Genomic DNA, 84,326 nt, shown 5'->3' with positions numbered 1-84,326 from the left:
CGCCCGCGGGCCGGAACGTCCCCGTTCCGGCCCGCGGCAGGCCCGTCCCCGTCCGGCCCGTCCCCCGTCCGGGCCGCGGCGGGCTCACCCCCGAGCCCGTCCCCGGCGGGCTCGCGCCGGTCCGCGGCGACCCGCCGCTGCCCGCCGTGGCTCAGAGCAGGCGCCTGATGTCGCCGTACGCGCGGTAGAAACCGCCCCGCTCGGAGAAGCGGACGCCCTCGACGAGGTAGCGGGCCCCGGCCTCGCGCACCCCCTTGGGGAACTGCACGTTGCGCCGCGCGTCGTAACCCTCGCTGACCACCCGCACCCGCAGCCGCTCGCCCTCGCGGAAGCACTCGACCACCACGCCGTCACCGCCGTCGGGAACGGCGTCGAAGGTCACGGTCTCCAGCGTCGTGGCAGGCTCCACCACGGCCAGTCCCGCGGCGGCCTTGACGTCGACCGGCGTGGGGACGGTGCCGGCCTGTGCCGCCCTGATCGCCTCCTCGCTCGCGTCGACGCAGGCCAGCGTGCCGTCGGTGGTCACGATGTAGAGGCGCTCGTCGAGGTACTGCATGGAGAAGGCCGACCCGCAGCCGGTGGCCAGCTTCCACAGCCGCTCGCCGCCCTCGTCGAAGCAGTAGATCGAGGAGTGGTCGTCGGCGGCGAAGACGTACCGGCCGCCGGGGGCGGTGGCGCAGGAGAAGACGGTGGCGTCGCAGCGGTAGACCGCCTGGGAGACGCCGTCTGACTTGCGCAGGCGGTGCACGGCACCGCGCGCGGTGCCCGCGTACACCGCGTCGGCCTCCTGCCAGCCGAACAGCACCGCGCCGTTGACGGGCGTCTCCCAGACGGGCGTGCCGTCGGCGGCGTCGTAGCGGGCCACCCCGGTGGAGTGGCCGTGGTAGACGGCCTCGTCGTCGCAGCGCACCATCCAGCCCGCGTCACCCCTGCCCTTGCGGGCCCACTGGAACTCGTCCTCGTGGTCGATGGTGGTGATCCGGCCCGCCCGGTCGGAGACGCCCAGCACGCCCTCGTGGATGTCGAGCCAGTAGATGTCGACGTCCTCGGCGATCTCGTACGCGACCCGCGGGACCTTGCCGCCGAGGTCGTAGACCTTGCCGTCGTCGGCGCCCGCGTAGATCCAGAAGTCGTCGGCGACGATGCACTTGACCCCGTCCGGCAGCCGGAAGCGGCCGGTGACGGTGCCGTCGTGGGTGACGGTGTAGACGTCGCCGCGCTGGTTGCCGACCCAGCAGCGCTCGGCGTCGACGAAGATGCCGAACGCGGCCGCGCCGCTGGCGAAGCGCCACAGCACCGGCGCCTGGGTGGCGGTGGAACGGCTGCTCTGCACGCTGCGCCGGGTGACCGCGCGGCGCTGGCGCACCCCCTGCACGGCCGGGGCGTACCCCCGGCGGACCTTCTCCCCGATCTTCTTCGCGGCGGCGGCCGCGGCCTTCTCCGCGCTGGCGAAGGCCGACGCCTTGGTCTGGCCGGGCTCGCCGATGCGGCCGTACCTGATCGTCACCTCGGTCCCGTCGAGCACGACCTCGTAGAACTTGTGCGAGCTCCCGTCCTCCTCCGAGAGCTCCAGGTACGTGCTGCGTGCGGTCATGCTCCACCCCTCGCGTCGATCGGTTCCCCGGAGCGTACGGGAGGCGTATGACAAACGACGAAATGTCAGGAGAAGTAGCGTCGGGGGTTGTCGACGAGCATCCGGTCGATCTGCCCGTCGGTCACCCCGGCCTCGCGCAGGGCCGGGAGCACGTCGTCGTGGACGTGGTCGAACCGCCAGTTCGGCGCGACCAGCGGGATGCCCTCGTCCCAGGCCCCGCCGAAGTAGTCCATGAAGCACGCGGTGTCGTGGCTGAGCACCATCCGGTCGGCGTACCCGCGCTCGCACAGTGCCGCGATCGTGGCGACCCGGGACGGCGTGGGGTTGTACGCGTCCAGCCCGAAGCGGTCCATGCCGAGCGTCGCCCCGGTGTCGGCCAGCCGCATCAGGTGGTCCAGGTCGTTGGTGTCGCCCGAGTGCCCGAGCACGACCTTCGCCGGGTCGACCCCCTCCCGGCGGAACAGCTCCAGGGCGAGCAGGCCGGTCCCGGCCGAGGGGTTGGTGTGCACGGTGATCGGCACGCCGGTCTCCAGGTGGGTCCTGGCGACCGCCCTGCAGATCCGCTCGACGCCGGGGGTGAGGCCCTTGCCCTCGACCACGCACTTGAGGAACGCGGCCCGGACGCCGGTGTCGGCGATGCCGTCGGCGATGTCGCGGGTGAAGTCCTCGACCATCGGCTCGGGCACGTCCATCATCAGGCCGGGCCCGCGGTGCAGGTAGTGGAACGGGACCTCGTCGTAGGAGTAGATGCCGGTGGCGACGACGATGTTCAGCTCCGGCACCTGCTCGGCGACCCGCTGGACGCGCGGGATGTAGCGGCCCAGCCCCCACACGGTCGGGTCGACGATGGTCCGCACCCCCTTGGCCGCCACCGCCCTGAGCTTGGCGACCGCGTCGGCCACCCGGAACTCCTCGTCCCACCAGGCTCCCCTGCCGTGGTTGTCGACGTGCTCGGGGGAGATCACGAAGACGTGCTCGTGCATCAGGGTCTGCCCCAGGTCGGCGACGTCGACGGGACCTCGGACGGTGTTCACGACCGGCATGCGCGTCCTTCCGGATCGGCCCGACCGGCGGTCACCCACCGAGCGGTCGCTTCCTGCGAAGGTAGGGCGGGCGCACCGGGCCGTCAACCGGGCACGCGACACCGGGAGCGGCCGGTCCGCATCGGGATCCTCAATACTTTGCCCTTGCGCTAAGTGTTTCGATGAACGACACTTAGCCGAATGGCACAGTATCCGGCAGAGCGCACGGGGCCCGCGGAGTCCGCGGAGCTCGACGGCGTGCTCGTCGCTCTCGCCGACCCGACCCGACGCGGTGTCATCCGGCGCCTCGGACGCGGTCCGGCGAGCGTGGGCGATCTCGCCCGCGAATTCCCGATGACCCTTCCCTCCTTCATGAAGCACGTGCGGACGCTGGAGGCGAACGGCCTCATCCGCACGGTCAAGTCGGGCCGGGTGCGCACCTGCGTGCTCGACCGCGACCGCCTGGCACTCGTCGACGGCTGGCTCGCCGAGCAGCGCCGGATCTGGGAAGAGCGCACCGACCGGCTCGAACGCCTCGTCACCGATCCGAAAGAGGAACGTCTTTGAACCCCGATCTCGACCTGTCCCTGCGACGGGTCATCCGCGCCCCCCGCGCAGCGGTGTGGAGCGCGTGGACCGACCCCTCCCGCTTCGAGAAGTGGTGGGTCCCGGCGCCGGCCGTGTGCCGCGTCGACCGCCTGGACGCCCGGCCCGGCGGCGCGCTGGTGACACGGATGAGCGAAGACGGGGTGGACTTCGTCCCGCACGTCGACGCGAGCTTCCTGGTCGTCGACGAGCTCGAACGGATCGTGTTCACGAACGCGATCGACAGCGCCTGGCGCCCCGCGAGCCCCGCGCCGGTGCTCATGACGGCTGAGATCACGATGGGCGACCATCCGGACGGCACCGACTACCGGACCGTCGTCCGGCACGGCGATCCGGCCGCCCGCGCCCACCACGAGACACTGGGCTTCTTCGAGGGCTGGGGCTCGGTCATCGGGCAGCTCGCCGCGTTCGCGGAGAGCCGGGCCGTCCGATGAGGATCGCTCTCATGCAGTTCGTCACCCTCGACGGGGTCAGCCAGGGCCCCGGCTCGCCGACCGAGGACACGAGCGACGGCTTCACCCGGGGCGGCTGGCTCGTGCCCCACCTGGACGAGCTCTTCGTCCGGCGCACCTCCGAGTGGCTGGACCTCGCCGACGGCCTGCTGCTCGGGCGGCGGACCTACGAGGCGTTCGCCCGGGACTGGCCGCGGGTCACCGACCCGGGCGACCCGTTCGCCGCGCGGATGAACTCGCTACCGAAGTACGTGGTGACCGGCACCCTCACCGAGGGGAACTGGAACCCCACGACCGTGCTCCGCGGCGACCCGTTCCGGACCGTCGGGGAGCTCAGGGCACGTCCGGGGAGGGAACTCCAGATCCACGGGAGTGCGCGGCTCGGCAACGCCCTGCTGGCGGCGGGCCTCGTCGACACACTCCGGCTCGTCGTCGCACCGGTCGTGACCGGTTCCGGGCGGCGGCTGTTCGACCACCCGGGCAGGCCCACCGGCCTTCGGCTCGTCCACCACGAGGTGACGGCGAGCGGCCTGGTGCTGCTCCGGTACGAGACCACCGGCGTCGCCTCGTCGGGGGAGTACGAGGGCGTCACGGCCTTCGTCCAGGGTGGCGATCAGGACCCGGCGACCCGCTAGGAGACCCCGGCCATCCGCCGGGAGGTCGCGACGACCCGCTGGGAGGTCACGGCCACCCGCCGAGGGGTCGCGGCCACCCGCCGGGTGGTTCCGGCGACCAGGCCCAGCAGGGTCAGCACGGCGACCTCCAGGCCCACCACCAGCCGCTGGGTCACCCCCGCGGGGATGTCGTCGTTGGTCACCTCCATGCCGAACGTCCGCAGCACGTACGGGAGGATCACCAGGACCAGCACCCCCAGCGAGGCCAGGCTGAGCAGGCGGACCGCGCGGGCGTACCGGCCGGACGCGAGCCGCCGCGCCATGATCAGCCCGGCGACCGGCATGGTGAGGAAGGCCACGAACGCGGCGTAGCGGTGGATGCCACCGGACATCGACAGCGGCAGGCCGGGCTCGTCGGTGGGGAAGGCGCCGATCAGCAGCATGCACAGGCCCCAGGTACCGACCAGCAGCGCGGCCCCGCGGTTCCCGGAGTCCCTGCCGAGCATGGCCGCGATGACCGTCGCGGCGGCCGCGAAGAGGGTGAGGGAGAGCGGCAGCAGCCACCCGTCCGCCTCGAACGCGTACTCGCTGATCACGGTGTGCACCGGGTCGAGACCGGTGACCACGTGCAGCCCGAGCATCGTGGTGGCCCCGGCGCCGATCGCCGCGTGACCGCCGAGGATGACCATGGATCCCGTGAACGCCTGACTTCCCATGGCCTCAACGATGGCGGCGGGCGGGGTCGCCGGACATCGGAGACAGCCCCCGGCCGCCCCTGAGCGACCCCGGAGACACCCCGGGAGCACCGAGGACCGGCCACCCCGGGACGCCGGTCAGGTCATGTCCCTGACCTGGGCGGAAGCGGACGGGGGTAGGGCCTGCCCCCTCAGGGTCGCCCCGGTCGGGGGCCGGTCCGGGGGGTGCCCTGGGGCGGGGTCCGGCCTCAGGGGGCCCCGTTTGACTTCGAGCGCGCTCGAAGGAGCACAGTTGTCCCATGGGGATCACCATCCAGGAGGCCTCGCGCACCTCGGGGCTGAGCGCGCACACGCTGCGTTACTACGAGCGCATCGGGCTCATCCACCAGGTGGACCGGAGCGTGAGCGGGCACCGCGTCTACACCGAGCCCGACCTCGACTGGCTCGTCTTCCTCACCAGGTTGCGCTCGACGGGCATGCCGATCGCCGACATGTGCCACTACGCCGAGCTGCGCAGGCGGGGGCCGGAGACCTCCGCCGAGCGGCGGAGGATCCTGGCGGCCCATCGCGAGCGGGTGAGGGAGCGGATCGCGCGCCTGACCGAGGACCTGGGGGTCCTCGACATGAAGATCGAGATGTACGACACCAAGGAGCATCCATGAACAAGCGTCATCTCGGCCGGGGCGGCCCGGAGGTCTCGGCCATCGGGCTCGGCTGCATGGGCATGTCGGAGTTCTACGGCACGACCGACGAGAGCGAGTCGATCGCGGTCCTGCACCGCGCCCTCGACCTGGGGGTGAACTTCCTCGACACGGCCGACATGTACGGCAACGGGCACAACGAGGAGCTGGTGGGACGGGCGATCTCCGGCCGCAGGGACGAGGTGTTCCTGGCCACCAAGTTCGGCATCGTCCGGGGCGAGAACCCGGCCGACCGGCGTATCGACGGCAGCCCCGAGTACGTGCGCAGGGCCGCCGACGCCTCGCTCAGGCGGCTGGGCACCGACCACATCGACCTGTACTACCTGCACCGCCGCGACACCGGGGTGCCCATCGAGGAGACCGTCGGCGCGATGGCCGAGCTGGTCGAGGCGGGCAAGGTCGGCCGACTGGGGCTGTCGGAGGTGAACGCCGAGACGCTGCGCAGGGCGCACGCCACGCACCCGATCTCCGCCCTGCAGAACGAGTACTCGCTGTTCACCCGCGACCCGGAGGAGATCCTGCCGGTGACCCGGGAGCTGGGCGTCACCCTGGTGGCCTACTCACCGATCAGCCGGGGACTGCTGGGCGGCACGCTGGAGCCGGCCGAGAAGCTGTCGGACGACGACTTCCGCAAGCACCACCCCCGCTTCACCGGGGAGGCCGGGGCGGCCAACGAGGCGCTCGTCGCGAGGATCCGCGACATCGCCGCCGAGGTGGGCTGCACCCCGGCCCAGCTCTCCCTGGCCTGGCTGCTGTCCCGGGGCGAGGACGTCATCCCCATCCCGGGCACCAAGCGGCTGCGCTACCTGGAGGAGAACACCGCCGCGGCCGGCATCACGCTGACCCCGGCCCAGCTCGACGCGCTGGAGGCGGCCGTGCCCGCGGGCGCGGTCAGGGGCGAGCGGTACGCGGACATGTCGTCGATCGGGAAGTGACCGTCCGGCGGCTCCGGAAGTACCCGGAAGGGTTCAGAAGGCGAAGAACACGGTCTCGTCCTCACCCTGGAGCCGGACGTCGAACCGGTAGGAGCGCTCCCCCTCCTTCCGGGCGACGAGCGTGCCGCGCCGCGCCGGGTCCACCTCGGCGAGGAACGGCGCGTCCCCGCTGAGGTAGACCCGGGTCCAGACCGGCTTGAGCAGGCCGCGCCCGAAGACCAGCAGGGGGATGTAGCCGTCCGTCCGGGCCGTGCGGAAGCGGTAGGAGCCGTCGGCACCGGTCTCGCACCGGCCGAACAGGCCGGGCTGGCAGATCTCCAGCAGCGCGTCGGGCACCGGCTCCCCGGCGCCGTCGGTCACCCGGCCGTGCAGCTCGATCGCGTCCGGGTGGTCCTCGGGCACCACGAGGGGCCCCTCGGCGTACGGCAGGGCGTGGGCGAAGAACGGGCCCACGGTCTGCGACGGGGTCGGGACCATCACGGTCTGCGAGGGGGTCGGGACCATCACTCCTCCTCGAAAGGGGTCGTGCCCAGGACGACGTCCCAGCGGTAGCCGAGCGCCCACTCCGGCTCGGTGACGTCCAGGTCGAAGGCGCTGACCAGCCGCTCGCGGTCCCTGGGGTCCGGAACGGACTGCAGGATCGGGTCGTGGGGGAACAGCGGGTCCCCGGGGAAGTACATCTGGGTGATCAGCCGCTGGGTGAAGGCGGTGCCGAACACCGAGAAGTGGATGTGCGCGGGCCGCCAGGCGTTGGGGTGGTTGCGCCAGGGGTAGGCGCCCGGCTTGATCGTGACGAACCGGTAGCGGCCCTCGGCGTCGGTCAGGCAGCGGCCGAACCCGGTGAAGTTGGGGTCCAGCGGGGCCGGGTGCCGGTCCAGCGGGTGGGCGTACCTGCCGGTGGCGGCCGCCTGCCACACCTCCACCAGCGTGTTCGGTACGGGCCTGCCCCGGCCGTCGAGGATCCGGCCGGTGACGATGATGCGCTCGCCGATCGGCTCGCCCGCGTGCTGCCGGGTCAGGTCGTGGTCCAGCTCCCCGACCGGCCGGTGGCCGTAGACCGGGTCGAGCAGCTCCGCGGCCTCGGGGTCGAGGGCGGGCCGCAGCGGCGGGTGCGAGGGGGCCCGCAGCACGGTGCTGCGGTACCCGGGGCTGAGGTGGGGCGGGTGCGGGTCGGCGGGACGCGCGGAGGACGCGGACGGGGACGGGGACGCGGACGGGCCGGCGGGGCCCGTCGGGGAAGGGCGGTCGGTGGCGGTCACGGGCTGGCTCCGAAGTCGAAGGGCAGGCCGACGTAGTTCTCCGCGAGCGTGGTCGCGGCGGCCTCGGACGAGGTGACGTAGTCGAGGTGGGACAGCTGCAGGCGCCGCCCGTAGGGGTCGTCGTCGAAGGTGTGCAGCAGGGTGGTCATCCACCAGGAGAAGTGCTGCGCGCGCCAGACCCGCTTCAGGCAGCTGCCGGAGTAGGCGTCCAGCAGGGCGGTCGAGCCCGTCGCGTAGAACTCGGCCAGCGCGGCGGTCAGCAGCCGGACGTCCGCGACGGCCAGGTTGAGCCCCTTGGCGCCGGTGGGCGGCACGATGTGGGCGGCGTCACCGGCCAGGTAGAGGGTGCCGTACCGCATGGGCTCGGCGACGAACGAGCGCATCGCCGACACGTCCCTGGAGATGATCGGCCCCTCGGCCAGGGTGAATCCCGGGACCGTCTCCAGGCGGGCCCGCAGCTCGGCCCAGATCCGCTCGTCCGGCCAGTCCTCCAGGGAGGTATCCGGGGGGACCTGGAGGTAGAAGCGGCTGATCTCCGGCGAGCGCATGCTGTGCAGCGCGAACCCCCGGTCGCTGTGGGCGTAGATCAGCTCCTCGGCCGAGGGCGGGACCTCGGCGAGGACGCCGAGCCAGGCGAACGGGTACTCCCGCCGGAAGACCGTCAGGACCCCCTCGGGGATCGACGGCCGCGAGACGCCGTGGAAGCCGTCGCACCCGGCGATGACGTCGCAGTCCAGGCGCTCGCCCGAGAAGGTGATGTACGGGTCCTTCTCCAGCGAGTGCAGGGCGACGTCCGGCACGTCGAAGAGGATCGTCCCGCCGTCGGCCAGCCGCCTGGCGATGAGGTCCTTGACGACCTCCTGCTGGCCGTAGACGGTGATGGCCCGGCCGGGGACGAGCCGCTCGAACGGGACGCGGTGCCCGCCGCCGCCGTAGCGCAGCTCGATGCCGTGGTGCGGCAGCCCCTCGGCGCGCATCCGCTCCCCCACACCCGCCTCGTCGAGCACGTCCACGGTGCCCTGCTCCAGCACGCCCGCCCGCACCCGCTGCTCGACGTACCGCCTGCTCCGCGACTCCAGGACCACCGAGTCGATGCCCCGCAGGTGGAGCAGGTGGGACAGCAGCAGCCCGGCGGGTCCGGCGCCGACGATCCCTACCTGAGTTCGCATTCCCCGAGCATCGCGCACGGTCCGGCCGCGCACGCCCGGCACTTCCGCTCAGCGGAAACACCGTCGTCCACCGGCACGGCCCGCGGGGGCCGCAGGGGGCGCCGGGACCGTGGGGGCGCGGGGGCGTGGGGGCCGCAGGGCGCGGCCCCGGGCGTCTCACCGGCCCGAGGCTGCCAGGTCGCGGGAGAGGTCGCGGGCCGCGGCCTGCACGGCGGGCACCAGCCTGCGCAGGTCGGCGTTGTGCCGCCAGGCCACCAGCGACAGCGCCGCCACCACCGTGCCGTCCGCTCCCCGTACCGGGACCGCGACCGAGCAGGTGCCCACCGACATCTCCTCCTGCGTGCAGGCGACCCCGGTGCGGCGGACCTCCTCCAGCTCGGCCCGCAGCCGTACCGGGTCGACCACGGTGTTCGGCGTGTGCGAGGTGAGCTCCCCGGCCAGCACCCGCTCCACCGTCTCGGGGGCGGCGAAGGCCAGCAGGACCTTGCCGACACCGGTCGCGTGCAGCGGCAGGTCCCCGGCCACCCGCGAGACGATCGGCACCGAGGTGCGCCCGCGCAGCCGTTCGACGTACAGCGCCCGGTCGTCGTGCAGCACCGCGAGCTGCACGTTCTCGCGGGTGGTGGCGTAGAGGTCCTCCATGTACGGCAGGGCCAGCTCGCGCAGCTCCCTCGGCCCGCCGGCCTGGGCGCCGATCTGCCACAGCAGCATCCCGACCCGGTAGGAGCCGTCCGGGAGCCGCTCGACGAACCCGCCCTCCACCAGCTCCTTGACCAGGCGGTGGCCGGTGGCGGGGGGCAGCTCGGCCCGGCGGCAGATCTCGGTGAGCGTCAGCCGCACGTCTCCGGGCAGGAACGCGGCCAGGATCGCCATGACCTTCCCGGTGACCGTGGGAGCCCTCACACGTCCACCCTAGGCCAGCGGGCGGCCCGCGGCCCGGAGGGCACCCGCCGCCCGCCCGGGAGCGTCCCCGTTCAGGACCGCGCGGGGAGTCCCTATGGAGAGGCCGTGACGGGCTCGGCCATGTACCAGCGGGCGTTGTGCTCGCCCCGGGTGAGGGAGTCGAGCCTGCGGGGCAGCTCACGCCGGGAGAAGGGGTCGGCGGAGGCGTTGCGGATGTGGATGCCCACCGCGTAGACGTCCCGGACCTCCATCAGCGTGGAGTAGCCCGGCCAGGAACGCAGGTCGCTGCCGTAGGCGTCGGCGAAGGCGTCCACGTCGGCGGCGGTCAGGCCGAAGCGGCGCTGGCCGTGGTAGGTGTGCACCAGGTCCCACTCGCGGGGGCCGACCGCGACGCCGTCCCAGTCGCAGAGCACCACGTGGCCGTCCGCGCAGCGCAGCAGGTTGTCGATCCAGGCGTCGCCGTGCAGCAGCACCGGCGCGTCGTCCATCTCCAGGTCCGACCAGCGCTCGGTCAGCTCGGCGATGCGGTCGCTCAGCCAGGCGCGCTGGCAGCCGGTGAGCTCCTCGGAGCGGTCCACGGCGCGGCGTACCTCGCAGAGCGGGTCGGCGAACCGCCGCAGCGCCACCGGCGGCACCGGCAGCAGGTGCAGGCTGCGCAGGATCCCGCCCAGCTCGGTGGTGGTGGGCCGCCCGCTGGCCGGTACGTAGTGCCAGAACGTGACGACCCTGCCGTCGTGCACCACGGGCTGCCGGGAGATCTCGTCGGCCGGGCGCACCGCGGGGAAGCCCTGCTCGGCGAGCCAGCGGGCCACCGCGAGCACCAGCGGCAGCCGGGTCAGCGCGTTGGGCGCGGTGGCGATCCTGACCACGATCTCGCCGCGCAGCTTGAAGACGGCGTTGCTGCGCACCCGCAGCAGCTCCGCGTCCCGGTGGTCGATGCCGAGGTCCTCGCAGACCTCGCGCAGGACGGTGAACGCCTCCTCGGCGAGCGAGCCCATCAGCTGACCGGCGCCGTGGCGGCGACGAGATCGGCCAGGCGGCGTACGGCCGCCGCCCGGTGCCGGGTCTGCGGCACCTCCGACAACAGCGCCCGGGCGCGGTTGACCACGATCGAGGTGCGGTGCTCGGGCGGGACCTGCAGCAGGGCCTTCTCGGCCAGCTCGCAGGCGTCGTCGGCCCTTCCCTGGCGCAGGACGTGCGCGGCCTGGTCGAGCAGGATGAGCACCGGGTCGATGGCGTACGGCCCCGGAGGCCCGGAGAGCCCGGTGGGTCCCGGTTTCCAGTCCACGTCCTCGCCCAGCTCGATCAGGGTGCCGATGCGGTAGAACTGCAGCCGCCGTTCGGAGAAGCGGAAGGCCAGGTGGTCGTGGCCCTCGGGGGGCATCCTGGCGAAGATCCGCTCCGCCTCGGCGAGGGCGACCCTGGCGGCCTTGTGCTCGCCCATCCTGGCCAGTGCCCGCGCCTCGGCCGCCGCGCCGAGCGCGGCCGGGGAGCTGGGCGCGTTGCCCGCGAGCATCCGGGCCTCCCGCGCCAGCCGCACGGTCTCGGCCAGGTCGCCGTAGTAGTACGGCAGCATCGCCTGCTGTGCCCTGACCAGGGCGCGCAGCCGCACGTCGCCCATGTCGTCGGCGGCGTTGCGCGCGGTGCCGTACCAGGCGTGGGCCTGGCGGGTGTCGCCGAGCTTCATCAGCGCGTCGGCCGAGAGCAGCGCCAGCATGACGGTCGCGTTGAGCAGGCGGCGCTGGGTCATCGCTGGCTGGCGGGCCAGCGAGAGCGTCCGCACGTCCGACAGCTCCAGCATCAGCCGGTAGAGCATCGGCAGCGGGGCGCTGCTGATGTACTCGCGCCGGTAGCTCAGCACCTGCTCGTCCAGCCGGTCGAGCTGCTCCTCGGAGACGGTGGTGACCGCGAGCGTGCGGTCCAGGTCCTGGCGGGTGCGCTCGACCTCGGCCAGCAGGCGGCCGGTCATCACCGACCCGGGCCCGAGCAGCGCGTGGTGGAACAGCGCGCGCCGCTCCATGTCCTCCTCGGACCGTTCCCGCTCCTCGGCCCGGTACGGCGAGCGGGCCTCCCCGCCGGAGACGACCACCACCTTGGCGCCGCCCTCGCCGTCGTCGCAGTAGTCGCCGGCCAGGCCGAGCCTGACGGCGTTGGCCCGGTAGAGTCGGGCCAGCAGGTCGATGGTCTGCGGGCGCGGCCTGGCCCGGTTGTTCTCCCAGGCGTTGAGCAGGTCGATGCTGGCCCGTGCCTCACCCAGGCTCTGGCGCTCGCACAGCTCCTCCAGCTCCTGGACGGACTGCCTGGCCGACCACCCCCTGGCCAGGCGGTGGGCCTTGAGGAGGCTGACCCCGCAGCATCCGTGGATGGCCTGCGCGGTCTGCCAGTGGGTCCACTGCCGCGACGCGGCCTGTTCGCGCCAGCGGCGCGCGCACGCGGGCGAATGCTCACCTCGGGCCACGGCGCTCCTCCCGGGACTGTTCACGCAACATTAACAAGAGCGCACCATGCTCTTAGCGCACCTGTGCATTGCATTCCCTTTATTCGTGGTTTCCCCACGGAACAGCGGCCGGTTTCTGCTCTATTCCACTGATCCGGGGAGATGCCGCGAAAGGACCGATTGCCTCAGATGCCACAAAACCGCACGCTGCAGAGAAGCAACCATCGGCGTCCGCGGGAGTGATCCGGATGAGGGCAGAGAGCGGCGAGGCCGTCGACCACCTGCGGCGGCTGGCCGCACAGCTGGAGGCGCACGCCTTCCAGGTACGCCTGAGGTCGCCCACCGGGCTCTATCCCAGGCTGCACGTGATCAACCCGATGATGCCCGCCAGGACCGAGGACGTGCTCGCGGCCCACGAGGAGGACGGCGAGTGGTGGTTCTGGCTGTCCTGGGCGGGCCGCATCGGGCACGCCGAGGACGTGGCGACGGCAGCGGAGCGTGTGGCCAGTGTTCTTCATGTGATACGGAGATAGGTGATTCCTTGCCGCCGCATGGGTACCACTTGGTGATCAAGACGAGCACGGAGGCGGAGCAGTGAAAAAGATCCAGGTCGTGCAACGTCCGCGCCCTCCCCGGGAGGTCACCCCCCTCGACCTGCGCACTCCGTCGGGACGTATACTCCCTTTTTGACGGTCCATAAAGCGACCTTCTCACTGTCCAAAAGGAGAGGTCATGCTTCAGGACCGTTCGTCTGCGTCAGGCTTGCAAGAGGTTGGCAAGTGGCCTGCAGGCGCCCCGGTGCATCGTTCGACCATGAACAGTGCCCCTTTCGCCTTCAGTGTCAGTGTGGTCGTCCCCGCCATGAACGAGGCGGAGAACCTGCCTCACGTCTTCGCGACCCTGCCGTCCTGGATCGATGAGGTGATCCTCGTCGACGGGAACTCGGTCGACGACACGGTGGCCGTCGCCAGATCCCTCCGTCCCGGCCTCCGCGTCGTCCGGCAGACCGGCAAGGGCAAGGGCAACGCCCTCACCGAGGGGTTCGCCGCCGCGACCGGCGACATCATCGTCATGATCGACGCCGACGGGTCCACCGACGGCCGGGAGATCCACTCCTTCGTGACCGCGCTGGTCGAGGGAGCCGACTTCGCCAAGGGGTCCCGCTGCGCCCCCGGAGGCGGGTCCGACGACATCAGCCCGATCCGCTCGATGGGCAACACCGCCCTCACCAAGATCACCAATTGGCTGTACGGCACCTCGTACACCGACCTGTGCTACGGCTACAACGCCTTCTGGGCCCGCCACCTCGACGCGCTCGACCTCGACTGCGACGGCTTCGAGATCGAGACCCTGATGAACATCCGCGCCGCCCAGGCCGGCCTCGTCATCCGCGAGGTGCCCAGCCACGAGCGCAGCCGCATCCACGGCGCCAGCAACCTGCACGCCGTCCGCGACGGCCTGCGGGTGCTCCGCACCATCCTGCGCGAGCGTGACGGCCGCGTCGCCGCCCCGGCCCGGCTCCGCCAGGAGCACGCCACCGCCGCCTGACCCTCGTCCGAAAACCACCGAACACAAGCCGGAACCCGTCCGGAACCCCAGTCATCAACCCGGCCGTGCCCTCCCCGGCCGGGGACGCCTCAGGCGGCCTCCAGCGCGTCGGCCACCGAGGGGAACACCTCGAACACCGGCAGCAGCCCGGCCAGGGTGAGCCGCCGGGCCAGATTCCCCTGGATGCCGGTGAGGATCACCCGCACGCCCTCGGTCAGGCCGTGGTGACGCACCTGGAGCAGCTCGCCGATCCCCGAGGAGTCGCAGAAGGTCAGGGCGGACAGGTCCAGGATGAGGATCGGCGAACGCAGGGTGTTCCAGGCCCTGGACATCTCCTCCCGCAGCACCGGGGTCCGGTAGTGGTCCAGCTCCCCGCTCGCCCTGATCACGAGCGTCGTACCGTGCAGCCCGGACGTGGCGGTGAACACCGGCTCCGGCTCATTTCCCGCGAACATGACCAACCCTCTGAACGATCCTGCGCAAGAACACAACTGTCTCATACGGCGCGGATCGGACCGGTACGACGGAGCCTTCACTCCCGTCACCGGCACGGGCTCACGTCGCCTCGGGAAACGTCTCCACGGCCTCCTCGACGGTACGGCGGGTCTCGAACAGCTCGGCCACCCCGAGGCGGTTCAGTCGGTTCCGCATCACGGCGGACGTGCCGACCAGCACGAGCGAGCCGGCGAGCCGACGGACCCGGGTGAGGGCGTACATCAGCACGCCGTACCCGGTGGAGTCGCAGAAGGTGACCTCGCTGAGGTCGATCACCAGCCGGGGACGGTCCATGGCGCCCAGGGCGGCGTCGGCCTCCCGCTTCAGCAGCGGGGAGGAGGCGTAGTCCAGCGCGCCCACCGCGTGCAGGGCGGTGAAACGGCCGTGCCTGTCGGCCCGGACGCGAAACCTCACAGCCTCTTCTTCGGCCCTTGACATCGGTATCCTCTCCGCCTACGTCCCAGGTGCCCCGGCCAGGAGGTTCTAATCCTGGCGGGCACGGCCCGGGGACGGGCGCATGGGCGAGAATGAGGACATGCCGAATCCGCGCCCGGTGGCGGCCCTGGTCGCCGGAACGCTCCTGCTGGCCGCCTGCGGCGCGGGCCGCACGACGCCCGCCCCCACCGCCGCCCCGGCACCGGGCACCGCCACGCCCCGGCCCGCGACCCCCCGGGACGGCACCCCGCCCGTGCCCTCGCCGGGCGGGACCGGGTCGTCCGCTCCCGTCACGGACCCCTCGGCCACCGCGGCCCCCTCCGCCACCGGGCAGGTCGCCGCCTCCTCCGCCTGGACGGGCGTCGAGGGAGCGGACCTGCCGGGGAGCACGGCGCTGCTCGACGTGGCCGCGACCGGGCCCCGCGACGCCTGGGCCGTGGGGTACCAGGACGGCGCCGAGGACCGGGAGGGCACCCCCGCCGTGCTGCGCTGGAACGGGAGCCGCTGGCGCGAGGTGGCCGTGGGGGACGACACCGGCGCCCATCACCTGGAGGGGGTCAGCGCGGGCGGGCCGCGTGACGTGTGGGTGGTGGGCAACGGCCCGAGCGCGTTCGCCGCGCACTGGGACGGGCGGGACTGGACCCCGTACCGGCCCTTCGGGGTGGCCGAGGACTACCGGCTGGCCGACGTCGCCACGAGCGACGGCGGCGCCTGGTTCGCCGCGAACGGCCCCTCGGGCGCGGTCGTGCTGGAGGGCGGGGACGGCGGGTTCCGCAACGCGCTGAGCACCGAGGGCACCCTGCGCGGGATCACCTCCCGTCAGGGTCACGTCTGGGCGGTGGGGACGAGCGCCGCCCGCACCCCGCTGGTCTGGCACGGCACGGCCGGGTCGTGGGAGAGCCCCGGGACGCCCCCGGTTCCCGGCGGCGTCCTCAACCGGGTCTGGCAGGTCTCACCGACGGAGGTCTGGGCGGTCGGGCAGGTCTCCGCCTCCGCACGGGCCCGGCCCCCGGCCGAGGACGCCCGCCCCCTGGTCATGCGCTGGGACGGGAGCCGCTGGGCCCGGGTCGAGGTGCCGGTCGCCCGCGGGGCGCTGCACGGCGTCACCGCCACCGGCCCCGGCGACGTGTGGATCAGCGGCGTCGACGCCGACCACGCCGGGCAGGTGCTCGTCCTGCACTTCGACGGGACCTCCTGGTCCCGCGAGTACGGCCCGCTGCTGCGCGCCCACGCCTCCGGCCAGCAGTACGAGGGGACCGACGACATCGCCGCCACCGGCCTCACCCGGGTGCCGGGCACCGGCACGCTCTGGGCGGTGGGCTCGGTCGGGGTGGGCGACGACGAGAAGGCGTTCGTCCTCCGCCGCTGAGACCCCCCGCTGAGACCTCCGCCGCTGAGACCTCCCCCGCGAGACCTTCGCCACCGAGAGCTCCGTCGCCGAGGCCACCGGCTCCGGGATCGCCGAAACCGCCGGGATCTCCGGCCCCTGAGACCCCGGGCTCCGAGACCACCGTCGAGACCGCCGGCCGCGCCGCGGGCGGCCCCCGCCGGGCCTCACACCGTCTCCGACCTCGGGCTCCTCCCGGCCCGTCCCGGCGGGGCCCGGAACGTACCCGGCAAAAAATCACAGAAAAAGTCGGTCAACTGACGTAGTCTCTCTCAAACTCCAACAAAGAGGGAGTCGACATGAAAAAGGTCCTGATTCTCACCAAGCCTCGCCCGCCCCGGAAACCCGTGCCCCTCGACCTGCGCACCCCCTCAGGACGCGCCCTTCCGTTCTGACACGAACAACCGGTTGACGAACCACAGGAGTGCCCCGATCGCGAGCAGGACCCCCGCTCGCAGATAGACGTCCGCCGCCCTGCCGACGATGGGCAGGACCAGCACGAGACAGACCAGCGCCCCCAGGACGGGCATCCAGCTCGGTGCCCGGAAGTGATCGTGGTCCACCCGGTCCCTGCGCAGGACCAGCACGGCCACGTTGACCATCGCGAACACGCACAACAGCAGGAGCACGGTGGTGTCCGCGAGGTTCTTCACGTCCCCGGTGGCGACCAGCACCGCGGCCACGCACACCGTGAAGACGATGGAGACCCACGGGGTCGCCCTCGACGCGTGCACGGTCGCGAAGACCCGCGGCACGATCCCCTCCCGCGCCATGCCGTAGACCAGGCGCGAGGCCATCAGCATGTTGATCAGCGCGGTGTTGCCCACCGCGAGCAGCGCGATCAGGGCGAACAGCTTGGGCGGGAACGCCAGCCCGGCCACCTTGACGACCTCCAGCAGCGGGCCGGAGGAGTCCACCAGCGTCTTGGTGTCGACCAGCATGGTGGCGGTGAACGCCACCGCCAGGTAGACGACCCCCGCGACGGCCAGGCCACCGAAGAGCGCGCGCGGGAAGTCGCGCTGCGGCTCCTTGGCCTCCTCCGCGAGGTTGACCGAGTCCTCGAAGCCCAGCAGCGCGTAGAAGGCCAGGGCCGTTCCGCCCAGGACGCCGAGGAAGGCACCGTTGGCCGGGTGGAACTCCAGGGCCCGGGACGGCTCGCCGTCACCGGCGATCAGGGCGTAGATCCCGATCGCGATGATCACCAGCAGCCCGAAGATCTCGATGATCGTCAGCACCACGTTCACCTTGACGGACTCGGAGATGCCCGCGAGGTTCACCAGCGTGATCAGGCCGAGGAAGAGGAACGCGCCCACGATGACCGGGATCGAGACGAACTCCGCCAGGTAGTCGCCGCCGAACGCGCGGGCCGCGGCGCTCGCCGAGGTGATCCCGCTCATCAGCACCGCGAACGCCACGATGAACGTGACGAACGGGATGTTGAACGCCTTGTTCGTGTAGAGCGCCGCCCCCGCGGCCTGCGGGTACTTCCCGACGAGCTCGGCGTAGGCGGTCGCCGTCAGGGCGGCCAGCACGAAGGCGATCAGGAAGGGCACCCAGAGCGCCCCGCCGACGTTCCCGGCGACCTTGCCGACCAGGGCGTAGATGCCCGCGCCCAGGATGTCGCCCACCACGAACAGCAGCAGCACCTTGCGGCCGATGACCCGCTTGAGCGAGTGCTGACCGGAGCCCGGATGGACGTTCGCCTCAGCCATTCCCGTCTCTTACCCAGAGCCCGGATGGAATCACGTCAGGTCACAGGAGTCACTTCTGTAAGCAAGGTGAAAGTGGCCCGCAAGGCCACCCTTCTAGGGTCTCCATCGTCACGAACTGCAATGAAGGGTACAAATTGTTCCGCGCACTCTCCTCCCGCCGTATCGCCGTCGCCGTCGCGGGAGCCGCCCTCTTCACGATGACCGCCGCCTGTGGCAGCGCCGCCAACGACGAGGTCTGCACCGGTACCGCCTTGACGAAGTCCTTCAACGACTTCACCACCGCCGCCACCGGTAGCGCGGGTGACCCGGCGAAGTTCAACGCCGCGACCGCCAAGCTCGGCACCGACCTCAAGGCCCAGGCGGCGAACGCCGACGGTGACGTGGCCGCCGCCCTGAACGACATGGCGACCTCGTTCGAGGCGGTCAAGATCGACGCCAACGACCCGGCCGCCGCGGCCGCCGCCATGGGGCCGCTGACGTCGAAGATGCAGGAGGCCAGCTCCAAGCTCGCCGCCGCCTGCTCCTGACGGCCCTCCCGCCGGTGCCCGTGCCTCCTGACGACGGGGGGACACCCGGGCCCGGCCGGGACGGCAACGGTACGGCCGCCGCTCCGCCTGCGGGGGGCAGTGCGGCGCGGCGGCCGTACCGGACACCCGAAGACCCCCGCCATCGCACGGCGGGGGTCTTCGGGTTTTCCCGGCCCTTCACGACCGGCCGCCCTTCCCGGCCGGCCACCCCTCGCGACCGGCCACCCCTCGCGATCGGCCGCCTTTCAGGGTCGGTCGCCCTTCGCGGCGCTCCCGTCAGGTCCGGATGGAACGGGCCTGCTCGTAGCAGCGTTCGAAACCCTCCAGCACGGCCGGCCAGGAACTGCGGACCGGCTCGGTCTCCCGGTTGTGCGCCGCGATCGACTCGCGCAGCTCGCGGTCCCGCACCAGCCTGGCCACCGACGTGACCAGGTCGTCGAAACTCCGCCCGAGCAACCCCTCCTTGCCCGGCCGGACGAAGTCGGCCACCCCGCTCTGCGCGCGGGCCACCACCGGCACCCCGGCCGCCCTGGCCTCCAGTGCGGCCAGCCCGAAGGACTCGCGCGGCGCGGGCGCGACGAACACGTCCGTCGAGGCGAGCAGCTCGCGGATCCGCTCCCGGCTGTAGCGGCCCGGGAGGGAGACCCAGCCGGTCATCCCGTTGACCCTCAGGTAGCGCTCCATCCGGGACCGGGCCGGGCCGTCCCCGACGACGGTGGCCCGCATCGGTATCTCCGCCGGCACCTGGGCGCGGGCCTGGCGCAGCAGCCGCAGCAACCGCAGCGGCTGCTTGCGGGGCGCCAGCCGTCCCACCGCCACCACGTGCACGGGCGCGGGCCCCCCGCCCGGTCCCGTCCGTACGGGATCGTCCCCCGGACCAGAGGACGGCCCGGTGCCGGGATCGAGGCCCGGACCGGCCCCTCCTCCGGGCAGCGCCGTAGCGGGGTCGTCGGCCGGTGCGCCGAAGGGGGCGGAGCGCCAGCCGGAGACGTCCAGGCCGTTGGAGACCACGTGCACCGGCACGCGGGGTCCGGCCACCGCGCGGATCGGCAGGGCCGCGGCCTCGCTCACCGCGGTGCCGACCAGGCCCCAGCGGTGCCAGCCCGACAGCAGCCGCAGCCCCCGGTACACGGCCCGGGTGACCGGGTCCCACATGCTGTGCACGGTGACGACCACGGGCAGCCCGGCCCGCGCCGCCGCCCGCACGCCCATCCAGGCGAACGGCGAGACCGCCCCGGCGTGCACGTGCACCACGTCGGGGCGCCGCGCCCTCATCAGGCGGAGCAGGTACCCCGTCCCCAGCGGGTGGACCGGCAGGTCGAAGGGGAGACGCGCGACGATCCTGTGCACTCCGGCCAGGGGTTCACCCGGGGTGGCCGTGGCCACCTCGACCTGGTGACCCGCCTGCCGCTGCATCCGGATCAGATCGGCGACCTGCACCTCGATCCCGCCCAGGCGCGGCAGGTAACAGTCACTGATGTGGAGGATCCTCACCGTGCCAGCGTAGACCCGCGTGAGATCATGCCTGCGTGCCCATCAGGGCGCATCCGAGCCGCGAACGGAGTGAACCCGATCAGCACCGCCAGGACAGCAGTGTTCTTCCATGCCCACCCCGACGACGAGGCCCTGCTGACCGCGGGCACCATGGCGATGCTCGCCGCCGAGGGGCACCGGGTGGTGCTCGTCGTGGCGACCTCGGGTGAACGCGGCCAGGCCGACGTCGAACCCGGCGAGGCGCTGGGCGCCACCAGGATGGCCGAGCTGTACGCCTCGGCGGCGGCGCTCGGCTGCGCCCGGGTGGTGAACCTCGGCTACGCCGACTCCGGGCTCGCCCCCGGCGGCGGAGTCGCCGACGACCGCCCGGACGGCGCCTTCATCGACGCCGACGTCGAGGAGGCCGCGGGCCGGCTGGCCGCCGTCCTCACCGAGGAGAAGGCCGACCTGCTCACCACCTACGACCCCGCGGGCGGCTACGGTCACCCCGACCACGTCCAGGTGCACCGGGTCGGCGGCCGGGCCGCCGAGATCGCCGGGACCCCGATCGTGCTGGAGGCCACGGTCAATCGCGACCCCCTGCTGCGCGGGCTGAGGCTGGCCCGGCGGTTCTACCCGCAGCTCGACATCCGGGCCTTCGAGCGGGCCTACTCCCCCGGCGACGTGATCACCCACCGGGTCGCCGTGCGGCGCTTCGCCCGGCAGAAGCGGGCGAGCATGGCCGCCCACGCCTCCCAGGCCACCGGCGCCGACACCCGCACGCTCGGGGTGATGCTCAAGATCCCTCAGCCGCTCTACCGCCTGATCTTCGGCACCGAGTGGTACGTCCGCCGGGACGCCCCCCTGGGCTCCCGGCTGAGGCACCCCTTCGAAGTTCCTCCCAAAGGATGAGGACGGGACCGGCAGACTTGGTCGGGGTCGTCCCATGACGAGGGGGTGTGGCAGATGAGGAACAGGTGGGTGCAGGTCGGGCTGTCGGTCGCGTCGCTGGCGCTGGCCGTCACGCTCGTGGTCTTCATGCCCCAAGTGGTGGGCGCCCTGACCGGCAAGCAGGTCTCCTGGCCGCAGATCGGCGCCCAGTTCGCCGCGCTGGGGCCCGGGGAGATCGCGCTGATGGCCGCGGTCTGGCTGCTCAGCCTACTGTCCTACACGTTCGTGCTGACCGCCTCCCTGCCCGGCCTGAACCACCTGCAGGCCCTGACGCTGAACGCGGGCGGCAGCGCGGTGAGCAACCTGCTGCCCTTCGGCGGCGCGGCCGGGGTCGCGGTGACGTTCGCGATGACCAAGGGGTGGGGTTTCCCGGCCAGGGCGGTGGTGGTCTCCACCCTGACCACCGGCATCTGGAACACGCTGTTCCGCTTCCTGCTGCCCGCGGCGGGCATCGTGGCCCTGCTCCTCAGCGGGCAGGCCCTCAGCCCGGCGGTGACCCGCGCGGGCTGGGCGGGCGCGCTCTCCATCCTCGTCCTGGTCGCGGTGGTGGCCGCCGCGCTCTACTGGGACCGCGCCGCCGCCCTGCTGGGCCGGGGCCTGGACGTGCTGGCCCGGCTGCTGCCGCGCCGCGTCCGGCCCGGTGAGCACGCCGCCTCCGAGGCGCTGGGCAGGCTGCGGGCCGACACCTCCGAGGTCGTACGGCACCGCTGGGCCGGGCTGACCCTGGGCATGGCCTTCTTCCTGGGGTTCCAGTGGCTGATCCTGGTCGTCTGCCTGCAGGCCACCGGCGCGTACCCGGGGCTGGCCCAGTCGATCGCCGCGTTCGCCCTCTCCCGGGTCCTCACCACGGCCCTGGTCACCCCGAGCGGTACGGGGATAATGGAGGCCGGGACCATCGGCGCCCTGGTCTTCTTCGGCGCCCCGCTGGACTCGGCCACCGCCGCCGCACTGCTTTTCGGCTTCTGGACCTACACTGTCGAAATCCCCTTCGGCGGGCTGGCGCTCGGCGCGTGGACGTTCCTGCGCCGGCGTGAGAACGCCGCACCGGCCCCTGAAAAGGAGTCGATCAGCCGCTAGATTGGGAAATACCTTGTGCGCGATCCGAAGGCCCGCATAGCGTGACGGCTGACATGGTGGCGTTCCGAGTTCTCGGCCCGGTCGAGGCGTACTCCGGCGAGGACGAGCTCGACCTGGGCGGGCTGCGTCAGCGTGCGGTCCTGGCCCGCCTGCTCGTGGCACGCGGTCAGGTGGTGCCCGTCGACTCGCTGCTGTACGACCTCTGGGACGACGACGCGGCCAAGGGCGCGCAGTCCGGCCTGCAGGTGTACATCTCCCGGCTGCGGAGGGTGCTGGAGCCCGGCCGCCCGCGGGGCGGGCCCAACCGGCTCCTGGTGACCGTCGCCTCGGGGTACGCGCTGCGCGCCGCCCCCGACCAGGTCGACGCGTTGCGCTTCGAGACGCTGGTCCGCAGCGCCGGTGAGCGGCTGGAGGCCGACGAGCCGGCCCCGGCGAGGGCCCGCCTGGAGAAGGCCCTGGGCCTGTGGCGCGGCACGCCGTACTCCGACTTCGCCGACCAGCCGTGGGCCGAGGCCGAGGTCAACCGGCTCACCGAGCTGCGCCTGGTGGCCCGCGAGCGGCACGCCGACAGCGGCCTGAGGATGGGCCTGCCCGCCGAGTCCGTGCCCGACCTGGAGGCGCTGACCACCGAGCACCCGCTCCGCGAGGAGGGCTGGCGGCTGCTCGCCCTGGGCCTTTACCGGTGCGGGCGCCAGGGCGACGCGCTGGCCGCGCTGCGCAGGGCGCGCACGATCCTCTCCGACGAGCTGGGCATCGACCCCGGCCCCGCGCTGCGCAAGCTGGAGTCCGACATCCTGTCGCAGGACCCGGGCCTGCAGCTCGCCGTGTCACCGCAGGCCAGGCAGCGCCCGCAGGCGGTGTCCGCCGACACCTGGCCGCCCAGGCCGACGATCGCCCAGGTGGAGCTCCCGCCGCTGGAGCCCGAGCCGTTCGTCGGCCGCGACGCCGAGCTGGGCAGGCTCACCACCGCGGCCGCCAGGACCGGCCGCTTCACCGTCGCGATCATCAGCGGGGACGCCGGGGCGGGCAAGACCACCCTGGTCCGCCAGCTCATCAGGCGGCTGTCGCAGGACGGCTGGGGCATCTCCTCGGGCGCCTGCCCCGACAGCAGCGCCACGCCCCCGGGCTGGGCCTGGGTGGAGATCCTGCGCACCCTGGTGAACGCGGCCGGTCCTGGCGAGTACGCCTCGCTGCTGGCCCCGCTCCTGGACGACGCGGCCCCCGAGCCCGACGACGACCAGGCCTCGGGAGGCTTCCGGCTGCACCGGGCGGTGGGCGGCTACCTCGCCGCGGTCGCCAAGGAGACGCCGATCCTGCTGACCCTGGAGGACCTGCACTGGGCCGACGACCAGACGCTGGCGCTGCTGCGCGCGCTGCCCAGCCTGCTGGCCACCAGCCGGGTGCTGCTCGTGGTGACCTGCCGCGACAGCGAGCTGACCGACCAGCAGGCCGACGTGCTGGCCGCGCTGGCCAGGCTCGGCCCGGTCCGGGTCGGCCTGACCGGCCTGGACACCAAGGCGGTGGCCGAGCTGGTGCGGGCCACCTGCGTGCGCGAGGTCGACGAGGACGCGGTGAACAGCATCGTCGAGCGCACCGGCGGCAACCCGTTCTTCGTCCGCGAGACGGTCCGCCTGCTCGACGCCGAGGCGGTCAGCGACCGCGCCACGGCCGCCGAGGTGATCTCCGGTGTGCCCTCGGGCGTCCGCGACGTGCTGCGGCGGCGGATCTCCCGCCTGCCGCAGTCCGCCCAGCAGATCCTGCTGCAGGCCGCGGTGATCGGCCGCGACGTGGACGTGGACGTGCTGGTCGACGTGGCCGGTGACGAGGAGGCCGTGGTCGACGCGGTGGAGGCGGCGCTGCTGGCCGGGCTGGTCACCGAGCCGGGGCCGGGCATGCTCCGCTTCGACCACGACCTGGTGCGCGACACCCTGTACTCCGACGCCTCCCGGCTGCGCCGCTCCCGGCTGCACGCGGCGGTGGCCGCGGTGATCGAGCGCAGGAACCCCGGGGACGTGGCCGCGCTGGCCCACCACTACGCCTCCGCGGGGACCAGCGAGACCGCCATCAAGACGGTGCACTACGCCGGGCTCGCCGCCGAGCAGGCCGAGCGCCGCTTCGCCCACCGCGAGGCCGCGACCCTGTGGGAGCAGGCCATCGACGCCTTCGACCGGTCGGGCATCACCCACACCCCCGAGAGCACCCGCGACCGCCTGCTGCTCACCCTGCGGCTGATCAAGGCCCTGGCGCTCTGCGGTGACATGGCCGCGGCCCGCAGACGGCGGCGCGAGGCGATGGACGCGGCGCTGCCGCTGGGCAACCTCGAACTCACCGCCCGGGTGGCCGCCTCGCTGGCCGTGCCGCACAAGGGCATGGCCCGCGACTTCACCCGTACCGCCTGGGAGATCGTCGACGTCGCCGAGCAGGCGCTGGTCGAGCTGCCCGCGGGCGAGCAGTCGCTGCGGGCGAGCCTGCTGGCCACGCTCGCCCTGGAGCTGGAGGGCTCGGCCACCCCGCGCGGCGAGCAGGCCTCGCTGGAGGCCGAGGAGCTGGCCCGGCGCTCGGGCGACCCGGCCCTGCTGGCGACCGCGCTGAGCGGGCGGCTGCGCCAGTCGTACGCCATCACCCCGGTGGGCGAGCGCGAGGTCATCGGCAGGGAGCTGCTGGAGGTCGGCAGGGCGAGCGGGCAGGTCTCGGTGCAGGCCCTGGCGCACCTGGTGCTGATGGAGTGCGCGGCCGCCTCGGGCGCGTTCGCCGAGGCCGACGCGCACGTGGCCACCGCCGAGCGGCTGGCCAGGCAGTACGGCCTGTCCGCGCCCGCCGCCGTGGTCGCCTGGTACGCCGGGCAGCGCCTGATGATCGCCGGTGACTTCGCCGGGGCGACGCGCGCCTACCGCGACGCCGCCCGGCTGACCGCCAAGGCCGGGATGCTGGAGGGCCGCCAGGACCTGCCGCTGATCACCACCTTCTGCCTGCACCTGGTCAACGGGCGGGCCGCCGAGATGGTCGAGCCGCTGGCCGAGGCGCACCAGCGCGGGGCCAAGTGGACGCTGGACGCCTACGCGGTGGCGCTCGCCTCGGCCGGTCACCACCGCGACGCCAGGGCCGTCATCGCGGTGAAGACGCCCGTCCGGCCGGACTTCCTCTACGAGCTGGCGATGGTCTGGCGGGCCCTGGCCGGGATGCTGCTGGAGGACCGCGAGCGGATGGTCGAGGCGTACGACACGCTGAAGCCGTTCGCCGACCGGATCGCGGGCGCGGGCACCGGCGTGGTGGCGCTCTGGCCGGTCGCCCTGACCCTGGGCGACCTGGCGCTGCGGCTGGGCTTCACCGACGCGGTCAGGCCGCACTACGAGAACGCCCTCGCGGTGGCCCAGCGGGTCGGCGTGAGCCGCTGGGTGGAGGCGGCACAGCGTTCCCTGGGCGGCTGAGCCGTCCGGCGCCCGGCGCGTTCGCGGCCGGTCAGCAGGTGACGAGGAACCGCTCGCTGCGCAGCGGGCGCTCGTCCTCGACCGAGAGCACGACGCGGTACCAGCCGGGGTTGTCGACGATCCGGGGGCGCCACTCGACGACCTGGTCCTCGCCGGTGAAGCCGGCCCCGGCGTTGAGGTAGGTGTGCCAGCGGTGGGTGGCCGCGCTCCACCGCTCCAGGCGCCAGGCGTAGGAGACGACGGCCCGCGGGTCCTCGTTGCCGACGACCGTCCGGGCCAGGTACGGGCTGTCGCAGGGGCCGAGCGCGCCGCCCTCGCCGACGGAGATCCTGCCCGCCACCGTGACCCGCCCGACGGCGGCCGGGTCCTTCGCGGCCGGGGTGTTCGGGGTCTTCGGGGCCGCGTCCGTGCCGGCGTTCGTCCTGGCGGCCCGTGTCCTGGCGGCCGGGTCGTTCACGGCCGGGGTCTTCGCGGACGGGGTCGCGTCGGCCGGGGTCGCGTCGGCCGGGGTCGATCGTGAGGCGAGCAGCACCGTGCGTACCGCCCCCCGGTCCGTCACCTCGGCCGAGGCCGACACCGGAGCCTGGGCCGGGACGCCGGGCGTGCCCCACACGCCCAGGTAGACACCGGCGAAGGCGAGGGTGGCGACGAGCAGTCTGACGACGCTCGCGACCCCACCGGTCAGTACCGGGACCACACTGCCACGCGGACTCATGACGGACACCTTTCTTCGCTACCTCCAGGTGTACGCCCCCGTCCTTGCCCGGGAGTTGACGTCCGCTTGCAGCGGGTGAACATCCGAGGGCCGCCCACCCTCGCTCAGGGCCGCCCGGGGGGCACCGATCCACCGACGCGCCGGTGAATCCCGAGGGCCGCCGGATCGCCGGATCGCAGGGCCGCCGCCCGCGTCCGCGCACATGACTTTCCAAATGCGCAAGTCATAGATAGAGTTGCCGACATGGAAAACGACTTCCACCCCGACGGCGGCGAGGGCCCCCTCACCTCGTCCCAGGCACGCGACACCCTGGACCGTCTCGGCCTGGACGGTGCCAGGCTCGCCGAGCGGGTGGTCACGCCATGGTGGTACCACCCCGTCCTCGGTCTGATCGTGGGGGTGCTCACCGGCGCCCAGGCACTGCCGGGGGTGGCGTCCTTCATCGTCATGGCCCTCGGCATCGTCGCGATCCCCCTGCTCATCACCACCTACAACCGGCGCTACGGGATCTCCATCACCCAGTCGGCGGGTCCCCGCGGCAGGCGCCTGTCGCACACGATGCTCGGAGTGCTCGTCCTCGCCATGCTCGCCGCTCTGGTCGTCAAGTTCACCGGTACCGCGCCATGGTGGGGGCTGTTGCCGGCGGCCTTCGCCTTCGGTGTGATCGTCGTGTTCGGCCGACGCTATGACGACGTCCTCCGCGATGAGCTCGCCCATGGCGCCGGCGGGCGCGCATGAGCGCCCCGCCCACCCCCGCGTTCAACGAGGTCATCCACTCACCGGTGCGCCTGCGTATCTGCGGGCTGCTGCGGCGCATGTCGGAACTCGAGTTCGCCCTCATCAGGGACACCCTCGGACTGAACGACGCGAACCTGTCCAAGAACCTCAGGGTGCTCGTCGAGGCCGGCTTCGTCACGGTACGCAAGGAGAGCTCACCTGTCCGAGCGGATGCCCGCCGGCTCACCTGGGTGGCACTCACCGCCGAGGGGAGAAGCGCCCTGGAGGACCACCTGGCCGCGCTCGCCCGGATCGCCGAGGGCAGCCCCGACGTCGCGGGCTGAACCGGAGGAGGACCTCCCCGGCGGGGCCACGAGGCCGATCCTCGCCCACGTGGCCGTGGCGCGTGGCGTGGCGGATGATGCGGCGTGATGGAGCCGGGCGTTCGGGGGGCTCCGCCCGGCCGTTCCAGGTAAGCCTGGCCTAATATCGGTACAGGCAGGTGAGACGACCCTGGTGGTGATGTTCGGAGTGCGACCTGTTGTGGCGGGCATCCCCGACCCGACGTCCGCGTCCTTCCTGGGCATGCCCCTGTGGCTCTGGGTGGTCGTCGGCGGCGTGGCCCTGTTCGGCGCGTTCCAGGCGTACTACTGGATCGGCCACGTGCTGGGCTCCCGGCTCTACGCCTCGCGGCTGGGTCTCAGGATCGGCCAGGAGAACATCACCCGGGTCGAGAACGTGGTGCGGAAGTGGGGCGCGCTCGCCGTCTACGCCTGCTTCTGGGTGCCCGGCCTGCGCCACACCCTGCCCTGGGTGGCCGGGGTGCTGCGGATCTCCTACCCCTGGTACGTCGTGGCCAGCGCGCTCGGCTGCCTGACCTGGGTGCCGGTGACGTCCTTCGGCCTGTACTCGGTGATCTGGGGCTGGCTGGGGCTGGCCGCGCGGTCGCCGCTGCTCGCCGCGCTGGCCGCGCTGGCGGTGGTCGCGGTGATCGTCGTCCTCGTCCGGCGGCGCCGGCGCCTGCGGGCCGCCCGTCGCGAGGCCGACGCCGAGGCGGAGCGGATCACCGCCGCCTGATGTGACACCGATACCGATTTTCGATGGTAAATGGCTGACTTTCGAACATGACAGGTCGTCTCTGTCACCATGTCCTCATGCATAACGGGGGAATCCGGCTCATCGCCCATGCCGCGCTGGCCACCGCGACCGTCCTGGCCACGGCCTCTCCGGCCGGCGCCCTGACCCCGGCGACCGGGACGTCCGCCCCGGCCCACCTGGCCCCGGCGCATCCCGCGGCAGGGGGCCGGGGCGCACCCGCGCCGATCACCGCTCCGGCGGCGCTCGCGGCGTTCTCGGCGCCCGCCGCCTCCGCCCCGGCCGCCGCCGGGGAGCGGCGCGGCGAGGCGCCGGCCGTTCCCGGACGGGCCGCGTACCTGTTCGACCCCGTCGCGGGAACGGTCCATCTGAGCAGGCAGGCCGCGAAACGGATGCCGGTGGCCAGCCTGACGAAGATCATGACGACGTACGTCATGCTGAGGACGGCGCGGCTGGACGACGTCGTCACGATCCGGGCCGAGGACGTGCGGTACGCGGCGGTGAACGGCGCGACGCACGCCTCGCTGCGCGCCGGGGAGCGGCTGACCGTCAGGGACCTGCTGTACGCGGTGATGCTCCCCTCTGGAGCGGACGCCTCCCACGCGCTGGCCCGCGTCTACGGGCCGGGGACCAGGAGGTTCGTGGCGAGGATGAACGCCACGGCCCGCTCCATGGGACTGGCCGACACCGTCTACACCAACCCCGACGGCCTTCCGAAGCCGGCTCCCGGCCACTCCACCGCGCTGGACCAGGCGAAGCTCGCCGACATCGCGCTGCGCGACCCGGTGATGCGGACGATCGCCTCCACCGGCAGGCACGTGGTGTCCAGGACGAAGGTGCACCGGGCGCACACCTGGATCAACTCCAACAAGCTGCTCGGCAGGACGCCCGGGGTCATCGGGCTCAAGACCGGTTACACGCGGGCCGCCGGGTACTGCCTGTCGTTCGCCGCCGACGCCGACGGACGCCGGCTCGTCGGCGTCATCCTCGGCGAGACCAACGGCGACCGGCGCTTCAGGAGCGCGGAGCGGCTGCTGGAGTGGGCGGGCGAACCGGCACCGCCGCAGCCGTGGGAGTCCGACGCGAAGTGACCGGCCGACCGTCCCGGCCGGCCCTTCGCTCCGGGACGGTCAGCCGTGGTCCGGGGACGTCCGCGCGGCCCGCATCAGTCCGTGGCAGGCGATGGCGGCGGCGGCCACCACGTTGAGGGAGTCGACGCCCAGCCCCATCGCGTCCGGGCTCATCGGGATGCAGACCGCCTCGTCGGCCTCGCGCAGCCAGCGGGAGGAGAGCCCGTCCCCCTCGGAGCCGAGCAGCAGCGCCACCCGGTCGGCCATGGCGACCCGGTCCAGGGGCACGGCGGACTGGTCGGGGGTGAGCGCCAGTGTCCGGAAGCCCGCCTCGCGCAGCTCGGCCAGGCCCGCGTACCAGTCGGTCATCCGGGCGTACGGGATCGCGAAGACCGCGCCCATGGAGACCTTCACCGAGCGCCGGTAGAGGGGGTCGGCGCAGCGGGGGGACAGGACCACCGCCTGCACGCCCAGCGCGGCGGCGCAGCGGAAGATGGCGCCGACGTTGCCGTGGTCGACGAGGTCCTCCAGGACCAGGATGCGGCGGGGCGGCACCGGGACGCCTCCCGGGGCGGCCCGGCCGGACAGCACGTCCCGCACCTCGGGCATGGGGAGCCGTTCCATCGCGGCCAGTGCCCCCCGGTGGACCTGGAAACCGGCGACGCCCTCCATGGTGGCGTCGTCGACGACGTGCACCCGGTCGCCGAGGGGGGCCAGCAGGTCCGCCAGGGGCTCGGCCCAGCGCGGGGTGAGCAGCACGGATCGCACCGGGTGACCCGCCGCGACCGCGCGGCGGATGACCTTCTCCCCCTCGGCGATGAAGAGGCCGTGCTCGGCCTCCAGGCTCTTGCGCAGCTCGACGTCGCGCAGGCCGGCGTAGTCGGCCAGGTGACCGGCCGGATCGGCGGGCCGTCCGGACGGATCGGCGGATCGGCCGGCCGGACGGGCGACCCGGTCGGAGGGCCGGTCGGCGGTGCGGTCGGAGGGCCGGTCGGCCGGATCGGCGGCGGGCCGGGGGCGGGTGGGCTCAGGCACCCTCGAATACTGCCATGGCGCGCCTGAGCTGCCATATCAGCGCGTACACGAGCAGCATGGCCGAGCAGCCGACGACCACTCCCGCACCCACCCGCGTCATGAGCTCGGCCTTGGTCCCGGAGGGGAAGGCGGTCGTCCAGGCGACCGCGCCCAGCACGATCGACACGGCGGTGGCCACCAGGACGGCCGCGCGCTCCCCCGCGGGCAGGACCAGCCGTTCGGGCACCGGCCTCGGCTCCATGGCGGTCAGCCCGCGCCAGGCCCACCAGACCACCACCGCCAGGCCGACCACGGTGGAGGTGTACTGCAGCAGGCGGAAGACGGAGATCACGTCCCCGACCCGGCCGTCCAGCCAGCTCCAGCCCCACAGCGCCGCGCTGTAGGAGTGGGTGAAGGAGTCCCAGACCTTGTGGGTGAGGGCTCCCACGACGCCTCCGGCGACCACGGCGGGCAGCCTGCGCCACCCGTACATGCCGGGTGTCAGCGCGGCGGCGCGGCCGGCCAGTGCGGGGGGCAGCAGCGCGGTCAGCGGGTCGCGGAGCAGCAGGTGGAAGACGGCGAGCAGCACGACCACGGCGAACGGGTCGATGGTCACGACACCCCTGAGGGAGTGCCAGATCATGTAGTCCGGCAGGAACGGGAAGAAGATCGGCAGGTCGGGCACCATGGCCCCCAGCGCGAGGGCCCAGGGGTCGAGCAGGCGGCGGGCCCGTTCCGAGGAGATCAGCGGCAGCACCGCGGCGACGTGACTGGGCGTGAACGGCACGGACTTCCCCCCGACGGTTCTGCTGGCGGCCTCCGATCCCGTGGCGCGGCGGCCTGACGAGGATACGGCGCCGCCGCGGCGGGAACCCCGCCTCCCGGCGTCACCCCGTCGCGCGACGTATACATTACCCATCGTCACCGAACGTCACCCAGCGCCACCGATCGGATTCCCGGTCGGGCACCCGGAGGCCGCCTTGACCGAGCAGACCGCGCCGGCGCCGCCCGGCGCCGAGTGGCTGCGCGACGCCCGCAGGGCCCGCGCCCTGTCCCTGGCCACCCTGGTGTGGCTGGGCGCCGAGAGCGTGCTCGGCATCGCCGCGGGGCTGGGCGCGCACTCGGTCGCCCTGATCGGCTGGGGCGCGACGGCCCTGGTGGAGGCGGCGGCCAGCCTGATCGTGGTCTGGCGCTTCACCGGTACGAGGACCTCCTCCGCGCACGCCGAGGAGCGGGCCCGCAAGGCCGTCGCGGTCAGCTTCTGGCTGCTGGCGCCGTACCTGGTGCTGCACGTGGCGCACGACCTGGACGCGGGCCACCGCGCCGTGCCGAGCACGCTGGGGATCGTGGTGACGGCGGCCAGCGTGGTCGGCATGCCGCTGCTGGGCACGGCCAAGCGGCGGCTGGGCGCCCGGCTGGGGTCGGCGGCGACGGCGGGCGAGGGCACCCAGAACCTGATGTGCGCCGCGCTCGCGGCGGGGGTGCTCGCCGGGCTCGCGCTGAACGCCGCCGGATGGTGGTGGATCGATCCCGCCATGGCGGTGCTGCTGGCGGCGGTGGCGGCGCGGGAGGGGGCCCGGGCGTGGCGCGGGGACCCATGTTGCCACTGAGCTGGGGCTGGACGATCGGGACGCACGGTGCCCGGATCGGCACACGTGGTGATAGCACCAGCAAAATGCGTGTTTTGCCACAGTAACCGTTCCAAGTACAGTTCCGTGAATATTGCGGAGAACCTCCCGGTAGGGTGGCGCGCTCCGGCTCCATGACATCGACAGCTAAGAGGGCATCGTGGGCGGACGTCACCGGACGGATGAGCTCGAGGACGGCTACACCCCCTACAACGAGCCCCAGCAACGACGCCGTCGCACCGGGCGCGGCGGGGTCCTGGTCCCGCTGGCCGGTTCCGTCGCCCTGGCGGTACTGCTCGGCGTGGCCGCGTTCGTGATCATCAACCGCGACCGCGGGTGCGCGGGCGACGCCCTGCCGCTGCGGGTCACCGCGGCCCCGGACATCCAGCCCGCCGTCTCCCGGATCGCCGAGCGGTTCACCCGGGCGGCCCACGAGATCGACGGCCGGTGCGCCACGGTCACGGTGACCAAGGGCCTCCCCTCGGCCGTGGCCTCGGCGCTGGGCGGGGCCGGCGGCAAGGCCCCCGCGATGGACCTGTGGATCCCGGACTCGGGGCTGTGGGTGACGAACCTGCGGGCCAGGAACCCCGACGTGCCCGAGGCGAGTGCGTCCGTGGCCCGCTCCCCCATCGTCATGGTGGCCTCGGGGTCGGTGGTGCCCGTCCTGCGCAAGAGCTTCGGCAAGGCGAGCTGGGGCGGCATGATCGACGCCGCCAACGTGGCCAACGTGGACGGCCCCGGCCGCAAGGTCCGGGTGCTGGTGCCGGACCCCTCGCTCAACGCGGCCGGGCTCGGCGCGCTGCTGGCCGCCGCCGGGGTCGCCACGGCCTCGGGAGTGGGCGAGGAGCAGCTCGTCGGCGCGCTCAAGAACCTGTCGGGCTCGACCTCGACGGTCCGCGACCAGGGCGCGCTGCTGTCCAGCCTGGGAGTCAAGGGCAGCAAGGCCCCCCTGGGCATCGCCTCGGAACAGAGCGTGTGGACGTTCAACAGGACCAGGAAGCCCGAGGTCCCGGCGGTGCCGCTGTACCCGGCCGAGGGGACCGTCGACCTGGACTACCCGGTGGTGATCACCACCGGGGACGCCACGGTCCGCAAGGCGGCCGAGGCGTTCCGGAAGGAGCTGGGCGGCGAGCAGGCCCGTAGGACCTTCCAGGAGCTGGGTTTCCGTACCCCCGACGGCAAGGGGGCCAAGGCCGTCACCGGCTCCGGGGGCTTCCAGGCCGCGGCCCCGAAGGCGATCGCGGTGCCCGACGCCAGGACCGTCGCGAGGATGTCCCAGACCTGGTCGCGGATCAAGCTCGGCACCAGGCTCCTGACCCTGCTGGACGTCTCGGGGACCATGGCCCTGCCGGTGCCCGGCACCGGCCTGACCCGGATGCAGGCGATCACGAGGATCGCCGTCGAGGGCATGAGGCTCTTCCCGGTCAAGAGCGAGCTGGGCCTGTGGGAGTTCTCCACCCACCTGGACGGCAGGGGGGTGGACTACCGCAAGACGGTCCCGGTCGGCCCGCTCACCGAGGAGCTGGACGGGGGCCTGCGCAGGGACGTGATCAACCAGAGGCTGGTGTCCACCCGGGCCCGCTCGACCGGCGACACCGGGCTCAACGACACCCTGGCCGCCGCCTACGAGCAGATGACGAAGGAGTACCAGAGCGACAAGATCAACACGGTGCTGATCCTCACCGACGGGGCCGGCAACGACGACCCGGACGGCGGGATCAGCAACCAGCAGATCCTGAAGCGGCTGAAGGAGCAGTTCGACCCGGAGAAGCCGGTCAGCGTGCTGATCATCGCCTTCGGGCCGGACGCCCCCAAGGGCAAGCGCCAGATGGACGCCCTGGCCAAGGCGACCGCCGGTGACGCGTACATCGCCAAGGACATCCTGGAGGTCAGGAAGTTCTTCCTGGAGGGCATGAAGCGGCGGCTCTGCTCGCCCAACTGCTGACCCTCGCGCACCACGATCATCCGGTACGACAACCGTCACATCTGTCCCTTTCGTAGGCAGTTTTACCAGGTCATACCGGGTGGGCATACATTCCACCCATCCGGTCAACCGGTTGCGGGGAGGTGGCGTCCTACGCGTGTGGGGCCTGGACCGGGCAGGGGTGATGCCCGGGAACGAGCCCGTCCCGCGGGGAGGAATGTCCGTGCCCGGATGGCCGACCGTCGGCCGAACCGACGATCAGAATCTCGTTGAGGCGCTGCGGCGTGCCGACACAACGGCGCCCGCGAGCCTCTACGACTCCTACTCCGAACGTCTCGGTGACTACGCCCACTCGCTGCTGGGCGACCGCGAGGCCGCCGCGGAGGCCGTGCACGACGCGCTGGTGACGGCCCAGGGCAGGGTGGACCGCCTGCGCGAGCCCGGCCGCCTGCGCGCCTGGCTGTACGCGCTCGTCCGGGTCCGGTGCGCGGCCGGCGCGCGGGGACCGCGGACGACGACGGTCCCGCCCGACGTGCACGACGACCCGAACGAGAGGGAGCTGGCCGCGCTGGTGCACGAGGCGATGGCCGAGCTGAGCGTGCAGGAGCGCGAGGTGCTGGAGCTCTCGCTCCGGCACGACCTCGGCACCGGCGAGGTCGGCGCGGTGCTCGGGCTGAGCTCGCGGCAGGTCGCGGCGCGGCTCGGCCGGGCCAGGGACCACCTGGAGAACGCCGCCGCCGCCGTGGTGCTCGCCAAGGTCGGCCGGGCGCACTGCCCGGACCTGTCGGCGATGGTGGACTGCTGGGAGGGGCCGCTCACCACGATGCTGCGCAGGCGGCTCTCGGCCCACATCGGCCGCTGCGAGGTCTGCGTGGAGCGCAGGGACCGGCACGTCTCGGCGGGGCGGCTGCTGGACCTGGTGCCGCTCGCCTACCCGCCGCTCTCGCTGCGCCGCCGGGTGATCGAGACCTGCGTGGACCCGCGGCTGCGCGAGGCGCGCGCCGCCGTCCTCGCCGAGAACGACCACTTCGACCGGGCCGGTTTCCCGGTGGCCGCTCCCCGGCGGTCCGGGGGCCGCCGCTGGACGGGGCGCAGGGAAAGCACGGACGTCCCCGGCTCCACGGGTTCCCGGGGTTCTCGCGGCTCCCGTGGCTCCCACGGCTCCCGTGGCCCGGACGACGGGCGGGCCCGCGACGAGGGAGCCCACCGGCCGGGCGCGGCCACGCCCGCCTCGGGTATCCCGGGCTCGGGCACCCCGGCCACGGGCACACCCGCCACCGGCACCCCGGCCGTGGGCGCCCTGGTCACGGAAGGGCGCTTCCGGCACGCAGCCCCGGCCGAGCAGGACGCGCGACCGTGGCCCGTGGAGCCGAGCGGGCGGGCCTGGCCCGCCGAGCAGGCCGAGAGCGTCCGGCCCGCGGAGCCGGCCGGGCGGGCCCGGCCCGCCGGTCAGGGCCAGGACCAGGACCCGGGCCCGGACCTCGAGGCATGGCCCTCGGAGCAGAGCATCGGGGCCTGGCTCGCGGAAGGGGACGGTGTCACACCGGCCACGGAGATCTGGCACGCCTCCGCCGGTACCGGACAGGGGCGGGCCGGCGGGACGTACGAGCCGGGCGACGCCTGGGAGGACACCCCTGCCGGAGGCACCGCGGCCCGTCGTACGCCGGGTTCGGGAAGTCCGGCGGGTTCGGCGGGCGCGGCGGTCTCGTCGGGCGAGGGCCGGCACGCAGGGACGCAGGCCCAGCGGCGCAGGCGCAGGCCACGGCGCGGTCCCCTGCTGCTGGCCGCGGTCTGCCTGCTGGCGGCCACCGGAGCGGTGGTCGTGGTGGGCGGGCAGGAGCTGACCGGCGGGGCTCCGGAGAACCCACAGGCCGCGCCGTCGACGCGACCCGCCCTGATCACGACGGAGCCCGGGCCGGAGCCGACGCCCGAGCCGTCACCGGAGACCACCGGGGAGGATCCGCAGGAGTCGCAGGAGCCGGACGAGGCCGGGCCGACCCCCACCGAGGGCCCGGACACCGCCGCGCCCGCCCCCTCGGCCACGCGGACGGCACCGGCGCGCAGGAGCACGGCCGCGCGCCCCCGTCCCACCCGCGCCGCCCCCCGGCGTCCCGTGACCGGACGGCTGGTCGTCTCCTGCCCGTCCGACATCGGCCAGGGTGCCGGGCAGATCCGGCTCGCGGCCCGCGGCGCCGCGCTCTCCTGGTCGGCCACCACCTCCGGCGGCCTGAGCGTGCAGCCGTCACGGGGAAGGCTGGGGGCGGGGTCCTCGGGCGTGATTTGGGTCACCGCCTCCGACCCCTCGGAGAGCGGGTCCGGCCGGGTGGCGTTCAGGTCCGCCGGGGGCAACACGGCCTGCTCCATCTCGTGGGAAAGCCCTGCTCCAGAGGCCTCGGACCCTCCCGAGGACCCCGGCCCCGAGCCGACGCCGACCGCCTCGGCGGGTACGGAGTCCGAGGTGGAGACGGACTGATCCCTTCCCCTCGTTTTACCCAACGCCGAGACTTCTTCCAGGGATCCGGTAAACCATGGGCTGGTGCCGAGCGTCGGCATTGACGTCCATGCGAAGTGATTGGTCACATGAGGACGCGATCAGTCACTTCATCACCAACCTGGAGTTCGGAAGATGTCGATCAACCGCAGGGTGCTCACCTGGGCACTCGTCCTGGCATGCGTCACGGGAGCCGTGATCGCCTTAGCGGGCATCGACACGCCTTTACGCCTGGTTCTCACCCCCCTGTTCCTGTTGGTGGTTCCGGGCGCCGCGGTGGTGGGACTGTTGCGTGATCGTGACCCTCTTGAGGCACTATCAGTGGGGGCAGCCGCGAGCCTGGTGGTCAACGTTCTCCTGGCCGCTGCCATGCTTACCTTTGACGCATGGTCGCCCCGTGCCGGAGTGGCGACGATCGCGGTGCTCGGCGGCTTCATCTACGTACTACGCGTGTTGTATCGGGGGAGCGGGAGCTTGCAGACCGAACAGGGGGTCAGGTGACGGTGAACATCGTCGTCGTTCGCCCGGGAGACCTCGGAGCGTCGGAGATCTCCCGGTGGCGCGAGCTGCAGGTCGCCGACCCCTCCCTGGACAACCCCTTCCTCTCCGTCGAGTTCGCCCTGGCCATGGGGCGCCTGCGCGACTACGTCCGCGTCGCGGTCGTCCAGGACGGTGGCAAGATCGTGGGGTTCTTCCCCTACGAGCGCCACAGTTTCGGGATCGGCAAGCCGCTGGGCGGTTTCCTCACCACCTGCCACGGGCTGATCTCCGTGCCGGGGCTGCAGCTGGACGTCCGGACCCTGCTGCGCGCCTGCAAGCTCTCCGTCTTCGACTTCGACCACCTGGTGCCCGGCCAGCCGACGTTCGCCCCGTACGAGTCCGACGTGCGGCCCGCGCCGGTGATGGACCTCAGCGTGGGGTTCGAGACCTACATCGAGCGGGTCAGGGCCAACTCGCCGAAGAACCTCAAGACCGTCCGCTACAAGGAGCGCAAGCTCGGCCGCGAGCAGGGCGAGATCCGGTTCGAGTGGTACTCGACCGACGCGGGCACGCTCCGCACGCTCACCAACTGGAAGTCCGACCAGTACCGCAGGACCGGACGGGTCGACCGGTTCGCCCAGCCGTGGATCGTCCAGCTTCTCGACGAGATGCACGCCGAGAGGTCGGAGAGCTTCGCGGGCGTCCTGACCATGGTCTACGCGGGGGACAGGCCCGTGGCCGGGCACTTCGGGCTGCGGACGGCCACCACCCTGGTGGGCTGGTTCCCCGCCTACGACACCGAGTTCGCCAAGTACTCGCCCGGTATCGTCCACCACCTGCACATGGCCGAGCACGCCGCCGCCTCCGGGCTCCGGCAGGTCGACATGGGCAAGGGCGGACGGGAGTACAAGAGCTGGCTGAAGAGCGGCGACCTGTTCGTCGCGGAGGGCCGCGTCTCGCGCCCCTCCCCCGCCGCCGCGGTCCACTGGCTGGGCCGTACCCCGGTCAACAAGGCACGAACGATCGTCACCGATCGCCCGCAGTTGTACAGACTTGCCGACCGCGTGCTGAAGGGTTTCGGCCGCATGCGCACCCCCTCGCAGAACCAATCCGGTACGCCGGTCGTCAAGGAACCATGGGGAGTGGGTTAAGCCGCTCCCGTCACGTCCCACCACCCGCCAGGACCCTCGCATGCATCCCTCACCGCATTCGCCATTCCCCCCGGTCGTCCCGATCGGTCATGGCCACGGGTCCGTCCGCCAGTCATCTCTGACGACCGACCGCGAAGGACACTCGTCATCATGAGTCCCGAGATCACCAAGCACTACAACGGCAAGCCACCGCTCAGGGCGGTGCCTCCCATCGAACGGTTCACCCCCATCACCCCGCACATGGCGATCTCCCCCACCGTCAGCGTCGTCGTACCGGCCATGAACGAGGCGGAGAACCTTCCGCACGTGTTCGCGACGCTGCCGCAGTGGATCGACGAGATCGTCCTGGTGGACGGCAACTCCAAGGACGACACCGTCGCCGTGGCCAGGAAGCTGCGTCCCAACGTCCGCGTGGTCCACCAGACCGGCAAGGGCAAGGGGGACGCGCTCTCGGCCGGTTTCGCCGCCTGCACCGGCGACATCATCGTGATGATCGACGCCGACGGCTCCACCGACGGCCGGGAGATCATCCAGTTCGTGGGCGCGCTGGTCACCGGCGCCGACTTCGTCAAGGGCTCGCGGTACGCGGCCGGGGGCGGCAGCGACGACCTGACCTTCACCCGCACGTTCGGCAACAAGGCGCTGACCGCGCTGGTCAACAAGATGTACGGCACCAGCTACAGTGACCTGTGCTATGGCTACAACGCGTTCTGGGCCCGTCACCTGGACGTCCTCAACCTCGACTGTGACGGCTTCGAGATCGAGACCCTGATGAACATCCGGGCCTTCAAGGCCGGCCTCAAGGTGCACGAGGTCCCCAGCCACGAGCGCTGCCGCATCCACGGCGAGAGCAACCTGCACGCCGTCCGCGACGGCATCCGGGTGCTCAAGACCATCATCCGTGAGTGGCGGAGCACCCCGGCCCCGGTCGTGCACGAGCCGGCCGCCGCCGCCCGGGCCGCCGACCAGGGCGCTGCGTAGCCATGAGAAGCAGTGTCGTCATCTGCGTCTACACCGAGGATCGCTGGGAGGACATCCGGCAGGCCGTCGAGTCGGTCGAGAACCAGACCCGAAGGCCGCACGAGATCATCCTGGTCGTCGACTACAACCCGGAGCTCCATCTTCGGCTGAAGAAGGAGTACCCCGGCGCGATCGTGGTGGAGAACGCTCAGGAGAAGGGCCTGTCCGGTGGCAAGAACACCGGCGCGCAGATCGCCTCCGGCGACATCGTGGCCTACCTGGACGACGACGCCATAGCGGAACCCGGCTGGCTGGAAGCGCTGGAGGAGGGCTTCCAGGACCCGACCATCGTGGGGGTGGGCGGGCTGACCAGGCCGCTGTGGGGCACCGGGCACCGGCCCGGCTGGTATCCGTACGAGTTCGACTGGACCGTGGGCTGCAGCTACCGGGGCATGCCCACGGAGCGGGCGCGGATCCGCAACGTGATGGGCGGGAACGCGGCCTTCCGCAGGGAGCCGATCGGCGCGGTCGGCGGCTTCCACACCGGTATCGGGCGCAGCGTGCAGGGGCGCAAGCCCCGCCCGCTGGGCTGTGAGGAGACCGAGTTCTGCATCCGGCTCTCGCAGCGGATGCCGGGCTCGGGCATGCTGTTCGAGCCCGCCGCGGTGATCGGCCACAAGGTGCCCGCCGCTCGGGCCACGTTCCGCTACTTCCGCTCGCGCTGCTACGCCGAGGGCCTGTCCAAGGCGCTGGTCACGCAGAGCGTGGGGGCGGGAGACGGGCTGGCGAGCGAGCGGGCGCACGCGCTGAAGGCGCTGCCTCTGGGCGCGCTGCGCGGTGTCGGCGAGGCCCTCCGGGGCGACGTGTCCGGCCTGGGCAGGGCCGGCGCGATCGTCGTCGGTCTCGCCTGGACCACCTGGGGTTACGTTGTCGGGTCCCTTCGGCTGAAGAAGAAGCGAGGGCGTGCATGATCCGTGTACCGATCCTGATGTACCACTCGATCTCCGACCGGCCCAACGCCGAGACGAAGCCGCTGTCGGTACGGCCCTCGGTCTTCGCCGACCAGCTGGCCTACCTCAAGGAGAAGCGGTTCACCCCGCTGACCGTGGCCGACCTGGTCGCCTCGCTGCACAAGAACAACGGCCGCGCCCTGCCGGAGCGGCCGGTCGTGGTGACCTTCGACGACGGGTACGCCGACTTCCACAGCGAGGCGCTGCCCCTGCTCGAACGGTACGACTTCCCCGCCACGGTCTTCCTGACCAGCGGGTGGGTCCGTGACGCGGGCAAGGACGCGGCGGGCAGGCCGCTGGACACCATGCTGTCCTGGAGCCAGGCCCGCGAGGCCGCCTCCTGCGGGGTGGAGATCGGCGGGCACAGCCACAGCCACCCCCAGCTCGACCAGCTGCCCGAGGACGAGCTCCGCCAGGAGCTGCGGCGCAACAAGGCCCTGCTGGAGGACAAGATCGGTTCTCTGGTCTCGACGATGGCCTACCCGTACGGCTACTCCAACGTGCGGGTGCGGCGTGAGGTCAGGCGGGCCGGGTACTGGGCCGCCTGCGCGGTGAGCAACGCCATCGCCGCCGACCGGCACGACGTGCTCGCGCTGCCACGCCTGACCGTGGCCGAGGGCACGTCGATGCGGATGTTCAGCCGTGCGGTCGAGGGCAACCAGGTCCCCCTGATCTACATGCGGGAACGGGTCCTGACGAAGGGGTACGCCGTCGTCAGGCGTACCCGGTACGGCCTGCGCCGGGTACGCGGCCAGGTGTGAGACCGGTCGTCCCGGGGACGCGTGATCTCCGGGACGGTCGGCGGAACCGGTGTCCGCCCGGGGGTGTCCCGGGACGGTCGCCGCCGATGTCGGCACCCTCTCCGCGGGGTGCGGACGGCGGGACGGGTGCCGTCGGGTGGGAATCCTGGTCGTGGTTTTGCCGTTCAAGGATCTACGCAAAACACCCAAACATGACGAAACTTCTCGCTTGTTCGTCGCACCTCGGTCCGCGTAGCCGCCATGATGTTAGACGTGAGGCAACGGGCAGGTAATGACGTGACGACGCCGAAGGCGGCGGAGGCCGCCGAGACCGGGAGGACCGGTCTCACCCCTCCCGCGCCTTCCGACGGAACGCCTGCCGTGGCCGGCGGCGAGCCCGGCGGCGCGCCCCCCCCCGAGGACCGCGACGGCGTTCCCGGGGCTCCCGAGGCTCCCGATGTCGTCGCCGACGGCACTCCCGGCAGCGATTCCGACGGTGATCCCGACGGTGGTCCCGGTGGCGGCACCGATCGTGGTCACGAGGACGGGCCCGAGGACGACGCGGAGACCGGCACGGAGACCCGTGACGGGCGTGACGAGGAGAGGCCCGGGACGCGGGACGACGAGATCACCGGTGAGCCCTCCGGCCGGATCTTCGCCGCCCCCGTCGCGGACGCCCCCGAGGACGACCACCGGGACACCGCCCACGACGACGCTCACGACGCCCGGGACGGGACCCGGAACGAATCGCAGGACGAGAACCGGGACGAACCCCAGGTTGGGAACCGGGGCGAGATCCAGGACGACCTCGGGGACGAGGCCCACGACGAGAACCGGGGCGACAGGGCTCGGGACGGTCTTCAGGACGAGCCCGAGGACGAACCCGACTACGACCCCGACGTCACCGCCGTCATCCGGCTCCCCCTGCGCCCCCTCCCCCCGCCCCGGACCGACGACGCCCCCGGAGCGGGCGCCCCCGAAGACGACACCCCCGGCCATGTCGCAGACGGTGCCACGGACGACGCCGCGGACGACGCCCTGGAGAAGGACGCCCCCGCGGGCGCCGCACCCGCGGACGAGGACGCCTCCTGGAACGACGAGGACGACGAGGACGCCAGGGGCGCCAGGGACGGCGAGAACGCCGACGCCGAGGACACGAGCGACACCACCGCGGAGATCCGCCTCCCCTCGGCCCCGCCCCGTCCGGGCCCGGCCGGACGCCTCGCACCCCGGGCCCCGGACGCGAAGCCCGGCTCCACGGACGAGGACACCGGCTTCCCGGACGAGGACGACGCCCTCCCGGGTGAGGGCACCGATCCCCCGGACGAGGACGACGACCCCTCGGACAAGGACCCTAGGTCCCCGGCCCCCTCGGCGTCGCCCTGGAAGGCGTCGCCCTGGGAGAGCGAGGAGGAGCCGGAGACCTCCGGCCTCCCGGAGACCGTCCCCGCCGTACGCCCCCCGGCGGTCGCGTACGCACCGGCCGGTCACCCGGCGGCCGGTCACGCGCAGGACCGGAGCGGGGCGACGCCCGCCGGCGCCGGAGACCCGGCCCCCGCGGCCGCCCCCTCCCGGATGGCGTCCCTGGTGCGCACGGCCATGGTGTGGCTGCCGCCCCTCCTGACCGTCGAGGGCCTGATCATGTACGTGCTGGCCCTGCGCGTGCCGCCGGGTCCGCTCTGGGGCGTCGACCTGAACAAGATCGACGGTGTGGGCCTGATCTCGGCCATGCCGCCGACCGCGTTCGCGGCGATCCTGCTGATGCTCGTGGCGTTCTTCGTCACGATCGCGCAGAACACCGACCGGAAGTTCCTGCTGCTCTTCCAGATCGCGGCGATCACCTTCGCCCTGCACGGGGGCGCGGCCCTGATCGAGGACGAGGCCAGGTTCCACACGGCCTACGTGCACGCCGGGTTCGTCGAGTACATCAACCGCACGGGCGAGGCGTCGGCCATCCTCGACGCCCGCCTGGCCTGGCCTGGGTTCTTCGCGCTGGTGGGGTTCGTCACCAAGGCCGCCGGGGTCACCGACCTGACGACGATCATGCGGTGGACCCCGCTGCTGTCGAACCTGCTCTACCTGCTGCCGTTCGTGCTGATCCTGCGCCAGGTGGTCGCCACCACCAGGGCCCGCTGGTTCGCCGCGCTGCTGTTCGTCATCGTCCAGTGGATCGGCCAGGACTACTTCTCCTCCCAGGGCTTCACGTACGCGATCTACCTGGCCTTCGTGGCGATCGTGCTGCGCTGGTTCGGCAAGGTCGAGCCGCGGACCAGGCCGATGCCGGTCAAGGGGCCCGTCCGGCGGCTGCTGGCCCGGCTGGACGGCCTGACGCCCGGGGAGCTGCCCCACTCGACCGGCGTCTACGACCGGACGATCATGCTGATCGTGCTGATCGGCCTGTTCGCCACGGCGACCGCCTCGCACCAGATCACGCCGTTCATGATGCTCGGCGCGCTGACCGGCCTGATCCTGCTCCGGCGCTCCTCGCTGAGCTGGGGGTTCCCGTTCTTCCTGGGCCTGATGGTGCTGGCCTGGATCAGCTACCAGACGGTCACCTTCTGGAGCGGCCACATCGACCAGCTCTTCGGCGGTCTGGGCCGGATCCTGGAGAACCTGCAGCGCAACACCGGCGACCGGATCGACGGCAGCGACCCCAAGCACGCGCTCGTCCTGATGGCCCGCCTCGGCATCTGCGGCGTGATCCTGACCCTGGCCGCGGCCGGCCTGTTCCGGCGGCTGCGGCGCGGCGTGGGCGACCGCGCGGCGTTGCTGCTGCTGTGCATCCCGGTGCTGGCCCTGGGCCTGCAGAACTACGGCGGCGAGATCGGCCTGCGGATCTACCTGTTCGCGCTTCCCGGCGCCTGCATCCTGGCCGCGTACGCCTTCTTCCCGAACCTCCCGGCGGGCACCGAGGACGCGCCGGAGGAGACGGTGCCGATCCGCAAGCGCAACATCCGGTTCAACCCGGAGCTGACGCGCCGGATCTCGCTGCTGCTGGCCGCGGGGTGCGCGATGGCGCTGGCCATGGTCTTCCTGGTGGCGCGCTACGGCAACGAGCAGTTCGAGCGGGTCTCGGCCAGCGAGGTCGCGGCGATGCACTACGTCTACGAGCACGACGAGCCCAGCGCCCGCGTCCTGTACCTGGTCCCGCTGCTCGGCGAGGAGGTCACGCCGAGCATCCCGTGGGGCGAGCGCGACTTCGACAGGATCGCCTACGAGCAGGTGCTGGTGGACAAGAATCCGGCCGAGCTCACCTCGGTGATCGCCAAACTTCGCGCGTCGCCGCCGAACACCTACCTGGTGGCCACCCGCGGCCAGGCCGGTTACCTGCAGCTCAACCACGGCTTCCCGACGGACTGGGCACCGCGCTTCCGTGCCGCGCTGGACGCCAGCAAGGAGCTCAAGCGGGTCTTCAACGGCGAGGACGCGGCCGTGTACACGCTGCGGTCCTTCCCCAAGGGCACCACGATCCCCGAGCGCGCGGCGCCGGTCGGCGGCAACGACCCGACCTCGCCGTTGACGCCGGTCGGTCTGGCCGCGCTGGGGGTGACGTGGATCGCGCTCTTCGTCTACGAGGTGTTCCTGCTGCGCGGCCGCGGACGGTCGAACAGGACCCGCAGGCGCATCCTGTTCGTCGCGATACCCGCGTTCGTGCTGGCGGTGGGCGTGATCGCCGAACGCTTCGTGGTCATCGGCTACCAACTCCAATAAAGGACAAGGTCCTCCGGCGTACGGCCGTCCCGGGCCATACTGGGCACCGTTTCGCAGGGAGGACTCGCGTCCCGGAACGCACGAAGGACGAATCGGATGCTCGCAGGGGAACCCCGTGGCGGCGGGGCGGGGGCCCCGGCGAGGGTCTCGGGACGCCGGATCGAGGCGGTCGACGCGCTCCGCGGCTTCGCGCTGTTCGGCATCGTGGTGGTCAACATGACCTACCTGGCCTCGGGGTACCGGATGGCGGGGCTGGCCGCGCCGATGTTCTCCACCCCGCTGGACTGGGGGACGCGCTGGTTCGTCTCGGTGCTCTTCGAGAACAAGTTCTATCTGCTCTTCGCGTTCCTGTTCGGCTACAGCTTCACCCTCCAGGTCGACTCGGCGGCCCGGGCCGGGACGCCGTTCGTACCCCGGTTCCTGCGCCGCCTGGGCGGGCTCCTGCTGCTCGGCGTCGCCCACGGCGTCCTGCTGTTCCCCGGTGACATCCTGGCCACGTACGCGCTGGTGGGGCTGGTCCTGCTGGTGGTGCGGCGGATCACCCCGCGCGCCGCGGTGATCGCGGCGGTGGCGCTGACGGTCGCGCTCGCCGCGGGCGTGCTGCTGCTGGCCGGGCTGGCGATGCTGGGCGCGGACGCCTCCGGGACGGTCTCCGGGAACGCCACCGAGGCGGCCCTGTCCGACCGCGCACTGCACGGCTCCGCATCCATGATCATCGATGAGCACCTGCACCGGCTCGCCAAGATCCTGCTGCTGCGGGTCTTCCTCCAGGGGCCCACGGTGCTCGCCGCCTGCCTGGTCGGGATGGCCCTGGGCAAGCTGAGGCTGCTCTCCGACCTGTCGGGGTACACGACCGCGCTGCGACGGCTGCAGTGGGCGGGGTTCACCGCAGGGCTCGCCGGGGCCCTGGTGTACGCGCACTCCACCTGGTCGGGCGGGGGGCAGGCGTACCACATGGTCGGGCAGTCGGTGAACCTGGTCACCGCGCCGCTGCTGGCCGCCGCCTACGCCGCCACCCTGCTGCGGCTGCTCCCGCACAGGCCGCGCCTGAACGGTCTGCTCGCGCCCCCGGGCAGGCTGGCGCTGACGAACTACCTGGGGCAGTCGCTGGTCGGCTCACTGATCTTCACCGGGTACGGGCTGAGCCTGGTGGACCGGCTCGGCCCGTTACCGGCGGTGTCGATCGGCGTCGCGGTCTTCGCCGTCCAGGCCGCATGGAGCCGGTGGTGGCTGCGACGGCACCGGTACGGGCCGATGGAGTGGTTGCTGCGCTGGTTCACCAACTGGCGCCGGCCCGGCCGCCCACCGGTCTCCCCCGCCCTCGGATCGTCCTCCGCACCGGACGACGGCCGGGGAACCGGGTGAGGGCTCAGGCGGGGCCGAGCAGGTCCCAGCGGTTCCCGGCGATGTCGGTGAAGACCGCGATCCGGCCGTAGGGCTCGGTGCGCGGCACGGTCACGAACTCGACCCCGGCCGCCGTCATCCGCGCGTGGGCCGCGTCGAAGTCGTCCACCCGCAGGAAGAAGCCCACCCGGCCGGCGATCTGGTTCCCGACGACGGCGGCCTGGTGCGCACCGTCCGCACGGGCCAGCAGGATGCCGGTCTCCCCGCCGGGCGGGCGCACGACGACCCAGCGCTTCGGGCGGCCGTCGTTCGTCAGCGAGGGCGAGTCGTCGACGAGGTCGAACCCCAGGGCCTCGACGAAGAACGCGATGGCCGGGTCGTAGTCGTCCACGACGATCGTGACCAGGTCGACTCTCATCCTGGTGATCGTAGTGTCCCCCGGCGGCCGGACGGCCGTACCCGCGGGGCCGGGCGGCGTCCCGGGAGAACCGGACGGCCGTACCGGGGAGGCCGGGCGGGGCCCCGGAAAGAGCCCCTAGGCCACGGCGCGCTCGCTCCACCTGACCTCGTACGGCCTCAGCTGCACCTGTCTGCCGTCCACGACGGTGCTCACGGCCACGTTCGCGGTGTTGACCATCACGAGCTGGCGCTCCTGGGCCAGGACGCGCACCCTGGGGTCGGAGGAGGCGACCGTCTGCAGCGTGACCCCGAGCGGGAACCACTTGGCGAAGCCGCTCAGGACGCCCGCCATGGGCAGCTCGGCGCCGGTGTCGGGATCCCAGAGGCAGCCCCGGCAGGGCTCGTCGTCACCGGCGGACTTGAGCTGGGGGTTCCAGTAGAGCGAGGTGGTGACGCCGCTGGTGGCGAACTCCATCATCGCGGCCGTCTGGACGGCGATCCGGCGTTCCTCGGTCCAGTCCCTGCTGGCGGGCTCGACGTACCACTCGGCCCACCAGACCGGCAGGCCGCCGCTCTTCTGCCGCAGCCAGGTGCTGAGGGCGCCGAACTTGCCGAGAGCGGTGAACTCGTCGGGGTAGGCCCCGGCCTCCTTGGTGACCGAGGCGCCGTCCACCACGATGAAGTCGGCGCCCTTCTTGTTCTGGATCCAGTACTGGATCGCCTCCAGGTCGCGCTGGTCGATGCTGCCCCAGGGGCCCTGCAGCTCCGCTCCTGCGGGGCGGGTGCTGCTGCTGCCCACCGACACGTACGGGCCGCCGACCTGGATGTCCTCGTCGACGGCCTTGAGCGCCGTGTAGACCTTGTTGTAGAAGTCGGTGTAGCCCTCGATGTCCCATCGGTTCTGGGCCGGGTTCCAGAAACCCTTCAGCTCGTTCCACACCATGAAGTGCTTGACCGTGGGGTAGCGCCTGGCCACGGTCGCGGCGAGCTCGGCGTAGTCGTCGAAGTGCTCGCGCAGCGGCGCGGTCTCCAGCTGCGACCAGTCGGTCCGGCCGGTGGTGCCGCCCTTCATCCAGTCGGGCGAGCAGCAGAGCGTGATGATCGGAAGGGCCTTGGAGTCGGCCATGAACATGATGCGGCGGTCCAGGTCGCGGAAGTCGTTCTTGCCCGGCGCGGGTTCGGGGTTCCCTGCGCCCCAGCCCATGATGTGCTGGTTCTGCAGGAACGGCACCCGGCTGAGGACGTGCGAGGCCGCCTCGGCGACCTTGCGGCTCGCGTTGTCGGCGCTGAACTGCGTATGGGTGATGCCCCAGCGCGGCCACCGCTCGACGGTGGGGGGCTGCTCCAGCGTCGGGGCCGCCTGCGACGGGGGGATGGTCATCTTCTGCCCGCGGGGGACGTCGGGCCTGGCCGCCAGGGTGATGATGCTCACCACGAGCACCACCGTCACGACCAACGCCCCCAGTGCGACCGGCCAGGCCGGGCGCCGTCGCTGGTGCCGTCCGCTAGTCGGTATCACCGGTTCCTCGATCCTCGCAGGTCAACGAATGTAGCGTTCCACGGTGGCGGCGGTCGTGACGGCCCCCGGGACCGGTTCACAGGTAAGCGTTACCGACCGCCTCACCAGCGTATCCAGAGCCGCTTGCGCGACGCTTGAAACTTCTACCGTAGGTGCCCGCCGACCCTGGATTCGCCGGTCGGCGCCGTACCGGTGATCGAACGGGCGCCGGGCGCGCGGGTCAGCCCTCCAGGACCCGCAGGGCCCGGTCGAGGAGGGTGGGGACGGCGGCGCCGATGTTCTCGAAGCCCTCGCCGACGGTCTTGCCCTGCCTGAACCTGGCGTGGATGCCCTCCACGATGACGGCGAGCTTGTAGTTGCCGAAGGCGACGTAGAAGTCCAGGTCGGTCAGGTCGGCCCCGGAGACCCGGGCGTAGTGGGCGGCGAACTCGCGGGCGGTGAGGAAGCCCGGGGCCACGGTGACGTCCCCGGCGACCGGGATCGAGGCCCGTTCCTCGTCACCGGGGTCGTGCCAGTAGGTCAGGGTGAGGCCGAGATCGGCCAGCGGGTCGCCGAGGGTGGACATCTCCCAGTCGACGACGGCGAGGATCTCCGGATCCGGCGAGAGCCGTACGAGCGTGTTGTCGAGCCGGTAGTCGCCGTGCACCAGCGTCGAGGCCGAGCGCGCGGGCAGCCGCTCGCGCAGCCGGGCCACCAGGCGGTCGTACGCGGGCGACTCGGCGGTCCTCGACCGCTCCCACTGCTGCCCCCAGCGCTCCAGCTGGCGGGCCATGTACCCCTCTGGCCGGCCGAAGTCGGCCAGGCCGGCCCGCTCGTGGTCGACCGCGTGGATCGCGGCGAGCACCTCGGCCAGCCGCTCCGACAGCCTCCGGGTCTGCCCGGGACCGAGGTGCCGGACGTCCTGGCGGCTCCGTACGGCCGCGCCGTCCACGTACGCCATCAGGTAGAACGGCGCGCCGATCACGTCGGGGTCGGCGCAGAAGGCGACCGGCTCGGGCACCGGGACACCGGTCGGCGCGAGCGCCGAGATCACCCGCCACTCCCGCCTCATGTCGTGGGCGGTCGGCAGCACGTGTCCCAGCGGGGGGCGGCGGAGCACCAGGCGTCGGGCGGGGGTCTCGACGACGTACGTCAGGTTCGACCTGCCCCCGGCGATCAGGGAGATCCCGGCCGGCTCCCCGACGTCGGGGAGGTTGGCCGCCATCCACCCGACGAGACGGGACCGGTCGATGCCAGGGGTGCTCATGGCCACCAATTAGAACGCCACTCGGGCGAGCCGCGCCAGCCGGGCCCGCACAATGAGATCCCGAACCGTTGCCTTCCCCCGGGTCTTCACCATGCGGCGCGTCCTTTATCGTTACATTACGCGCCTACCCGCATGCTTGGGCTTGCGGCATCCTTCTCAGGATGACGTAGGGGAACCCGCACACCCCAGTAGGAGCTCATGCGCGTTTCAATCGTTCAGCCCCGTGATCTCGGACCGGCCGACATCGACCGGTGGCGGACTCTGCAGGGGGCCGACCCGGCCTTCGACAGCCCGTTCCTGTCGCCCGAGTTCACCGTCACCGTCGGCGCCCTGCAGGAGCGCGTCCGGGTGGCGATCCTGCACGACGGGCCGGACACGGTGGGGTTCTTCCCCTTCGAACGTCATCCGCTGGGCATCGGCATGCCGGTGGCCGCGGGCCTGACCGACGCACAAGGGCTGATCCACTCCAAGGACGTGGAGATCGACCCGCAGATGCTGATCAAGGCGTGCGGCCTGGCCGTCTTCGAGTTCGACCATCTGATCGCCGGTCAGCCGCTGCTGCTGCCCGGACACGAGCGGCACCCCTCGCCCATCATCGACCTGCGCGACGGCTTCGAGGCGTACGTCGAGACGATCAAGGTGCGCTCCGGCAAGACGTACCGCTCGACGGCCTACAAGAGCCGCAAGCTCCAGCGCGACGTCGGCCCGCTCCGGCACGACTACGCCGTCACCGACCTGGCGCCGCTGCGCACCCTGCTCGGCTGGAAGACCGAGCAGTACCGCCGCACCGGCCGCAGCGACCGGTTCGCCAAGCCCTGGATCGTGGAGCTGGTCGAGCGGCTGCTCGCCACCGACACCGAGCACTTCGGCGGGGTCCTGGACATGCTGTACGTGGACGGGAAGCCGGTCGCCGGGCACTTCGGGCTGCGCACCGCCACCACGCTCGCCGGCTGGTTCCCCGCCTACGACACCGCGTTCGCGAAGTACTCCCCCGGCCTGATCCACCACCTGGCCATGGCCGAGAAGGCGGCCGGGGCCGGTATCCGGGTCATCGACATGGGCCGCGGCGAGAAGGAGTACAAAGAAAAGCTCAAGAACGGCGAGTACGAGGTCGCCGAGGGCCGTGTCGCCCGGATGAGCGCCGGTGCCGGGGTGCACTGGATGCTCCGGGTGCCGGTGCGCAAGGCGCGCGGCACGGTCCTGGCGAACCCGCTGCTGCGCACGACCGCCGACCGCGCCCTGAAGACCTACGGCAGGCTCCGGACGTCGCTGCAGTCCTGACGACCCTCATCGCGGGGTGGGAACGTTCCCACGCGGTCCCGCGAGCTCCGCGAGCTCCGTGGGCCTCGCGGGATCGGCAAGGCCCGGCAGGCCCGGGGGCTCCGCGAGTCTCACGGGCTCCGCGTGCCCGGTGCCTCTCGCGAGCTCCGCGAGCTCCGCGACCAGCGACAGGCCCCGCCGGATCTCCGCCGGGGACTCCGCGCCGTAGCCGATGACCAGGCCGTGCCGCAGCGGCGGCCCGTGGTAGTGGCGTTCCAGCGAGTCCAGCAGCACGCCGTGGGCGGCGGCGGCCTCGACCAGGGGGGCGACCACGTGCTCCGGCAGCTCCACCAGGACGTGCAGGCCCGCGGTCTCTCCGGTCACCCCCGGTCCGAGGACGTCGACGACCGTGGCGCGGCGGCGCGCGTACTCCAGCCGCATCCGGCGCAGGTGACGGTTCAGGTCCCCCCGCTCCAGCAGGATCGTCACCGCCTGCTGGGCCGGTCCGCTGGTCCGGTCGGCCAGGTCGTCCCGGGTGACGGCGACGGCCTCGACCAGCTCCGGTGAGGCGACCAGCCAGCCGACGCCGATGTCGGGGGTCAGCGCCTTGCTCAGGCTGCCCAGCAGCACCACCCGCCCGGGGTCGAGGCCGTACAGGGCGGGCAGCGGGGCGACGTCGTAGCGGAACTCGGCGTCGTAGTCGTCCTCCACCACGATCGCGCCGGTACGGCGGGCCCAGGCCAGCAACCGCTCCCGGCGCGCGACGGGCAGGCGTCCGCCGAGCGGGTACTGGTGGGCCGGGGTGGTGTAGAGCAGGCGCAGGTCGTCCGGGAGGGCCTCCACGATGACGCCGTCGTCGTCGACCGGGCAGGGCACCACCCGCGCGCCGCGTCCGGCGAAGGCGTTCCTGGCGACGCGATAGCCGGGTTCCTCGACACCGGCGCGGTCACCGGGCCGCAGCAGGGTGGCCGCGATCAGGTCGAGCCCGTTCCCGGTGCCCCGGGTGACCATGACGCCCGACGGCCCGACCGGGATGGCCCTGGTCCTGCGGAGGTGCTCGGCCAGGGCCTCGCGTAGCCGGGGCAGGCCGCGCTGGTCGGGGTCGATCGCCGGGGGCAGGTCGGCCGCGCCGCGCCAGGCCCGGCGCCAGGCGGCCCTGTCGTAGTCGTGGACCCACGGCATGCCGGGACGCAGGTCGATCACGCGTCCCTCGCCCGTCCGGGGCGCGGCCTGCCGCCGCACGGGCCTGGCGGCGCGCCCGCTCCCGGAGGGCGGCGCCGCCTCTCCGGCACCCCGGGGGCCGCCGGGACGATCCCCCGCCGGGGCCGGGGACGGGAGCACTCCCGGGGACACCGGGGACACCGGGGACACCGGGGACACCGGCGCCGCGGGCACGATCACGTCGGCCACATAGGTGCCGGAGCCGTGCCGGCCGTCGAGCCAGCCCTCGGCGTAGAGCTGCTGGTAGGCCTCGGTGACGACGGTGCGGCTGACCCCGAGCTGACGGGCGAGGGCGCGGCTGGAGGGCAGGCGCTCCCCCGAGACGAGGGCGCCCCCGCGCATGGCGTCCCTGAGGCTGTCGCCCAGCTGGACGGCGAGCGGCCTGCCGGCCTCGCGGTCCAGGGTGACGGGCAGGTCGACGGCGGGGCGCGGCAAAGTGGTCTCCTGTAAGCGTGTGAGAGTGGACGTGTCGTCCATGTCCACTTCTTCCTAGGGTAGTGCCATGCTCTCTACGACTCCCCGCACCACCCTCGGCCGCGCCAAGGACAGGGGCCGCACCTGTCGCGAGGACCTGTACGCGGTGCTCGACGCCGGGCTGGTCTGCCACCTGGGCGTCGTGGCCGGAGGCGTCCCGATGGTCGTCCCCACCGGCTACGGCCGGATCGGCGACACCCTCTACCTGCACGGTTCGACCGGCGCCACCTCGCTGCGGGCGGAGGGGGAGGTCTGCGTGACCGTGACCCACCTGGACGGCATCGTGCTGGCCCGCTCGTCCTTCCACCACTCGATGAACTACCGCTGCGCCATGGTCTACGGCCGTCCCCGCCGGGTGAAGGACGCCGAGGAGCGGCTGGCCGCGCTGCGGGCGATCACCGAGCAGCTCGCCCCGGGCCGCTGGGACGCCACCCGCAAGCCGACCCCCAAGGAGCTCGCCGCGACCGCGGTGCTGGCCCTGTCGCTCTCCGAGGCGTCGGTCAAGGTGCGCCAGGGCCCGCCGCTGGACGACGAGGAGGACTACGCGCTGCCGGTCTGGGCCGGGGTCCTCCCGCTCCACCAGTCCTGGGGGACACCGGAACCCGACCCGGCGATGACGGCCGACCTGCCCGTCCCCGACCACGTGGCGTCCCGAACCATACCCGTTCGGTAAGGGACGACGGCCAACCGGCCCCGTGCGTCACGCGTCTCCCATCTGCGAGGGCCGCATCCGGCCCCGCGGACCATGGAGGCGTCATGACGGCCAGCGGCTGGACACCGCCCGGCTACACCGAGCTGAGCGAGCTCGGCGCCGGCGGCGGCGGGCGGGTGGTCCTCGCCCGCCACGACGAGTCGGGCACCCGGGTGGCCGTGAAGTACCTTTCCGAGCGCCTCCGGGAGGAGCCGGGCTTCCTGGCGGGCTTCCGCGAGGAGGCCAGGCTGCTGGTGGAGCTGGGCGACGAGAACGTGGCCCGGCTGTACGAGTACGTGGAGACGCCCCTCGGGGCCGCCATCGTCATGGAGGCCGTGGACGGCGCCTGCCTGCGCGCGATCCTGCGCGAGCACGGCTCGACCGGGCCCGAGGCGGCGCTGGCCGTGCTCAAGGGCTCGCTCCTGGGGCTGGCCGCGGCGCACGGGGCCGGGCTGGTGCACCGCGACTACAAGCCGGAGAACGTGCTCGTCCGGCGCGACGGGGTCAGCAAGCTCGTCGACTTCGGCATCGCGGTGCGGGCGGGGCGGGACGCCCCGGCGGCGGGCACCCCGCCGTACATGGCGCCCGAGCAGTGGACGGGCGGGCCGGCCTCCCCCGCCTCGGACGTCTACGCCGCCACGGCCGTCTTCTTCGAGTGCCTGACCGGTCACCCCCCCTACCGGGCCGGTGAGCGGGTGGTGCTGATGCACCGGCACCTGACCGCGCCGATCCCGGTGGACGAGGTGCCCGAGCAGGTCAGGGAGCTGGTCGCCAGGGGCATGGCCAAGGATCCCCGGGACCGGCCGGCCGGTGCCCGGGAGTTCGTCGCCGAGCTGGAGCGCGTCGCGACCGCCGGCTACGGCGAGGAGTGGGAGGAGCGCGGCCGGTCCCGGCTGGCCGCGCTGGCGCTGCTGTTCCCGGCGCTGCTCGGGGCGGACCCTCCGGCGCCGTCGGCCGGGACCACGCTGTTCCGTACCGTGCTGGACTCGCTCCGGCGCAGGCCCGCCGGTGCGGCGGCGGGCGCCGCCGTCCTGGCGCTGGTGGTGGGCGGCGCCGGGGTGTACGCGCTGGCCTCCGACCGTCCGGCCCGGCCCCGCCAGGCGGCCGCGCCGGCCGCGGCCCCTCCCGCGTCGTCCTCCCCGCTCGCGCGCGGCCGCCTGCTCCCGACGCCGTCCACCGCGGGGCCCTCCGGCGGGCCGGGATCACCCTCGGCCCCCGCGTCCCCGGCCACGCCCTCGGCGGGTCCCCTCGGTCCCACCGGGGCCACCACCTCGGCGGGGCCGCTCCCCTCCTCCGCGCCGCCCTCGCCCGGCGCCCCCACCGGGAAGACCGGCACCCCGGCCCCGACGGGCGGGGCGACCACCTCGCCGCCCGCCTCGGCGACCCCCTCCCCGGCTCCCTCGCGGACGCCCGCGCCGACCTCCCCCGCGCCCTCCCCGTCTGCACCGCCGACGGCCACGCCGACCCCGACGACCCCGGGGTCGTCCCGGGCTCGGGTACGCCGGGTGCAGATCCTGCGGGCGGGCGTCGACGCGCGGGGCGCGGCGTCGATCTCCGTCTCGGTACGGGCCGCGAACACCCGCGCGGTGCGGCTGCGCGTGGTCTTCCGCGCGGGCCGGGCCGTGCGGAGGACCGTCGTGCCGCTGTCCGCGGCGACGGACTACACCCCCGCCGTCGCGTTCGCCTTCCCGAGGTCGGTGTGCGGGACCGCCTGGAGCGCGGTGGCGACCGGCCTGCCCTCGGGCGTCACGAGCACCGCGAGCGGCACCGTGCCCGCCTGCGCCGGGCCGGCGCGCAGGCCGAGACCGGCCCCGGTCACCTCCCCCGCCCCCGGGCCCGTCCCGGAACCGGCGGCCGGCCGCACGACCCGTGCCGTCCCCGGGGCCGTGCTCACCCCCGCCGCGCGCCCGGCCGTGGAGTCGCGGTCCACCTCGCGGCCGCGCGCCACCGGCGACGCGAGGCCCGGCCCCGTGATCTCGGTCGTCTCCCCAGCGAGGACGGGGTCCGCGGGCTCCACCGGCTGATCGCCGGGCACCGCGGCCATGAGAGTGATTCGTGAATAAGGCGTGGAAGATGTTTATATGTGGCTAAGCTGCGGTCCGTCTGTTGTGGGTGGGGGGCCCGACGACTGAGGAGACCAGTTATGTACGGCACGCCATCGGCATGGCGAGTCCCGGGGTATACCGAGATCCGCGAGCTGGGGGCCGGTGCCACCGGGCGCGTGGTGATGGCGCGTCACGACGCCGACGGCGTCATGGTGGCCATCAAGTACCTTTCCGAGGAGCTCAGGAGCGACGTCGGTTTCGTGGCGCGCTTCCGGCACGAGGCCCGGGTGCTCAACACGCTGACCAGCCCGCACTCGGTCCGGCTCTACGACTACGTCGAGACCGGCGAGGGCGCCGCCATCGTCATGGAGCTGGTCGACGGGGTCGCCCTGCGGGCGCTGCTGCGCTCGGAGGGGCCGACCGGCCCGGAGGCGGCGCTGGTCGTCCTCAAGGGCTCGCTCCTGGGGCTGGCCGCCGCGCACTCCGCGCGGGTGGTGCACCGCGACTTCAAGCCCGAGAACGTGATGGTGGAGGCCGACGGGGCGAGCAAGCTCGTCGACTTCGGCATCGCGGTCCGCTCGGGCGACGACGACCTCCCGGCCGGGACGCCGCCGTACATGGCGCCCGAGCAGTGGATGGGCGGGCCCGCGGGGCCCGCCACCGACGTCTACGCGGCCACCGTGGTGTTCTTCGAGTGCCTCACCGGCACCCGGCCCTACCGGGCCACGAACATCGCCGCGCTGGCCCGCCAGCACCAGACCGCGCCCCCTCCGATCGAGGAGGTGCCCGCGGGCCTGCGCGGCCTGGTCGAGCGCGGCCTGGCCAAGCACCCCGCCGACCGGCCGCCGACCGCCGCCGCCTTCCTGACCGAGCTGGAGGCCGTGGCCGCCGAGTCGTACGGGCCGGACTGGCAGGAGCGCGGACGGCACCGCCTGGCCGCGATGGCCGGGCTGCTGGCGGCGCTGTTCCCGCTGGACGCGCCGCCGCCCTCGGGCGCCGACTCCTCGCTGGCCATGACCGAGCTCGGCGACCACGACCGCGACTACGACGACGCCGACCGTTCGGAGGGGTCCTCCTCGTTCCGCAGGCTGGGCGTGAAGATCCTCGTCGGGGTCGGCTGCGTGGCGGTGATCGGCGGGCTGGCCACGTTCCTGGTGCGCTCGGGCGACCCCACCGAGGTCAAGTCGCAGAGTTCCGTCACGACGCAGAGCCCGTCCCCGGCCGAGACGGTCGTTCCCGCGGAGGAGACCGAGGAGCCGGTCGAGGAGCCTCCGGCCGAGGACACGGCCGATCCGACGCCGTCCCCGAGCACCACCTCCACCGCGGCCCTGCCGCCGGTCGCCGAACCGGCCACCACCACCGGCCCGTCGGCGACGCGCACCGCCCGCCCGACCCCCCGGCCCACCACCCGCCCGACCAGGCGGGCGACCACCCGCCCGACCGCCGCGCCCGCCCCGGAGGAGGAGCCCACGCCGGAGGAGGACGCCACCCTGGGCGACCCCGGTCCGGGCACGCCGACGACCAGGCAGCCGTCCGCCACGCCGGACTCTCCGCGCCCGACGAACTCCCCGACCCGGACACAGCCCACGAGCACCCCCACCGAGACCGGCGGCTCCAGTCCCGACCCCACGACGACGACCACCCCCACCGGAGGCGTCGGGCTCACCTCCTCGCCCTCGCCGCTCGAGGCGGCGCCTGCGGCGTTCCTCGCGCTGGGCCTGGTGACGAGCGGCGCCGTACCGTTCACACTGGTGGTCGGGCGTGGCATGGCGGGACGGTACCGGAGACGCCGGTAGGCGGGAGATCGAGCAGGACCATGAGCCGAGCATGAGCACCGGACCGGGAGACCTCGGCGGCTTCCGGCTGACCGGTCGTAGCCGGGCCGACGACCTCGGGGTCTGGTCGTCGGTCGTCTCGGCCGACGGGAGGCCGGGGAGCGCGCTCAGGTTCGACCCGCGGTCGGTCGCCGACCCCGCGGCGCGTGAGCGGCTGGTCGCGGCCGTGGTCGCCGACCGCAGGCTCGCGCAGGGCGGCCCGAACGGCCTGGTCCCGGTCGCCGACCTCCTCATGGCCCGGGGCGAGGTGTGGCTGATCACGTCCCTGCCGGTCGTGCCGACACTGGGCGACCTGCTGTCCGGCGTGCCGGGGGCACCGGCCCCCGACGCGGGCAGCGCGGCCACCGTGCTGGTGGAGACGGCGCAGGCGCTGCTGGCCCTGCACGCCGCCGGTCTGGCCCACGGCGAGTTCCACCCGGGCACCGTGGTGATCGCCTCGGACGGGTCGGCGCTGCTCGCGAAGCGGGGTCTGGCCGACGCGCTGTCCGGCAGGCCGTCCCTGCCGGAACGGGACGTGGCGGCCTGGGCGTCGCTCGCCCGCGGGCTGGCCGCCGGCTGGGCCTCGGACGACCCGGAGGGGGCCCGGCTGCTGGAGCGGGTGGCGGCCAGGGCCTCCGCCCGCGGGCTCGCCCCCGCCCGCGACGCCCTGGTCGCCGGACGTGAGGTGCTGCCGCCCGGGTTCGCCACCCGCGACCGGCTCGTACAGGCCCTGCACCGCTGGTCGGCGCTGGAGGCCGGGCGCCCGGCCTCCGGGCGGGCGGATCCCGGGCATCGGTCACCGGGGCATCCGGCGACCGGCCAGCCGGTACCGGGATATCCGGCGCCCGAGTATCCGGTGTCCGTACCGGACGAGGGGGAGATCGTCACCCTGCTGCGCGTCCCGGGCGAGGCGGAGCGGCACGGCCCGCCGTCCCCGGAACGGCCGCCCGGCGCGGAGCGGAGCGAGGACGTGGTCATGCGGTTCGGCCCGGGGGTGCCCTCGGAGACCACGGCCGCCCAGCTCTGGCGGGCCGGCCGGGACCTCCAGCAGACCCAGCCCCCCGCCGAGAGGCTCAGGGCCGTCGCGGCCCCTCGCGAACGGCGGCGTCGCGGCCGTACGGTCCTCGCCTCGGTGATCCTCGCGCTGATGGTCGTGGCGGCGCTGGCGCTCTGGCTGTTCCGTGGCCCGGCGACGCCGCTGGAGGTGACGGGGGTCAGCGTCAGCGCCCCGGAGGGGACGCAGGGATGCGACGCCAAGATCCGTATCGTCGGCGTCCTGACCACCAACGGCTCGGCGGGAGAGGTCCGCTACCAGTGGAAACGCAGCGACCGCAAGAAGCCGATCGTGCAGAGCGACCGGCTCGCGGCCGGGACGACCTCGCACGAGGTGGTCCTGGACTGGACGGTCAAGGGCGAGGGGGACTTCCGGGGAACCGCCACCCTGCTGCTGCTCTCCCCCACCCCCGCGACCGGGAAGATCCAGGACAGGGCCAGTTTCACCTATGAATGTTGACGGGGGACCGCAAGGTCCACAATGCGGCACAAAGCCGTTCTTACTACTCTGGCGGCCATGACCACGCAGATCCCATCCGGCTGGTATCCCGATCCCTACGGCTCGCCGCTGCTGCGGTGGTGGGACGGTAGCCAGTGGACCGACGCCACCCATCAGGCGGACGCCTCCGCCGGGCAGGACGGTCCCCAGGGGCCGCAGACGGGCCCCTCCCCCCAGCAGCATCACACCGGCCCCGGGCGGACCGGGCCGTTCTCCGGGCAGGGAGGGCCGGGAGGCCCCGCCGGACCGGGAGCCACCGGCCCGGGATCCGCGATGCCGGGACCGGGCGGTCAGGGTCCCGGCGGTCAGGGACCCGGTGGGCCGGGCGGTCAGGGACCCGCGCTGCCGGGACAGGGCGGCACCGGACCGGGACCCGTCTGGGCGGGACCGGGCGGACCCGGTGGGCCGAACGGACCGGGTGGGCCGAGCGGGCCCGGCGGGCCGGGGGGAACCGGTCCCGGGCCGGTCTGGGCGGGACCGGGCGGACCCGGAGCGCCGGGAGCTCCGGGAGCGCCGTACGGGACGGGTCCCGCCGGGCAGGCCGGGCCCGGGGGACCGTGGGACCGGCAGCCCGTCCAGCACCAGGCGCAGGGCGGCCCCCCGGGACCGGCGTGGGGCGGCCCGCCCAACGGCACCGCGCAGATGCCCCTGCCGCCCTTCGGGACCTACCCGGCGGGGCCGCCTCCGCGCAAGCGCGGCCCGCTCCCGTGGATCCTGGGCGGTGGCGGCGTGCTGGTCCTCGTCGTCGTGCTGGTGGTCGCCGCGATGTACCTGCTCGACCCGTCCAACAGGAACGTGGCGAGCCCGTCCGTCCCCCCGTACACGCCGCCCCCCTCGGCGACGCGGGAGCCCTCCCCCGAACCCAGCCTGGAGCCGAGCCCGGACCCGTCGGCCTCGCGGGGTGCCGCGCTGCCCGAGCCCGTGGACGGGCGCGTCACGGATCCGGTGACCGGCCTGTCGTACGAGGTGCCGGAGGGTCCCTGGAAGGTGCCGCCGAACGTCGGCGGCGGGCTCGGGTTCACCTGGACCAGCGCGGTCGTGGCCGTCGCCCAGGAGAACTACAACGGCCAGGGCGGTGACTGGCTCGGCAACGTCATGACCGCCGAGCTCCCCTCGCCGTACGGCTACCAGGGGCCCGCCAGCATGCGCTCGACCGCCGCGACGCTGCTGCAGATCATCGAACCGGCCTTCTACACGCCCCCGCACACCCGGAAGATCATCGAGGACAAGGCGATCAAGGTGGACGGCAGGGACGCCTGGTTGCTGGAGTTCGACCTCGACTTCTCCGACGAGGCCGAGGCCAACGACTGGAAGTGGAAGAGCGAGCGGGCCGCGTTCGTCATCGTCGACCGGGGCCAGAACGAGCGCCCGGCGCTGGTCTACATCTCCGTACCGGACAATCTCGACACCTCGGTGGTCGACAAGGTGATCAAGTCGTTCAGGATGTCGTGAGAGTGGGGACTACCCTGAGGGCTATGAGTGACCTGCTGGTCTGGATCGACTGTGAGATGACCGGGCTCGACCTCGGCCGGGACGCGCTCGTCGAGGTGGCCTGCGTGGTCACCGACGGTGAGCTCAACCGGCTCGACGAGGGGGTGGACGTGGTCATCAAGCCGCCGCCCGAGTCCCTGGAGCAGATGTCGGACGTGGTGCGCGAGATGCACACCGCGTCCGGCCTGCTGGAGGCGCTGGGGAGCGGGGTCACGCTGGCCGAGGCCGAGTCCCTGGTGCTCGACTACATCAAGGGCCACGTCCGGGAGCCGAAGAAGGCCCCGCTGTGCGGGAACTCCATCTCCACGGACCGCTCCTTCCTGTCCCGGGACATGCCGGCGGTGGACGCGTTCCTGCACTACCGGATGATCGACGTCTCGTCGGTGAAGGAGCTGGCCCGGCGCTGGTACCCGCGGGTCTACTTCGCCTCGCCCGAGAAGCAGGGCGGCCATCGGGCGCTCGCGGACATCGTCGAGAGCATCCGGGAGTTGCGCTACTACCGCGCGGCGGTCTTCGTACCCCAGCCGGGCCCGGATTCCGCCGCCGCGCGGCGGCTGGCCGAGGACGTGTCCACCGGCGACTCCTGAGCGGTTCACGCGAAACCCGGTACGAAACGACTCCCAAAGACCGCTACACTTTTCATGTGCTGCCACGGCGGCGATGGTGGGCGTAGCTCAGTTGGCAGAGCGCTAGGTTGTGGTCCTAGATGCCGGGGGTTCAAGTCCCCTCGCTCACCCCACGAGAACGGCCGGTCCCCAGGGACCGGCCGTTCCGCATTTCCCGGCCCTCACTTACCCCCTAAAAATGGATATTACGGGTTATGCTCGCTGCTATCGCTACGCCGTAAGAACCGGGGGTTTCGGCGACCTGACCGTGTTTGCAGCCACGGAGGCCGGATGAGAGTCGACGACGCCCCGTTCGACGCAGGACCCAGCGTCGCGGCGGGTTTGAGCAGGCGTGAGGCCGAGGTCATGGAACTGATCGCGACGGGCCGCTCCAACGGGCAGATCGCGCAGCACCTGTTCCTCAGTGAGAAGACCGTGAAGAACCATGTGAACCGCATCTACGCCAAACTCGGCGCCGACTCGCGGGGGGCCGCGATCGACATGTGGCGGGAGAGGACCCCCTGCCCGGCCGACGCCCTCCGGGAGGGGGAGGCCTAGGCCGGCAGCCGGCAGCGGGAGCTCTCCAGGGTGTGGACGATGGCGGACGTGCCCTCCCCCAGCTCCTCGGAGGTGATCGAGAGCGCGGGCCGCAGCCGTACCGAACGTTCACCGCAGGGCAGCACCAGCACGCCCTCCTCGTTCCTGAGCCTGGCCACCAGCAGGTCGCGCTCGGCGGCGTCCGGCAGGTCGAAGGCGCACATCAGGCCGCGCCCGCGGGCGTTCTCCACCAGGCCGGGAAAGCGCGCCTGGATCTCCCGCAGCGTGCCGAGCAGCTCGGCGCCGAGCCTGCCCGCCCGCGGGATCAGGCCGTCGCGTTCGATGATCTCCAGGATCCTGCGGGAGCGGACCATGTCGACCAGCCCGCCGCCCCAGGTGGAGTTGATCCTGCCGCTGGTCTCGAACACGTTGCCGGGCACCGTGTCCACCCTGCGGCCCGCCATGATCCCGCCCACCTGGATCTTCTTGGCGAAGGCCACCACGTCGGGCCGCAGTCCCAGCTGCTGGTACGCCCACGGGGTGCCGGTGGTCCCGCCACCGGTCTGCACCTCGTCCAGGACGAACAGGGCGTCGTACTCGTGGCAGAGCCGTTCCATGGCCAGCAGGAACTCCGGCCGCATGTGGTTGTCGCCCCCCTCGCCCTGGACGGGTTCGGCGATGAAGCAGGCGATGTCGTGGGGATGGCGCTCGAAGGCCGCCCGCGCCGCGGCCAGCGACCTCTCCTCGGCCGCCTCGACGTCGCCGAGGTGGACGGCGGGCACCGCGATCCTGGGCCAGTCGAACGCCGGGAAGCGGTCGGTCTTGACCGGGTCGGTGTTGGTCAGCGAGAGCGTGTAGCCGCTGCGCCCGTGGAAGGCCCGGGTGAGATGGAGCACCCGGGTGCCGAGCTCCCGGCCGAGTCCCCGCGACTCGTTCAGGCGGCTCTTCCAGTCGAAGGCGCACTTCAGCGCGTTCTCCACGGCCAGGGCGCCGCCCTCCACGAAGAACAGGTGCGGCAGGTCGGGGTCGCCGAGGACGCGGGCGAAGGTGTCGGCGAAGTCCGCGAGGTGGGCGGTGTACAGGTCGGAGTTGGCGGGCTTGTTGGCCGCGACCCTGCCGAGGAGCGCCAGGAACTCCGGATCGTCGTCGAACGGGTTCACCCCGAGCGGGGCGGAGGCGAAGAAGCTGTAGAAGTCCAGATAGCTCCGGCCGGTACGGGCGTCCACGAGCCGGGCTCCCCGGCTCCGGTCCAGATCCAGCACCAGCCGGTAGCCGTCCACGAGCAGATGACGGGCCAGACGGTCGTGCACGTCCATGTCCCCTCCAGGGTCACCGGAAAGACGATCCCCCGCTTCAGTGACATGTACCCGGAAACATTACGTACTCGAACCGCATCCGGCGAAGATTCTCCCGGACCTGTCGGCGGGGCGCGCGGTGTCCGGATGGCGCCCCGGCGGCAGGCGTCCCGGCGGTGGGCATCCCGGCAGTAGGTGCCCCTACGGCAGGTGTCCCTACGGCAGGTGGCCCGACGGCAGGCGTCCCGGCGGCACGAGCTCCGGCGGTACGCCCTTCGGCGCCCGGTCGCGGGTCCGCCGGTGACCGTCCCCTTCCCGGCCCTCTTCCCCGGCGAGACCATCACTCGGCCAAATTCCGATATTTCGTATCAAGACGGACGGCCGTCGCTCGTAGGACACGCCCCCCGGGGGTCACACCGCCGCGTAGACGACCAGCGAGACGCCCGCGTACTGGACCAGGTAGGCGGCGACGGTGAAGGCGTGGAAGACCTCGTGGAAGCCGAACCAGCGCGGGGAGGGATCGGGGCGGCGCATGCCGTACACGATGCCGCCCGCCGTGTAGAGCACCCCGCCGACGAAGATCAGGGCGACCGCGACGACCCCGGCCCCCTCCAGGAGCTGGGGGAGCACGAACACGGCCGTCCAGCCGAGGCCGATGTAGAGCGCGGTCGAGAGCCAGCGGGGGGCGCCGGTCCACAGCACGCGGAAGAGCACCCCCGCGATCGCGCCCGTCCAGACCACGCCGAGCACCACCGCGGCGGCGGGACCGTCCAGGGCGAGCAGCGCGAACGGCGTGTAGGTGCCCGCGATGATCAGGTAGATGTTGGCGTGGTCGAGACGGCGCAGCACCTCCTCCAGCCGCGGGGAGAGCGTGCCCCGGTGGTAGGTCGCCGAGATGCCGAAGAGCAGCGCGGAGGTGATCGCGTAGATCGCGGCGGCGAGCCGGGCCTGCAGGGTGGGTCCCAGCGCGACGAGGACGAAGCCCGCGACGAGCGCCACGGGCAGCGCCCCGGCGTGCAGCCAGCCGCGCAGACGAGGCTTGACGGACTCGGCGGGAGCGAGCCTTTCCGTGATGGTGGCCATGAACCTACGCTAGCGTAAGTTACGTGATCGTAGGTTGTGATCCTTCCTACACCGGCTCCCGTGCCGGCAGGCCCGGCCTCACCGTCACCGTTCACTCCCGGGCGGGCATACGGTTTCCTGCGTGGCCTCCCCCGGGTTCCCCGGGAAGGGCCGGCGCACACCAGGACGAGAGGAACGGGCCGATGGCCGGACGGGAAGCGCGCGAGCCGATGCCGGGACGGTACCCGGTGACGTTCGGCGAGGTCGACCTGCTGCAGGACCTCGACCGGTCCTCCGGCTGGGTGATCTCCAAGGACGGCGTGCCGCAGTCCTACGTCGACCTGGACGACCCCGTCTACCTCGACTTCGAGTACGTCCGGCTGATGGCCCACGTGATCGACCTGCTGGACGAGGGCCCGCTGGACGTCGTGCACGTCGGCGGCTGCGCCTGCACGCTGCCCCGCTACGTCGCGGCGACCCGGCCGGGGTCCCGGCAGATCGTCGCCGAGCCCGACGCCGGGCTCGTCCAGCTCGTCCGGGACCACCTCAGGCTCAAGTCGGTGCCCCGGCTGAAGGTCAGGATCCTCGACGGCCGTACCGCCACCGCCGGTCTTGAGGACGACTTCGCCGACCTGCTCGTGCTGGACGCCTTCAGCGGTGCCACGATGCCGATCGAGCTGGCCACCTCCGAGTACATGCGGGACGTCGCCCGCGTCCTGCGCCCGGCCGGCACCGTGCTGATCAACGTCGCCGACGGCAAGGGGCTGGCCTTCACCCGCCGGGTGCTGGCCACCGTCCGCGACGCGTTCCCGCAGGTGGTGCTGCTCGCCGAGCCCGGCGTGCTGCGCGGGCGCCGCTTCGGCAACCTCATCGTCGCCGCCTCCCGCGTGCCGCTGCCCGTGTCCGGCCTGACCCGCAGGGCCGCGGGCGGCCTCACCCAGGCCCGCTGCGTGGACGGCGAGGACGTCGTCCGGTTCATCGCCGGAGCCAGGCCGCTGAACGACGGTGACGCCGTCCTCATCCCCGTCCCCCCGCCCGCGGTCTTCGGCTGACGGAACGGCCCGCCGCGGGGAACGACTCGGCCGGAGGGACACGGCCACACCCGATTTCCGGGGTACGTACGGTGAACCGGACCACGGCGACCAGCGGGCCGTTCGCCCAGGTGGTCCCCCTTCCGGCCGGGGAGGGGAACGGGCCGGGTCCAGGTGCGGCGTACGGTTTCGCGGGTTTCGCGGGGAGATCACCGGGGAGGTTGCCGCGACGCAGGAGAACGTCCGAAGGAGCACCTGATGCGGTCACCGTCCCGATCGAAGCGTCTGCCGGCCCTCGCCATCGCCGTCGCCGCCGTCGTACCGGTGACGGCCCTGCCCGCGGCCGCCGCCCCCGCCGTCGTCGCCCCCGCGACCGCCGCGTCCGCCCGAACCGCACCCGGCGCGGTCGTACCCGGCACCGTCGCGTCCGGCACCCTCTCGTCCCGCACCGTCTCGTCCAGCACCCTCTCCTCCGGCACCGTCGCGTCCCGCACCGTCGTACCGGCCGTGACGACCGGCGCCGAGCCGAAGATCCCGGACAGCCCGGCGGGACGGCAGCTGCGCTGGTTCCTCGGCGCGACGGATCGGGCGCCCGTGGCCGAGCACGAGCTGCGGGAGCACTTCAACGCCGGTTACCTCTCCTCGCTGACCCTCGACGGCGTCAACGCCTTCCTGAAGGCGGCGAAGGGGTTCCGCCTGGAGAGACTGACCAGGGTCACGCCGTCGTCGCTGGCCGGGGCCGGGAGGATCGGCGAGAAGGACTTCGTCGTCCAGCTCGGTGTGGACGGCGACGGAAGGATCAACCTGGCCGGGGTCACCCCTCCGGCCCCCTCCGTGCCCGCCGCACCGCGGACCTGGAAGCAGCTCGACGCCCGGCTCCGCAAGGTCGCCCCGCGGACCGGCCTCCTGGCCGCGGAGATCGACTCCCGGGGCAGGTGCGACGTCGCGCACGCCGTGGCGCCGGACACGGTCCGGCCACTGGGGTCGGTCTTCAAGCTGTACGTGCTGGGCGCCGTGGCCGAGAAGATCCGTGACGGCGGGCTGAGCTGGAACACCAAGATCACGATCAGGCCCGAGTGGAAGAGCCTGGGCGAGGACGGGCTGACGACCCGCCCGGACGGCAGCACCGTCACGGTCAGCGAGGCCGCCAAGCTGATGATCTCCATCAGCGACAACACCGCCACCGACGTCCTGATCCACACGGTCGGCCGCAAGGCCGTGGAGGCAACGGTACGTCGCTGGTCGGGTCACGCCGGGCGGAACACCCCCTTCCTCACCACCCGCGAGGCCTTCCTGCTCAAGGGCGTGAACCACCCCGACCAGGCCCGCACCTACCTGGCGCTGGACGCCGCGGGCCGGCGTGCCTACCTGGCGAACACGGTCGCGAAGCAGTCGCTCTCGGACATCACGCTCTGGGAGAGGCCCAGGGAGATCGACACGCTGGAGTGGTTCGGCTCGCCCCGCGACGTCTGCCGCGCCTACGCGGGCCTGCTCCGCTCGAAGAGCGGGCGGGTCGGCGAGATCATGTCGGTCAACGACCTCGGGCTGAAGCTCGACCGGAAGAGGTGGCCCGCGGTCTGGGCCAAGGGCGGTTCCGAGGTGGGCGTGCTGAACCTGTCGTACGCGGCCCGCTCGGCCTCGGGGAGGACCCACGTCGTCACCGTGTTCGCCTCCGACCCCGGTGCCGCGCTGGACGAGCAGGTGGTCGCCGCCGAGCTGATCTCGCTGAGCCGGGGCGGTTTCGCCCTGGCCGACGACGAGTGACCTCCCGCGGTTCCTCCTCCGCGACGGGCCCCTCCCCGGACCCCTTCCCCGGCTGATACGGGCCGGGTCGCGCACCCCGCCGATCATGATCGTTCTTCGAGGCCGTGGCATCCCGGTGCCACGGCCTCTTTCGCCAAGGAATAGTTGAAACATCAACTGAGTTGTCACGGGCGAACACCGAGGAAGGAACCCGAGATGCCCGCCGTGACCGTAGAGAACCCGCTGACCCTGCCCCGCCTGCCGCAGCCGCTCGACGCGGTCCGCGAGCGTCAGGTACTGGCCGTGACCACCGCCCCGAGCGGATTCGAGGGAGAGGGCTTCCCGGTCCGCAAGGCACTGGCGACGATCAGGCCGCAGTACCTGGACCCGTTCATCATGATGGACCAGATGGGCGAGGTCGACTACGCGCCGGGCGAGCCCAAGGGCACCCCCTGGCACCCGCACCGGGGCTTCGAGACCGTCACCTACATGATCGACGGGGTGATGGAGCACGCCGACTCGCACGGCGGCGGAGGCACGATCTCCGACGGCGACACCCAGTGGATGACGGCCGGTGGCGGCATCCTGCACCGGGAGGCCCCGCCGGAGTGGCTGGTGAACAAGGGCGGCCTGTTCCACGGGATCCAGCTCTGGGTCAACCTGCCGGGCCGCGAGAAGATGGTCGCGCCCGCGTACCAGGACATCGGCCGGAGCAACGTCGTCCTGCTGAGCAGCCACGACGGCGGGGCGCTGGTCCGCCTGATCGCGGGCGAGGTCGCCGGGTTCACCGGCCCCGGCTCCACCCGGACGCCGATCACCCTGCTGCACGCCTCGCTCAGCCCCGGCTCGCGGCTGACGCTCCCCTGGCGCAAGGACTTCAACGCGCTCGCGTACGTCCTGTCCGGCCGCGGCGGCGTCGGAGCCGACCGGCAGCCGATCGAGTCGGGCCAGCTGGCCGTCTTCGAGGGCTTCGGCACCCTTCCGGGGCTGGGCACCGACGGGGAGACCGTCACGCTCGCCGCGGCGGGAACCCAGGACGGCCGCAGCCCCAACCTGGAGGTCATCGTGCTCGGCGGCCTGCCGATCGGCGAGCCGGTCGCGCACTACGGGCCGTTCGTGATGAACACCCAGGAGGAGCTCGTCAAGGCGTTCGAGGACTACCAGGCGGGCCGCCTCGGCAGCATCCCCGCCGGTCACGCCTGACCCCGGACGCCACCCGGATCCCGGGCGCCCGGACCAGGCGCGTCCGAATCCGGCGCGTCCGGACCAGGACACATTCGAACCGGAACACGTCCGAACCCTAGGACATCCGAATCGAACAACGAGGCCCGGCACCGGTTTCCGGTGCCGGGCCTCGGCGTTGAAGTCTTGGCGTTGAAGTCTCGGCACTGAAGTCCCGACGCCGGGGTCTCAGCATTGAAGCCTCGGCGTTGAGGTCTTGGCGCCGGGGTCTCAGCGTTGGACGAGGGTGACGCAGGCGACCCGGGGACCCGCGTTGCCGGCCTCGGCGCCCGCGGTACGGGTCGGCTCGGCGTGGATCACCAGGGACCGGGGCGGCCGTCCGGGACTGAACGCCCAGTCCTGGGTGGCGGTGGCGGTGGCGCTGCCGCGGGCGTCGGTGGTGAAGTCGAGCCAGACCTCGTTCTCGGCACTCGCGTGGGTGTGGGCGTGCCGGTAGTGCGGCCCGGCGTCGTCCGGCTTGGGGCCGCACGGGTTGACGTGCAGGTGCACCCCGTAGGCGCGCGCCGGGAGCATGCCCTTGGCGGTGACCGTGGAGGTGGAGAGCACCGCCCCCGACTCCGCGGTGACCGTGACCTCGGCCCCCGCGGGCACCAGCGCCGTGTCGTAGACGATCGCGGAGGCGCGCTGCGCCGGGGCGGTGAGCGTGCCGCCCCCGGCGAGACGGATCCCGGCGTCGGTCGCGCCGCTCGCGCTCGCGCCGGAGCGATGCCCGGCAGGGTGCTGCGCGTCGACCTGATCGCCGCAGCCCGCGCAGAGCAGGAGGGCGGCGACGAGAACTCCCAGGGTGCGCACAATGATCTCCCTGACCGGGCCGACGAGGAACAGCGCCCACCCTAATCGTGATCTCGTGATCACACAGGGTGTTGGCCGCTTCCGGTCAGTGGGTGCCGTAGCCCTCGGCGACGATGACCTTGGCCATCTCCGCGTACTCGGCGGGGTCGTCGGGGGCGAACGTGCCCAGGCCGTCGACGTAGCGGTTGAACATGCAGAACGCCGCCGCGATGAGCACCGTGTCGTGGATCTCCAGGTCGGTGGCGCCCTCCGCCCTGGCGGCCTCGACGTGCTTGTCGGAGACCTCCTGCCCGCCCTTCTGCACGGCCGCCGCGATGGCCAGCAGCGCCTTCGTCTTCGCCGGGATCGGCGCGCCGTCCGGATCCGCGCGCACCTGCTCCACCAGCGTCATCCCCTCGGGCAGCTGCGCGGCGGCGAACGCGGCGTGCGAGGAGAAGCAGAACCGGCAGCTGTTCAGCGACGACACGTACGCCGCGATCAGCTCGCGTTCCCCGCGCGACAGCGTGCTGTCGCCGCGGAGCAGGACCTCCACGAGCTGGTTGAGCGGCCCTGCCGTCTCCGGGCGGAACCGGAAGAGGCCGAGGATCCCGGGCTCGTCGGTGGGGAGGGTGATGTGGGGCATGGGGGGCTCCCTGCGCTGATGAAGGAGAGGATCTCTCGCTCGTCCGTCACGAGAAGGGGGTCTCGTGAACGCCTTCATGGTCCGCACGGCCGGATGCGCCCGTCAATGACCGATCTTGCTCACCGTCCCCCTGCCGTCCTGTGAAGCTCGCCGCCCCCCCGCCGTCCCGTGAAGGCCCCCCGCCGTCCCGTGAAGGCCCCCGACCGGCCGGGCGCTCAGGCGCCGGCGGCTATCTCGTCGATCCGGGCGGCCAGGGTGAAGTCCAGCTCGGTCAGGCCGCCGGCGTCGTGCGTGGTCAGCGCAAGGTGCAGGGTGCGCCAGCGGATGTCGATGTCGGGGTGGTGGTTGAGCTTCTCGGCCTCGACCGCGATCTCGTCCACGATGCGGATCGCGGCCGGGAAGTCGGCGGCGGTGATCGTGCGGCGGATCTCGTCGCCCTCGCGCCGCCACTCGGGCACTGCGGTGAGCCTGTCGCGCACCGCGGAGTCGTCAAGCAGGTTCATCCCGCCAGGAGATCACGTCCGGGGTGAGGACGCCAAGCCGGGGCAGGGTTCCGGCGCGCCGGGCCATGGCCAGGATGTCCCGGGCCATCGAGGTGGCGTGGCCGGCCCGGTCGAGCAGGGGCTCCAGCTCGGGCAGCAGGCCGGGCAGCCGGGTGAGGCTCCAGGCGTGCCAGTCCGACAGGCGGGTACCGCCGCCGTCCGGGTCCTCGGCGCGGTGGGCGGCCAGGATCGGGCACTCCCGGTCGATGCGCAGCAGCCAGTCCTCGATGTCGGCGTTGAGGGCGGCGACCCGGGAGGGGGCCGCGTGCAGCCAGCCGTCGTCGTCGATCCGGTCGGAGTCGCCGTCGGCGGCCGGGTAGGAGCGGACCAGCGCGCCGTGCAGGGACAGGCCGCTGGAGACCATCAGCTGACGTCCCTCGCACCAGTCGATCGCCCCGCGCAGCGGGGCCGGGACGGTGTCGGTGATGACCGCCCGCTGGGAGGCCGAGGGTTCCCGGGCGAAGCGCACGTGCACCTCTGCCCACATGTAGTAGCTCGCCTCCCCCGCGCCGAAGAACGGGAAGGGGAAGTCCTGGTCGGGATGGGCCATGATGTCCGGTGCTCCGCGGGAAGGGGACGGGAGTCGCTTACGCCTATGAACGACTCCCGGCACCCCTTCCGGGATTACTCCGCGGGACCGGTGATCTGACCGGATCCGGTCATCCGGTGATCGCCGGACGGCTCGGGCTCACTTGACGGCGCCGGAGGTGAGGCCCGACTGGATCTGGCGCTGGAAGATGATGTAGACGATCATGACGGGCACGATGGCCATGCTCAGCGCGGCGAACAGGCCGGGCCAGTCGGCCTCGTACCCGGCGTTGGTGGAGATGTTGGCGACGCCCTGGGTGATCAGCCACTTGTCCTCGACGTTGCCGGTGAGCAGCACGATCGGCAGCAGGTACTGGTTCCACTGGCCCAGGATGTTGAAGATCGTGATGCTGACCAGACCCGGCTTGGCCATGGGCACCATGATCTGGAAGAACGTCCGGGTGTGCGAGCAGCCGTCCATCATCGCCGCCTCGGCCACCGAGGTGGGCAGCGTCTTGAAGAACGCCGACAGGAAGAAGACCGTGAACGGCAGCGAGTAGGCGATGTAGACCAGGATCACGCCGAGGTGGGTGTCGAGCAGGCCGAGGTTCTTGACCACGAAGAACAGCGGGACCAGCGCGAGGAAGACCGGGAACGTCATCCCCGACACGAACAGGAAGTAGATCAGCCTGTTGCCGGGGAAGGTGTAGCGCGCCAGCACGTACGCCGCCATCGAGCCCAGCAGCATGGTGCCGGCCGTGGCGCACGCCACCACGAAGACGGTGTTCAGCATGTACTGCCCGATGTGGGCCTTCTCCCAGGCCCGCCCCCAGGCGTCCCAGCCGAACGAGGCCGGCAGCGTGACGGCGTCCCCGAAGATCTCGGTGTTGGTCTTGAAGGAGGACAGGAACGTCCACAGGATCGGGCCGACGATCAGGATCGCCCAGACCAGCAGCGCCAGGTGGGAGAGCACCCCGAAGGCGCCGATCGGGTTCTTCCTGCGGCGCCTCACGTGCGCCGGGGCGGAAGGGCGGGTGGCGGGCTTGCGAGCCGTGTCCGTGGCCATCAGAACTCGATCCTCTCGCGCCGGGTCACGCGCAGGGTGAGGGCGGCGAACGTGATGGTCAGGAAGAACAGCGCCACGCCCATCGCCGAGGCGTAGCCGAACTTGGAGAAGTTGAACGCGGTGCGCCAGATCTCCATCGGCAGCACCGTGGTGGAGTTGTCCGGCCCGCCGCGGTCGACCGAGAGCACCTGGACCAGGGCGAAGGCGTCGAAGGCGGCGATGCCGAGGTAGACCCAGGCGACCTGCATGGTGTCCCAGAGCAGCGGGACCGTGATCCGGAAGAACAGGGTGAACCGGCCGGCGCCGTCCAGCGCGGCGGCCTCGAACACGTCCGCGGGGATCGACGACATGCCGGCCGAGAACAGCACCACGTAGAAGCCGACCGCCTGCCAGACCATCACGCCGATGATCGACAGCAGGGCGATGTCCGGGTCGATGAGCCAGCCGACCGGGTCGATGCCGACCTTGCCGAGCAGGCTGTTGAGCACGCCGGTCTCGTCCGGGCGGTAGATCGCCTGGAAGAGGACGCCGACGATGGCCACGGCCAGGACCTGGGGCAGGAAGAAGATCACACGATAGACCTTCGAGCCCCAGATCCCGGCCATCCGGCCGCCGTGCTGCCCGCCGCCCAGGTTGAGCAGGAAGGAGAAGAACAGCGCGATCACGAGCGTGGCCAGCGGCATGACAAGCAGCAGAACACCGTGGTGACGCACCGCAGCCCAGAAGACCTCGTCGTCAAAGAGCCTGGTGAAGTTCTCCAGGCCGATGAACCGGGGGTTCGCCGAGATGCCCTTCCAGTCGGTCAGCGAGATGTAGAAAGCCTGGACGTACGGGCTGACCACGAAGACCACGTAGAGGAGGACGGGCGCGGCGAGAAAGCCGACGATGAACGGGTACTTGCCCTGCCGCATGGGGAGCTACACCGTCCGCTTCTGCTTGGTGACGGACGAGTCGGCCTTGGTCTTGTCGGCGGCCTTCTGCACCTTCTCGCAGAACTCGTCGGCGGAGATGCGGCCGAACATCAGGGCGTTGGTCTGCTTGCGCAGCTCGGTCTCGAACTCCTTGTACCAGTTCTCGAAGCTGCTGAAGGTGACGATGTTCTGGCCCGCGGCGCTCTGGGCGGCGCTGAGGCTCGCGTTGCCGGGGGTCAGCTCCAGGCCGTCGGCGGCACCGGTCACGACGGTGATGTTGCCGGACTTCTCGGTGAAGCCCTTGGCGCCCTCCTTGGAGAGCATGATGCGCAGGTACTCCAGGCCGCCCCGGGGGTTCTTGGCCTTGGCGGGGACGATGTAGGCCTCGCCGGCCGCGGCGCGGATGGCCTCGAACGGCATCTTGTCGGCCGCGGTGACGCTGGGGGTGGGCGTCAGCGCGTACTTGAACTCCTTGGGCGTCTGCGCCTTCTGCTCGTTCTCCAGCCAGGAGCCCGACGGGTACAGCGCGACCTTGCCCTGGTTCTGGCGGAGCTGCACCTCGGTGTGGATCAGGCCCTCGAAGGACTTGTCCATGTGCTTGCCGATCTCGGCCCAGGCGGCGGCGGACTGCTTCATGGCGTCGCGCTGCCAGACGCCGTCGACGAGGTTGTCGACGTCGACCAGGATCTGGTTGCCCTCGATCTTGGCGGCGGAGATGAGGATCATCCAGTACGCGTAGTAGGCGGCGTTCTTGCCGGCGTACGCGAACGGGGTGATCCCGGCGGCCTTGGCCGTCTCGGCGAAGGTCTTGAACTCGTCGAAGGTCTTCGGCGGCGTCCAGCCCTTCTCCTCGAACAGCGCGGAGTCGTACCAGAGGCCGTACGCGGAGAAGACGTAGTTCATCAGGTACGGCTTGCCGTCGATGAGGCCGGACTCGACGGTGCCCGGCGCGACCATGTCGCGCACCTTCTTGCTCGGGTCGTCGATCGAGGGGGCGTCCCAGAGCTCGGTGAGCTCCAGCAGCTGGCCCTCCTTCTGCAGGGCGGCGTTGTCCATCAGGTCGGTGCCGGAGTTGGCGATCATGTCGGGGACGTCGCCGCCGGCGAACCGCGGCTGCAGGGTCTGCGCGATCTGCTGGGTGGCGACGTGCTTGATCTGCGCCTGCGGGAAGGCCTTCTTGTACAGCGGCTCGTGGACCTCCACGGCGTAGCCGTCACCGAGGCCGCCCTTGAAGATCACGACCTCGAGGGGCGCGTTCGCGGGGACGCCGAACGGGTTCTTCGCGGACACCGCGCCGCCCGCCGAGGCGGCCGGCGAGGCGCTGGAGGCGGGAGCCGCGCCACCGCCGGTGGCGCAGGCGGTGAGCAGCCCGGCGCCGGGACCGGCGATCAGGGCGCTCATGCCGATCCGGCGGAGCATCTGCCGCCGGGTGATGTCTCCGGGCGTACCGGCCGAATGGGACATGCAACCCTCCTGAACGGGGGATGAATTAGGAAAGTTTCCTAAACGTTTGCCCGAAGGTACGTACCCCGGAGTCCACCGTCAAGGGTTCGCAGCCGGTCTAGACCGAGCCGTGATGTCCCCGCGACCTTTCCGGTAGCCGTCGGACGCCGAGGAAGCACGATCCGCTGACAGAACGGCACACGGTAGCCGATATTCTCCCGATGACCATTGACGTTCGCACGTCAGGGAGGTAAAGGAACCGCACCTTCCGGTCACCTGGGAGCGGCAACCGGTCTAGACCAGATAATGGGGGTTTGCCGCCCGGTACCGCAAGCCCCTACTTTTGGGACATGTTGCTGGCCGAGCAGCGCCGCCTGCTGTGTGAGTACGGCCACCGCGCCGCCGCGTCCGGTCTGGTGGTCGGGACCGCGGGGAACCTCAGCGTCCGCGCGGGCGACCTGGTGGCGGTGACGCCCGGCGGCGTCCCCCTCGGCCGGCTGGAGCCGGAGGCCTGTCCCGTCGTCGACGTCGGGGGCCACCTCGTGGACGGTGACCTGTCCCCCTCCTCCGAGACGCCCATGCACCTGGCGGTCTACGCGGCCACCGGGGCCGGTGCCGTGGTGCACACCCACTCGGTCTTCGGCACCGTGGTCGCCACCACCATGGGCGAGCTGCCGCCGATCCACTACAACGCCCTGCTGCTGGGCGGGACCGTCCGCGTCGCGGACTACGCCACCTACGGCACCCCCGAGCTGGCGGCCTCCGTACGGGAGGCCCTGGCCGGCAAGCGCGCCGCGCTGATGGCCAACCACGGCGGGGTCACGATCGGCGACGACCTGGACGGCGCCTTCGAGGCGACCCGGTTGCTGGAGTGGCTCTGCGAGGTCTACGTGCGCGCCAGGTCCGTCGGCGAGCCGCGCGTGCTCACCGAGGAGCAGCTCGCCGACGTGGTCCGGCGCGCCTTCGACCCGCCCACCTTCCCCCGTCGCGAGGACTGACCCGATGCCCCTGCAGCTCACCGGCGCCCCGAGCGATCCGGACCTCATCCGCCTGCCCTGGGACGTCCCGCTGGAGAACTGGCCCGAGCACCGCCTGGTCTCCCTGCCGCGCGGCATCTCCCGGCACGTGGTGCGCTTCACCCGGCTCTCGGGCAAGGTGTACGCGATCAAGGAGATCAGCGAGTACTACGCCAAGCGCGAGTACCGCCTGCTGTGGGACCTGTCCAGGATGGACACCCCGTCCGTCGAGCCGGTGGCCGTGGTCACCGGGCGCGCCGACGCCTCGGGCGAGCCGCTCGACTCCGCGCTCATCACCCAGCACCTGCAGTTCTCCCTGCCCTATCGGGCGGTCATGTCCGGGACGGTACGGCCCGAGACGCTCAACCGGCTGCTCGACGCCCTGGCCGTGCTGCTGGTACGGCTGCACATCAGCGGCTTCTACTGGGGCGACTGCTCGCTGTCGAACATCCTGTTCCGCCGGGACGCGGGCTCGTTCGCCGCCTACCTGGTCGACGCCGAGACCGGCGAGCTGCACCCCATGATCAGCGAGGGCCAGCGGCTGTACGACATCGAGGTGGCGCACACCAACATCTTCGGCGAGATGCTCGACCTGGAGGCCGGTGGGCTGCTGCACCCCACCATCGACCCGGAGCGGGTCGCCGACTCCATCTGCGAGCGCTACCACCGCCTGTGGGGCGAGCTGACCTCCGACGACATCATCGAGGAGGTCGACTGGCACATGATCGACCAGCGGATCCGGCGGCTGAACTCGCTGGGCTTCGACGTCGCCGAGATGATGGTCCGCCGCAAGGCCGGCACCGGCCGCCTGATCGTCCGGCCCAAGGTGGTGGACGCCGGGCACCACCAGCGCAGGCTGCTCCGGCTCACCGGCCTGGACGTGGAGGAGAACCAGGCCAGGCGGCTGCTGAACGACCTCGACTCCTTCCGGGTCTCGGTCGGCCTGCGCCACGAGGACGAGGCGATCGTGGCCCACCGCTGGCTGGCCGAGGTCTTCCAGCCCACGGTGGAGGCCGTGCCGCAGGAGCTGCGGGGCAAGCTGGAGCCGGCCCAGTTCTTCCACGAGGTGCTCGACCACCGCTGGTACATGTCGGAGGAGGCCGGGGCCGATGTCGGGCTGCCCGCCGCGGTGGATTCCTATGTGAAGAACATTCTTGTTTTCAAGCCGGACGAAAAGGCTCTCATCACCGACGATTTGGAGGATTGATTCCACCCGGAGTGTGTCTTTTCCCACCCGGTTAATGAATCGTATGTCTTTTCCGGCCATATCAACTGATGAGCCGGAGTATTCCCCGTGCTTTTCCCTACGCTGTCCGGGCGATGCGTGACATCACCGGCGAGGGAGAGCACGTGCTCGGAATCGAAGACTGCCTGACCGAGGTGATGGCCATCCCCGGTGCCCTGGACGCGATCCTCATCGACCAGACCAGCGGGACGGCCGTGGCGGCCGGCGGCGCGAGCCGTCACACCGGCGTGGAGGGCGTGGAGAGGTCGGCCGCGGGACTGAACGAGACCCTGCGCGCGACGCTGGACGGGCTGGCCGTCGTCTCCCCCGGCGGCACGGTCCGGATCGACGACATGATGGTGACCACCGACGGCGGCCACCACGTGCTGAGGCCGCTGGAGACGCCCTTCGACGGCCCGCTCGTCATCTACGTCCGGCTCGACCGGGACCGCTCGAACCTCGCGCTGGCCCGGCACCGGCTCCAGGTGCTCTCCGGCCGTCTGACATCGACGTGAGCCCGTGCCGAGCGTCGAGAGCGTCCGCAGTACCTCCGGTACCCCTACCGGTACCCCCAGCGCCCGCAGTGCCCAGGGGGTCCTCGGCGTCCTCGACGGGCTCGCCGCCGACCGCGCCACCGGCTCGCTCCGCCTCGGCCGGGCGGGGGTCCTCTACCTCACCGACGGACGGGTCACCTACGCCCAGAGCGCGGCGGCCCCCCGGCTGGAGGACCTGCTCGTCACCGGCGCCGGGGTCCCCGCCGGGCTCCTGCGCAGCGTCAGGCGCGCCGCCGCGGCCGAGCTGCGGGAGGGGACGGCCCGCGGCCCTCTGGTCTCCGGTGGAGAGCGGCTGGTCGAGCAGGGCCTGCTGACCAGGGGCGAGCTGGAGTTCTGCGTGCTGAGCGCGGTGCTCGACGCCGCGTACTTCCTGCTGGGGACGACCACGGGCAGGCCGCGGTTCCGGCCCGGGGAGCGGCACTGGCTGGGGCCGCAGTGGCACGTCGACGTGACCGGCCTGCTTCGGGAGTGCGAGCGGAGGAGGGAACGGTTGGAACGGACCTGGCCGTCGGCGGAGCTGGACACGCTCCCGGTCGTCCCGCTGCGGCGCATCGGCGCCCAGCGGGTGATGCTGAGCCCGTTGCAGTGGGAGGTGCTGGTCGGCGCGGACCGCACCGCGACCCCGGCCGAGCTGGCCCGCAGGCTGGGCCGCCCCGCCTACTCGGTGCTGCTGGCCGTACGGCAGCTCGCCTCCTCGGGACTGCTCCAGAGACCGGCCTCGACTCCCGCTCCCCCTCCGGCCCCGCCTCCGGCCCCGGGCGCCGCTCCGGGTCCGGGTTCGGCTCCGGGGTCGGGGTCGGGGTCGGGGTCGGGCGAGGTTCCCGGCGAGCCCGACGCGCGGGATTCGCTGCCCAGGCGGGCCAGGGGCGCCACGGACATCCCGCACGCCCCGGCGGGTTCCACGCGGACGGCGGAGTGGCTGCCCAGGGCGAACGGGGACCCGGCCGACGTGAACCTGCTCATCCGGCTCAGGAACGCATTGGAGGCACTGACATGAGCCCGGTTCGATGCCGATAAGGCTGCGGACACCGAAGCTGATCGGAAGGAGGGTGCCGGTGGAACTGCGTGAGCAGGTACGCCGTGAGATGGCGCTGCTGCGCGAGCGCATCCCCGACGTCGACGGGAGCATCGCGAGCAGCGTCGACGGCCTGACCATAGCGAGCGACCTGGACGACGAGACCGAGCAGACCGGCGCGCTCTCCTCCGCGTTGCTGGCCCTGAGCCGTCGGATGACGGGCATGACCGGCAAGGGCGGCTTCGAGGAGACGCTGATCTCCGGCACCAACGGCCACGCGGCCCTCTACGCCGCCGGCCCCACGATCGTCCTCACAGTGCTGGCGCGCCCGGGGACCAACCTCGGGCTGCTCAGGCTGGAGGGCAGGAAGACGGCGGCCCGGCTGGCCGCCATCACCTCGCGTACGTCGATATCCCAGTGAACATCCAGTGAGCGGAGGCAGGAATGGGCAACATGGACATCTCTCTCAAGGAGATGATGGCGATCGACGGCGCCATCGGCGCGGTGATCGTCGACTACGGCAGCGGGATGGCGCTGGGCGCGCTCGGCGGTTCCAAGGACCTCGACCTTCAGGTGGCCGCGGCCGGCAACACCGAGGTCGTCAAGGCCAAGATGCGGACCATGGACTCGCTCGGCCTCAAGGACGGCATCGAGGACATCCTCATCACGCTCGGTACGCAGTACCACGTGATCCGCCCGCTCACCGGCCGGAACGGCAAGGGTCTCTTCATGTACCTGGCCCTCGACCGGAACCGGTCCAACCTGGCGCTCGCCCGGCACACCCTCCGGAGCATCGAGGAGAAGATCGAGGTCTGAACCTCCCGGCGCGTCCCGGATCCGCGTCCCGGGCGCACGTCCCGGCGGTCCGGGTTGCGGCGGTCCGTGTTCCCGGAGCCCGTGTGCCGGCGGGTCGTTCGTCGACGGGTCGTCCGTCGGCGGCCGGGCCCCGGGGCGTACGGTCCCGGGCCCGGGACGCCGGGTCCTCAGCGTGCCGCGGCGGCGGCCTGGTCGGCGGAGCCGGTGAGCTCCTCGATCGCGTCGGCGAAGGCCGTCCAGAGTTCGCGGGGCAGGTCGTGGCCCATGCCGGGGAAGGTGAGCAGGCGCGCGCCGGGGATCGCCTCGGCCGTGGCGATCCCCCCGGAGACCGGGACGAGCTGGTCGTCCTCCCCGTGCAGGACGAGGGCCGGCACCGTCAGCTTCGCCAGCAGCGGGGCGCGGTCCTCGGAGGCCATGATCGCGGCCAGTTGCCTGGCGGTGCCCGGCGGGTCGTAGGCCCTGTCGTAGCTAAGGGCGGCGACCCTCGCGATCCGCTCGCGGTCGGCCGGGTAACCGGGTGAGCCGATGACGTCCCAGGTCGCGACGGCCCGCCGGATCGCCGCCTCGCGGTCGGGCGAGGGCGGCGACATGAGCGCGGCCATCGCGGCCTCGGTCGGGGGCGCCGCCCGCGGGCTGGGGGTGGACATGATCGAGGTGAGGCTGCGCACCCGGTGCGGGTGGCGGATCGCCAGCGACTGCGCGATCATCCCGCCCATCGAGACGCCCACCACGTGCGCGGAGTCCAGGCCGAGTGCCTCCAGCAGCCCCGCGGCGTCGTCGGCCATGTCGCCGACCAGGTAGGGGACCCGGCCGTTCCAGCCGGGTCCGGGTGCTCCGGCCTCGTGCAGGTGGGTGCTCTCACCGACGTCACGGTTGTCGAAACGCACCACGTGGTGCCCGCGCCCGGCGAGCAGCCCGCAGAAGTCCTCGTCCCAGTGGATCATCTGGGAACCGAGTCCCATGATCAACAGGAGCGGGCGGTCCTCGGGGGAGCCGAAGGTGTCGTAGGCGATCTCGATGCCGTTCGCCCGGGTTCGCAGAGTCGTCATGGCACTCCTACCGTGTTGATCCTGCGAAACAGAATGCCATTCTGTAGAGGATCCGGCACCGGCGGGGCCGGTCGCGACGACCGGCTACCAGACGACGGCGCCCGGCTCCCGCACGCTCAGCCCGGCCGCGGAGAGGGCTTCGGCCATGACCTTGGGCTTGGCCGACATCGGCGCGGCGCTCACCTGCTCGGTCCCGGTGACCTTCTTCGGCCGTCCGGACTTGGCCAGCACGGTCTTGGGCGGATCGGCCGGGTTGGGGTCCTTGCGGCCCCAGGCACCGGTGGAGAAGGCCACGGGGTGGTTCTTCCTGCCCACGCCGTCGCCCCACCGGGTGATCACGTACTCGACGTCGATGTGACCCATGCCACCGTTGCCGTCCACACCGAGCGTGCCGGCGTTGAAGGTGCCGCCGGTCAGGTCGGCGAAGGTCTTGGCGTCGATGTCGAGCATGATGCCGCGATTGGAGGGCACCCCGGGGCCGCGGTCGCCGACGAAGAACTTGGCCCGCTTGCCCTTGTAGAGGATGTAGCCCTCGGTGAGCAGCGGCCAGCTCGGGCTGGCGATCATGCCCTTCTGCATCGGCTTGCCACTGGCCGGCAGGCCGGTGTCCCCGGCGCGGCCGGAGGAGTCGTCCCAGAAGTAGGAGGCGCGGGTGGATCCGTGGAGCAGGACGGCCTCGACGCCGTCCTCGGGGCCGCTCACCGCGGAGGTGGTGGCGGCGGCGAGGGACGGAGAGGCGGGGAGTGCGGAGGCGACGCCCGCGGAGGCGAGCACGCTCACCCCGACGAGGGCGGCGGCGGCCAGGCGGTTCTTGTGCATGCCAAAGAAGAGGCTCATGGGGGAAAGGCTCTTTCGCGAGGGAACGGGGCTACCGCGTGCGACACGCCGAAAAGGGGCGCACGGGCGAGGGCGCGCTGTCGGAAAAAATGCGTAACCGGACGAACCAGTCGTTACGCAGAGCGCTGCCTGGAAATGCCGCGATCAGGCGCGGCGCGAAAGGTACGGGGGATGGGGGACGGGGGGCAGGGGAAGGTTCAGGTGGTCGGCGCGGACAGGGGGTGCACCGACGCGGTGACGCGGTCATCCATGAGGGGGTCTCCTCTCCATCTCGTCTACCGGGTTAGCTGACGGGTTCGGGCGGTGGAGTTGCCCTACCGCCGCATGAGCGGCGGATTCACCCCGGAAAATGGGTCCCCGGTTCCCGCGGCATCCGGCCTGCGGGATTCGACGTCGGGCGGTCGCTCCCTCTTGTGAAGGGCAGGTCACCGGCCGATAACAGGGGACACTACCCACGAGAACCAGACAAAGCAAAGCAAAGACCACGAAAACCCCAGAAGATCTACCTTGTTGGCAAAAAGTCCTCTAAAGCACTCAACATCCGGGATTGTTCGGACGGGCGTCTCGCGGCCCCACAGGCCCGCCCGCTACGGGGATCGCGGCCCCCCGGCCCCGGGACGGCTCAGTCCCACCAGAACGACCAGGCGTTCCTGCCCTTGATCTGCTCTGCGTAGTCGATGAGGGTCCCCGCGCCCTGGATGATGCTGTCGGGGCAGAACGTCCAGTGCTCCGCGGCGACCTGCAGGGCGTGCTCGAAGGTCGTCGGCGGGGCCGCCACGCTGACGTCGAGGGTGTTGAACCCCATCCCGACCACCCGCACCCCGAACCTGTCCTCCCAGCTGCGCACGACGGCCGCGAGCGGGACCATCCACTCGTTGTGGTTCAGCGCGCCCTGCCAGCCCATGACGGCCAGGGCGTCGGCACCGCGGTCGACCGCGACGAGCCCGAGCGGCGTCCTGCGCTCGGCCACCATCCCCGCGTACCAGTCCGCGACCACCCCGGGGTCGGCGGCGAGCCTGCCCGCGGGGGCCGGGCCGGGGCACTCCGGGCCGAAGGGGTCGAGCAGTTCGAGCTGGTCGACGTGGGCCCTGGCGATCCAGTCGGACCACACCTCGGCCATGAACGCCTCGACGTGGTAGTTGTCGATCTCGGCCGCCGCGTCCGGGGCGATCTGACCGGCCGACCAGGGCTGGACGGAGTCCTCCAGCAGCACCGGCCACAGCCCCGACCGCTCGTGCTCGGCCCGCAGCCGCGCCCAGTACTCCCCCGAGACCGTCACCTCGCTGAGCCAGAAGGCCGGACGGTGACGGATCGCGAGCTGAGCGTAACCGGGGTCGGGCCAGACCAGCTCACCCGGCGGCAGGTCCACCGAGAGCCTCCTGCCCTCACCTCCGCTCATCCCGCGAGCTCCGTCGGCTCCGTCGGCGAACAACTGGCGCAGAACGGGCGGAAGCTTCCCCTGCTCGCAATCGTTCATCTCTACCGATCCGATCCTGACCACGGATCAATTTTGGCCTGTCAAGCACCCCGAGGGACAGTTGTGCCCTGGACCGAGCAAAAATTAGAGGAAGATCCATGCCGCTCGACGGCCGTCCGGTAGGGGACGTTATGCTGCTCGATGGCCGCGAGAAAGCGCTATCCACTCCCTTGACCTGGTATTCGGCGTACCGGATCATCCCGGGAGGACCGGCGGGCGGCCGGGTACGACCGATCACCGACCCCGCTGCGTGAGGAGCCCCTTCCATGACCGACCTGGTCACGCTCGGCGAGAGCATGGCACTGTTCAGCGCGCGGCGCACCGGCCCGCTCAGGCACGCCCGCGACTTCGGGCTGGGCGTGGGGGGCGCGGAGTCGAACGTGGCCATCGGCGTCTCCCGGCTCGGCGGGCGCTCGGCCTGGATCGGCAGGGTCGGCGACGACGAGTTCGGGGAACTGCTCCGCTCGACGCTGGCGGGCGAGGGCGTCGACGTACGGGGGATGCGGGTCGACCCGGACGCGCCCACCGGCCTGATGATCAAGAGCAGGCGCACGGCCGAGGTGGTGGACGTGCGCTACTACCGCTCGGCGAGCGCCGGATCCCGGCTCTGCCCGGCCGACCTGGACACCTCGATGATCCGTTCGGCCCGCGTGCTGCACGTCACCGGCATCACCCCGGCCCTGTCGGCCTCCGCCGCCGAGGCGGTCCGGGCCGCGATCGCCGAGGCCCGCGACGCGGGGGTGACCGTGTCGATGGACGTCAACTACCGCCGGGCACTGTGGACGCCCGCCGAGGCGTCCGCCGTGCTGCGGGAGATCGTCCCGACGGTGGACGTCATGTTCGCGACCGAGGCCGAGGCCCGGCTGGTCGTGGAGGGCGACGACCAGCTCGCCCTGGCCCGCGCCCTGGCCGACCTCGGCCCGCGCCACGTCCTCGTCAAGCGCGGCTCGCTGGGCGCGATGGAACTCTCCGACGGCGTCGTACGGCACGCCGAGCCGCACCGGGTCACCGAGGTCGACCCGGTGGGCGCCGGGGACGCCTTCGCCGCGGGCTGGATCGCCGAGACCCTCGCGGGAGCCGATCCACAGGAGCGCCTGGCCACGGCGTCGGCCGCCGGGGCCTTCGCGGTCACCGCCGACGGCGACTGGGAGAGCCTCCCCCGCCGCTCCGACCTCGGCCTGCTGCGCCCGTCCGGCGACGCAGTCAGCCGCTGAGCGGCCTCACCGCGCCGACCGGCACCGACCCGCACCGACCGGCGCCGACCGGCTCGTCGCGCCGTACGACGCGAAGGGCCCGCGACGGCCCGTGAGGCACCCCTACGGCTCGAAGATCACCAGCGGGTGCCGCCAGGACATCTCCAGCACGACCCGGCACACCTCCCCGGCCCGGGGGAAGACCGCGCTCATCAGCACGAAGTCCTCCCCCACGCTCAACGGCTCGGACCACGGCGAGGTCGCGTAGTTCTCGGCGGTCAGGTCGGGGAAGACCGACGTCAGCTCCTCGTAGAAGGCCGCCACCTCCGGGCTCGGCTCGCCGCAGGCGATCTCGCTCCCGGTCCGGAGGAGGTACCGGCGGAGGGCCTCGGCCGCGGTGAGCGGTTCGGTTCCGAGCCAGACTCCGAGATCAAAACTCACACCGCGCCCTCGCCGTCCTCGTCTCTGCCGTACCTGCCCGGCCGTCGGATCCTACGTGCCCCGCGGGCGCCCGATATGCGCGACCGGCACGGAAGCGTCAGCCCTTGCATACCGGCTCCGGTCCGGCGGTGATCCTGTCGGTGGCGGGCCATAGGGTGGCGGCATGATCATTGTTTCAGGCTGGATCCGCGTCGACCCCGACGCCCGGGACGACTACCTGCGAGGGTGCGTGCCCGTGGTCGAGCAGGCCCGCGCCGCGTCCGGCTGCCTCGACTTCACGCTCGGCGCCGACCTCGTCGAGACCGGACGGATCAACGTCTACGAGCGGTGGGAGTCGGAGGAGGCCCTGGAGGCGTTCCGGGGCTCCGGCCCGGAGGACGACCGGTCCGCGATGATCCGCGACGCCGACGTGTCCCGCTACCAGATCTCCGGGGTCGGCCCCGCCTGATCGGCCGGAAGAGGACCGCGGGGGAGGTTCCGGTCCCAGGACGGGCTCAGGTCACGGCCGAGCACTGGCTCCGGCCCGTCCGGCAGGCGGATACTGCGTTCCTGGGAAGCACCCGGCGGTTCCTCTCCCCCGATACCGTGACGTCTCCCGTGCAGGAGGATCGATGCGCACCCCGGCAGAGAACACGACGGCGCCACGCGCCACCCTTCCCTACCTGTGCGGAGTGGCCGCCGGCCTCCTGTTCGTCACCGCGTTCCTGATCGAGGGGGCCACCCGCGCCGGCTACGACCCGATGCGCCATCCGGTCAGCTCCCTGTCCCTGGGTCCGTACGGATGGACGCAGGTCGCCAACTTCGTCGTCACCGGTCTGCTGATGCTGGTCTTCGCCGTCGGCCTGCGCCGGGATCTCCGTACGCCCGGACGGCGCTCGACCTGGGGGCCGCTGCTGATCGGTGCGAGCGCGATCGGGTTGATCGGCGCCGGTGTCTTCCCGACCGACCCGATCGGCGGCTATCCGCCCGGCACGGCCGCGCGGGGCGTCTCCACCTGGCAGGGCCGTCTCCACGACGTCCCGTTCTCGTTGCTCTTCTTCGCCGCGCTGGCCGCCGCGTGCTTCGTGTTCGCCCGCCGCTTCGCCGGATGGGGCGAGACCGGCTGGGCGGTCTACTCGGCGGCCGGCGGGCTGGTGTTCCTCGTCTCGTTCGTGCTCGCCGGGATGGGGTTCTCCGGGGCCGAGGGCTTCGCCGGTCTCGGTGGCCTGATGCAGCGGATCTCGATCGCGACCGGTTTCTGCTGGCTCGGCCTCCTGGCCGTCCACCTGCTGCGGACCCGCCCGGACCCCGTGTCGGCACGCCCCACCGCCGCCGACCTCCCCTGACCCGTCCCCGTCCATCCCTGTTCGTCCCATCCGTGTCCCGTCCGTGCCCGTCCAGTGCCCCGGACGATCCCGGGGCGGTGGCCGACGGCCCGGATCCGGGCTGCGGCAGACTGGTCACGAGAGAAAGGGGTGCCCACCATGACCGACAAGCCCGTTCTTCAGCCCAGCGCCAAGCATCCGATCACGATCACGGCGAACCCGGCCCGGGTCGTCGTCTCGGTCTCCGGCCGGGTGGTCGCCGACTCGCAGCGCGTGCTGACGCTGCAGGAGGCCTCGTACCCGCCCGTTCAGTACATCCCGATCGACGACGTCGACCGCTCGCTGCTGGAGCGGACCGACACCGCCACCTACTGCCCGTTCAAGGGCGACGCGAGCTACTACACCGTCACGGTGGACGGCGAGCAGGTGGTGGACGCTTTGTGGGTCTACGAGTCGCCGCACCCGGCCGTCGCCGAGATCAAGGACCACGTCGCCTTCTACCCCGACCGCGTCGACTCCATCGACGAGCAGCCGGCCGCCTGACCGTCTCCCCCGTCGGGCGACGGATCTCGGGGCCGGCCTCAGGTCGTCGAGCGGCCGACCGTGTGATCGTCTGTGATCGTCTGTGATCGTCTCCCGCTGCGAGTCCGACGGGGAGGAACGAGGCCGTCGGTCCGGTCCCACGACGTCCTGCGTCCGGGGGGGGGGGGGGGGGGGGGGGGGGGGGGGGGGGGGTGAGGGGAGGGGGGGGGGGGGGGCAGCCCGAGGCTCCCCAGACACGCCACCGACGAACCGCTC

At 72.4% G+C, this 84,326-nt stretch carries 81 protein-coding genes, 1 tRNA gene and 1 riboswitch; of the genes, 49 read left to right on the top strand and 33 right to left on the bottom strand.

Features of this window, described 5'->3' with window-relative positions; all coding sequences use genetic code 11:
* Positions 1-188 (top strand): hypothetical protein (locus tag ACZ6RT_RS10795; protein WP_470153062.1); only part of this gene is annotated, 188 nt, incomplete at its 5' end.
* On the opposite strand, the gene ACZ6RT_RS10790 is transcribed toward ACZ6RT_RS10795, so the two are convergent.
* Together ACZ6RT_RS10790 and ACZ6RT_RS10785 are read right to left on the bottom strand one after the other, a co-directional pair.
* Complete coding sequence (locus ACZ6RT_RS10790) at positions 152-1,594, bottom strand: WGR domain-containing protein (protein ID WP_470153060.1); 1,443 nt, start codon at positions 1,592-1,594, stop codon at positions 152-154. The genes ACZ6RT_RS10795 and ACZ6RT_RS10790 overlap by 37 nt on opposite strands.
* A 65-nt stretch (positions 1,595-1,659) precedes the next feature.
* Positions 1,660-2,637 (bottom strand): phosphotriesterase family protein, encoded by a 978-nt coding sequence (locus ACZ6RT_RS10785; protein ID WP_470153058.1) that lies wholly within the window; start codon positions 2,635-2,637, stop codon positions 1,660-1,662.
* A 180-nt stretch (positions 2,638-2,817) separates the two neighbouring features.
* Here ACZ6RT_RS10785 and ACZ6RT_RS10780 point away from each other — a divergent pair, with 180 nt between their 5' ends.
* The 3 genes from ACZ6RT_RS10780 to ACZ6RT_RS10770 are packed head-to-tail and all read left to right on the top strand — an operon-like array spanning position 2,818 to position 4,309.
* Positions 2,818-3,183 (top strand): ArsR/SmtB family transcription factor, encoded by a 366-nt coding sequence (locus tag ACZ6RT_RS10780; RefSeq protein ID WP_470153056.1) that lies wholly within the window; start codon positions 2,818-2,820, stop codon positions 3,181-3,183.
* Positions 3,180-3,656 (top strand): SRPBCC domain-containing protein, encoded by a 477-nt coding sequence (locus tag ACZ6RT_RS10775; RefSeq protein ID WP_399186109.1) that lies wholly within the window; start codon positions 3,180-3,182, stop codon positions 3,654-3,656. Before ACZ6RT_RS10780 ends, ACZ6RT_RS10775 begins: the two co-directional genes overlap by 4 nt.
* On the top strand, positions 3,653-4,309 hold the full coding sequence (locus ACZ6RT_RS10770; protein ID WP_399186110.1) for a dihydrofolate reductase family protein: 657 nt from the start codon (positions 3,653-3,655) through the stop codon (positions 4,307-4,309). Before ACZ6RT_RS10775 ends, ACZ6RT_RS10770 begins: the two co-directional genes overlap by 4 nt.
* On the opposite strand, the gene ACZ6RT_RS10765 is transcribed toward ACZ6RT_RS10770, so the two are convergent.
* On the bottom strand, positions 4,306-5,004 hold the full coding sequence (locus ACZ6RT_RS10765; RefSeq protein ID WP_470153055.1) for a DUF998 domain-containing protein: 699 nt from the start codon (positions 5,002-5,004) through the stop codon (positions 4,306-4,308). The two genes, ACZ6RT_RS10770 and ACZ6RT_RS10765, sit on opposite strands and share 4 nt — an antisense overlap.
* A 278-nt stretch (positions 5,005-5,282) precedes the next feature.
* On the opposite strand from ACZ6RT_RS10765, the gene ACZ6RT_RS10760 reads away from it, so the two are divergent.
* On the top strand, positions 5,283-5,645 hold the full coding sequence (locus tag ACZ6RT_RS10760) for a MerR family transcriptional regulator (RefSeq protein WP_399186112.1): 363 nt from the start codon (positions 5,283-5,285) through the stop codon (positions 5,643-5,645).
* Entirely contained in the window at positions 5,642-6,619 is a 978-nt protein-coding gene (locus tag ACZ6RT_RS10755) for an aldo/keto reductase (RefSeq protein WP_399186113.1), read from the top strand. The genes ACZ6RT_RS10760 and ACZ6RT_RS10755 overlap by 4 nt, the downstream gene beginning before the upstream one ends.
* Positions 6,620-6,652: 33 nt before the next feature.
* Here the strand turns inward: ACZ6RT_RS10755 and ACZ6RT_RS10750 are convergent, their stop codons facing one another.
* The 6 genes from ACZ6RT_RS10750 to ACZ6RT_RS10725 all read right to left on the bottom strand — a co-directional run bounded on the left by ACZ6RT_RS10750 (position 6,653) and on the right by ACZ6RT_RS10725 (position 12,408).
* Positions 6,653-7,123 (bottom strand): protocatechuate 3,4-dioxygenase subunit alpha, encoded by a 471-nt coding sequence (locus ACZ6RT_RS10750; RefSeq protein WP_399186114.1) that lies wholly within the window; start codon positions 7,121-7,123, stop codon positions 6,653-6,655.
* Positions 7,123-7,878: a protocatechuate 3,4-dioxygenase subunit beta gene (gene pcaH, locus ACZ6RT_RS10745; RefSeq protein WP_470153052.1), complete on the bottom strand. Its 756-nt coding sequence runs from the start codon at positions 7,876-7,878 to the stop codon at positions 7,123-7,125. The genes ACZ6RT_RS10750 and pcaH overlap by 1 nt, the downstream gene beginning before the upstream one ends.
* Positions 7,875-9,047 carry a 4-hydroxybenzoate 3-monooxygenase gene (locus tag ACZ6RT_RS10740; protein WP_470153051.1) on the bottom strand — a complete coding sequence of 391 codons (1,173 nt, stop codon included), beginning with the start codon at positions 9,045-9,047 and terminating at the stop codon, positions 7,875-7,877. The genes pcaH and ACZ6RT_RS10740 overlap by 4 nt, the downstream gene beginning before the upstream one ends.
* Before the next feature lie 156 nt (positions 9,048-9,203).
* Complete coding sequence (locus ACZ6RT_RS10735) at positions 9,204-9,950, bottom strand: IclR family transcriptional regulator (protein WP_470153049.1); 747 nt, start codon at positions 9,948-9,950, stop codon at positions 9,204-9,206.
* A 92-nt stretch (positions 9,951-10,042) separates the two neighbouring features.
* On the bottom strand, positions 10,043-10,948 hold the full coding sequence (locus ACZ6RT_RS10730; RefSeq protein WP_399186117.1) for a phosphotransferase enzyme family protein: 906 nt from the start codon (positions 10,946-10,948) through the stop codon (positions 10,043-10,045).
* A complete protein-coding gene (locus ACZ6RT_RS10725) occupies positions 10,948-12,408 on the bottom strand; it encodes a helix-turn-helix domain-containing protein (RefSeq protein ID WP_470153047.1) in 1,461 nt (486 codons plus the stop codon). Before ACZ6RT_RS10725 ends, ACZ6RT_RS10730 begins: the two co-directional genes overlap by 1 nt.
* A 227-nt stretch (positions 12,409-12,635) precedes the next feature.
* Between ACZ6RT_RS10725 and ACZ6RT_RS10720 the strand changes: the two genes are divergently transcribed.
* Together ACZ6RT_RS10720 and ACZ6RT_RS10715 are read left to right on the top strand one after the other, a co-directional pair.
* A complete protein-coding gene (locus ACZ6RT_RS10720) occupies positions 12,636-12,920 on the top strand; it encodes a hypothetical protein (RefSeq protein ID WP_399186119.1) in 285 nt (94 codons plus the stop codon).
* 280 nt (positions 12,921-13,200) lie between these two features.
* Complete coding sequence (locus ACZ6RT_RS10715) at positions 13,201-13,935, top strand: glycosyltransferase family 2 protein (RefSeq protein ID WP_399186120.1); 735 nt, start codon at positions 13,201-13,203, stop codon at positions 13,933-13,935.
* A gap of 89 nt (positions 13,936-14,024) precedes the next feature.
* On the opposite strand, the gene ACZ6RT_RS10710 is transcribed toward ACZ6RT_RS10715, so the two are convergent.
* Positions 14,025-14,390, bottom strand: coding sequence for an STAS domain-containing protein (locus ACZ6RT_RS10710; protein WP_399186121.1), 366 nt, complete (start codon positions 14,388-14,390; stop codon positions 14,025-14,027).
* A gap of 100 nt (positions 14,391-14,490) precedes the next feature.
* Positions 14,491-14,844 carry an STAS domain-containing protein gene (locus ACZ6RT_RS10705; protein WP_470153044.1) on the bottom strand — a complete coding sequence of 118 codons (354 nt, stop codon included), beginning with the start codon at positions 14,842-14,844 and terminating at the stop codon, positions 14,491-14,493.
* 121 nt (positions 14,845-14,965) lie between these two features.
* Here ACZ6RT_RS10705 and ACZ6RT_RS10700 point away from each other — a divergent pair, with 121 nt between their 5' ends.
* The gene (locus ACZ6RT_RS10700) at positions 14,966-16,234 is read left to right on the top strand and encodes a hypothetical protein (protein WP_470153042.1); all 1,269 of its coding nucleotides are present in this window, start codon (positions 14,966-14,968) and stop codon (positions 16,232-16,234) included.
* Positions 16,235-16,623: 389 nt separating this feature from the next.
* On the opposite strand, the gene ACZ6RT_RS10695 is transcribed toward ACZ6RT_RS10700, so the two are convergent.
* Positions 16,624-17,964 (bottom strand): APC family permease, encoded by a 1,341-nt coding sequence (locus ACZ6RT_RS10695; protein WP_470153041.1) that lies wholly within the window; start codon positions 17,962-17,964, stop codon positions 16,624-16,626.
* 134 nt (positions 17,965-18,098) lie between these two features.
* Here ACZ6RT_RS10695 and ACZ6RT_RS10690 point away from each other — a divergent pair, with 134 nt between their 5' ends.
* Complete coding sequence (locus ACZ6RT_RS10690; protein ID WP_399186125.1) at positions 18,099-18,491, top strand: hypothetical protein; 393 nt, start codon at positions 18,099-18,101, stop codon at positions 18,489-18,491.
* 276 nt (positions 18,492-18,767) lie between these two features.
* On the opposite strand, the gene ACZ6RT_RS10685 is transcribed toward ACZ6RT_RS10690, so the two are convergent.
* Positions 18,768-19,985: a glycosyltransferase family 4 protein gene (locus ACZ6RT_RS10685; protein WP_470153039.1), complete on the bottom strand. Its 1,218-nt coding sequence runs from the start codon at positions 19,983-19,985 to the stop codon at positions 18,768-18,770.
* 69 nt (positions 19,986-20,054) lie between these two features.
* Here ACZ6RT_RS10685 and ACZ6RT_RS10680 point away from each other — a divergent pair, with 69 nt between their 5' ends.
* Genes ACZ6RT_RS10680 through ACZ6RT_RS10670 form a run of 3 tightly spaced genes read left to right on the top strand, consistent with a single transcriptional unit; the run spans position 20,055 to position 25,420 of the window.
* Positions 20,055-20,876, top strand: a complete 822-nt coding sequence (locus tag ACZ6RT_RS10680; RefSeq protein WP_399186127.1) for a PIG-L family deacetylase — start codon at positions 20,055-20,057, stop codon at positions 20,874-20,876.
* Between the two features lie 54 nt (positions 20,877-20,930).
* Positions 20,931-21,992, top strand: coding sequence for a YbhN family protein (locus ACZ6RT_RS10675; RefSeq protein WP_399186128.1), 1,062 nt, complete (start codon positions 20,931-20,933; stop codon positions 21,990-21,992).
* A 41-nt stretch (positions 21,993-22,033) separates the two neighbouring features.
* Complete coding sequence (locus ACZ6RT_RS10670) at positions 22,034-25,420, top strand: BTAD domain-containing putative transcriptional regulator (protein ID WP_470153036.1); 3,387 nt, start codon at positions 22,034-22,036, stop codon at positions 25,418-25,420.
* Positions 25,421-25,451: 31 nt separating this feature from the next.
* Here the strand turns inward: ACZ6RT_RS10670 and ACZ6RT_RS10665 are convergent, their stop codons facing one another.
* Complete coding sequence (locus ACZ6RT_RS10665) at positions 25,452-26,135, bottom strand: hypothetical protein (protein WP_470153035.1); 684 nt, start codon at positions 26,133-26,135, stop codon at positions 25,452-25,454.
* Between the two features lie 243 nt (positions 26,136-26,378).
* Here ACZ6RT_RS10665 and ACZ6RT_RS10660 point away from each other — a divergent pair, with 243 nt between their 5' ends.
* The 4 genes from ACZ6RT_RS10660 (at position 26,379) to ACZ6RT_RS10645 (ending at position 29,038) form a co-directional block, all read left to right on the top strand.
* Entirely contained in the window at positions 26,379-26,873 is a 495-nt protein-coding gene (locus ACZ6RT_RS10660; protein ID WP_470153033.1) for a hypothetical protein, read from the top strand.
* Positions 26,870-27,196: a transcriptional regulator gene (locus ACZ6RT_RS10655; RefSeq protein WP_399186132.1), complete on the top strand. Its 327-nt coding sequence runs from the start codon at positions 26,870-26,872 to the stop codon at positions 27,194-27,196. Before ACZ6RT_RS10660 ends, ACZ6RT_RS10655 begins: the two co-directional genes overlap by 4 nt.
* Before the next feature lie 178 nt (positions 27,197-27,374).
* Positions 27,375-27,929, top strand: a complete 555-nt coding sequence (locus tag ACZ6RT_RS10650) for a DedA family protein (RefSeq protein WP_470153031.1) — start codon at positions 27,375-27,377, stop codon at positions 27,927-27,929.
* A gap of 77 nt (positions 27,930-28,006) precedes the next feature.
* Positions 28,007-29,038, top strand: a complete 1,032-nt coding sequence (locus ACZ6RT_RS10645) for a D-alanyl-D-alanine carboxypeptidase family protein (protein ID WP_470153029.1) — start codon at positions 28,007-28,009, stop codon at positions 29,036-29,038.
* A 39-nt stretch (positions 29,039-29,077) separates the two neighbouring features.
* Here ACZ6RT_RS10645 and ACZ6RT_RS10640 read toward each other — a convergent pair whose 3' ends face one another.
* Entirely contained in the window at positions 29,078-29,905 is an 828-nt protein-coding gene (locus ACZ6RT_RS10640) for a TrmH family RNA methyltransferase (protein WP_399186659.1), read from the bottom strand.
* A gap of 139 nt (positions 29,906-30,044) precedes the next feature.
* Entirely contained in the window at positions 30,045-30,818 is a 774-nt protein-coding gene (locus ACZ6RT_RS10635; protein ID WP_470153028.1) for a DUF4184 family protein, read from the bottom strand.
* A gap of 193 nt (positions 30,819-31,011) precedes the next feature.
* On the opposite strand from ACZ6RT_RS10635, the gene ACZ6RT_RS10630 reads away from it, so the two are divergent.
* From ACZ6RT_RS10630 to ACZ6RT_RS10585, 10 genes are all read left to right on the top strand, one after another.
* Entirely contained in the window at positions 31,012-31,641 is a 630-nt protein-coding gene (locus tag ACZ6RT_RS10630) for a hypothetical protein (protein WP_399186136.1), read from the top strand.
* Positions 31,642-31,819: 178 nt separating this feature from the next.
* The gene (locus ACZ6RT_RS10625; RefSeq protein WP_470153026.1) at positions 31,820-33,604 is read left to right on the top strand and encodes a substrate-binding and VWA domain-containing protein; all 1,785 of its coding nucleotides are present in this window, start codon (positions 31,820-31,822) and stop codon (positions 33,602-33,604) included.
* Between the two features lie 202 nt (positions 33,605-33,806).
* Entirely contained in the window at positions 33,807-36,056 is a 2,250-nt protein-coding gene (locus ACZ6RT_RS10620; RefSeq protein ID WP_470153025.1) for an RNA polymerase sigma factor, read from the top strand.
* A gap of 153 nt (positions 36,057-36,209) precedes the next feature.
* Entirely contained in the window at positions 36,210-36,575 is a 366-nt protein-coding gene (locus ACZ6RT_RS10615) for a hypothetical protein (protein WP_399186139.1), read from the top strand.
* On the top strand, positions 36,572-37,705 hold the full coding sequence (locus ACZ6RT_RS10610; RefSeq protein ID WP_399186140.1) for a GNAT family N-acetyltransferase: 1,134 nt from the start codon (positions 36,572-36,574) through the stop codon (positions 37,703-37,705). The genes ACZ6RT_RS10615 and ACZ6RT_RS10610 overlap by 4 nt, the downstream gene beginning before the upstream one ends.
* Positions 37,706-37,855: 150 nt before the next feature.
* Complete coding sequence (locus ACZ6RT_RS10605; RefSeq protein ID WP_399186141.1) at positions 37,856-38,686, top strand: glycosyltransferase family 2 protein; 831 nt, start codon at positions 37,856-37,858, stop codon at positions 38,684-38,686.
* Positions 38,687-38,688: 2 nt separating this feature from the next.
* Entirely contained in the window at positions 38,689-39,636 is a 948-nt protein-coding gene (locus ACZ6RT_RS10600; RefSeq protein ID WP_399186142.1) for a glycosyltransferase family 2 protein, read from the top strand.
* Positions 39,633-40,436 carry a polysaccharide deacetylase family protein gene (locus tag ACZ6RT_RS10595; protein WP_399186143.1) on the top strand — a complete coding sequence of 268 codons (804 nt, stop codon included), beginning with the start codon at positions 39,633-39,635 and terminating at the stop codon, positions 40,434-40,436. Before ACZ6RT_RS10600 ends, ACZ6RT_RS10595 begins: the two co-directional genes overlap by 4 nt.
* Before the next feature lie 276 nt (positions 40,437-40,712).
* Positions 40,713-44,126: a hypothetical protein gene (locus tag ACZ6RT_RS10590; protein ID WP_470153022.1), complete on the top strand. Its 3,414-nt coding sequence runs from the start codon at positions 40,713-40,715 to the stop codon at positions 44,124-44,126.
* 96 nt (positions 44,127-44,222) lie between these two features.
* Positions 44,223-45,491 (top strand): DUF418 domain-containing protein, encoded by a 1,269-nt coding sequence (locus ACZ6RT_RS10585; RefSeq protein ID WP_470153021.1) that lies wholly within the window; start codon positions 44,223-44,225, stop codon positions 45,489-45,491.
* A 4-nt stretch (positions 45,492-45,495) separates the two neighbouring features.
* Here the strand turns inward: ACZ6RT_RS10585 and ACZ6RT_RS10580 are convergent, their stop codons facing one another.
* The 3 genes from ACZ6RT_RS10580 to ACZ6RT_RS10570 form a co-directional block, all read right to left on the bottom strand.
* On the bottom strand, positions 45,496-45,888 hold the full coding sequence (locus tag ACZ6RT_RS10580) for a VOC family protein (protein WP_470153019.1): 393 nt from the start codon (positions 45,886-45,888) through the stop codon (positions 45,496-45,498).
* A gap of 117 nt (positions 45,889-46,005) precedes the next feature.
* Positions 46,006-47,388, bottom strand: coding sequence for a GH39 family glycosyl hydrolase (locus ACZ6RT_RS10575; RefSeq protein ID WP_399186147.1), 1,383 nt, complete (start codon positions 47,386-47,388; stop codon positions 46,006-46,008).
* Positions 47,389-47,608: 220 nt separating this feature from the next.
* Positions 47,609-48,634 (bottom strand): phosphotransferase family protein, encoded by a 1,026-nt coding sequence (locus ACZ6RT_RS10570; protein WP_470153018.1) that lies wholly within the window; start codon positions 48,632-48,634, stop codon positions 47,609-47,611.
* A 198-nt stretch (positions 48,635-48,832) separates the two neighbouring features.
* On the opposite strand from ACZ6RT_RS10570, the gene ACZ6RT_RS10565 reads away from it, so the two are divergent.
* Positions 48,833-49,915 carry a GNAT family N-acetyltransferase gene (locus ACZ6RT_RS10565; RefSeq protein ID WP_399186149.1) on the top strand — a complete coding sequence of 361 codons (1,083 nt, stop codon included), beginning with the start codon at positions 48,833-48,835 and terminating at the stop codon, positions 49,913-49,915.
* A 6-nt stretch (positions 49,916-49,921) separates the two neighbouring features.
* Here the strand turns inward: ACZ6RT_RS10565 and pdxR are convergent, their stop codons facing one another.
* Complete coding sequence (gene pdxR, locus ACZ6RT_RS10560) at positions 49,922-51,550, bottom strand: MocR-like pyridoxine biosynthesis transcription factor PdxR (RefSeq protein ID WP_470153016.1); 1,629 nt, start codon at positions 51,548-51,550, stop codon at positions 49,922-49,924.
* Positions 51,551-51,617: 67 nt separating this feature from the next.
* Here pdxR and ACZ6RT_RS10555 point away from each other — a divergent pair, with 67 nt between their 5' ends.
* The 8 genes from ACZ6RT_RS10555 to ACZ6RT_RS10520 all read left to right on the top strand — a co-directional run bounded on the left by ACZ6RT_RS10555 (position 51,618) and on the right by ACZ6RT_RS10520 (position 60,345).
* A complete protein-coding gene (locus ACZ6RT_RS10555) occupies positions 51,618-52,262 on the top strand; it encodes a pyridoxamine 5'-phosphate oxidase family protein (protein ID WP_399186151.1) in 645 nt (214 codons plus the stop codon).
* A gap of 83 nt (positions 52,263-52,345) precedes the next feature.
* A complete protein-coding gene (locus ACZ6RT_RS10550) occupies positions 52,346-54,304 on the top strand; it encodes a serine/threonine-protein kinase (RefSeq protein WP_470153014.1) in 1,959 nt (652 codons plus the stop codon).
* 119 nt (positions 54,305-54,423) lie between these two features.
* On the top strand, positions 54,424-56,121 hold the full coding sequence (locus ACZ6RT_RS10545) for a serine/threonine-protein kinase (protein ID WP_470153013.1): 1,698 nt from the start codon (positions 54,424-54,426) through the stop codon (positions 56,119-56,121).
* Positions 56,122-56,152: 31 nt separating this feature from the next.
* A complete protein-coding gene (locus ACZ6RT_RS10540; RefSeq protein WP_399186154.1) occupies positions 56,153-57,652 on the top strand; it encodes a hypothetical protein in 1,500 nt (499 codons plus the stop codon).
* Between the two features lie 57 nt (positions 57,653-57,709).
* Positions 57,710-59,143, top strand: coding sequence for a DUF2510 domain-containing protein (locus ACZ6RT_RS10535; protein ID WP_470153011.1), 1,434 nt, complete (start codon positions 57,710-57,712; stop codon positions 59,141-59,143).
* Between the two features lie 23 nt (positions 59,144-59,166).
* Positions 59,167-59,769 (top strand): oligoribonuclease, encoded by a 603-nt coding sequence (orn, locus tag ACZ6RT_RS10530; protein WP_399186156.1) that lies wholly within the window; start codon positions 59,167-59,169, stop codon positions 59,767-59,769.
* A gap of 76 nt (positions 59,770-59,845) precedes the next feature.
* A tRNA-His gene (locus ACZ6RT_RS10525) sits at positions 59,846-59,921 on the top strand.
* A gap of 157 nt (positions 59,922-60,078) precedes the next feature.
* A complete protein-coding gene (locus ACZ6RT_RS10520) occupies positions 60,079-60,345 on the top strand; it encodes a helix-turn-helix domain-containing protein (RefSeq protein WP_344895094.1) in 267 nt (88 codons plus the stop codon).
* On the opposite strand, the gene lat is transcribed toward ACZ6RT_RS10520, so the two are convergent.
* Entirely contained in the window at positions 60,342-61,640 is a 1,299-nt protein-coding gene (lat, locus tag ACZ6RT_RS10515; RefSeq protein WP_470153009.1) for an L-lysine 6-transaminase, read from the bottom strand. The two genes, ACZ6RT_RS10520 and lat, sit on opposite strands and share 4 nt — an antisense overlap.
* A gap of 390 nt (positions 61,641-62,030) precedes the next feature.
* On the bottom strand, positions 62,031-62,702 hold the full coding sequence (gene trhA, locus ACZ6RT_RS10510; protein ID WP_470153007.1) for a PAQR family membrane homeostasis protein TrhA: 672 nt from the start codon (positions 62,700-62,702) through the stop codon (positions 62,031-62,033).
* A 182-nt stretch (positions 62,703-62,884) separates the two neighbouring features.
* Here trhA and ACZ6RT_RS10505 point away from each other — a divergent pair, with 182 nt between their 5' ends.
* The 3 genes from ACZ6RT_RS10505 to ACZ6RT_RS10495 all read left to right on the top strand — a co-directional run bounded on the left by ACZ6RT_RS10505 (position 62,885) and on the right by ACZ6RT_RS10495 (position 66,658).
* A complete protein-coding gene (locus tag ACZ6RT_RS10505; RefSeq protein ID WP_470153006.1) occupies positions 62,885-63,733 on the top strand; it encodes a spermidine synthase in 849 nt (282 codons plus the stop codon).
* 237 nt (positions 63,734-63,970) lie between these two features.
* Entirely contained in the window at positions 63,971-65,476 is a 1,506-nt protein-coding gene (locus ACZ6RT_RS10500; protein ID WP_470153004.1) for a serine hydrolase, read from the top strand.
* A gap of 195 nt (positions 65,477-65,671) precedes the next feature.
* Positions 65,672-66,658, top strand: a complete 987-nt coding sequence (locus tag ACZ6RT_RS10495; RefSeq protein ID WP_399186161.1) for a pirin family protein — start codon at positions 65,672-65,674, stop codon at positions 66,656-66,658.
* A 249-nt stretch (positions 66,659-66,907) separates the two neighbouring features.
* Here ACZ6RT_RS10495 and ACZ6RT_RS10490 read toward each other — a convergent pair whose 3' ends face one another.
* The 7 genes from ACZ6RT_RS10490 to ngcE all read right to left on the bottom strand — a co-directional run bounded on the left by ACZ6RT_RS10490 (position 66,908) and on the right by ngcE (position 72,622).
* Positions 66,908-67,489, bottom strand: coding sequence for a superoxide dismutase family protein (locus ACZ6RT_RS10490; RefSeq protein ID WP_470153003.1), 582 nt, complete (start codon positions 67,487-67,489; stop codon positions 66,908-66,910).
* An 85-nt stretch (positions 67,490-67,574) separates the two neighbouring features.
* On the bottom strand, positions 67,575-68,111 hold the full coding sequence (locus tag ACZ6RT_RS10485) for a carboxymuconolactone decarboxylase family protein (protein ID WP_470153001.1): 537 nt from the start codon (positions 68,109-68,111) through the stop codon (positions 67,575-67,577).
* 215 nt (positions 68,112-68,326) lie between these two features.
* Positions 68,327-68,614, bottom strand: a complete 288-nt coding sequence (locus ACZ6RT_RS10480) for a 4a-hydroxytetrahydrobiopterin dehydratase (protein WP_399186163.1) — start codon at positions 68,612-68,614, stop codon at positions 68,327-68,329.
* Complete coding sequence (locus tag ACZ6RT_RS10475) at positions 68,601-69,203, bottom strand: hypothetical protein (protein WP_470153000.1); 603 nt, start codon at positions 69,201-69,203, stop codon at positions 68,601-68,603. The genes ACZ6RT_RS10480 and ACZ6RT_RS10475 overlap by 14 nt, the downstream gene beginning before the upstream one ends.
* A gap of 138 nt (positions 69,204-69,341) precedes the next feature.
* Positions 69,342-70,247 carry a carbohydrate ABC transporter permease gene (locus ACZ6RT_RS10470; protein ID WP_470152998.1) on the bottom strand — a complete coding sequence of 302 codons (906 nt, stop codon included), beginning with the start codon at positions 70,245-70,247 and terminating at the stop codon, positions 69,342-69,344.
* Positions 70,247-71,158, bottom strand: a complete 912-nt coding sequence (locus ACZ6RT_RS10465) for a carbohydrate ABC transporter permease (RefSeq protein ID WP_399186166.1) — start codon at positions 71,156-71,158, stop codon at positions 70,247-70,249. The genes ACZ6RT_RS10470 and ACZ6RT_RS10465 overlap by 1 nt, the downstream gene beginning before the upstream one ends.
* A gap of 6 nt (positions 71,159-71,164) precedes the next feature.
* Complete coding sequence (ngcE, locus tag ACZ6RT_RS10460) at positions 71,165-72,622, bottom strand: N-acetylglucosamine/diacetylchitobiose ABC transporter substrate-binding protein (RefSeq protein ID WP_399186167.1); 1,458 nt, start codon at positions 72,620-72,622, stop codon at positions 71,165-71,167.
* Between the two features lie 329 nt (positions 72,623-72,951).
* Between ngcE and ACZ6RT_RS10455 the strand changes: the two genes are divergently transcribed.
* The 6 genes from ACZ6RT_RS10455 to ACZ6RT_RS10430 all read left to right on the top strand — a co-directional run bounded on the left by ACZ6RT_RS10455 (position 72,952) and on the right by ACZ6RT_RS10430 (position 77,227).
* Positions 72,952-73,599 (top strand): class II aldolase/adducin family protein, encoded by a 648-nt coding sequence (locus ACZ6RT_RS10455; RefSeq protein ID WP_470152996.1) that lies wholly within the window; start codon positions 72,952-72,954, stop codon positions 73,597-73,599.
* Positions 73,600-73,603: 4 nt separating this feature from the next.
* Complete coding sequence (locus ACZ6RT_RS10450) at positions 73,604-74,824, top strand: DUF4032 domain-containing protein (RefSeq protein ID WP_399186169.1); 1,221 nt, start codon at positions 73,604-73,606, stop codon at positions 74,822-74,824.
* A 143-nt stretch (positions 74,825-74,967) separates the two neighbouring features.
* The gene (locus ACZ6RT_RS10445) at positions 74,968-75,357 is read left to right on the top strand and encodes a roadblock/LC7 domain-containing protein (protein WP_399186170.1); all 390 of its coding nucleotides are present in this window, start codon (positions 74,968-74,970) and stop codon (positions 75,355-75,357) included.
* A gap of 4 nt (positions 75,358-75,361) precedes the next feature.
* Positions 75,362-76,393, top strand: a complete 1,032-nt coding sequence (locus ACZ6RT_RS10440) for a DUF4388 domain-containing protein (protein WP_470152993.1) — start codon at positions 75,362-75,364, stop codon at positions 76,391-76,393.
* Positions 76,394-76,451: 58 nt separating this feature from the next.
* On the top strand, positions 76,452-76,832 hold the full coding sequence (locus ACZ6RT_RS10435) for a roadblock/LC7 domain-containing protein (protein WP_470152991.1): 381 nt from the start codon (positions 76,452-76,454) through the stop codon (positions 76,830-76,832).
* A 23-nt stretch (positions 76,833-76,855) separates the two neighbouring features.
* The gene (locus ACZ6RT_RS10430) at positions 76,856-77,227 is read left to right on the top strand and encodes a hypothetical protein (protein ID WP_399186173.1); all 372 of its coding nucleotides are present in this window, start codon (positions 76,856-76,858) and stop codon (positions 77,225-77,227) included.
* Between the two features lie 167 nt (positions 77,228-77,394).
* Here ACZ6RT_RS10430 and ACZ6RT_RS10425 read toward each other — a convergent pair whose 3' ends face one another.
* From ACZ6RT_RS10425 to ACZ6RT_RS10415, 3 genes are all read right to left on the bottom strand, one after another.
* Positions 77,395-78,276, bottom strand: a complete 882-nt coding sequence (locus ACZ6RT_RS10425; protein WP_470152989.1) for an alpha/beta fold hydrolase — start codon at positions 78,274-78,276, stop codon at positions 77,395-77,397.
* A gap of 84 nt (positions 78,277-78,360) precedes the next feature.
* Positions 78,361-79,113, bottom strand: coding sequence for a hypothetical protein (locus ACZ6RT_RS10420; RefSeq protein ID WP_470152987.1), 753 nt, complete (start codon positions 79,111-79,113; stop codon positions 78,361-78,363).
* A gap of 257 nt (positions 79,114-79,370) precedes the next feature.
* Positions 79,371-79,516, bottom strand: a riboswitch (cyclic di-AMP (ydaO/yuaA leader).
* 219 nt (positions 79,517-79,735) lie between these two features.
* Positions 79,736-80,512 (bottom strand): DUF4253 domain-containing protein, encoded by a 777-nt coding sequence (locus ACZ6RT_RS10415; RefSeq protein WP_399186176.1) that lies wholly within the window; start codon positions 80,510-80,512, stop codon positions 79,736-79,738.
* Between the two features lie 344 nt (positions 80,513-80,856).
* Here ACZ6RT_RS10415 and ACZ6RT_RS10410 point away from each other — a divergent pair, with 344 nt between their 5' ends.
* Entirely contained in the window at positions 80,857-81,804 is a 948-nt protein-coding gene (locus tag ACZ6RT_RS10410; RefSeq protein WP_470152985.1) for a sugar kinase, read from the top strand.
* Positions 81,805-81,906: 102 nt separating this feature from the next.
* Here the strand turns inward: ACZ6RT_RS10410 and ACZ6RT_RS10405 are convergent, their stop codons facing one another.
* Entirely contained in the window at positions 81,907-82,224 is a 318-nt protein-coding gene (locus ACZ6RT_RS10405) for a hypothetical protein (RefSeq protein WP_399186178.1), read from the bottom strand.
* A gap of 163 nt (positions 82,225-82,387) precedes the next feature.
* On the opposite strand from ACZ6RT_RS10405, the gene ACZ6RT_RS10400 reads away from it, so the two are divergent.
* The 3 genes from ACZ6RT_RS10400 (at position 82,388) to ACZ6RT_RS10390 (ending at position 84,071) form a co-directional block, all read left to right on the top strand.
* The gene (locus ACZ6RT_RS10400) at positions 82,388-82,672 is read left to right on the top strand and encodes a putative quinol monooxygenase (RefSeq protein WP_470152983.1); all 285 of its coding nucleotides are present in this window, start codon (positions 82,388-82,390) and stop codon (positions 82,670-82,672) included.
* A gap of 163 nt (positions 82,673-82,835) precedes the next feature.
* Complete coding sequence (locus tag ACZ6RT_RS10395) at positions 82,836-83,549, top strand: DUF998 domain-containing protein (RefSeq protein ID WP_399186180.1); 714 nt, start codon at positions 82,836-82,838, stop codon at positions 83,547-83,549.
* Between the two features lie 138 nt (positions 83,550-83,687).
* The gene (locus ACZ6RT_RS10390) at positions 83,688-84,071 is read left to right on the top strand and encodes a DUF427 domain-containing protein (RefSeq protein ID WP_470152981.1); all 384 of its coding nucleotides are present in this window, start codon (positions 83,688-83,690) and stop codon (positions 84,069-84,071) included.
* Positions 84,072-84,326: the final 255 nt, after the last annotated feature.

The organism is Streptosporangium sp. NPDC050148 (assembly GCF_055586505.1).
This window is presented reverse-complemented; position numbering and strand designations above follow the sequence as displayed.

Bases quoted from the DNA above. Each gene is read 5' to 3' on its own strand.
- ACZ6RT_RS10755 (WP_399186113.1), top strand. From the start codon at position 5,642: ATGAACAAGCGTCATCTCGGCCGGGGCGGCCCGGAGGTCTCGGCCATC.
- ACZ6RT_RS10790 (WP_470153060.1), bottom strand. From the start codon at position 1,594: ATGACCGCACGCAGCACGTACCTGGAGCTCTCGGAGGAGGACGGGAGC.
- ACZ6RT_RS10615 (WP_399186139.1), top strand. From the start codon at position 36,210: ATGTCGATCAACCGCAGGGTGCTCACCTGGGCACTCGTCCTGGCATGC.
- ACZ6RT_RS10535 (WP_470153011.1), top strand. From the start codon at position 57,710: ATGACCACGCAGATCCCATCCGGCTGGTATCCCGATCCCTACGGCTCG.
- ACZ6RT_RS10415 (WP_399186176.1), bottom strand. From the start codon at position 80,512: ATGAGCGGAGGTGAGGGCAGGAGGCTCTCGGTGGACCTGCCGCCGGGT.
- ACZ6RT_RS10750 (WP_399186114.1), bottom strand. From the start codon at position 7,123: ATGGTCCCGACCCCCTCGCAGACCGTGATGGTCCCGACCCCGTCGCAG.
- ACZ6RT_RS10475 (WP_470153000.1), bottom strand. From the start codon at position 69,203: ATGGCCCATCCCGACCAGGACTTCCCCTTCCCGTTCTTCGGCGCGGGG.
- ACZ6RT_RS10550 (WP_470153014.1), top strand. From the start codon at position 52,346: ATGACGGCCAGCGGCTGGACACCGCCCGGCTACACCGAGCTGAGCGAG.
- ACZ6RT_RS10480 (WP_399186163.1), bottom strand. From the start codon at position 68,614: ATGAACCTGCTTGACGACTCCGCGGTGCGCGACAGGCTCACCGCAGTG.
- ACZ6RT_RS10675 (WP_399186128.1), top strand. From the start codon at position 20,931: ATGAGGAACAGGTGGGTGCAGGTCGGGCTGTCGGTCGCGTCGCTGGCG.
- ACZ6RT_RS10470 (WP_470152998.1), bottom strand. From the start codon at position 70,247: ATGGCCACGGACACGGCTCGCAAGCCCGCCACCCGCCCTTCCGCCCCG.
- orn (WP_399186156.1), top strand. From the start codon at position 59,167: ATGAGTGACCTGCTGGTCTGGATCGACTGTGAGATGACCGGGCTCGAC.
- ACZ6RT_RS10565 (WP_399186149.1), top strand. From the start codon at position 48,833: ATGCGCGTTTCAATCGTTCAGCCCCGTGATCTCGGACCGGCCGACATC.
- ACZ6RT_RS10495 (WP_399186161.1), top strand. From the start codon at position 65,672: ATGCCCGCCGTGACCGTAGAGAACCCGCTGACCCTGCCCCGCCTGCCG.
- ACZ6RT_RS10555 (WP_399186151.1), top strand. From the start codon at position 51,618: ATGCTCTCTACGACTCCCCGCACCACCCTCGGCCGCGCCAAGGACAGG.
- ACZ6RT_RS10720 (WP_399186119.1), top strand. From the start codon at position 12,636: ATGAGGGCAGAGAGCGGCGAGGCCGTCGACCACCTGCGGCGGCTGGCC.
- ACZ6RT_RS10715 (WP_399186120.1), top strand. From the start codon at position 13,201: ATGAACAGTGCCCCTTTCGCCTTCAGTGTCAGTGTGGTCGTCCCCGCC.
- ACZ6RT_RS10695 (WP_470153041.1), bottom strand. From the start codon at position 17,964: ATGGCTGAGGCGAACGTCCATCCGGGCTCCGGTCAGCACTCGCTCAAG.
- ACZ6RT_RS10660 (WP_470153033.1), top strand. From the start codon at position 26,379: ATGGAAAACGACTTCCACCCCGACGGCGGCGAGGGCCCCCTCACCTCG.
- ACZ6RT_RS10570 (WP_470153018.1), bottom strand. From the start codon at position 48,634: ATGAGCACCCCTGGCATCGACCGGTCCCGTCTCGTCGGGTGGATGGCG.
- ACZ6RT_RS10765 (WP_470153055.1), bottom strand. From the start codon at position 5,004: ATGGGAAGTCAGGCGTTCACGGGATCCATGGTCATCCTCGGCGGTCAC.
- ACZ6RT_RS10520 (WP_344895094.1), top strand. From the start codon at position 60,079: ATGAGAGTCGACGACGCCCCGTTCGACGCAGGACCCAGCGTCGCGGCG.
- ACZ6RT_RS10400 (WP_470152983.1), top strand. From the start codon at position 82,388: ATGATCATTGTTTCAGGCTGGATCCGCGTCGACCCCGACGCCCGGGAC.
- ACZ6RT_RS10425 (WP_470152989.1), bottom strand. From the start codon at position 78,276: ATGACGACTCTGCGAACCCGGGCGAACGGCATCGAGATCGCCTACGAC.
- trhA (WP_470153007.1), bottom strand. From the start codon at position 62,702: ATGGCCACCATCACGGAAAGGCTCGCTCCCGCCGAGTCCGTCAAGCCT.
- ACZ6RT_RS10410 (WP_470152985.1), top strand. From the start codon at position 80,857: ATGACCGACCTGGTCACGCTCGGCGAGAGCATGGCACTGTTCAGCGCG.
- ACZ6RT_RS10770 (WP_399186110.1), top strand. From the start codon at position 3,653: ATGAGGATCGCTCTCATGCAGTTCGTCACCCTCGACGGGGTCAGCCAG.
- lat (WP_470153009.1), bottom strand. From the start codon at position 61,640: ATGGACGTGCACGACCGTCTGGCCCGTCATCTGCTCGTGGACGGCTAC.
- ACZ6RT_RS10585 (WP_470153021.1), top strand. From the start codon at position 44,223: ATGCTCGCAGGGGAACCCCGTGGCGGCGGGGCGGGGGCCCCGGCGAGG.
- ngcE (WP_399186167.1), bottom strand. From the start codon at position 72,622: ATGTCCCATTCGGCCGGTACGCCCGGAGACATCACCCGGCGGCAGATG.
- ACZ6RT_RS10740 (WP_470153051.1), bottom strand. From the start codon at position 9,047: ATGCGAACTCAGGTAGGGATCGTCGGCGCCGGACCCGCCGGGCTGCTG.
- ACZ6RT_RS10390 (WP_470152981.1), top strand. From the start codon at position 83,688: ATGACCGACAAGCCCGTTCTTCAGCCCAGCGCCAAGCATCCGATCACG.
- ACZ6RT_RS10605 (WP_399186141.1), top strand. From the start codon at position 37,856: ATGAGTCCCGAGATCACCAAGCACTACAACGGCAAGCCACCGCTCAGG.
- ACZ6RT_RS10785 (WP_470153058.1), bottom strand. From the start codon at position 2,637: ATGCCGGTCGTGAACACCGTCCGAGGTCCCGTCGACGTCGCCGACCTG.
- ACZ6RT_RS10600 (WP_399186142.1), top strand. From the start codon at position 38,689: ATGAGAAGCAGTGTCGTCATCTGCGTCTACACCGAGGATCGCTGGGAG.
- ACZ6RT_RS10430 (WP_399186173.1), top strand. From the start codon at position 76,856: ATGGGCAACATGGACATCTCTCTCAAGGAGATGATGGCGATCGACGGC.
- ACZ6RT_RS10730 (WP_399186117.1), bottom strand. From the start codon at position 10,948: ATGGGCTCGCTCGCCGAGGAGGCGTTCACCGTCCTGCGCGAGGTCTGC.
- ACZ6RT_RS10420 (WP_470152987.1), bottom strand. From the start codon at position 79,113: ATGAGCCTCTTCTTTGGCATGCACAAGAACCGCCTGGCCGCCGCCGCC.
- ACZ6RT_RS10545 (WP_470153013.1), top strand. From the start codon at position 54,424: ATGTACGGCACGCCATCGGCATGGCGAGTCCCGGGGTATACCGAGATC.
- ACZ6RT_RS10760 (WP_399186112.1), top strand. From the start codon at position 5,283: ATGGGGATCACCATCCAGGAGGCCTCGCGCACCTCGGGGCTGAGCGCG.
- ACZ6RT_RS10505 (WP_470153006.1), top strand. From the start codon at position 62,885: ATGGCCGGACGGGAAGCGCGCGAGCCGATGCCGGGACGGTACCCGGTG.
- ACZ6RT_RS10645 (WP_470153029.1), top strand. From the start codon at position 28,007: ATGCATAACGGGGGAATCCGGCTCATCGCCCATGCCGCGCTGGCCACC.
- ACZ6RT_RS10450 (WP_399186169.1), top strand. From the start codon at position 73,604: ATGCCCCTGCAGCTCACCGGCGCCCCGAGCGATCCGGACCTCATCCGC.
- ACZ6RT_RS10595 (WP_399186143.1), top strand. From the start codon at position 39,633: ATGATCCGTGTACCGATCCTGATGTACCACTCGATCTCCGACCGGCCC.
- ACZ6RT_RS10485 (WP_470153001.1), bottom strand. From the start codon at position 68,111: ATGCCCCACATCACCCTCCCCACCGACGAGCCCGGGATCCTCGGCCTC.
- ACZ6RT_RS10395 (WP_399186180.1), top strand. From the start codon at position 82,836: ATGCGCACCCCGGCAGAGAACACGACGGCGCCACGCGCCACCCTTCCC.
- ACZ6RT_RS10700 (WP_470153042.1), top strand. From the start codon at position 14,966: ATGCCGAATCCGCGCCCGGTGGCGGCCCTGGTCGCCGGAACGCTCCTG.
- ACZ6RT_RS10655 (WP_399186132.1), top strand. From the start codon at position 26,870: ATGAGCGCCCCGCCCACCCCCGCGTTCAACGAGGTCATCCACTCACCG.
- ACZ6RT_RS10580 (WP_470153019.1), bottom strand. From the start codon at position 45,888: ATGAGAGTCGACCTGGTCACGATCGTCGTGGACGACTACGACCCGGCC.
- ACZ6RT_RS10455 (WP_470152996.1), top strand. From the start codon at position 72,952: ATGTTGCTGGCCGAGCAGCGCCGCCTGCTGTGTGAGTACGGCCACCGC.
- ACZ6RT_RS10465 (WP_399186166.1), bottom strand. From the start codon at position 71,158: ATGCGGCAGGGCAAGTACCCGTTCATCGTCGGCTTTCTCGCCGCGCCC.
- ACZ6RT_RS10780 (WP_470153056.1), top strand. From the start codon at position 2,818: ATGGCACAGTATCCGGCAGAGCGCACGGGGCCCGCGGAGTCCGCGGAG.
- ACZ6RT_RS10665 (WP_470153035.1), bottom strand. From the start codon at position 26,135: ATGAGTCCGCGTGGCAGTGTGGTCCCGGTACTGACCGGTGGGGTCGCG.
- ACZ6RT_RS10500 (WP_470153004.1), top strand. From the start codon at position 63,971: ATGCGGTCACCGTCCCGATCGAAGCGTCTGCCGGCCCTCGCCATCGCC.
- ACZ6RT_RS10710 (WP_399186121.1), bottom strand. From the start codon at position 14,390: ATGTTCGCGGGAAATGAGCCGGAGCCGGTGTTCACCGCCACGTCCGGG.
- ACZ6RT_RS10540 (WP_399186154.1), top strand. From the start codon at position 56,153: ATGAGCACCGGACCGGGAGACCTCGGCGGCTTCCGGCTGACCGGTCGT.
- ACZ6RT_RS10650 (WP_470153031.1), top strand. From the start codon at position 27,375: ATGTTCGGAGTGCGACCTGTTGTGGCGGGCATCCCCGACCCGACGTCC.